Genomic DNA, 115,343 nt, shown 5'->3' on the forward strand with positions numbered 1-115,343 from the left:
GTTCTCAAAGAACACGCACACACCATCACCACGACCCTATGGCCGCCGCTCCGGGGCAACTTTTCCAGCCTATCCCATCCTGATCATCGGCGCAAACCGCTGAACATTCGGGGAAGAACTGGAGGTGAAGCACAACCATACACGATGGAAACTACTTCGAAATTTGGTCAGGCACTTCGTACAACCTCGTGTCACTCGCCGTAAAGGCGGGAGTCGGTGTCCGTGTCGCTCTGACTTGGAATAAGTTACGCGAACCTTCAATCAATTCACAAATCGCCTGGTCACTACAGCGATTGGCCGGCTAAGGCCAGGTCAGACTGTTGCGCCTATCTGCCAATCGCGAATAGACCCGAGTGTGACGCCGAGCACCGAAGCTATTCGGAGTCCACCCGCTCGATCACTCCCCCGAGTCCACGGAGATTCTCGACGAATCGCGGGTACCCACGGTCGATGTGGAAGATGTCGTGAACTTCGGTGGTTCCGTCCGCAACCAACCCCGCAAGCACGAGCCCGGCGCCGGCCCGAATGTCCGAAGACCACACCGGCGCACTCGACAACACTGGAACTCCGCGGATCACCGCATGGTGACCGTCAGTTCGGGCGTCGGCGCCGAGTCGGATCATTTCCTCGACAAATCGGAAGCGCGATTCGAACACGTTCTCGGTGATCATCGACGTGCCTTCGGCAACCGCAGCCAAACCGATTGCCATCGGCTGCAGGTCGGTCGGGAATCCGGGGTACGGCAATGTTGCGAAATTGACCGCTCTAGGCCGTTCACGCTGAATGACGCGGAAACCGTCAACCTCGGGAGTCACCTCCGCGCCGGCCGTCCGAAGCTTGTCGAGGACCAGTCCGAGATGCTTGTGGTTCACCCCGCGAACGCGGACGTCACCCCTGGTCATGGAGGCAGCGACACCCCATGTTGCGGCAACGATCCGGTCACCGATGACGCGGTGCGTAGTCGGTTCCAACTTGCGGACGCCTTGAATGGTGAGCGTCGAACTTCCGCCGCCAGATACCTTGGCGCCCATCTCGTTGAGCATGTTGCACAGATCCACGATCTCGGGCTCACGTGCAGCGTTGTCGATCACTGTCTCACCACGGGCGAGGACCGCTGCCATCAAGATGTTCTCGGTTGCACCCACAGACGGGAAGACCAGGCGGATGTTCGCTCCATGCAGGTCGTCTGCCTCGGCAACTACACATCCGTGTTCGATCTCGCTGCGCGCACCCAACAGGCGGAGCCCGGATTGGTGCATGTCGAGGGGCCTCGAACCGATGGCGTCACCGCCAGGCAAGGCAACAACAGCGCGTCGACAACGCGCGACCAGCGGACCGAGAACACACACTGACGCTCGGAACTGTTTCACCGCATCGAAGTCAGCGTGATACTTCGGCTCGGCCGGCGTCGTGATCCGCACTTCGGAATCTTCGAGTTCGACTTCGCAGCCCAGACCTCGCAGAACGTCCGCCATCAGCGGTACGTCGAGAATGTCCGGGCAGTTGGTCACGACAGTGGTGCCTTCGGCCAACAGCGCCGCGGCCATCAGCTTCAGCACACTGTTCTTGGCCCCTCCCACCAGTACTTCACCTTCGAGGCGGTTACCCCCGGTCACAAGAAAGTGCTCACTCACGGTTCACAGCCTAGAGCCACAACCTCGTCGGCACCGCGCCGGTACCGTAGCCCTATGTCTGTTCACCTGACGAAGATCTACACCCGGACCGGCGACGACGGGACCACGGGCCTCAGTGATTTTTCCCGCGTGTCCAAGAACGATCCGCGTCTGATCGCCTACGCGGATTGCGACGAAACCAATGCAGCGATCGGCGTGGCCGTTGCTCTCGGCACTCCCCCGGAGAATCTCCTCGCAATGCTGCGCCAGATCCAGAACGACCTTTTCGACGCAGGGGCCGACTTGTCCACCCCGGTGGTCGAGAACCCGAAGTACCCGCCGCTGCGAGTGACTCAGGCCTACATCGATCGACTCGAAGGATGGTGCGATGAGCTCAATGAGCAACTGGCACCGTTGAATTCGTTCATTCTGCCGGGCGGAACCACCTTGGGAGCCCTGCTTCACGTAGCAAGAACCGTCTCGCGGCGTGCGGAGCGTGCGGCTTGGTCCGCCATCGATGCGAACCCGGAGGACACGAGCGTGCTCCCCGCGAAATACCTCAACAGATTGTCGGATCTGCTCTTCATCATGGGAAGAGTGGCAAATCCTGAAGGCGATGTGCTCTGGAAGCCCGGCGCCGGGGCTTGAGCGGGACCGGTCAGGCGGTGCGTCGCCTACGGGCGCGCCCGTCCGGCCGCGATTCCACCCAGGACAGGAACGCTGTCAATGCTCCACTGTCCAAGGCGATTTCGTAGGCCGACGATCCATCGTTGACCTTGACCACGACGATGTCGTCGCTCATGATGTCGAATTCGGTACCCGAGGGAGAACGACGGCTCTCGACCTCTATACCTTGACGATCGATCCTGGAGTCCGGGCCCGGCCGCAGACTCGACAGTTTGAAAAAGACAAAGGTGCTTTCGCCGTAGCGAATGATTCCGTGACGCCACCCGCTGTCCCCCGGGGATGGTAGGACACGAAGCAGTGCAGCGGTACCGCCGCGACGCAGAACCAGCAGACGATACAGAAAAGCCGCGACGAGAACCGCGAGCAGCACAACCAGAATGATCAACACAGTCATTCCGAATGTCACTGTTCGTCGGCTCCCGTCGCGGCTTTACTCGAGTAACTTACGCGCGCTCGACGGCCCGGAGCTGACCCTTGGCGACCGCAATCGCTTCGAGGTCGCCCGAGTTCTCGGCCAAGACAGCCTTGGCTGCCTCGACGTCGATGTCCTGTGCCATGTCCGCGGACTCGGCAAGGATCGTCACCGTCGTCGCAGTGACGGAGAGGAATCCTCCGTGTACCGCAGCAACGATACGCTCGCCGTCGACCGAGGTGATCGACACGGTTCCGCCCTCGATCAGCTGGCCGAGGACCGGCTCATGCCCAGGCATGATTCCGATTTCACCCTCGGTGGTCTGAGCGCTGACCAGCGTCGCCGAACCAGACCACAAGCGCTGCTCGACGGCAACGAGTTCTACGGTCATCTCAGCCATCGTGGACTACTTCCCGGCCATCTTCTTGGCTGCAGCCTCGACGTCGTCGAGTCCACCGCAGCTGTTGAATGCCTGCTCGGGCAGGTGATCGAACTCGCCCTTGCAGACGCGGTCGAAGGCTTCGATCGTGTCGCGGAGCGGCACGACGGAGCCGGGCTCACCGGTGAACTTCTCGGCAACGATGAAGTTCTGGCCGAGGAACTTCTGGATACGACGGGCGCGGCCGACGAGGACCTTGTCCTCTTCCTGAAGCTCGTCCATACCGAGGATGGCGATGATGTCCTGCAGTTCCTTGTACTTCTGCAGAATGCGCTTGACCTCGTTGGCAACGCGGAAGTGCTCGGCACCGACGATGCCGGGCTCCAGGATGCGGGAGGTCGAGCTCAGCGGATCCACAGCGGGGTAGATACCCATCTGCGAAATCGGGCGCGAAAGCTCGGTGGTGGCATCGAGGTGCGCGAACGTCGTAGCCGGCGCGGGGTCGGTGTAGTCGTCGGCGGGCACGTAAATAGCCTGCAGCGAGGTGATCGAGCGACCACGGGTCGAGGTGATGCGCTCCTGGAGCTCACCCATCTCGTCCGCCAGCGTGGGCTGGTAGCCCACTGCCGAAGGCATACGGCCGAGGAGGGTGGAAACCTCGGAGCCTGCCTGCGTGAAGCGGAAGATGTTGTCGATGAACAGCAGAACGTCCTGGCCCTGAACGTCGCGGAAGTACTCCGCCATCGTCAGTGCGGACAGGGCCACGCGCATACGCGTTCCGGGCGGCTCGTCCATCTGGCCGAAGACAAGGGCGGTGTCCTGGAGGACGCCCATCTCTTCCATTTCCAGGTGGAGGTCGGTGCCCTCACGGGTACGCTCACCGACGCCTGCGAACACCGAGGTGCCCGAGAACTCGCGAGCGATACGCGTGATCATTTCCTGGATCAGAACGGTCTTGCCGACGCCGGCGCCACCGAACAGGCCGATCTTTCCACCCTTGACGTACGGGGTGAGGAGGTCGATGACCTTGATGCCGGTCTCGAGGATCTCGGTCTTACCTTCGAGCTGATCGAAGGCTGGTGGCTTGCGATGGATTCCCCACTGCTCGCCGTCGCGGCCGAGGCCCGGGGTGTCGAGGCAATCGCCCAGTGCGTTGAACACGTGGCCCTTGACGACGTCACCGACGGGAACCGAGATCGGCTTGCCCGAGTCGGTCACTGCAGTGCCGCGGACGAGTCCGTCGGTGGGCTGCATGGAGACGGTGCGGACCAGGTTGTCACCGAGGTGCTGTGCAACCTCGAGCGTCAGCGTCTTGGCGACCGAGGGAAGCGTGATCTCGGCGTTCAGGGCGTTGAACAGTTCAGGAACAGCGCCACGCGGGAATTCAACGTCCACGACGGGACCGATGACCCGCACGACGCGGCCGGCTACGGCCGAAGCCGAACCTGCCCCGTTGTTTTCGGTTACTGCTGCGGTCATGTGCTAGTCACTTCCTGCGCTCGAGGCGAGCGCGTTGGCGCCGCCGACGATCTCGCTGATTTCCTGGGTGATCTGGGCCTGGCGAGCCTGGTTGGCCTGACGGCTCAACGTGTTCACCAGTTCGTTTGCGTTGTCCGTCGCGGCCTTCATGGCAGTACGACGGGCTGCCGACTCCGATGCCGCAGCATCGAGAAGCGACGAGAAGATACGAGTGCTGACGTACTTCGGGAGAAGAGCGCCGAGAAGCTTCTCGGGCTCGGGCTCGAAGCTGAAGTCCGCGACGGGGCCATTGTCATGGTCGTCGTCGTGGCCGTTGGTCAGCATGTCGTCACCGAGTTCGATGCGCTCTTCCGACACGAAGACCTCGAGAGGAGCCATACGGCGAACCTCGGGAGTCTGCGTCAGCATCGACACGAAGCGGGTGTAGACGATATGGAGTTCGTCGACGCCCTCGATCGTGCCTTCACCGTTCGGAGCGGCAACCTGGTTACCCGAACCAGCCATGAACAGCTCCACCAGGTGGCGGCTGGCCTTCGCTGCATCCGAGTAACCCGGATCCTGCGAGAAGCCCGTCCACGCAGCACCGATGTCGCGGCCGCGGAACGTGTAGTAGCCGAGCCCCTTGGAACCGAGCACGTACACGACCGGCTCCTTGCCCTCGCTGCGGAGGAGAGCCATGAGCTCTTCTGCCTGCTTGAGGACGTTGGAGTTGTAGCCACCACACATGCCGCGGTCACTGGTGACAACGAGGACCGCTGCCCGCTTGGGCTCCGGACGCTCGTTGAGCAACGGGTGATCGAGCGAAGCAGACGCACTCGCCAATTCGGTGAGTACCTTCGTGATCTCCTCGGCATACGGCTTGGACGCGGCGACGCGAATCTGAGCCTTGGTGATACGCGAAGTCGCGATCAGTTCCTGTGCCTTGGTGATCTTCTTGGTCGAGTTGACCGACTTGATACGAGACCGCAATTCGAGAATGCTCGCCATCGATCAATCACTCTCCCTTCGGAATTCGCAGTGTCATGGGCGCGTACGTCACTTGCTGACGGTCTTGCGCTTGACGTTGATCTGCTCGTTCGCGACCTCGTCGGCGCCCAAAGCGTCAGCCTCGGCTTCGTTCACGACCCGGCTTCCGTCGGATGCGATGAAGCCTTCCTTGAACTTGTTCGTCGCGGCGATCAGCTCAGCAGCGTTGTCGGCATCGAGTGCCTTACCGCCGTTGATGCTGGAGTAGACGCCAGCAGCCGAGTGCTTGAGGTCTTCGAGCAGTTCCTTCTCGAAGCGACGGACGTCGCCGATCGGAACGCTGTCGAAGATGCCTTCGCCGGCCAGGTAGATCGAGACGATCTGGTCCTCGACGGGGATCGGGCTGTACTGATCCTGCTTGAGCAGCTCGACCAGACGGGCGCCGCGCTCGAGCTGAGCCTTGGAGGCAGCGTCGAGGTCGGAAGCGAAGGCGGAGAACGCTTCGAGCTCACGGAACTGAGCCAGTTCCAGACGCAGCGAACCGGAAACCTTCTTCATGCCCTTGGTCTGTGCAGCGCCGCCGACGCGGGAGACCGAGATACCGACGTTGATCGCGGGGCGAACGCCCTTGTTGAACAGGTCGGACTCGAGGAACACCTGACCGTCGGTGATGGAGATGACGTTGGTCGGGATGTAAGCCGAGACGTCGTTCGCCTTGGTCTCGATGATCGGCAGAGCCGTCAGCGAGCCACCGCCGAGTGCGTCGGACAGCTTCGCCGAACGCTCCAGCAGACGGGAGTGCAAGTAGAAGACGTCACCGGGGTAAGCCTCGCGTCCCGGCGGGCGACGCAGCAGCAGCGAGATGGCGCGGTACGCCTCTGCCTGCTTGGTCAGGTCGTCGAACACGACCAGAACGTGCTTGCCCTGGTACATCCAGTGCTGGCCGATGGCCGAGCCGGTGTACGGTGCGAGCCACTTGAAGCCTGCGGAATCAGATGCCGGAGCAGCAACGATGGTGGTGTATTCCATCGCGCCCTTCTCCTCGAGGGCAGCCTTGACGCCCGCGATGGTGGAACCCTTCTGACCGATGGCAACGTAGATGCAGCGCACCTGCTTGTTGACATCGCCGGAATCCCAGTTGGCCTTCTGGTTCAGGATGGCGTCGATGCAGACCGCGGTCTTGCCGGTCTTGCGGTCGCCGATGATGAGCTGGCGCTGGCCACGGCCAATCGGGGTCATGGCGTCGATAGCCTTGATACCGGTCTGGAGCGGCTCTTCGACCGGCTGGCGCTCGAGCACCGAAGCGGCCTGGAGCTCGAGTGCACGGTTCTCGGTGCTCTCGATCTCGCCGAGGCCGTCGATGGGCGCACCCAGCGGGTCGATGACGCGGCCGAGGAAAGCATCGCCGACGGGAACCGACAGAACGTCGCCCGTGCGCTTTACTTCCTGGCCTTCTTGAATGTTCTGGTAATCGCCAAGGATGACGGCACCGATTTCGGTGGCATCCAGGTTGAGCGCGACGCCGACGATTCCACCGGGGAACTCCAACAGCTCGTTGGACATAGCCGAAGGCAGGCCAGAGACGTGCGCAATGCCGTCACTGGTGTCGGTCACTGTGCCGACCTCCTCACGGGAGGCCTCCGGGGAGTAGCTCGCGGTGTAGTTGTCGATCGCGCTACGGATCTCGTCGGAGGAGATCGTCAGCTCCGCCATGTTTTTCCTGCTCTCGGTGTCTGGTCTTCGAAAAGATCTGGAGTATGTGTTCGGCTGAAGGACTACTTGAGGTTCTTCCGCAGTGCTGCGAGTCGACCCGCTGCGCTGCCGTCGATAACCTCGTCGCCCACCCGGACGACCAAGCCGCTGAGGAGTTCTGGATCGACCTCGACGTGCACTGCTACCGGCTTCCCGTAGGTGCGGGTAAGAGTGCTCGCCAAGCGATCCGACTGCTCCGAGCTCAACGCCGAGGCGCTGCGAACGTGAGCAACGGTGGTATCGCGCTGCGCTGCGGCAAGATTCGACAGCTGATCGAAAGTGTCTGCGGGTGCAGACTTCAACCGGCCGACAGCCTGTCCGGCGAGTGCCTCGGTGACCGCGGTGACCTTGCCGTAGAGCAAGCGGGAGAGGAACTCACGCTTGCGGGCTGCGGGAACCGACAGATCCGAGAGCGTCTGCTCCAGGCTGGGATCCCCTGCCACGATGCGACCGAGACGGAAGAGCTCGTCCTCAACGGTGTCCAACTGGCTCTGATCGGCTGCGGCGCGGAGCAGAGCTTCGCGTCCGAGCAGTTCGAGCGAGTTGACCAAGTCGCGGGCCGCAGACCAGTCCTGGCCTGCAGCTGCCTTCACGGTGGCGAGCGCCTCGGCGCCGACCTTTCCGGAGAACAACTGCTCTGCCAAAGCCTGGCGACCAGCGGCCGGTGCCGAAGCGTCAGCCAGCGCGCTGCGAAGAGCGCGCTGGCCGTCGAGTACCTCGACCACCGAGAAGAGCTCGGACCCAGCCTGAGCAGAAGCAGCAGTTGCGGCTCCTGCAGAGACGGCGCCCAGGGCACTGCTCAGCGCAGAACGAGTCTGCGCCAAGGCTTCACGGCTCGCTGCGTACATGTTGCTCACTTCCTGGCTGAATCAGCGCTGACGGTGTCGAGCTCGTTGAGGAAACGATCAACCGTTCCGGCGCGCTTCACGTCGTCGGCGAGGGATTCCCCGATGACCTTCTCGGCCAGGTCTACAGCGGTCTTGCCGAGATCCGAGCGGAGCTCAGCGACAATCTGCTGACGCTGGGCGACGAGCTGGCTGTGGCCTGCGGCCACGATGCGGTCGCTCTCGTCCTGCGCCTGAACCTTCATGTCAGCGATGATCTGCTGACCCTGGGTACGCGCTTCCTCACGGATCTGCGCTGCCTCGGTACGAGCTTCGGCGAGCTGCGCGCGGTACTGCTCGAGCGCTGCTGCTGCCTCCGCCTGTGCGTCTTCGGCTTTCTTGATGCCGCCCTCGATCTGCTCGGTGCGTTCGGCCAAGACCTTCTGGAACTTCGGAAGAACGAGCTTCCAGAAGACGAAACCAACTACTACGAGCGCGACCGCGGACCACACGATGTCGTATGTCTCGGGGATGAGGGGATTGTGTTCAGTCGTCCCCTCCGCCGCGAGAATTGCGATGGTGGCTGCCATGTCGGTCTTAGAAGATGAAGCCGGCGACGAGGCCGATCAGCGCGAGGGCCTCGGTGAATGCAATACCGAGGAACATGGTGGTACGAACCTGGCCGGCCATCTCGGGCTGGCGGACCATGCCTTCGATTGCCTTGCCCACAACGATGCCCACGCCGATGCCGGGGCCGATTGCTGCGAGGCCGTAGCCGATGGCTCCGTAGCCGCGCGACTTGGTCTCGACAACTTCCTGAGCGAGGTAAGCGATGCTCATGGTGTTCCATTCCCTTTCTGTTGACCTCCGCCGGATTCGGCAAGAGGCTCAGTTCTTGGTGTTGCTGGTGAGGAGGTAAAAGGTCAGTGCTCGTCGGCGTGGAGCGCCAGATCGATGTACACCGCGGTCAGCAGCGCGAACACGTAAGCCTGCAGGAAGATGACCAGCAGCTCGAAGAACGTGAATGCGATACCGGCAATGATCGACGGAACACCGAAGATCGCCTGGAATCCGCCGGACACGAAGAAGAAGTAGTTCGTCGCGCTGAAGAACAGCACCAGCAGGATGTGGCCGGCCAACATGTTGGCCATGAGACGAACCATCAGCGTGAACGGGCGCAGGATGAAGGTCGAGATGAACTCGATGGGCACCAACAGGAAGTGCAGGGGCAGCGGGACGCCGGGAACGACGATGCTGCTCTTGACGTACTTGAAGAAGCCGTACTTCTTGATTCCCACGTAGTTGAACACGATGTAGGCGAGCGCTGCGAGTACCAGCGGCATACCGATTCGTGCGTTCGGCGAGATGTTCAGGAAGGGAATGACGCTGGCCAGGTTGCTGGCGACCACGATGAAGAAGATCGTCGTGATGACCGGCAGGAAGCGCTTGCCCTGTTCCTTGCCCAGGATCTCCTCGGCGATGTTGATACGAACGAAGTCGAGCGCGAGCTCAGCTGCGTTCTGCAGTCCACGGGGAACCAGTCGAGGGCTGCGCATTGCGATCACGAAGAAGGCTGCGACCAGCACCGACATCAGCAGACGAATCAGCATCAGACGGTCGAGCTCGAAGGGGCCCGCGTGAATCAACACGGAGGGCGGGAAAAAATCGTCTAGTGACGGCGCATGGAATTCATCCGCGGCCAGGGTGGTGACGCTCAGCGTTCTCTCCCGTAGTCGGTCCGCAGCCATCATTGACTGCGGTTCGATCGGACATTGACGATCTACAAGTCGACAAGTTCGACTCGCGCATTCGTCAGCAGCTGGAGAACCCTAGAGGGGCCTGGCGTCTGTCGGTGTCGGCGACTCTCGTCGACTCAGTGGTCAGAATTTCGACCACCTGCGAGCACATGGCATCGTCGGCTGAGTGTTACTCGGCCCACCATTGCTCTCGCTTGAACCGAACCTTATCAAGTCATCTACGACATTGTGTAGATGGGGTACCTGGAAGTCCGATTAGTTACCTCTTGTAGTACTACTCGTCGTCGTCGACGTTGCTGCTGGGAGTGGGATCGACGTACGGAGTTTTGGTTCCCAGGACGCCGTAAGTCTCCGCACCGAGCACCACGACCAGCGACATGATGATGACCAGGACGAGAGCGGTCTTGTTGTAGAAATCCATGTCCGAGAGGACAAAGAGAACCACCATCGCGAGAATCATCTTCAGCAGCCACGTGCCGAGAAGAACGGCACCGGCCGTGAGCGCAGGCAACTTCGCTGTGAGCAGCACGCCCAGCGCCGTGAACAGGATGAACCCGCCGCCGACGGCTGCGCCGATCAAAGCGCCGTAGACGCCTTCCTTACCGGCGAAGAGCCCGCCCAGGAGCGCGCCGACCACGGCCAGCGCGATCAGCCCCATCACACCCCACTTCACGGCCGACTTCATGGCGGCGGTCGAATCAGGGATGGGTTGCGAGGCAGGTACAGGCTGCGGCGTGTTCGTCACGATGCCCAAGGGTAATGGATCGGAAAACTTGGCTAGCGACGCTGCTGCTTGCGATCGATCAGGGAAGGCACCGCAGTGAAGAACAACGCAAGAACCAAACCGGCCGCGACGAGTACAACAACCAGCTGACGATTGAGCAGCGAGGATCCGACGGCACCGAACGCCAGGACGCTGACCCACAGGTAGATGACCAGCACAACTCGTCGGTGCGTGTGTCCGATCTGCAAGAGGCGATGATGCAGGTGCATCTTGTCCGGACTGAACGGACTGACGCCCGCTTTCGTCCGGCGGATCACGGCCAGGAGCATGTCCAGCATCGGGATGAACATCACAGCCCCGACCAGCAACAACGGCGCGAGGAGGCCGACGAGGTCGCGGGTTCCGTAGGCAGTGAGCGGAATACGACCGGATGCACTGGTGGAGATCGCGGCCAGCATGAGACCGATCAACATCGACCCGGAATCGCCCATGAAGATGCGCGCTGGATTGAAGTTGTGTGGAAGAAAACCGAGACAAGCGCCTGCCAAAGCCGCCGCGATCATCGCCGGCGGGTAGACACTCGCGTCGCCGCCCTGATCGTGGAGAAGACCGATCGAGAAAATGAGGATGGCGAGCGCCGCGATCAGACCCAACCCGGCGGCCAATCCGTCGAGACCGTCGACAAAATTCATGGCGTTGATGGTCGCGACGGCAACAGCAACGGTGAACAGTCCGGATTGAATCTGATCGAGGATGATGGTGGACCCACCGTCACCGCCGAACGGGTTGTAGATGATGAACCAGCTGACGCCCATCACCACGAGAACGCCGGCAGCAGTCACCTGACCGACAAATTTGGTGAGGGCGTCGAGGCCCCACCTGTCGTCGATCACACCCACGAGGACGATGACGGCGCCAGCTACGAGCGCAGCGTGTACGTCAGGACTGCCGAAGCCGAAACCTCTTGTGAGCGCGGGTAATTGCTGCGCGAACAGCAGACCGACAGCCATGCCGACATACATTCCGACGCCACCGAGGCGCGGAATCGGCTCGACGTGAACGTCCCGATCACGAGGAATCGCGACAGCGCCGAACCTCAGCGCCAACAACCGGACTGCGCCAGTCGCCAGGTAGGTCACCACCGCCGCCGTACACAGCACGAGCAAAAGTTCACGGATGGGAACACCCGCTCCCCCGCCACCCTGTGCCAGATACGTGGTCGCCTCGTAGGAAGTGATCACTGCTCGAGATCACCCGTCTGGCGGGCATAGGCAGGCTTTGCCCGGACCAGTTCGCGAACGCCTTCGGCAACTGCTGCCAACTCGGCCTCTCCTGACGTGGTGGCGGGGTCCGCGACAACTGCGCGCGCGATCAACTCCCCCACCACTCTCATGTCGGAGCGGTTGAAACCCTGGGTCGTGACGGCCGCGGATCCGACGCGGATTCCGGACGTGACGGCGGGCGACTGCGGATCGAACGGAATCACGTTCTTGTTGAGCGTGATCGAAGCCAGTCCGCACCTACGCTCGGCGTCGACTCCGGTGACACCGCTTGCGCGCAGGTCGAGAAGCGCCAGATGTGTGTCGGTTCCACCGGACACGGTGCGCAGGCCGCGAGCTTCCAACGACTGCGCGAGTGCCGATGCGTTGGCAACCACTTCCTGTGCATACCAACGATATTCCGGCGTCGACGCTTCCTTGAAGGCAACCGCCTTCCCGGCGATCGCATGCATCATCGGGCCGCCTTGAATGAAGGGGAACACCGCGCGATCTACAGCCGAGGCGTGCTCGCTGCGGCACAGGATCATTCCGCCGCGCGGGCCTCTGAGGACTTTGTGCGTCGTCGCGGAGACGACGTCGGCGTACGGAACGCACGAAGGTATCGCCCGGCCTGCCACCAGTCCGATGAAGTGGGCGGCGTCGACCCACAGGATCGCACCGACCTCGTCTGCGATCGAGCGGAAGGCTGCGAAGTCGATGGTGCGGGAGTACGCGGTCGCGCCGGCGACGATGATTTTCGGCTTGTGCGCCAGAGCCAGGGTGCGAACCTCGTCGTAGTCGATCAATTCGGTGGCCGAATCGACGTGATAGGGAACGGTGGTGAACCACTGCCCAGAAAAGCTGACGCGAGACCCGTGAGTCAGATGCCCACCGTGCGGCAGACTCATCGCCAATACGGTGTCGCCGGGCCTGGCGAATGCGGCGTACACCGCGAGATTCGCAGTGGCCCCCGAATGTGGTTGGACGTTGACGTGCTCGGCGCCGAACAGCGCCTTTGCCCGATCGATCGCCAGATTCTCGGCTACGTCGACGTACTCGCACCCGCCGTAGTAACGCCGACCCGGATAGCCCTCGGCGTACTTGTTGCTCAGGGTCGAACCCAAGGCAGCCAGTACCGCAGGGCTGGTGAAGTTCTCGCTCGCGATGAGTTGAAGTCCGTCGCGCTGACGCTCGAGTTCGGCCAGCGTAACAGCCGCGATCTCGGGGTCTGCCGTGGCAAGCTCACCGAAATCCGGTCCCCAATACGTGGATTCCCCCGCGCGCTCGCCGCCGGCGCCGACCATCGTTACGAAACTCCCTCTACGAGACTTTCCGGACTGGTGCCCAATACCTCGGCGATAGATTCTGCCGAGACGGCACCCACTCGCAAGATACGCGGTGAATTGCCGGTCAGGTCGACGATCGTGGAAGCAACGGCGTGTTCGGCCTTGCCCCCGTCGAGATACACGCTGGCAGATCCGCCGAGCTGATCTCGGGCTTCCTCGACGGTAGTTGCCGGCGGACGCCCCGAAATGTTGGCGCTCGAGACGGCAAGCGGTCCGACATCGCGCAACAGTTCGAGAGCAACCGGGTGCAAGGGCATGCGGAGCATGACGGTTCCGCGGGTGTCACCGAGGTCCCAGGCAAGTGAAGGCGCCTGCTCGACGACCAAACTCAGTCCGCCGGGCCAGAATGCGCGGATCAGATCCCGTGCCTGCGGGCGCACGCTGTAGACGAGCCCGTCGATGGTGTTCCACGATCCGACCAGAACCGGGACGGGCATGTCTCGCCCGCGTCCCTTGGCGCGCAACAGACTCGTGACAGCTTCGCTGTCGAACGCGTCGGCGGCGAGTCCGTAAAGGGTGTCGGTAGGGAGAACTACGAGTCGGCCGGCCTTGAGCGCGTTCTTCGCGGCGGCCAAGCCTGCGGTTCGGGAATCTGTCTGACTGCAGTCGTACACGGTACTCACTCAGCCATCCTTTCACTCTGCGCTTCGGGCGTTCGATTCCGCTGTGCTTCGACGTCGGTGGCGACACGTCTGGCGACGACGAATCGCGGACGACCGGCAAGATCTGGATGCTGCGCGACCTCGCCGAATACCCGGCGCGCCGAGAACAGCGCAGCGACGCCGTCCCCGTTGGTGTCGTCGTGCTCGATGCCTGCCGCGCCGCCGATTCGAAGCCACCGCGCGATGTTGCTGATCATGGGTTTGATGACGGACAGACCGTCGACGCCACCGAACAACGCGGTGTGCGGGTCGTAATCCATGACCTCAGGCTGCAATTGCGCGCCTTCGGGGATGTACGGCGGATTGGAAACGACCAGATCGACGCCGCCCTCGAGCCCTGGCAACAGGTTCCGATCGGTGACATCGCCCTGATGCAGATGGATCGGTGTATCACCGGCTGCCTCGCGGTCGGCAGCATTACGACGCGCCCACGCCAGGGCGGCGGGCTCCTTCTCCACGGCGTGAACGACGGCGTCCGGACGGGCCTCGGCGATGGACAGCGCGAGTACACCCGATCCCGTGCACAGGTCCAGAACTACCGGCGGCTTGCTTCCGCAACCTTCGAGGAACGAGAGTGCCCAACCCATGAGCAGTTCGGTTTCCGGCCGCGGAATGAAGACACCCGGCCCGACAGCGACGTCGATGTTGCCCATCGACGCGACTCCGATGATGTGCTGCAACGGAATCCGCTTCACCCGTTGCGCAACCAACTCGTCGAACGCCGCGATGACCTCGGGATCGACCAACGGAATCAGCCCGAGACGCGTGCGTTCGACCCCGAGCAGGTGGGATGCCAACAACTCGGCGTCGGTGCGTGGGCTGGGCACACCTGCGGCGTCGAGCTGTTTTGCAGCTTCGATCAGCGCCAAACGAAGTGGAAGTCGACTCACGGGTACAGCCTGCCACGCTCGACCGACACGCGGTTCACCGAGTTCCCGGCGGGATGGAGGTCAGTCATGGTCTGCATCTACTCGGCCGCGAGACGCGCCTCTCGGTCCGCCTTGCCCAATGCATCGAGAAGTGCGTCGAGCTCACCGTCGAGCACCGCGTCGAGGTTGTGCGACTTGAATCCGATGCGGTGATCGGTGATGCGGTTCTCGGGGAAGTTGTAGGTGCGGATGCGCTCCGAACGGTCCACCGTCCGAACCTGACTCTGGCGACCTGCCGACGCTTCAGCGTCCGCGGCTTCCTCGGCGACTACCTGCAAACGGGCTGCAAGGACCTGCATGGCGCGCGCCTTGTTCTGGAGCTGCGAACGCTCGTTCTGGCAGGTGACGACGATGCCGGTCGGAAGGTGCGTGATTCGGACAGCAGAGTCGGTCGTGTTGACGCCCTGACCGCCCTTGCCGGACGAACGGTAGACGTCGATACGCAGGTCACTTTCGTCGATCTGGACCTGCTCGACCTCTTCGGGCTCCGGGTAGACCAGAACGCCGGCAGCCGAAGTGTGAACGCGTCCCTGGGATTCGGTGACGGGCACTCGCTGGACGCGGTGAACGCCGCCCTCGAACTTCAGCCGCGCCCACACTCCGTCCGGGGTGTCCGACTTGCTCTTGATCGACAGCGTGGCTTCCTTGTATCCGCCGAGATCGGAGACCGTCGCGTCGAGAATCTCGACGCGCCAGCCATGCCGTTCCGCGTAGCGGACGTACATGCGGGCCAGGTCCGAGGCGAAGAGCGCGGATTCTTCGCCGCCCTCACCGGACTTCACTTCGAGGACGATGTCGTCGCCGTCATGCGGATCACGCGGCGCCAACTGATCGGTAAGCGTCTGCTCGAGCTGCGCGACCTCGGCTTCGAGATCGGGGATCTCGGCGGCGAAGCTGGAATCGTCGGCGGCTAGTTCGCGCGCGGCTTCCAGATCGTCCTGCGCAGCGGTGAGCTTGTTGTACGTCGACATGATCGGCGAGAGCTCGGAGAACCGTTTACCGACGCGCCTGGCAGCGGCAGGGTCGTTGTGCAGCGCCGGATCGGACATCTGCGCTTCGAGACCGGCGTGCTCCGCCAAGATGTCGTCGATGGCCGAGGGCTGGGTTGCGCCTGCCATGGTTCGCTCCGCTCTGAGTTTCGATTCCTACGGTGCGCGCTTGAAGGTATTTCGACGCCGGGACCCGGGAAACGCGCAAACCGAGTGCAGGCACAAAAAAGCCGACGCCCGATCTGCGCATGGCAGATCGGGCGTCGGCGGAACAGCTAGGACTCGGTGGCCGGGACCTTGCTGTCTGCGCGCTTGCCGTAGCGAGCCTCGAAGCGAGCGACGCGTCCACCGGTGTCGAGAATCTTCTGCTTGCCCGTGTAGAACGGGTGGCACTGCGAGCAAACCTCGACGTTGATGCGTCCGGACTCCTTGGTGCTGTGGGTCTCGAACGTGTTACCGCAACCGCAGACGACGGTGGTCGCTACGTAGGTTGGGTGGATTCCTGCCTTCATGGTGTCCCTTTCAATGGTCGCCGGGTCGACGTCGCCAATCGACATCGTGAACCGGAACCGGACTCGGCCGTTCAGTATGCCAGATGCGGTACCTCACCGGATAATCCGCGTCTCGCACGACTCGGGGTGGCTGTACGAAGTTGTCAACGCACTGTCGCTCGGTTTTGTTCCGCCCACGCAAAAGGCCCACAACCAGCTGGTTGTAGGCCTTTTGACGTCGAATCGATCAGTCGTCGATCGCACCCGGTGCGGTCTTGGAGACCTGCATCAGGAACTCGAGGTTGTTCTTGCTCTTCTTCAGTCGATCGATCAGCAGATCGATGGCCTGATGCGAGTCCAGACCGGACAGGACGCGGCGGAGCTTGTGCAGCACCGCAGCTTCGTCCGGGCTCAGGAGCAACTCGTCCTTACGCGTGCTGGACGGGTTGACGTCCACGGCCGGGAACACGCGGCGTTCGGCGATCTTGCGATCGAGCTTGAGCTCGGCGTTGCCGGTGCCCTTGAACTCTTCGAAGATCACGGTGTCGCCGGTGGATCCGGTCTCGACCATTGCGGTAGCGATGATGGTGAGCGATCCACCGTTCTCGATGTTGCGGGCAGCACCGAGGAAACGCTTCGGCGGGTAGAGCGCCGTCGAGTCGACACCACCGGAGAGGATGCGTCCCGACGCCGGCGAGGAGTTGTTGTACGCACGACCCAGACGCGTGATGGAGTCGAGCAGTACGACGACGTCCTTACCCATCTCGACCAGGCGCTTCGCACGCTCGATTGCCAGCTCGGCAACTGCGGTGTGATCTCCCGGCGGGCGGTCGAAGGTGGAGGAAATGACCTCACCCTTCACGCTGCGCTGCATGTCGGTCACTTCCTCGGGACGCTCGTCCACGAGGATGACCATCAGGTAGCACTCAGGATTGTTGGTGGCGACGGCATTCGCGATCGCCTGCAACACGCTGGTCTTACCGGCCTTGGGCGGGCTCACGATGAGGGCGCGCTGGCCCTTACCGATGGGCATCACCAGGTCGATGACACGCGTGGTGAGAATGTGCTGCTCGGTCTCGAGGCGCAGACGCTGGTTCGGGTACAGCGGCGTGAGCTTGTTGAACTCGGGGCGCTTCTTCGCGGCCTCGACGTCGCCGCCGTTGACCGTGTCGATACGGACCAGCGGGTTGAACTTCTGACGCTGGCTGCCCTGCTCACCGTCACGCGAGACGCGGACGGCACCGGTGATGGCGTCGCCACGGCGAAGGCCGTTCTTGCGGATCAGGTTCATGGAGACGTAGACGTCGTTGGGACCGGCGAGGTACCCGGACGTACGCACGAAGGCGTAATTGTCGAGGACGTCGAGGATGCCGGCGACCGGCTGCAGGACGTCGTCCTCACGAATCTCGGTCTCGCGTGAATCGTTGGGTGCGCCACCCTCACCGCGATCGCGACCACGGCCACGGCGCTCGCGGAAACGGCGTCCGCGGCGTCCGCGTCCACCCTCTTCGTCGTCGTCCGGTCCGTTGTTGCGGTTGTCCGTACGCGGACCGGCGTTGTTCTGGCCGGCGTTGTTCTGATTGCCGCGATCCTGGCGATCCTGGCGATCCTGGTTGCCCCGGTTGCCCTGGTTCTCGCGCTGGCCCTGGTTGTCCCGCTGGCCCTGGTTGTCCCGGTTTCGCTCGCGGCGGGGACGCTCGTTGCCCTGCTCGGCGGGAGCCTGATCAGCGTCGGACTTGCCCTCGGTGCGCGCAGGACGCTCGGCCGGAGCCTCGGCCTTGGCGGTCTCGGCGACCTTCGAAGAATCGGCGGCCTTCGCGGTGTCCGCGTCGGACTTCGCCGAAGGAGCTTCCTGCTCGATGCTCAGTTCACCCTGGTCGGGTGAACCTGCACGACGAGCGGCGCCACGACGCTGACGTCCGCGACGGGGTGCGCTCTGATCGGAATCCTCGGCGGATTCCGTACGCGCAGGCGCGGCCTCGGCAGGAGCCGACTCAGCTGCCGGAGCTGTTTCGGCTGCGGGGGTTTCGGTGCGTGCGGCGCGAGTGCTCTTGGCACGAGTGCGCGCAACGGGTGCGTCGTCGAGAGTGAGTTCACTCTGTGCGGGTGCAGCCTTCGCGCTGCCGCCCTGGCGCTCCTTGATGGCTGCGATCAGGTCACCCTTGCGCATGCCGGAAGTGCCTTTGATGCCCAGTTCTCCCGCAAGAGTGCGGAGTTCGGTGAGCACCATGCCGGAGAGTCCGGCACCACGGCGCGTTTCGGCACGCTTCGTGGAGGTCGCCACCGCACCGTTCGATGCTGAAGATGACGCCTGAGAATTGTCGCCTGATTCCGACCCGGCGGGTGCAGAAGTGGCGATGAGGTCCGTATCGGTCACGGAGGTCCTTTCCTTCCCTCACTCGCACTGCGCAAAGTCGAGGGTTCGTCCCGCAGTTCGATTGAATACCGAACTCGGTGGTGCCGTACGTGGTTGCTGTCCAGAACTGCCGGCTTGTCCGCCGTCACATGATTGTCGGAAACTCTCGCCTCAAACTTTTCATGCGCCCGCAAACCTGCCCAACGCGCCTTCGTCGACGATTCACTCCCCCGTGTGTTGAACCCCTGAGTGATGGAACCTCTGAGTGTTCGATCCGCGGAGGATTCAAACCTTCGGAGAAGGTACAAGCGTGAGGATCATGCCTGCGAGAATCATGCCAAGGACTGTGGACCCCGATTGGGAAGGAGTTTTGCCCCCTGGTGATGCACCGGCGACTGACGCGCACGATGTACGGACATAGCCCAGGATAGCGCCCAAACCTGAGTCCGGCAAGAATTTGGACGACTGGGTGTGTCAGTTCACTACCGATCGGTAGTGGGCGATCACCTGGACCAAGGCAGGGATCAGACCGTCGTCGTGGATACTTCGACGCCGTCGGCGATGTCCAATTCGAGGACACGTAGTCCGTCTGCCCGCGCCGCTTCCGCGAGTTCGGCGGGGAAAGGTTCTGTGCTGAGCGCCAGCACGGTGGGGCCGGCTCCCGAAACAGTCGCGGCAATGCCCGCCTCGCGCAGGATCCCGATCCATCGCGTCGTGAGCGGAAGCGCGGGTGCGCGCTGTGCCTGATGCAGGCGATCCTCGGTGGCCGCCATCAACAGATCGGGCCGAGCAGTGAGCGCAACGACGGCGAGCGCGCTGCGGCTCGCGTTGAACGAGGCATCCTGGTGCGGAACCAATTCGGGCAGGAGCCCGCGAGTGTGTGCGGTGGACGACCGCTCCTCGGGAACCAGTGCCACAGCACGGATGTCGGGATGGACGTCGAGTTTGGCCGCGGAGTAGATCGGCTCGTCGCCTTCGACGACCGGTGGGCAACTCCACGAGACGACTGCGCCACCGAGAACACTGGCAGACGCGTTGTCCGGGTGACCTTCGAACTCGGACGAGAGTTGAACCAACTGCTCTTCCGTCAAGCCGATCTCGGCATCGAGGGCGCGCGCCAGACCGTTGGCTGCTGCCAATCCACCGACAGCCGCGGAAGCCGAGGATCCCAACCCGCGCGAATGTGGAATCGCGTTGCGGCACAACACGTCCAGGCCACTGGCCCACACTCCGGCCGCCTCGAGACCACGCTCGATGGCGCGGACCACGAGATGCGAAGGACCCCAGGGCACGTCGGCAGCGCCTTCACCTTCGACGCGAATCTGAAGGCCTGAATCCGTTGTGGTGACTACGATTTCGTCGTACAACCCCAACGCCAGACCGAGGGTGTCGAACCCCGGCCCCAAGTTTGCACTCGAGGCCGGGACGCGAGCAGTCACCGAAAGGCCGATAGGCAGGGTTATAGTCATGTCAGACACCGGATTCCGCGGAGTGGTCGATGAATCCACGGACACTATGCAAGCTCGAGGGCAGCCGCGACGGCAACGGGATCGACACCGATCGGCTCGACGTTCGGCATACCCTTCAAAGCCGTGTCAGGATCCTTGAGACCGTTACCGGTCACCGTGCACACGACGGTCAGGCCCGGCTCGAGCCAGCCCTCTGCACGTGCGGCGAGCAGGCCGGCGACACTGGCTGCCGACGCCGGTTCGACGAAGACGCCCTCGGTGGCGGCGATCAGACGGTAAGCCTCGAGGATCTTCTCGTCGGTGGCGGCACGGAATGCACCGTTCGACTCTTCCTTCGCGGCGACAGCGCCGTTCCAGGACGCGGGAGAACCGATTCGGATTGCGGTGGCGATGGTTTCGGGATCCTTGACGGGTGCACCGTTGACCAGCGGAGCCGCTCCGGCTGCCTGGACACCGAGCATGCGGGGCTTGACCGTGGTCAGACCGTCCGCGTAGTACTCGGAGTATCCGCGCCAGTACGCGGTGATGTTACCGGCGTTTCCGACCGGGAGAGCGTGCACGTCGGGAGCCTTGCCGAGGACGTCCATGATCTCGAATGCCGCGGTCTTCTGGCCTTCGATGCGCACCGGGTTGACCGAGTTGACGAGACCGATGGTGGGGAACTCGGCCGTGGTCTTGCGTGCCAGCTCGAGGCAGTCGTCGAAGTTGCCCTGGACCTGAATGATCTTGGCACCGTGCATGACTGCCTGCGCAAGCTTGCCCATGGCGATCTTGCCCTGCGGGATGAGCACGGCGCAGGTCATGCCGGCCTTGGCTGCATACGCAGCGGCCGAGGCGGAGGTGTTGCCGGTGGACGCGCACAGAACTGCACGCTGGCCACGGGCCAAGGCGTCGGTGACGGCCATCGTCATGCCGCGGTCCTTGAAGGAACCGGTGGGGTTGAGACCCTCGACCTTGAGGTAGACGTCGCAGCCGGTGATCTCGGAGAGGTGGCCGGCCGGCAGGAGCGGGGTGCCGCCTTCGCGCAGGGTGACGGTCTTCCAGTTGTCACCGATCGCGAGACGGTCCCGGTATGCCTCGATGAGACCCGGCCATGCCTTGTGGACGGGGTTGACGATGCCGGTCATTGTTCAGTGCCTTCCAGTCGCAGCACGCTGGTCACAGCGGTGACGAATTCGAGTTCGTTGAGGGCCGCCACGGTCTCGGAGAGAGCCGCGTCGGTTGCTACATGAGTGACGACCACCAGACGCGCGCCGGCGCCGGCGCCCTCCTGGCGGACGACGGAGATGCTCACGCCGTGCTTGGCGAACTCGGCGGCGACTGCGGACAGCACACCTTCCTTGTCCGCGACCTCCATGTTCACGTAGTAGCGCGTGAGGATGTCGCCCATCGGGGCGACCTTGAGCTTGGCGTACTTGGACTCGCGGGGGCCGCGTCCGCCGTGAACCTTGTTGCGCGCAGCCATCACCAGGTCACCCATCACCGCGGAAGCGGTGGGGGCGCCGCCTGCACCCTGGCCGTAGAACATGAGCCGGCCGGCGTTCTCTGCTTCCACGACAACGGCGTTGAACGCGCCGTTGACCGAGGCCAGCGGATGGCTGAGCGGAACCAGCGCCGGGTACACGCGAGCGGAAATCCGCTCCTTGCCCTTGGGCGTGACGATGCGCTCGCAGATCGAGAGCAACTTGATCGTGCAGTCGAGTGCCTTCGCCGACGCCAGGTCGGCGGAGGTGATCGTGGAGATTCCTTCGCGGTACACGTCCGCGGCAGTGACGCGGGTGTGGAACGCGATCGACGCGAGGATCGCTGCCTTCGCCGCGGCGTCGTAGCCTTCGACGTCCGCGGTCGGGTCGGCTTCCGCGTATCCGAGGCGTCCGGCTTCGGCCAAGGTCTCTTCGTAGTCGGCGCCGGTCTCGTCCATCGCCGAAAGGATGAAATTGGTGGTGCCGTTCACGATTCCGGCGACCTTGTTGACACGGTCTCCGGCCAACGACTGTGTGAGCGGGCGGATCACGGGGATCGCGCCGGCAACAGCGGCCTCGAAGTACAGGTCGACAGAGTTGGCCTCTGCAGCCTCCGCCAATTCACCGGTGTGGTCCGCGAGCAGCGCCTTGTTGGCGGTCACGACCGACTTGCCGGAGTTGAGGGAAGAGAGAATCAGCTTGCGAGGGAGCTCGATTCCGCCGATCACCTCGACCACGATGTCGACGTCGTCACGACCGACCAGGGACTCGGCGTCCGTCGTCTGCAGTTCCTCGGGAATTCCGCGGTCCGAGCCGATACGGCGGACGGCAACCCCCCGCAGTTCCAACGGGGCGCCGACGCGAGCTTCGAGTTCCTCGGCCTGCTCACGAATGATCCGGACGACCTCGCTCCCGACGTTGCCGAGGCCGAGAACGGCCACACCGATAGCGCGATGCGCCGATTCGCTCGTCACTGCGATACCTCCAAGCTGAGCAGATCTTCCACTGTTTCCCTCCGCAGAATCACGCGTGAGACTCCGTCACGCACCGCCACCACGGCTGGGCGGGTGAGCAGGTTGTACCTGCTCGACATCGAATAGCAGTATGCACCGGTCGCTGCTACCGCTAGTAAATCACCGGGCCCGACGTCCTCGGGCATCCAGGTGTCCCGAATGACCACGTCACCGGACTCGCAGTGCTTACCGACGATACGTGCAACGACGGGATCAGCCTCGGAAGTTCGCGAAACCAACTTGGCTTCGTACTCCGCACCGTAGAGGGACGTGCGGATGTTGTCGCTCATCCCGCCGTCGACGCTGATGTAGCGGCGTGTCAGCGAGCTACCCACCGTGACGTCCTTGATGGTGCCGACCTCGTAGAGCGTCACCGTGCCAGGTCCGGCGATGGCGCGGCCGGGTTCGACGGCAAGCGTCGGCTCCGGCAATCCGGCCAGTGCTGACTCGTTGCGCACGATGTGGCCGAGCTTTGCTGCCAGTTCGTCGACGGGCGGCGGGTCGTCGGAGGGGATGTACGAGATCCCCATGCCGCCGCCGAGGTCGATGATCGAAATCTGCTTGGTCTTCTCGACTCCGAACTCGGTGACGACGTCGCGGAGCAAACCGATCACGCGGTGCGCTGCCACCTCGAAACCGTCGACGTCGAAGATCTGCGAACCGATGTGGCTGTGCAGGCCGACCAGTCGCAGGTTTTCGGCGGCGAAAACGCGACGGACCGCGTCGATCGCCGCTCCCCCGGCCAGCGAGAAACCGAACTTCTGGTCCTCGTGTGCGGTGGAGATGAATTCGTGGGTATGCGCTTCGACGCCGACGGTCAGTCGGATCAACACGTCCTGAACGACACCGGCCTCACCGGCGACACGATCGAGTCGGTCGATCTCGATCGACGAGTCGAGCACGACGTGTCCGACGCCCGCGGCGACACCAGCGGCCAGTTCGGCGACTGACTTGTTGTTGCCGTGCATGGCAATTCGCTCGGCCGGGAAGTCCGCGTGCAACGCGATCGCCAGTTCGCCGCCGGAGCAGACGTCGAGCGAGAGGCCTTCGTCGGCGACCCAGCGTGCGATCTCGCCACAGAGGAATGCCTTGGATGCGTAGTGCACCTTGGCATCCGGGCCGAAGGCGCGGGCCATGTCACGGCAGCGCGAGCGGAAGTCGGCCTCGTCGATGACGAACAACGGAGTGCCGTACTTCTCGGCAAGTTCACCGACCTTGACACCCGCGAGGGTCACTTCACCGTCGTCGCCACGAGAAGCGTTGCGCGGCCACACCTGCGGTGAGAGTTCGCCGAAGGCTTCGGGGCTGGTCGGACGGTCGGGCAAGCCGGGGGCCTGCAACTGCTCGGCGTGCTTGGGGCCGGCGGGGTGCGCGTTCACATTTGCTCCGGTGCGGTGACGCCGAGCAGTTCGAGACCGTTGGCCAGGACCTGTCGGGTGGCGGCGCAGAGAGCCAGACGCGCGCGGTGCACGTCGGTGGCGTCTTCGTCGCCTTGCGGAAGGATGCGGCACGCGCCGTAGAAGCGGTGGTACGCACCCGCGAGTTCTTCGAGGTAGCGGGCAATACGGTGCGGCTCACGCAGATTCGCAGCGCTCGACACGACGCGTGGGTACTCGCCGATCGTGCGGATGAGGTCACCCTCCTGCTCGACGGTGAGCAGGGCGAGGTTGCTCGCGTCGGCGGACAGACCGAGGTCTGCGGCGTTGCGAGCGATCGCCGAGAGGCGTGCGTGCGCGTACTGCACGTAGTAGACGGGGTTCTCGCTGCTGGTCTTGGTCCACAGGTCGAGGTCGATGTCGATGCTCGAGTCGACCGACGAGCGGATCATGACGTAACGCGAGGCGTCGACGCCGATTGCCTCGACCAGGTCGTCGAGGGTGATGACGGTGCCTGCACGCTTGCTCATCTTGACGGCAGTGCCGTCCTTGACGAGGTTGACCATCTGGCCGATCAGCACCTCGACGGTGTCCGGATCGTCGCCGAATGCGGCAGCGGCAGCCTTGAGACGGCCGATGTAACCGTGATGGTCGGCGCCGAGCATGTAGATACAGAGGTCGAACCCACGGGCGCGCTTGTTCTGGAAGTAGGCGATGTCACCGGCGATGTAGGCGGCGTTGCCATCGCTCTTGATGACGACGCGGTCCTTGTCGTCGCCGTAGTCGGTGCTCTTGAGCCACCACGCACCGTCTTCGTGGAAGAGGTTGCCCGAACCCTTGAGGGATTCGACGGCCTTCTCGACCGCACCGGATTCGAAGAGCGAGTTCTCGTGGAAGTAGACGTCGAAGTCGACGCCGAAGTCGTGCAGGGTCTGCTTGATGTGCGTGAACATCAATTCGACGCCGATGGCGCGGAAGGTTTCCTGCTGCTCGTCGGCAGGCAGATCCATGACGTCGGGACGCTGCTTCAGAACCGAGGCGGCGATGTCGGCGATGTACGCGCCGGCGTAACCGTCTTCGGGAGCAGGTTCACCCTTCGCTGCAGCGATCAGCGAACGCGAGAAGCGGTCGATCTGGGCACCGTGATCGTTGAAGTAGTACTCACGTGTTACCAAACCACCCTGCGCGGACAGAATGCGTCCGAGCGCGTCTCCGACTGCGGCCCAACGGGTTCCACCGAGGTGAATCGGTCCGGTGGGGTTGGCGGAGACGAATTCGAGGTTGATCTTCTTGCCGGCGAGGGAGTCACCCGAGCCGTACGACGCACCGGCTTCGAGAACCGACACGACGATCGCGCCCTGGGCGTCCTTGTCCAACCGAATGTTGAGGAAGCCGGGCCCGGCGATCTCGGCGGATTCGATTCCGTCGGCAGCGGTGAGGGCTTCGGCGATCCAGCCCGCCAGCTCGCGGGGATTCGTGCCGACCTTCTTGGCTACCTGCATGGCAATGTTGGTGGCGTAATCGCCGTGCTCGGGGTTGCGTGGTCGCTCGACGGTGAGGGTTTCGGGTAGCACGGATACGTCGAGGCCACGATCGGCAAGGACGCTCGCTGCGGTTCCGCGGAGCAGTTCGGCAAGGTCAGCTGGAGTCACAGGTATTCATCCTATTGCCTGCACACCGGAAGTGGAGACTCGCCTCACGCCTCGCTCTCCGTGAACGTGCGCGGGGCCGCTGTGGCGTGTCGCACGCCACTCTCAAAGTTTGCCCTCAGACTCGGAAAGTACAGTGGTAATGCCCGAGCTACCACCGCGTACCTTCATGCGCGGGCGCGCCACACCTCAAGCCCACACACCGAAAGAGCCCAATCGATGCCAAGCGGTTCCGATAGTCGCGGTCCCAACAAGAACTCCGGGGCCAAATCAGCCAAGGCCATCAAGGCCGCCAACAAGAACAGTCGGCCGGCCAAGAAGGGCAAGGGCGGCGTCCCCGCTCCCCGCCAGATCCCCTGGCTGTCGATCGGCGCCGGTGTGGCTGTGCTCGCACTCATCGCCGTGCTCGGTATCAATCTGTGGCCCAAGGTCGAGGAGCGGCAGGCCCTCGAGCCGTACAAGTACAGCTCCGAGAACAAGGATCCGTCCGACAAGATCGACGGCGTCCTCAAGATCGAGTACCCGGCCGGCCAGCACGTCGATTCCACTCAGCGCGTGGCGTACGACCAGACCCCGCCGTTCGGTGGCCCGCACGACGCCACCTGGGCTAACTGCACCGGAACCGTGTACGCCGACCCGATTCGCACCGAGAACGCCGTCCACTCGCTCGAGCACGGCGCCATCTGGATCACGTACAATCCCGATCTCGTCGACCAGGACCAGATCGACAGTCTCGCCGGACGCGTGAACGGCAAGTCCTACATGCTGATGTCGCCGTACCCCGGTCAGAGCAGCCCCATTTCTCTGCAGTCGTGGGGCCATCGCCTTGAGATCGACAAGGCCGACGACGATCGCATCGATCAGTTCATCACTGCGCTGAACCAGAACCCGAACGTCTACCCCGAGGTCGGCGCGAGCTGCACCAACCCGCTGTTCACTCCGTCGACGTCGCCGTTCGATCCGACACCTCCGGGCGCCGACGCCATCCAGATGGACGGCACGGGCGCTACCCCGGCCACCGACGAACAGATTCCCGCCGGTGGATAGTTCGACGAACACCGATCAGTCTTCGAAGCCGAGTCAGCGCACCGCACTGCTGATCATCGGTCTGATCGGCGCGATCGCCGTCGGTTTTGCGCTCGGCGCACTGACCAACCTCCTCGGACCCGATGCGAAGTCGTCACTGACCGTTCCGGCTTCGGATTCGGTGGACGTGGGCTTCGCGCAGGACATGAGCGTGCATCACAGCCAGGCCGTCGACATGGCGTCCATCGCCCTGACGAAGTCCACGGACAACGACGTACGCACGCTGGCGTTCGACATCTTGACCACGCAGCAGAACCAGCTCGGTCAGATGCAGGCGTGGCTGACCATGTGGGATCAGCCGCTGTCCAAGGTGGGCCCGTACATGGAGTGGATGTCGTCGGATTCGGGCTCCGGCCATGGATCGCACGGGACTTCGGCCACGATGGACATGAGTCATTCCGGGCCGGTCGACACCATGCCCGGCATGGCGTCCCCCGAGGACCTTGCGGCTCTCCGCGCAGCGGAAGGTCTGCAACTCGACACCTTGTTCCTGCAGCTGATGCTTCGTCACCACGAAGGTGGGCTTCCGATGATGGAGTACGCAGCAGCCGACGCCACCGAGGGGCCGGTGCGCAGCCTGGCGCAGACGATGGTCAACACGCAGCAGAGCGAGTCCAAGCTGATGACCGACATGTTGGCAGCTCGCGGCGCAATGCCACTGCCCATGAACTGAGCAGAACTGAACTGAGCCGAGAATGTTCAGACCCAACTGGGCCTGGTCCTGAATTTCAGGACCAGGTCCAGTTTTCTACTTCCGGCATGTCTTCGAGGTGCTCGACGATGTAACGCGAGTGCTTTTCGAGCTGTGTGCGGCAGAACTCCGCCAACTCGGACGCCCCGGCCGGCCGACGCTTGGAGCGTCGTAGCGCCTCGATCACCAGGTGGTAGCGGCTCATCTTGTTGAGGACGACCATGTCGAACGGTGTTGTGGTTGTTCCCTGTTCACTGAATCCGCGAACGTGGAAGCGCTCGGGACTCGGACGCCCGTGAATCAGTTCGTGCACGGCACGCGAGTATCCGTGGAATGCGAACACGACGTCGGTCTGCGCAGAGAACAGATCGAGGAAGACCCGCTCCCCGAATCCGTGGGGATGCTCGGTTGGCGTCAGCAAGGCCATCAGATCGACGACGTTGACGACGCGGGTGATCAGTTCGGGTGTGTGATCGCGCAGCAACTGTGCAGCAGCCAGGATCTCCTGCGTCGGCACATCTCCCGCGGCGGCCAGGACCACGTCCGGTTCCTGTCCGCGAGCCTCGGTTCCGGCCCATTCCCAGACCGAAGCGCCCGCCGCACAGTGCTCGTGCGCTTGCTCGAGCGTGAGGTACTGCAGGTGCGGTTGCTTGTCCACGACTATCAGGTTGACGTGGTCGGTACTACGCAGGCAGTGATCCGAGATCGAGAGCAACGTGTTGGAATCCGGTGGCAGCCACACGCGGATCACACTGGGTGCCAAGGGAATAACGGCGTCGATCATGCCGGGGCCCTGATGACTGAATCCGTTGTGATCGTTGCGCCAGCACGTACTGGTCAACAGCACGTTGAGCGAAGCAACAGACGCCCGCCACGGCAGGTCGACGGCATGTTGGAGCCACTTGGCGTGCTGGATGAGCATCGACACGCTCACCATCGCAAATGCTTCGTAGCTCGCGAACATCCCGTGTCGGCCCGACAGCAGATAGCCCTCGAGCCATCCCTCGCAGAGGTGCTCGCTGAGGACCTCCATGACACGACCGTCCGCGGACAGCCCGTCGTCGTAGTCGGTGATCGGCAGTTGCCAGCAGCGATCGGTTGTCTCGAATACGGCGCCGAGGCGATTGCTCGACGTCTCGTCCGGACAGAAGAGTCGGAAGATCCCGCCGCTGTCCTCGGTTTCCGTGGCGGCGTAGATGTCGCGCAGAAGCTCGCCGAGAACTCGCGTCGTCTCGTGGAAGGTCGAACCCGGGGATTGGATGGGAAGCGCGTACTTTTCGAGCGGCGGCATCGGGAGATCGACGCGAAGTCGTCCACCGTTCGCGTAGGGAGTGCTCCCCATGCGCTTGTCCCCCGTCGGCGACAGCGCCGCCAGTTCCGCGACGAGTGATCCGTTGGCGTCGAACAACTCGTCCGGACGGTACGACCGCATCCACTCTTCGAGTTGCCGCAGATGTGATTCGTTGCTTCGCACGCCGGACAACGGCACCTGGTGCGCACGATGTGTGCCCTCGACCAAGATTCCGTCGACGGTGTGTGGACCGGTCCATCCTTTCGGCGTCCGCAACACGATTGCCGGCCACGAACCCGTCCACTCCTCTCCGCGGCGTGCGGCACCCTGCATCTCGCGGATCTTCTCGTGCGCCTGCGAGATCGCTTGATACAGCTGAGGAAACACCGCGTCGGGGTCGTCACCGGAGACGACGATCGGCGCCCACCCCTGTCCACCAAGATAGGCCTGGATGTCTTCGTCGCTGCTGCGTCCGTAGACCGTCGGCCCGGCGATCTTGGCACCGTTCACGTGCAGGATCGGCAGCACCGCGCCGTCGCGTCGTGGATTCAGGAACGCCGGGAGCTTCCACGAGCCGGACAACGGCCCGGTCTCCGCTTCGCCGTCGCCGATCACACAGGCCACCACGAGGTTCGGATGATCGAAGGCAGCGCCGGCCGCATGGGCAAGGGCGTAGCCGAGCTCGCCGCCTTCGTGGATGCTTCCGGGTGTCTGCACACTCACATGGCTGGGCACTCCGCCGGGAGCGGAGAATCGCCGACACATCCGGTGGATGCCCTCGGCGTCGTCCGAGACTTCCGGATAGATCTCCGAGTACGTTCCCTCGAGATACGTCGACGCGACCAGCGCCGGACCGCCGTGCCCGGGACCGGTCACGTAAAGCCAGTCTGCGCCGGTGGCGACGATGTGCCGATTGAGGAGCGTGTAGATCATCGACAAGCCGGGGCTGGTCCCCCAGTGCCCGAGCAGTCGGGGCTTGATGTGCTCGGCACGCAACGGTTCCCGCAGAAGCGTGTTGTCCTTCAGATAGATCTGCGCGACGGTCAGGTAGTTGGCCGCTGCCCACCACTTCAGGTCGAGCGCGAGCTGGTCTTCGGAATAGTGGTGATCGGTCATCAACGACTCCCGTACCTCACGAGGGTGCCCGAGCAGTCCGCCCGAGCCTGTGCTCAGAGCCGAGCCTAGGCGTAAAAAGCATCCGAGTCAGTCGGTACAGATGATTCGACGACCATGGTCCCCGGCCGCATCCTCGACTACCTCACGCGAGGACGCCATGCCGAGACGGGTGCCGGTTTGGTCTTGTCCCCCCGTGATGCGCTACGCTAACGCAGCCCAATCGGCACACCGAAAGTTCGGTGCGCCCCCGTAGCTCAGGGGATAGAGCGTTCGCCTCCGGAGCGAAAGGTCGCAGGTTCGAATCCTGCCGGGGGCACCACGAAGACGCAGGTCAGCGATTGATCGTCGACCTCTTCACGGTGCCACACCAAAATATTCAGGGCAATCTACCCGACTACTGTCGATCTCATGCCTCGCATCGATCCTGCTCCCACGTACACGATGCGTCAGCTTGCTGCGTTTGTCGCGGTAGCCGAGACCGGAACGATCAGTGCCGCGGCCGAGCGCCTGCACCTCTCTCCTTCCGCCCTGTCCGCGGCGCTCACCGAACTCGAACGCGCGCTCAAAGTTCAACTGTGCGTTCGCCGTCGCTCATTCGGCATTCAACTGACCCGCACCGGTGAATCCGTTCTGGTGCGCGCCCGGGCGCTACTTCAGCAAGCCGGGGAACTCGAATCCGATGCGCTCGGAACCGGCGGAAGCGTGTCGGGGCCCATAGCGATCGGCTGTTATCCCGCTCTGGGGCCGACGGTGTTGCCGTCGATGATCGCCGGGTTCACCCGTGAGAATCCTGACGCGCAGGTGGAGTTCCGCGAGGACACTCAGAATCGGCTCCAGACACATCTCGAGAACGGCGAGTTGGACCTCGCGATCGCTTACGACCTGGACCTGTCTCCACAATTGCGCACAGTTCCGTTGGCCATCCGCGAACCCTTGATCGTCCTGGGTGCAGAACACCCACTCGCGCGGTCCGAGCGACCGATCCATCTTCCGGACCTCGCGGAACACCCGATGGTTCTCCTCGACGCGCCGCCGAGCACCAAACACGCGCTCGACGTCTGTCGCGCAGGCGGATTCGCCCCGAAGGTTGCCTACAGAACTGCGAACTTCGAGACGGCGAGGGCATTTGTCGGCCGTGGCCTCGGCTGGACGCTGCTACTCCAGCGGCCCAAGATCGACGTCACGTACGAGGGGCTCGAGGTGGTCGTCAAGACCATCGCTTCCCCCGCAGTGCCGTCGGTGCACGTAGTTCTCGCTTGGCACCAGAACACTCGCCTCAGCCGCGTCGCACGCGCTTTCATAGAATTCGTTTCACCCTCAGAACCTGCCCAATAGTCCCGCTACCAGGCAGCGGAGCTGGTTCCACGTATTTTCCGTGCAAGAACCTCCAATTCTTTCGCTTTTCAATTGTTGTGGCGCACGTCATTGTTTCTTCAAGCCACATTCATCTCGAAAGGCACTTCATGACCTCCATCGCCTCACCGACCGCAACGCGCGCCGCCGCGACGGTCAAGGCGCGTAAGGCCGCCCTCGGCAGCTTTGTCGGCACCGCCATCGAGTGGTACGACTTCTTCATCTACGGCACCGCCGCCGCACTCGTGCTCGGCAAGCAGTTCTTCCCCGGCACGTCCGATCTGGCCGGCACCCTCGCCGCCTTCGCCACCCTCGCCGTCGGATTCGTCGCGCGTCCCATCGACGGAATCGTGATGGGCCACTTCGGCGACCGCATCGGACGCAAATCCATGTTGGTCACCTCGTTGATGCTGATGGGCTGCGCCACCGTTGCCATCGGGCTGCTACCCAACTACGCCGCTATCGGCGTCTTTGCCCCCATACTCCTGGTGACCTTGCGATTCGTTCAGGGACTCGGTGTCGGCGGCGAGTGGGGCGGCGCAGTTCTGGTCGCCACCGAAAACGCACCGGAGGGCAGGAAGGGGCTGTACGGCAGCGCACCACAAATCGGTGTTCCCGCAGGCGTACTGGTGGCCAATCTCGTCTATCTCCCCCTCGCCGCCTTCATGGACGACGATGCATTCAACTCCTGGGGATGGCGAATCCCATTCCTGCTCAGCGCAGTTCTGGTGGGCGTTGCGATGTGGATCCGTCTCGGCCTCGAGGAAAGTGACGAGTTCACCGCGTCGAAGTCCGAGGCACCGGCGGAGTCCATGCCGATTCTCGAGGTTCTCACCAGACACTGGAAGACTGTGCTCCTCGCCGGTGGAACCTTCATCGCCACCAACGGAATCGCGTACGCGTACATGGTTTACGTCCTCAAGTACGGCGAGACCGAACTCGGCTTCAGCAAGACCACGATGCTCTTTCTTCTCATCGCATCCTGCCCGTTCTGGATGGCGGGAATGGCTTTCAGCGCTCACAAGTCGGACACTCTCGGACGCCGGACCGTCTACATCCGCAGTTCGATCACCCTGGTAGTGGCGGCAGCGGTGTTCTTTCCGCTGATCGACACAGCGATCGTTCCGGTGATGCTCGTATCGATGATCGCCCTCGGCTTCACGCTCGGCTGCTGCGCCGGCCCACAAGCGGCACTGTTCGCCGAATTGTTTCCCGCACACATCCGCTACAGCGGAGCGTCACTCGGCTACCAGATCGGCGCAATCCTCGGCGGCGGTCTGGCCCCGATGATCGCCACCGCGCTCTACGCCGCCTTCGACACCTCGTTCGCCATCACCGTCTACTTCGTGATCATTGCCGTGATCAGCCTGGTTTCCATCCTGCTGCTCCCGGAACCTCAATTGATCCCGAAAAACACTGCCGCACAGAAAGCCTCGTGACCATGTCGACCTACTTTCATCCGAAGAAGTACGCACCCGAGGACTTCGCCTCCCTGGCGCCTTCGGCCGACGCACTTCCCGTCGTGATCGTCGGAGCCGGCCCCGTCGGCATGGGCGTAGCCATGGGCTTGGCGCAGCGCGACATTGCCGTCACGATTCTCGAAGCGGCCGATCAGGTCTCGTTCGGCAGTCGCGCGATCTGCGTGTCACGCCACAGCCTCGAAGTTGCCGAACGCCTCGGCTTCGGTGCCGAGCTCGAAGACATCGTTCTGCCGTGGGTGGGTGGTCGGAGTTACTACCGCGATCAGGAAGTACTGCAGTTCCGCATGGCATCCGCCGAGCACGACGCGCGTGGACCCATGGTCAACGTCTCGCAATCCGAGTTCGAGCAGATCATGACCGACAAGCTGCTCGCTCACCCACTGGTGAACTTCCACTGGTCGTCGTCGATCGCCGGCATCTCCGTCGGTGACGACGAGGTGACTCTGACCGTCGACACCGCGTTCGGAACCCGCGAACTGCGCGCGGCGTGGGTCGTTGCCGCCGATGGTGGACGCAGCAAGATGCGCGAACTCAGCGGAATCCGCTTGCAGGGCAACAGCTACGAGGGCAACTACGTCATTGCCGACATTCATTGGGAATCGGAACTCCCGGCCGAGCGTCTGGTGTGGTTCGACGCACCCAGCAACCCGGGGTCCACGATCATCATGCATCGCCAACCACGGGACATCTGGCGCATCGACTACCAGCTCGACGCCTCGGACGATCCGGAAGCGGAGACGCAAGAAGATCGCATCCGTGACCGCATCACGCGTCACCTCGAATGGCTCCAGAGCGACATCCCCTGGACCCTGGAATGGTTCGGCTTCTACCGCGCCCACGCACTCGCTCTGGAAGATTTCACTCACGGCCGTGTGCTTTTTGCCGGCGACGCCGCGCATCTCGTTCCGATCTTCGGTGTTCGCGGCCTGAACTCGGGCATGGAAGACGCCGAGACCCTGGTGTGGCAACTAGCCGCCGTCATCAACGGAGCTGCCGATTCCACCATCCTCGACGCGTATTCGAAGGAACGTCGCAGCGCATGGCGGCAGAACGTCGACAACGCAGGCAAGTCGACGCTCATCATGTCGCCGGGAAGTCACGGCTACCGGACCACCCGCGATGCCGTACTCGAACTCGCCACCAAGCGAAGCGAATTCGCGCACCTCATCAACCCGCGCCAGTCGAGTGCGACGCACGCCCGGCTCTCCCCGCTGACGTGGCCCACAGCTGCGGGCGCCGAGGGCGTACTACCCGGCGATCCGTTGGAAGACAGGGTCGTCCAGGTCTCGGCGGACGGTTCATCTACCTCCTTGAACAGTCTGCGCGGTACTGGATTCGGCCTGCTGGCTTTCGGACTGTCAGCTGAGCTGGTATCCGAACTCGACACGCAAGCCGAAATCCTTGCTCAGGCCCTTGCACCGGAAACCGTACGCGTGATCACCGTGGGAACTACCGACTCCACGGTTCCCGATGCCGAAGGCAATCTCGCATCTGCCCTCGGCGCACGTGTCGGCGAGATCTTCGTGATTCGGCCCGACGGACTGGCGCTGTGCCGCATCAGCGATCCCACGCAATTGAACGACGTGGCCAAACACCTCACCGCCGGCACTGCGCCGACGCACTTCGATACGGCACAGTCGGCGACAACTGCGGTGGTCGACGACGAGGGCCATCGCGAGCACGTCTGGTTGGCACTGTCGAACGCACTCGATCAGGCTGATCCGTCCGACCGCGAAGCCATGTTGGTGCGCCTTGCCTTGATTCTCGGTTCGCAAGCTACGTCGACGAGCTTCGACGTAGCACTGAAAGACGCTGCCCTGAAATCTGCCACCCGATAGTTCAGACACAGCAACTCGGCCGCGCAGGATTGTCTCCTACGCGGCCGAGCGCATTCGCGGATGAAGCAAGTATTCAGTTGACCTCGGCCAATTCCTTTTCTTCCTCAGCGCGCCTTTCACGCACGGATCTTCCCCGCTGCGACCTTCCACGTAACAGCGGCGAGACGGTGATCGCCAAGCCCACCAGCGCGACTCCGGTAACCAGGATCAGTCCGGGATGGAACTGCTCGAATCCGGCGGTACCGGCGCCGGACGCGGTGTGCGATCCAGCGGTCACGAGGGCAGTGGTCAGAGCGAGCACGAGCGCCGCACCGACCTGAGCGGAGGTGTTCACCAGCCCGGACGCCAAACCCTGCTCCGAGTCGTCGACACCCGAGGTGGCCTGGGCCATGATCGAGGTGTACCCCAGCGCGAATCCGAGTCCGAGCAGGATGACGCTCGGCAGAATCGCCACGACGTACGACGGTGAATCGCTGCCCGCGAAGAGGAACCAGAGGTACCCGACGCTGAGCGAGGTCAGTGCCGCGATGATGAGCTTGGCACTGCCGTACAGGTCGACCAGCCGTCCGACGAACGGCGATCCGAATGCGACGATGATGCCCGCGGGCAGCAGTGCCATCGCCATCTTCAGGGGCGACCAGCCGAGGGCCGACTGCAGGAAGATCGTCATCATGAACTGGAAGCTCAGGTAGGAACCGAAGAGCGCGATGATGGCCAGATTTGCACGAACGATGGTGCCGACGCGCAGAAGCCCAAGTCGCACAAGCGGATGCGCCACCTTCTTCTCCACGAAGAAGAACGTCGCCAGAAGCACGGCTGCGACGGCGAACGAACCCAGCGTCATCGGGTGTGCCCATCCACGGGTCGGAGCCGAAACCATCGTGTACACCGTGAGAAGCATTCCCGTCACCAGGGTGACGGCGCCGACGAGGTCGTGTCCCCCGGTATCTGCGGGACGGTCCCGCGGAATGAGGAAGTACCCACCGATCAGCGCGATGACGGCAAACGGAACCGGCATCAGGAACGTGAATCGCCAACCGGCACTGGTCAACAGCCCACCGAGGATCAGACCGGACGAGTAACCACTGGCGCCGAACACGGAGAACACCGACAGCGCACGGTTACGGGCCGGACCTTCCTTGAACGTCGTGGTGAGAATGGACATTGCGGTCGGAGCGGTGAAGGCCGCAGCCAATCCCTTCACGAATCGTGATGCGATCAGCAGTGTTCCGTTGTCGACAAGGCCACCGACCAGCGAGGCGATTGCGAACACGGTCAGTGCGATCAGGAAGACCTTCCTGCGCCCGAGAAGATCGGCGGTACGTCCACCGAGTAGCAACAGGCCGCCGAATCCGAGGACGTAGCCGTTGATGATCCACTGCAGCGAGGTAGTGGACAGGCCCAGTTCATTGCCGATGGACGGAAGCGCGACGCCCACCATCGACACATCGAGACCGTCGAGGAACAACACGAGGCAGAGCACCGCGAGGATGCCCCACAGCTTGAGGGACCAGCCCTCCCCTGTGGCCGGATCCGAGGATTCCGTAGAAACCGGGGCGTCCGGCGAATCGAATGGTTTGAGTGTCGAGTCTGTGCAAGTCACGTCAGCGAGAATAGATGCACATGCACATAATGCACAAGCATTTAATGCAATTGCACGTAATCGAGTCTTCAACTAGAATGCGGTCGTGACGTCGGAATCCGAATTGCGCAACACCTGGCGCTCGCTGTCGACCAGCTACAACGACATCGCGTGCGAACTCGATCGCCAGATGCAGTCGGCGCATGGGCTGAGCATGAGCGACTTCGAGGCTCTCGACCGACTCATGGACGCCACGTGCGAACGTCCACGCATGCAGGAGCTTGCCTCGGAGATGTACCTGAGTCCCAGCGCGCTCTCCCGTAGCGTGGCCCGTCTCGAGAAGGCCGGACTGGTTCAGCGAGCACTGTGCGAGGCCGACCGGCGCGGAGTCTTCGTCGACGTCACCGACAAAGGACGTCAGGTACACGCGGACGCCAGCAAAATTCAACTGGCCGTACTGGATTCACGCCTGCGCGAGCAGTAGCCACACGTCAGCGGAGCACAACACAGCGCCCGGCCACCGGGTGAGGGCCGTTCCGGACTAGACTGAGCACATACCGACGCGCCTTTCTGTTGCCGTCGGCGATCGACAGCAGCGCAGCCAGCACGCTTTCACGCGGTCCTGGCCGAGGCAATCTGCCAGCGTTCCTGCGGCTTCTGCTAGTCCCTCAGGCTCCTGCCTGACATCTCTACCTGCTCCTATCGAGAGATACACAATTGAACAACGCACGCACCCTTGGAGTCATCGGACAGTCGAGCAAACCGGCAGAACGCCGGTTGCCGATCCATCCTGCGCATTTCGATCGCATCGATGCCGAACTACGTTCTCGGATCTACCTCGAAGAAGGCTACGGTCACCCCTTCGGCTACTCCGACGACTACCTCTCGCGCCTCGTTGCCGGAATCCGCACGCGCAAGCAGATTTTGGCGGAAACCGATGTGGTTCTGCTACCGAAGCCGTTGGTGCGTGACCTCGCCGAGCTACGATCAGGTCAGGTTCTCTGGGGCTGGCCGCACTGTGTCCAGGACACCGAACTGACACAGATCGCGATCGACAAGAAACTGACTCTCATCGCCTTCGAGGCCATGAACTTCTGGCACAGCGACGGATCGTTCAATCTGCATGTGTTCCACAAGAACAACGAGCTCGCCGGTTATTGCTCGGTACTGCACGCCCTGCAGTTGATCGGTTCCACCGGTGACTACGGCCGGCGTCTCACCGCTGCCGTGATCGGTTTCGGAGCCACTGCACGCGGCGCGGTCACAGCACTCAAGGCGCACGGTATCCACGAAGTGGACGTCCTCACCCAGCGTGGAGTCACCGCCGTCAGCTCCCCCATCCACTCGGCGCGCATGGTCTCGTTCGACAACAACAACGGTGACGTCCGTGGCAGCCACGTCATGCTCGACAACCACAGCGTGCCGGTGCCCGGTTTCTTGGCCGAGCACGACATCGTCGTCAACTGCGTACTGCAGAACACGGACGCCCCACTGACGTTCCTGACCGAGGAAGACCTCATGGACTTCCAACCCGGCAGCCTCATCGTGGACGTATCGTGCGACGAAGGCATGGGCTTCAGTTGGGCTCGCCCCACCTCGTTTGCCGAGCCGACCTTCATCGTCGGTGACAACATCACCTACTACGGTGTCGACCACAGTCCGTCATACCTGTGGAACTCCGCGTCGTGGGAGATCAGCGAATCACTTCTTCCCTACCTGCCCACTGTGATGGCAGGAGAGACGGCCTGGAAGGCAGACGAGACCGTCGACCGCGCCATCGAAATCCGTGACGGCGTCATCGTGAATCCCGCCATTACGCGTTTCCAGCACCGTTCGGCGGACTACCCGCACGCTGTCATCGCGGAGTAGGCGCCCCGATCAGGCCTGGCCGGCTGCCGCGTTGATCGGTGCCATGTCGAAATAGTCGCGCCAGGCTTTGATCTTTCCGTCCTCGACTTCGAACACCCCCATGACCGGGAGCGCTACCTCGGCGCCGTTGATGGTGAAGACGTCGATGCGCTCGTTCATGACGGTGTTGCCGTCCGCGACCTGACGCTTGATCTGAAAGTCGATGTTGCCGAAGGCACCGACAAACTGCTCGATGAACGCCCGGACGGCCTCGCGACCGACCACGGGCTCCATCGGGATGTTGTGATAAACGACGTCATCAGTGAAGTAGTCGACAATTTTCGCGACATCGGCATTTGCCCACAGTGCGCAGAATTCGGTGACCAGCTTGTCCGGTGTCATTGTGTGCCAGCCTCTTTCGAATCGTCTTCGTGGGGTTCGATGATTGCCAGGATGCTTTCGATCTCGCCTGCCGGTATCCCGAAGTACTCGGTCACGAAAACCGTGACGGCCGGTGCCTGGCCAGGTGTTCCGAGGTCGAGCAGATACCGGGCTACGACGCTCTCGCCCCACTCACGCAGCGCGAGTTCACGTATCGCCACGATTCCGCGATATTGCTGGCCTTGTTCGAGCTCGTTGCTGATGAAGGCGCCGCTGTCACCGGTTCGCTGACCGTTCTCGACCCGCCAGGCGTCGGCGGCGAAGCGGACCTTCGTTGCGTCATGAGTGAGCAATGCGTTCACGTATTCACGCGCCATGGCGACGCGTCCGCTGACCGCAGACTCCGTGGAGTGCTTGGCAATTGCGCCCAGGATCGACTCCGACAACTCCGGTCGGCAGATCACGAGATCCGGCAGGTACGGATGAGATTCGTTGTAGAGCAGCGGCGAACCGTCGATGCGGCTGCAATGCAGTCCCGCCGCCTGTGCGACGCCGACGGGTGCAGCCGAATCCCATTCCCACTGCCCACCGGCGTGCAGGTACGCGTCGACCTCGCCGCGCACCACCGCCATCGCCTTGGCGCCGGCCGATCCCATGTGCACCACGTCGGCGCCGAGTTCGGCTGCCACCGCTTCGGTGAATGCGGGTGGTCGCGATCCGCTGACTACTACGCGGAGCGGCGAGTTGGCGGCAACCGAAGCTGCCTCGTCGCCACTGGAGTACACCGCTCCGAGCGCCGGCTGAGCAACCGCGGCTGCGGTAATTCCGCTACCGCGCTCCCAAAGCGCCACGTGCACTGCCCAATCCGCATGATTCGGCAAGCCGTATTCCTTGGAGCCGTCCAGCGGATCGATGATCCAGACCCGAGCTGCATCCAGACGACTGCGATCGTCGGCAGATTCCTCAGAGAGCACGGCATCGCCCGGCCGCTCGGCAGCCAACCGGTCGAGGATGTAGGAATCGGCGGCCTTGTCGCCCCGGCGACCCAGTTCACGACCGTCGTCGACACCCAGACCCTCGGCTCGGATCCCCAGGAGGATCGCACCGGCGGCCTGCGCCAATTCCGCCGCGAGTGCCTCGTCGGCGATTCTGCTGTGTGTGGATTCGCTCACCGGTCCAACACTTCCATAATTCGCAGCGCAAGTTCGGTAGGCGTTCCGTCTTCGGGTCTGATCACCAGCTCGGGACTTGTCGGAGCTTCGTAGGGATCGTCGACTCCGGTGAATCCCGTGATTTCCCCGGCCCTGGCCTTGGCGTACATGCCCTTGGGGTCTCGGGCTTCACATTGCTCGATCGGGGTGTCGACGTAGACCTCGACGAACTTCAGCCCGGCGGCCTCGTGCGCCGCCCGCACTCGATCACGATCTGCGCGGTACGGGCTGATCAGGCAGGCCACTGCCACTGCACCTGAATCAGCGAACAACTGCGCCACCGAGCCGACTCGGCGGACGTTCTCGGCGCGGTCATCGGCACTGAATCCCAGATCCGCGTTCAATCCGTGCCGGAGGTTGTCGCCGTCGAGGCGGTACGCCGGGATACCCGCGGCCACCAACCGCCGCTCGAGTTCCACCGCGATCGTCGACTTACCCGAGGCCGAGAGACCGGTGAGCCAGACCGTGGCGCCGGCAGTCGCACGTTCCTCGCGAGAAACCTCCGAACTGTGCCAGACGACGCGCGATTCCTTGAGTGTCGGACCGTTGATCATTCCGGCGGCGACGGTATTGCCCGTGGTCTCGTCCACGAGAATGAAGCTGCCCGTCACGCGGTTGCGGCGGTAGGGATCGAACATCAACGGCTGCTGCGTCTTGATCGAGATGCGGCCGATCTCGTTGAGGGACAGAGATTCTGCCTTCTCGTCGCGGTGCAGCGAATTGACGTCCAGCCGGTAGTCGAGCTTGACGATCTGCGCTTTCGTGGAGCGCGTGGTGTGCAGCAACGAGTAGCGATTGTTCTCCGACAGAGTTGTCTGTTCGGTCAACCAACAGACCATCGCATCGATTTCCTGCCCGACCTGCGGCCGGTTGTTGAGTCGACACAATTGGTCCCCGCGGCTGACGTCGAGATCGTCGGTCAGCTCGATGCATACGGCCGAGGGCGCAAACGCTTCGTCGATCACGTCACCGCCCGGCCCGTGGACTGCCTTCACCGTCGAGGTGAATCCTGAAGGCAAAGCCACGATTTCGTCGCCGGGCTTGAAGACGCCGCTGGCCACCGTTCCGGCGTATCCACGGAAATCGTGGAGGTCGGCGTCGGTTTGCTTCTGCGGACGGATCACGTACTGCACCGGAAACCGAGCGTCGATCAAGTTGCGATCCGACGCGATGTGCACCTGCTCGAGATGGTGCAGCAGAGAAGGCCCGTCGTACCAGGACATGTTCTCGGTCCGGGCAACGATGTTGTCCCCCAACAGCGCCGAGACCGGAATGAACGTCAGGTCGTGAACGTCCAACTTGATAGCGAACTGTCGGAATTCTTCCTTGATCTCCTCGAACCGTTCCTGAGACCAGCCCACCAGGTCCATTTTGTTCACACACAGCACGAGGTGGGGTATCCCCAGGAGAGTGGACAAGAAGGCGTGCCGCCGCGTCTGTTCGAGCACCCCTTTGCGAGCATCCACCAGGATCAGGGCAAGGTCGGCCGTCGACGCGCCGGTCACCATGTTGCGGGTGTACTGCTCGTGCCCGGGAGTGTCCGCGATGATGAACTTCCGATGAGGGGTCGCGAAATACCGGTGGGCCACGTCGATCGTGATGCCCTGTTCACGCTCGGCGCGCAATCCGTCGGTCAGTAGCGCGAGGTTGGCGTACTCGTCGCCGCGTTCTCGACTGCTCCGTTCCACGGCCTCGAGTTGGTCCTCGAAGATCGACTTGGAGTCGTAGAGCAAGCGGCCGATGAGTGTCGATTTTCCGTCGTCGACACTGCCCGCTGTAGCGACTCTCAGCAGTTGCGGCATCAGAAGTACCCCTCTTTCTTACGATCTTCCATGCCAGCTTCGGAAATCCGGTCATCAGCTCTGGTTGCGCCACGCTCCGTGATACGGCTCGCCGCAACTTCTTCCACGACAGCGCCCGGTGTTTCGGCCGACGATTCGACGCATCCGGTACACGTTGCGTCGCCGACCGTACGGAAGCGCACCAACGCCTCGTAGGACTCTTCGCCGGCGCGCAACTCAAGGAAGCGGGTGCGTGCCAACAACATTCCGTCGCGTGGAACCACCTCGCGACGATGGGCGTAGTAGATGCCGGGGAGGTCGATCTGCTCGCTCTCGATGTACTGCCAGATGTCGAGCTCTGTCCAGTTGGAGAGCGGGAAGATCCGAATATGTTCGCCCTTACGGTGTTTGCCGTTGTACAGGTTCCACAGTTCAGGTCGCTGCACCTTCGGATCCCATTGCCCGAACTCGTCCCGGAAGCTGAACACCCTCTCTTTGGCGCGCGCCTTCTCCTCGTCTCGGCGAGCACCACCGAACACGGCGTCGAACTTGTTGTCGCGAATTCCGCGCAGCAACGCGTGCGTCTGCAGGCGATTGCGACTGGAACCGACTCCGGTGTCCTCGATGACGCGACCGGCGTCGATGTCGTCCTGCACGCTGGAGACGACAAGACGCAGGTTGAAGCGATCGACCGTCTGATCGCGGAATTCGATCACCTCGTCGAAATTGTGACCGGTGTCGACGTGCATCACAGCGAACGGCAGTGGGGCAGGCCAGAATGCCTTGGCCGCTACGTGCAGCATCACGACGGAATCCTTACCTCCGGAGAACAGGAGGACCGGCTTTTCGAAAGTCGCTGCGACTTCGCGGAAAATATGGACCGCCTCCGCTTCGAGTGCTCGCAGATGCGACAACTCGTAGGCGGGCGGGGTCTGGAGTGTTGCCATGTCTTTCGCTCCTGAGCATCACGTACTCCGTGCGGAACACCATTTCCGCATCGGTACATTTATGTACCGGACTGGTTCTAAATTGAACGCAATCACAGAATAGAACTCGTTCTACCCAAAGGTCAATGACCGGCAATCAGACGTCACAGACCGCGAACCGGACTCCTGCCACCAACTTCCGCCGTCACCGCATCCGCCGCCGCAACCAGCGCCGCGGCGCGGCGCTCGATCTCGGCGCCCGTGATCGCCCCACCCACATACAGAGTGAGCACAAGGGCCTGATGCCCCTCGGCGTCGTAGGTCGGGGCGGCAATGAGACTCACGGGATGCTCGTCGTCAGAGCTGATGTCGCGTCCGAGATACACCCTCTCGCCCAGGCTCGAGACCATCTCACCGAGCAGTTCACGCACCTCCGGCGGAAGATCGTGCGTCGCAACGCCCGCCATCAGCGTGTGCAGTCGCTGCCCGACGGGATCCAGACTCTCGACCAGATACCCCGCAGCCCGACACTCGCGGACCACGTTCCACAGACGCTCGCGATCCAAGCGCACCCGTAGGCTCGGCTCTTTGCTCAGCCAACTGTCCATGTCGTGATCCGAACCCCAGAGGACGTACATCAGTCCGACCGGTGGAGCGAACGGGTACACCTGACCGACCTTGGCGGCGCGACGCGCGCCGATCGGTCCGGTCACTTCGAGAACGCTGATCTGATCACCGATCACACCGGACGCCGTGCACGTCGTCCCGAACTCCGTGCTCACTTTCTCCAGATGGGTGCGGGCAATGGGTCCGACGGCAAATCCCCGCTGAGCTGCACGTCCGGCCGCGATCAAGGCCGGACCGAGCCCATAGGTCTTCGACACCTCGTCCCGAGTCAGGTATCCACGATCAGCCAGCGCCGTGAGGATTCCCAAGCAGGTGGGCTTGCTGATCTCGAGCGCGCGGGCCAGTTCCGACAGCCCGAACCGCTGATCAGGGCGGCCGACGAGGTAGTCGAGCACCTGAACCACCCGTTCGGTGGGAGGCGATTGCCTCCCCCTCGAGCGTGCTGCTTCAGGCGCCTTCTCCGGTCCACCCATTGACCACTCCCTAGAACGCGTTCTATTGTCGAAATACCCAACATCTACCAAATAGGTACATATTTGTACCACGACGCTCTGGACCGGCGACATAGTCGGAACTGTGAGGAGCCAGCGTGCTGACGGACCCGTTTGCCGAGGCGATCGCCGAAGCCGAGAAATTGATCGAGACTGCGCCGCACATCAGATCCGAACAGGATCTACTGGAGGGATACCAATATCTGGCCGGCGGAATCATTGCGACGACGCATGCCGCCTGGGCCGGCGAAAAGACCCATCCGAGTTTCATCCAGGGCACCGGACCATTCACCAAGATGGGCCTCGACAACCCCGACACTCTGTACTTCGGCGCCCGTATCAACGACGACAAGGAATACAAGGTCACCGGAAAGCGCGGCACCACAGCCGATCTCAGCTTCCAGGTGTTGAGTGGGAACTACACCAACTCGAACGTTCCCGGCAGCGAAATCGCCTTCGACGACCGCGAGCTGGAGATAGACGACGACGGCAACTTCGTCGCTTGGTTCGGCCCCGGCCCCGCCGACGGACGAGCCAACTACTACACCCTGGCGCCCGGATCCTCGCAGCTGGTTGTTCGCGAGGTCTACAGCGACTGGAGTCAGCAGCGCGGCGTGATCCGCATCGAGCGCACCGATTCGATCGGGATCGCGCCGCCACCTCTCACCGCCGAAGAGACCGAGAAGCGTTACGCCCGGGCTGGGAAGGCACTGGTCACGCGGGTCAAGACGTGGCTCCAGTTCCCGGAGTGGTTCTACCTCAAGCTCGCGGTCAACACCATGACCGAACCACGCCTGACACCGGGCGGGCTGGCAACGCAGTACTCGTCGGTGGGACATTACGAACTCACCGACGAGCAGGCGATGATCATCACCGTTCCCGCCTCCGACGCACCGTATCTCGGCTTCCAACTGGGGAGCCTCTGGTACATCTCACTGGACTACGTCAATCATCAGACCTCCCTCAACAACGGCCAGGCACAGGTCGATCCGGACGGGATGGTTCGAATGGTGGTCAGCGAGAAGAACCCCGGTGTCACCAACTGGATCGAAACCGTCGGACATCCGCGCGGCATTCTGCAGTTCCGTTGGCAGCGCGTGTCCCGCGAGCTGACGCCGCAGGACGGTCCCACCGTCGAAATCGTCGCCGTCGCAGATATTGCGAAGCACCTGCCGCATTTCGACACCAACGCCATCACCGCCGAGGACTGGGCAGCACGCATTGCCCAGCGCCAGGCCGCCATCGACAACCGAATGCTGGGGTAATCATGACCGCCTTGCTCGAAGACCGTGTAGTAGTCATCTCCGGAGTCGGCCCGGCACTCGGCCGCGCTCTGGCCCTTCGATGTGCGTCGGCCGGCGCGGGTCTTGTTCTCGCAGCACGTACGCAATCGCGACTCGACGACGTTGCGAAAGAAATAGTCGATGCCGGTGGGCGCGCCGTCACCGTTGCCACCGACATCACCGACCAGGCTTCCGCCGAGAATCTGGTGGCCGAGTCCATTGCCGCCTACGGCAAAGTGGACACTCTGATCAACAATGCATTCTCGATTCCGTCGATGAAACCGTTGGCTCGCACCGATTACCAGCACATCCGCGACAGCATCGAACTGACCGTTCTCGGGGCGTTGCGCCTGACTCAGCTGTTCACGCCGGCACTTGGCGAGTCGGACGGCTCCGTGGTGAACATCAATTCGATGGTGTTGCGGCATTCGCAAGAGCGTTACGGCAGCTACAAGATGGCGAAGTCGGCCCTGCTCGCCATGTCGCAGTCCCTGGCCACCGAACTCGGCCCGCAGGGAATTCGTGTCAATTCGATTGCACCCGGCTATATCTGGGGTGACACCCTCAAGGGATACTTCGCGCACCAGGCGGAGAAGTTCGGCATGACTGTCGAGCAGATCTACGAGCACACTGCGTCGAACACCGACCTCAAGCGCCTGCCGACGACGGATGAAGTATCCGATGCGGCGATCTTCCTGGCGTCCCCGATGGCCAGCGCGATCACCGGCCAATGCATCGACGTCAACTGCGGCGAATTCCATCACTAGGAGCACCATGACTGAACGCACTCACGTCGGCACCGTCGAGGATCTCCATGCCTCGGCGACGCGGATGACCGGCCTGACGGACTTCGGCGTCGACGATTACACCGAGGCTCTGTCGGTCCTGCTCGAGTCTTACGACCGCGACGAGGATCTGACGCCCTTCGGCAGCAAGATCTCTCGGGTATTCCTTCGCGGCGCCCTGGTGGCCCGTCTCCTCAGCGAATCGGCGTGGAAGGAGCATCCGGAACACGCCGACGTCAAGATCGAGCGGCCGATCTTCGTCACCGGATTGCCACGCACGGGCACCACTGCCTTGCACCGCCTCCTCACGGTCGACCCGGCTCACCAGGGCCTCGAGATGTGGCTGACCGAGTTCCCTCAGCCTCGCCCGCCTCGCGATACGTGGGAATCGAACCCGGTCTTCGCCAAGATCGAGGAGACATTCGGTCAACACCACGTCGAGCATCCCGAATTCATGGGCGTGCACTACATGTCGGCCAGCGAAGTCGAAGAATGTTGGCAACTCTTGCGTCAGACGTTCAAGTCCGTGTCGTACGAGTGTCTGGCCAATCTACCCACGTACTCCGCATGGCTGAAGGACCAGGAGTGGTCGAACGCCTATGCGCGACACAAGAAGAACCTGCAGCTGATCGGTCTGCCCGATCAGGATCGACGGTGGGTCCTCAAGAACCCGAGCCACCTGTTCGCGCTCGACGAATTGATGGAGGCGTACCCCGACGCGCTCGTCATTCAGACTCACCGCTCCCCTACGACGATCATTCCGTCGGTGTGCAGCCTGGCCGCCCAGGCTACAGAGGGTTGGTCGAACACGTTCACCGACAAGGTGATCGGCGAAAGTCAGCTCGAATTGTGGGCCAGGGGGCTCGAGCAGTTCGACAGTGCACGCGCACACCACAATCCCGCACAGTTCATCGACGTCGACTATCAGGACTTCGTCACCGATCCGCTGGGGACCGTCGAGAACATCTACACGCACTTCGACATCCCGTTGACAGCTGCCGCGCAGCAGTCGATGGAGGCCATGCACGAGGAAAGCCGCTCGGGTGCTCGCAAACCGTCGCACAAGTACACGCTCGAGGAGTTCGGTCTGACGAAGGAGCAGGTGGAAGAGCGATTCGGAGCTCGCTGACCACGGTTGGTCGACGACCTTGCTGACGACCTTGCTGACGACTGAAGCCCCCGCCGAACGGCGGGGGCTTCAGTGATCAAAACGCGGTCAGCTGCTGAGATGCTCACCCAGCAGTCGGTCCAACTCGACCGGCGCCTCGTCCGGAATCCAGTGGCTCACGCCGCTGAGAACCTCGAACCGGTACGGGCCGTCGACAAACGCGGGGGTGAGCGCAGACCCTTTGGGGCCGATGGCGGCGTCGCCGTCACTCCAGACGTGCAGGGTCGGCACGGTGACCCTGGCAGTTGCGGGGTTCGGCTTGGTCATCCACATCGCGCGGTACCAGTTCAGACCGCCGCGTAGCCGACCGGGAGCCAGCATGGCGTTCAGATCGCGCCGCGCGTTCTCCGGCGTCTGCCCGCTCGAAATCAGGAACTTTTCACCTGCCGACGTGGAGGACAGAATCTTCTCGGGGACGAAGGGTAATTGGAACGCGCCCATGTACCACGACTTCAGTCCCTGTGTGCTGGTCACCATCGCCTTGACGAACGCCAGTGGGTGCGGAACCGACACCGCGGTCACGGTATCGAGCAAGTCCGGCCGTTCGGCGGCCACCTGCCATGCGACTGCGGCACCCCAGTCGTGGCCGACCAGGTGCACTTTGCCCACCGCGAGCGCGTCGATCAGTGCGACAGTGTCAGCGGCGAGTTCGGACCCACGGTACGCCCAGCGCGCTTTCGGCCTGGCGCCGGGTGAGTACCCTCGCTGATCCGGTGCGACGGTCCGGAAGCCGCGGGCGTGCAGTAACGGCGCAAGGTGATCCCATGAGCGGGAATCCTGCGGAAACCCGTGCAGGAGAACCACGACCGGACCGTCGGCGGGTCCTTCGTCGCGTACGTCGAAGGTCAGCCCGGACCGGGAGTACGAGGTGAGGCGATCCGCCGGTGTAGTCATAGCGCCACGCTAGTCTTCGCGGCCCTGGTAACCGGAGCCTTTTCACCGGCACGCAGGAACTGACCTGTCTTTTCGATTCCGAATCCGGGGGCGAATTCACCTTCGCGGTAGACGAGTCGGCCGTTGATCACCGTAGCGACCGCTGCGTCGTCGCTGCGGTTGACCATCCGGCTGATCCCGCCGTACTCGGGAACCTTTGCCTCGAACAACCCGTCCACCGACTCGTCGAGCCCGGCCGGGTCGATGACAACGAAGTCCGCGCGGTCACCCTGGCGTAGATGCCCGGCGTCGATGCCGTACCAGTCCGCCAGTTCGCCCGTCAGGCGGTGGATTGCGCGCTCGATGGTGAGGAACGGCTTGCGGTCACTCTGAGCGTCCTTGACGCGCTTGAGGAGTCGCACCGGGTAGTTGTAGAACGCCATGTTGCGCAGATGCGCGCCGGCATCGCCGAAGCCCATCTGCACACCGGAACTCGCGGCGAGTTTCTTCGCGAACTTGGGCCGGTGATTGGCAATGGTGGTGCGCCAGCGAAGATCTCGCCCGTACTTCACCACCAGGTCGAGGTACGCGTCCACCGGGTGCACTCCGCGGATGTCACCGACCTGACCGAAGTTCTTGCCGATCAACGTCTCGTCCGGGCATCCCACGATGACCGCATCGTAGAAATTGCGATGCCAGATGCGGGGTGAGAACTTGTTGTCGTAGTCCTTACGGAATGCGCGACGGTACGACTCGTCCTGGAGCAGTTCGTTGCGCTCCACCTGGTCCTTGAGGTGCAAAGCGGCGGCGCCGGCACCGAACTCCTCGAACACGACCAGGTCGATTCCATCCGCGTAGACGGTGAAGGGAACCGGAAGGTGCTGCCACTTGAAATCGGTCTTCGCGAAGCGATTGAGCAGTGGGGCCGCAGCGAGCATGAAGTACACGATCACCGGGTAGGCCTTCGAATCCGCACCGGAGAGCAGCGACGTCTTGAGCGGTTTCTTGCGTCCGATCGCCGAGCTTTCGGCGAAGAACGCCGCGACGTTCGGATGCAGGTTGATGGTCGGAGCGCTCTGCAAGATCTTTCCGCGATCACGAAGGATGCGATTGAGGAATCGGAACTCTTTCCACCGTGCATACGTCGACGGCAAAGAGCGAGAACGATATTCGTCGCCGTCGATCTTGTCGAGGGCATTGGTCATCGACGACAGGCCCAGCATCCCAGCGTCGATGGCGTCCTCGAGCATCGAGCCCATCCGGCCGAGTTCCGAGCGAGTCGGCTTGACCTTCTTGTCGGTGCCGCGCCCCAGTCCGAGTACGTGCGTGCGGATGTCGGAATGACCGATGAAGGCCGCGACATTGGGTCCGAGGGGAAGGGCTTCGAGGGCGGCGGTGTACGCCGCGGGACCGGTCCAGGTCTTGTTCGCTTCGAGGATGCGCAGCACCGCGTCGTGGGGAACTGCTTCGACCCGGCTGAACAGATCCGCGATCTCGCGCGGCGTCGAATACACCGTCGACAGCGAGCAATTGCCGAGCACGACCGTCGTGACGCCGTGGCGAACCGATTCCGGAAGCCCTGGACTGACCAAGGCTTCGGCGTCGTAGTGCGTGTGGACGTCGACAAAGCCGGGGAGAACCCATTTGCCGGCCGCGTCGATCACTTCTGTGTCCGTCCCGATCTCGAGGCGCGTCGTGGACACCTCCGCGACCACGCCGTCTCGAATTCCGAGATTACGACGCAGACCTGGAGCCCCCGTCCCGTCGAACCACAACCCGTCGTTGACCACGATGTCGAAAGCAGACACTGTCGGACTCCTCGCCTCACGTATGTGTTACCTCACGTTATAGACAGCGTTGAGTTAAAGTCAATGAACCTTCCGAACCAATACATAAGATGACGGAATGGCTGCAGTCCCCCGCTCCCCCGAAGACCGTCAGAGGCAAATCCTCGAGGTGGCAGTACAGATGCTGCGGACCGAGCCTTTCGACCAACTGTCGATGGATCGCGTCGCAGCCGAGGCCGGTGTCTCGCCGCCACTGCTGTTCCACTACTTCAAGAACAAGAAGGGTTTCCAGAACGCCATCCTCGAGGCCGCCTCGGCCGATCTCGAAGATCGAATGCGACCGGATCCCGAGCTACCCATCACGTCCCAGCTGCGCTCAGGTATCGAGACATTCGTCGACGCCGTTATCGAGCACCCCACCATTTACCTCGCCGTGATGCGTATGGCCGGCAGTGGCGACGTTCGAATGCGCACGATCTACCGAGGCATGCGCCGCACTTTCACCACGTGGATCGTCGCTGCGCTGACGAATCTAGGCATCGAATCGAACGCGACCGTGGAGGCGACAATCGCCGGGTGGCAGGCATTCATGGAGGAAATCGTCGTCAACTGGATCGACGAGCCGACGCTCGAGCGAGGCGAAATGGTCGACCTTTGCGAACGAATCTTCTACCACTGCCTACCGGCAGCGGGCATCAGCGTGGAGCAAATAGTGGCAGCCACCGTTGTCGCGACGGCCAGTGAGTCCGGCGCAACACAACTGTGATCTTCGTGCCGGGGTTTCACAGGTGGTCACGATTGGGTATCTTGCTTGCAGTGGCACTGGACCACGACCCCAACACATGAAGGATCCAACATGGAGTCTGTCGAAAACGTATTGCCCGAGGGTGTCAAGCTCGAAGACGTCTTGAGTGTCCTCAAGGTCGCAGTTGCGGGCATCGGCCTCATCAGCGCACTTTCGGCATTCAGCTGATCGCAAAGCGTCATCGACAGGCCGGACTTCGGGGAGTCCGGCCTGTTTTTTGTTTACGTTCCTGAACAATCCGTGAACTTTTCAGCAACTTCAGCGCAAAGCCGTCATTTCGACCCAAACAAGCGTCCAGTTTGCTAACTTGTGTCTGCGACACAAGGTCGTACAGAAACACCACGCAGACACAACCTTGTACATACACACCTGTACATACGACACGGAGGACCGAAACATGGGTTCCATCAACACCCTCAGCGCCGTCATCGACATCATCAAGGTCGTCCAGCCGTTGATCGCCAAGCTCAACCTCAGCTGATTCGCTTGCACCACACCCCTGCCAGGGCGTAACTCGAAATGGGGCCGACATCGTCGGCCCCATTTTCCGTAGGTGCTCTATCTCAGCCGAGTGCCTTCTTGATCTCTCCTGCCAGTACCGACGCCAGCTGCGGCGGCACCGCATTGCCGATCATCGTGCGCACCGCTCCCCACTTGCCCTCGAAGATGTAGTCGTCGGGAAAGGTCTGGAGGCGAGCAGCTTCTCGAACGGTCAACGATCGCGTGTGTTTCGGATGCACGTTGCGTGAAGCCGAGATCATCCCGAAAGTGGTTCCGACCGTGGACGCCGGCTCGTCCCACCGGAGTCGCTTGTACGTCGTGTTGTATCCGGACGACGGTCGCATCGCCGGATCTTCGTTGTCGTGAGCCGACATTCCTTCTGGTACATCACGCAGCCACCGCAAGACGTGCTCGGGATGTTCGACGGCCCAGTGCAGCGGGTCCGTCTCGCAGGCCTGCCCGGATTCCAGCGGGGCCAGATCGACGGTGGCATCGCGGAAAGTCCTCAGCGGCGCAACATCATTCACGCCGTGAGTCTTCGGCGGGAAACGCAGCGGCCCGATACCACTGTCGCGGCGGGTCGCCACGATGAACACTCGTTCCCGGAACTGCGGGACGCCGTAATCCTGCGCATTGACCGTGTTGACCGACGCGTCGTAACCGCATGCAGCCATCTCGCCGAGAATCCGGTCGACGACCATCCCACCGTCCGGGTCTTTCATGCTCAGCAGCAGCCGAACATTTTCCATCACCACGACCTTCGGCCTCACCAGATCGGCGAGCTCGAGTAGGTTTCGGAAGAGATGGTTACGCGGATCGTCGCGGTCTCGCCGGCCGGCGAGACTGAAACCCTGACACGGCGGCCCCCCGGCCAACACATCGATATTCACCTGTGCCAGAAGATCTTTCACACGGGCTTCGTCGATCGCCCGGATGTCCTCACCGAGGCACCGCGCGCCGGGGAAGTTCCGATCGAAGGTCGCGCGCGCCTCCGGCACGACTTCGATGTATCCCTCCACCGAAAACCCCGCCATCCGAAAGCCTTCGGCCATACCGCCACAACCGGAGAATGCCGTCAATACGGTGGGGCCACCGTTTCCTGCCCCCGCGACCGCACGCCTGGCCACCGAGGCGGGGTCGTTGACCGGTGTCGCTCGACGCGCACGGGTACTACCGCTCGATCGCTTCCGTGGGGCCGCGTACGTGCCCTCACGCTTGGCCGCTTCCAACGCGGAGAGGGCCGTGAGGACTGCTCGCTCAACCGGTGGCTTCGGATATGCCTTGTCGAGTTCCCACGCGGAGACGACTGCTGACGAGACTCCCGCCTGGCGGGCGAACTGGAACTGACTGATCCCCACGTGCAAGCGCCGCGATCGCAGGTCCTGTCCCGAAATCAATTCAGTGCCTCACTCATGTGGTCCGCTCGCTCCGGCAGCCCAGACTATCGCAGCCGACCCCGCGAACCGGGACCACACAAGAGAGACCGGCAGGCGATATGCCTGCCGGTCTCCGACACGAGCGGATGACGGGACTCGAACCCGTGTGAACGGCTTTGCAGGCCGGTGCCTAGCCACTCAGCCACACCCGCGTCAGTGAGTAACTCTGCCCTGAGTGACGATCTCGAACCACAGTTCCGCTCAGCATGATTCGAGTGCATTCTCACCAAGCGTTCCAGTCTCTGGGAAAAGTGCGGGCCTTTCGGGAACAAATCGGTCAGTCTCGATGCTGACTCCCTCGGTGGGCGCAGGTCATTCGATTGCGGCCCGAATTTCGCCCGAACGACCGAGCAGTTCGCCAGACCCAGACAACCCAGAAGGTTTCATGAGTGCCGAGAACACCGCCATCGCCCCGCTTGTGAAGGCAGCCCCGCCTGTGAAGGCAGCCCCGCTGGAAACGAGCAGTATCGACCGTAAGCCGAGCGTCGGGAAGATTCTTGCCCTCGGTTCCATGACTGCACTCGGACCCTTCACCATCGACATGTACCTGCCCGCGCTGCCGGATATCGGTGCCGATCTCGGAGTCTCGTCGTCAACGGTTCAGCTGACGATCACCGGAACCCTCATCGGCCTCGCACTCGGACAGCTGTTGGTCGGGCCGCTCTCGGACACTCTCGGCCGCAAGAAGCCGCTGCTCGCCGGGATCGGTGTGCACATCCTGGCTTCGCTGCTGGCGGTCTTCGCACCGAGCATCGCTGTCCTCGGCATCCTGCGGGTTTTCCAGGGCATGGGCGCGGCGGCCGCGGCAGTGGTCACCATGGCGATCGTCCGCGACCTCTACAGCGGTAACACCGTTGCCGTCGTGATGAGCCGGCTGATGCTCGTGCTCGGCGTTGCGCCGATCCTGGCGCCCAGCATCGGTGGCGCCCTCCTCGTCGCCCTCGACTGGCGCGGGATCTTCGTCGTCCTGGCACTGATCGGCGTCGGCACAGCGATGATCGGTGCGTTCGGACTGTCCGAAACATTGCCGAAGGAAAAGCGTCGCCCGAGCGGATTGACGTCGGTTCTCCGTACCTACGGTTCGCTGCTCGGCGACCGCACGTTCATGGTCCTCACGCTCGTCTCCAGCGTCGGCATGGCGTCGTTGTTCGCGTATGTCTCGGGCGCGTCGTTTGTCTATCAAGATCAGTACGGCCTCAATCAACAGGAGTTCGCGCTGCTCTTCAGTGCGGGCGCGATTGCGTTGATCGGCGCTTCGCAGGTCAACGTCCGACTGCTCGATCGGTGGACTCCCCAGCAGATCACCAAGTGGGCCCTCGTGGCTGCCGTTGTCTCCGGGGCCGTCGTCATTGCTGTCGCGGTCCTGGAACTGGGCGGGCTCGCCGGATTCGTGATCGCACTGTGGGTCATGGCCGGTGCCATCGGGTTCGTTCTGCCCAACGCCCCGGCACTGGCGCTCGCTCGTCACGGCGAAGCGGCCGGTACTGCCGCCGCAATGCTCGGTGCATTCCAGTTCGGCGTCGGTGCGGCCATCGCGCCGGCCGTCGGCCTACTGGGAAACACGAGCACAGCCCTGGCCGTCACGATGACGGCGTGTGTGTCGCTCGGTCTGATCGCTCTTCTGGCTACGACCCGAAAGAGTGAATCGGTCTAACCGGCAGCGGAGAACCATTCGCTGTAGAAGGTGGCAAGTCCCAGGACGCACGAGATCGCGACGAAGATCCAGAATCTTGCGATCACGACGGTTTCCGGCCAACCGAGTAACTCGAAGTGATGATGGATCGGGGCCATCTTGAATACGCGTCGACCGGACGATCGGAAGACCAGAACCTGGATGATCACCGACAGGATCTCAGCGACGAACAGGGCGCCGATGATGACCATCAGCAGCTCGGTGTGCGTCGTGACGGACAGGCCGACAACCAGGCCGCCGAGTGCCAAGGAGCCGGTGTCGCCCATGAAGATCTGAGCCGGGGCGGCATTCCACCAGAGGAAGCCGAGGCACGCCCCGCCTGCGGCGGCAGCGACGATCGCTAGATCGAGAGGGTCACGAACGTCGTAGCAACCGGCGGCAGGCTCGAGGACACACGAGTTCCGGTACTGCCAACCGGCGATGACGACGTAGGTCCCCAGGATCATGCCCATCGACCCGGCCGCGAGACCGTCGAGGCCGTCGGTGAAATTGACGGCGTTGGACCAGGCGAACACCAGAATGCAGAAGAAGACCACGAATCCGATGGCACCCATGGAGAACACCGAGATGTCACGAACATGGGACAGGTACTGGCTTCCGGGAGTGACTCCGTTGTTGTTGGAGAACTGCAGGAACAAAATGCCGAAGATGATGGCACTCGCCAGCTGTCCGACAGTCTTTGCCGTCTTGTTCAGCCCGAGATTGCGCTTCTTGCGGATCTTGATGAAGTCGTCGAGAAAGCCGACGATTCCCAGTGACGTCGCCAGCGCGAGAACCAGCCAACCGGATGCAGACAGCCGCGGTAGCCGCGAGCCGAAACCGATGATGTGCGCCGCCAGGTAGCCCGCCCACATGCCGGCGATGATCGCGATGCCGCCCATCGACGGGGTGCCACGCTTGCCCTGATGGCTCTGCGGACCCTCGATCCGAATCTCGTGCCCGAGCCCCTGCCGCGAAAGCACACGAATGAGAAACGGAGTCAGGAAGAGCGCGACGAACAACGAGACGCCACCCGCTACGAGGATTGAAATCACCCGTGGGACTCTACAGACGTAAGCGGCTGCGACACACAATCAGACAAGGCACCCGACCGCTTGCCAACATGGGATGATCGAACCTATGTCTCCCCCCGCGCCGCTCCCCCTCGACCCCATCGAAGAGGCGCATCGTCAGTGGACGAAGCACGGTTGGAGCGATGTCGCCGACGGTATGGCTGCGGTCACGTCGGTGATGCGTGCGCAGCAGATCATGATGGCGCGGGTCGAAGAGGTACTCAAGCCTCTCGGGCTGACCTTCGCCCGCTACGAACTGCTGACGCTTCTCACCTTCACCAGGTCGGGCGCACTCCCGATGGCCAAGGCAAGTGCCCGACTCCAGGTTCACCCCACCAGCGTCACCAATGCCGTCGACCGTTTGGAGAAAGCGGAGTTGGTCAGGCGGGTCCCGCATCCCAGCGATCGCCGTGCAACGCTCATCGAGATCTCGGACACCGGTCGCGCACTGGCCCTCGAAGCGACCGAAATGCTCAACAGCAAGGTGTTCGCTCACCCCGGACTCCAGCAGGACAAGCTCGAGCAATTGGTGACGATCCTCACTGAACTTCGCAAGACTGCGGGTGACTTCGACACCGGCGGCGCACCGACCAAGTGGTGAACCGACCACCCGTACACACAAAGAAACTGCCCTCACACTCTCGACGAGTGTGAGGGCAGTTTCAGCGCTGTTGAAATTCGGCGCTGTTGAAATTCAGCGATGCTTGAATTCTGCCGACCGCTTCTCCACGAACGCGGTCATGCCTTCCTTCTGATCCTCCGTCGCGAAGGTCGAGTGGAACACCCGACGCTCGAAGCGGACGCCCTCGGCGAGGGTGGTCTCGAAGGAGCGGTTGACTGCTTCCTTGGCCATCATCGCAATCGGCAGCGACATCTCGGCGATGGTGGTTGCGGTCTTCAAGGCATCGTCGAGCAGATCGGCGGCCGGAACGATCCGAGCAACCAGGCCTGCACGTTCGGCTTCTTCTGCGTCCATGTTGCGGCCGGTGAGGCACAGCTCCATGGCCTTGGCCTTGCCCACGGCGCGCGTAAGGCGCTGCGAGCCACCGATACCCGGAATGACACCGAGCTTGATCTCGGGCTGGCCGAACTTCGCGGTATCCGAAGCGATGATGAAATCGCAGAGCATCGCAAGCTCGCAGCCACCACCGAGCGCGTATCCGGAGACGGCGGCGATCAGCGGCTTACGAGCTGCTGCGACGCGATCCCACGGGGTGAAGAAATCCTCGGCGTATGCGTCCATGTACGTCTTGGACTGCATTTCCTTGATGTCGGCACCGGCGGCGAAGGCGCGCTCGGAACCGGTGATCAGGATGGCTCCGATGCCGTTGTCCGCCTCGAGGTCGGCAACCGCGGCGACGACCTCGTTCATCAGCTCGGAGTTCAGCGCGTTGAGAGCCTTCGGGCGGTTGAGCGTGATGACGCCGACGCGACCCTTACGCTCGAGGATGATGGTGTTGAAGTCGGTCACTACTGTCCTTCGGTCGAACGGTCACGGATGTCGTTGATGATGGCAGAGAAGTCCTGACCGCCACCGCCCGCGGCATGGAAGCGACTGTAGAGTTCGGCTGCCTTGAGTCCGATCTCTGCATCGACGCCGTTGTTGCGCAGCGCATTTGCTGCCAGACCCAGGTCCTTGTCCATCAGTGCAACAGCAAAGCCGGGCTGGTAGTCGTTGTTGGCCGGGCTGGTGGGCACAGGTCCCGGAACCGGGCAGTTGGTGGTCAGTGCCCAGCACTGTCCCGAGGCGTTGGACGCCACGTCGAAGAGCGCTTGGTTGCTCAGGCCGAGCTTTTCGCCCAACACGAACGCCTCGCTGATCGCGATCATCGAAATGCCGAGGATCATGTTGTTGCAGATCTTGGCTGCCTGGCCGACACCGGCGTCGCCGCAGTGAACGACCTTGCGGCCCATCACGTCCAGCAACGGTGACGCGGCTTGGAAGTCAGCCTCGGAACCGCCGACCATGAATGCCAGCGTGCCTGCGGTAGCCCCGACGACTCCACCGGAGACCGGAGCGTCGACGCTGCGGTGACCGGCCGCTTCGGCCTTGTCGTGTGCCTCGCGGGCGTCGGCGACGTCGATGGTGGAACAGTCGATGAACAGGGTGCCCGGTGTTGCCACCGGCAGCAGCTCTTCGTACAGACCCAGAACGTGCTTACCGCTCGGCAGCATCGTGATCACGACGTCGGCACCGCGAACGGCGTCGACCGCCGAATCCGCCACCGATGCACCGTCTTTGACTGCCTGCTCCAGCGCCGCAGGTGCCAGGTCGAAACCGACGACCTTGTGTCCGGCCTTGACGAGATTGGCCGCCATCGGGCCACCCATGTGACCGAGTCCGATAAATCCAATGGTGCTCATTAGTGATGCTCCTTCGGCGGTGATCAGTTGCCTTGCGGTTGAGGGGTGAGTCCGAGCTCGTTGTCGCCCAGCGGGGCGAAGCAGGCATCGACGGATTCAGCCGTGACATCTTCGAGGGTTGCCGGCAACCACTTCGGGTTTCGGTCCTTCTCGACTACCTGGGCGCGAATGCCCTCGACCAGATCGTGTGAGGCGAGCGCTGCCGTCGAGACCCGGAACTCCTCGTTGAGGACTTCTTCCAAGCTTGCTGCCTCCTTGGCATGACGCAGGGATCGCAGGGTCACCGACAGTGCAATCGGAGACTTGCCGAGAATCTGCTCCGCTGCCTTCTCCGCCTCGGGGATTCCACTCGCTCGAAGACGCTCGACGATGGTGGAGACGTCGTCGGCAGAGTACGCGGCGTCGATCCAGCTCTGCTGGGCCAACAGTTCCGACACCGGAGCCGGCTCCGCGTACTGCGCCACGGCGTCGGCAACCGAAGACGACGCGAGTGCGGCGATGAACGTCTCGATGTTCTCCGACGGGATGAAGTGATCCGCGAAGCCTGCTGCGATGGCATCGCCGGCGCTCAGTCGCGCCGTGGTGAGCGCGATGTGCGTTCCGAGTTCACCGGGAGCACGCGAGAGCAGGTAAGTTCCGCCCACGTCAGGGATGAAACCGATTCCGGTCTCGGGCATTCCGATCATCGAGCGCTCGGTCACGATGCGAATGTCGCCGTGTGCGGACACTCCGACGCCGCCGCCCATGACGATCCCGTCCATGATTGCGACGTACGGCTTCGGGTAGTTCGCGATCTCGGAATTGAGGATGTACTCCTCACGCCAGAAATCGAGCGAACCGGTCTTGCCGTCCTTGGCGTCGTGGTAGATCGAGACGATGTCGCCGCCGGCGCACAGACCACGCTCGCCGGCGCCCGTGAGTACGACCGCCTTGACGTCGTCGTCGTACTTCCATTCCGCGAGTGCCTTGGCCATCGCCTTGACCATCGAGTGGTTGAGGGCGTTGATCGCCTTGGGCCGGTTGAGGGTGATGAGCCCCAGTCCGTCACGCTTTTCGATCAATACCTCGAGCTCGTCGCTCATGCTGCTCCTTGCTTTCCCTGACCTGATGCGACCACGCTGCGCGCGATGACCACCCTCATGATCTCGTTGCTGCCTTCGAGGATCTGATGAACCCGAAGATCGCGGACGATCTTCTCGATCCCGTACTCAGCAAGATAGCCGTACCCGCCGTGAAGCTGGAGGGCCTTGTTGGCTACGTCGAATCCGGTGTCGGTGGCAAAGCGCTTGGCCATCGCGCACAACTCCACGACGTCGGACGCTCCGTCTTCGAGTGCGGCAGCGGCGCGCCACAGCAACGTCCTGGCCGCTTCGAGTTCGGTACGCATGTCGGCGAGCTGGAACTGCAGGGCCTGCGACTCGATCAGTGCCGAACCGAAAGCTTTGCGGTCCACCAGATATGCGACTGCCTTCTCCAGCGCCGCCTGGGCCCCACCGACCGAGCAGGCGGCGATGTTCAGCCGGCCGCCGTTGAGACCCTTCATAGCGATGCGGAAGCCGCTGCCCTCTTCACCGAGCATGTTGGCGGCAGGAACTCGCACGTCTTCGAAGATCACCTGACGGGTGGGCTGCGCGTTCCAGCCCATCTTGACCTCGTTGGCACCGAACGACAGTCCGGGCGAATCCTTGGGCACGATGAACGCCGAGATCCCCTTGGCACCGGCAGATCCGGTGCGCGCCATCACGACGTACACGTCGGAAGTGCCTGCGCCGGAAATGAACTGCTTGACGCCATTGAGGATGTAGTCGTCGCCGTCACGAACGGCCTTGGTGCTCAGGCCCGCAGCATCGGAGCCAGCGCCGGGTTCGGTGAGGCAGTAGCTGCCCAGTTGATCCATCGAGCAGAGTCCGGGAACCCACTTGTGGCGCTGTTCGTCGTTGCCGAACTGGTCGATCATCCACGTGACCATGTTGTGGATGGAGATGTACGCGGCGATCGACGGATCGCCCTTGGCCAGCTCTTCGAAGATCCGGGCAGCGTCGACGCGACTCAGCTCACTGCCACCCACGTCTTCACGAATGTAGATACCGCCCATTCCCAGGGACGCCGCCTTACGGAGGACGTCCACCGGGAAATGCTTGGTCTGATCCCACTCCACTGCGTTGGGCGCCAGATGCTCGGCCGCGAAGTCGCGGGCAGTGTCACGAATCGCCCGCTCGTCATCGGTCAGAGTAAACATGGAAAGTGTTCCGATCAGTTCATCGTGGGGATGACGAAGTGGTTGGTCTCTTCCTTCTTGCCGGAAGGCCAGCGCTGCGTCACGGTCTTGGTCTTGGTGTAGAAGCGGAAGGAGTCGGGACCGTGCTGGTTCAGGTCACCGAATCCGGAGCGCTTCCAGCCACCGAAGGTGTGGTACGCGATCGGGACCGGGATCGGCACGTTCACGCCGACCATGCCGACGTTGACGCGAGCGGTGAAGTCACGCGCGGTGTCGCCGTCGCGGGTGAAGATGGAGACGCCGTTGCCGTACTCGTGTTCGGTCGGAAGACGCAGTGCCTCTTCGTAATCGGCAGCGCGGACCACCTGAAGGACGGGTCCGAAGATCTCTTCCTTGTAGATGCGCATGTCCGAGGTGACGTTGTCGAACAGGGTTGCGCCGGCGAAGAATCCACCTTCGTGGCCTTCGAGGGTGAAGCCGCGGCCGTCGACGACTGCCGTTGCGCCCTCGTCGATGCCGATCTGCACGTAGTTGTTGACGCGGTCGAGGGCATCCTGGCAAACGAGCGGTCCGAAATCGACGCCTTCGTCGTCACTGCGACCGATCTTGAGCTTCGCGACGCGCTCCTTCAGCTTCGCAACAAGAGCGTCCGCGGTCTCCTCGCCGACGGGAACGGCAACCGAGATGGCCATGCAACGCTCGCCGGCGCTGCCGTAGCCTGCACCGATCAGGGCGTCGGCAACCTCGTCGAGGTCCGCGTCCGGCATGACGATCGCGTGGTTCTTGGCGCCACCGAAGCACTGTGCGCGCTTGCCGTGAGCTGCGGCCGTCTCGTAGATGTACTGAGCGATCGGCGTGGAGCCGACGAAGCCGACGGCTTTGATGCGGTCGTCGGTGAGCAGGACGTCGACAACTTCCTTGTCACCGTTGACGACGTTGAACACACCTGCGGGCAGTCCTGCTTCGAGGAACAGCTCGGCCAGGCGCAGCGGGACGGAGGGGTCACGCTCGGAGGGCTTGAGGATGAAGGCGTTACCGGCGGCGAGGGCGGGGCCGGCCTTCCACAGCGGGATCATCGCGGGGAAGTTGAAGGGCGTGATGCCGGCAACGACGCCGAGCGGCTGACGCATGGAGTACACGTCGATGCCGGTGCCGGCACTCTCGGTGAATTCGCCCTTGAGCAGGTGCGGAGCGCCGACGGCGAACTCGATGACCTCGAGGCCACGCTGGATGTCACCCTTGGCGTCGGCAACGGTCTTGCCGTGCTCGGACGAGAGGAGGCGGGCCAGAGAATCCATCTCGGCCTGAGCGAGCTGGAGGAACTTCATCAGCACACGGGCGCGCTTCTGCGGGTTGAACGCTGCCCACACCTGCTGCGCCTCTTCGGCATTGGCGATGATGGCTTCGGTCTCGGCCTTGCTCGCGAGGGGGACGCGGGCCTGCACCTTGCCGGTGTTGGGATCGAACACGTCCGCAAATCGATCAGATGTCCCGGGAACACGCTTGCCACCGACGAAGTGCGTCAACTCGTGAACCGTCGCATTTTCAACCATTGTGCTAACCCGTTCCTTGCTCGTATGGACCGCCCAAGAGGCAGCAGTGAATATGTCTACCATCCTATAGTTGGATGTCCATGTATGTCTAGAGCCCAAGGGCTGTGCGCCTTTATTAACCGCGGGGGGTTAATAAAGGCGCACAGCGCGGAGCGCGGCTGCCGCTTCCTGCGCGACTACTGCATCGGTGACGTCGTATCCGTCCGATCCCCCACCAGGTCCGCCGGAAACTGCGACAACCTTGCGCGCCGAGAGATGCACCGCATCGACGCCGACGGCAGCGATTGCCGGGATGTCGTCGACGGTTATTCCGCCACCGGCCATGATCTGGATCCGGCCCGCGGCATGTTCGACCATTCGACCGATCTCGTCGAGTCCCTCATTGCAAGTGTCCGCACCCCCGGACGTCAGCACGCAGGTCACGCCCAGGTCGATCAGTTCGTCCAGCGCGGTCAGACGGTCGGTCACCACGTCCATCGCACGATGTACTGTCACCTCGACCCGCGCACGGTCCACGCATCCGATGATGCGGCGCAGCACGACGGTGTCGATCGAATTGTCTTCTGTCAACGCGCCGATCACGATGCCGGAAGCTCCACCGGCCACAGCAGCATGTACGTCGTGCTCCATCACCCACACTTCGTCGGGTGAGAACACAAAACCTCCAGCGCGCGGACGGATCAGCGGGTGAACCGCGATCCCCACCTCCGTCGCAGCCTCGATCACTCCGATGCTGGGCGTCAATCCCCCCGTCGGGCCGAGTGCCGCACACAACTCGACTCGAGTCGCTCCCACCGAACGCGCGATCCTCGCCCCCCGCACGTCCTGCACAGCCAGCTCCAGAACCGTCATGTCAGAAGGACTGCCACGACGGCTTGTGTTCGAGCGCATACCGGTAGTAGTCGGCAAGTTTGAGTGAACTGGCCGCAGCTTCGTCGATGACGACGGTGACATGGCGATGCAATTGCATCACCGAAGCCGGGCAGAAAGCAGACAACGGACCTTCGACGGCAGCGGCGATCGCGTCAGCCTTGCCTTCTCCGGTCGCGATCATCACCAGATGCCTTGCATCGCTGATGGTTCCGAGCCCCTGGGTGAGCACGTGATGTGGGACGTCGTCCACACCGTCGAAGAAGCGTGCGTTGTCGATCCGGGTCTGCTCGGTCAGCGTCTTCACGCGGGTTCTCGAGGTCAACGACGATCCGGGCTCGTTGAAGCCGATGTGGCCGTCGGTACCGATGCCGAGCAACTGCACGTCCACTCCCCCGGCCGCCGCGATGCTCTGGTCGTACCGGGCGATCTCCTGCTCCGGGCACGGCGCTTCACCGTTGGGACTGGACACCATCGCGGGATCCAGGTTGACGTGATCGACGAACTCCGACCGAATCACCGAGTAGTACGACTGCGGATGGCGTTTCGGCAATCCCAGGTACTCGTCGAGCAGGAATGCCCGAGCCAGCGAGAAGTCGAGTTCGGCGTCGCGATGCCTCGCTGCCAGTTCACGATAGGTTCCGATCGGCGACGACCCCGTTGCGAGACCGAGCGTCGTCGCCCCGGCTCTGACGTAGCCTTCGACGATGTCCGCGACGGTCGAGTCGACCTCCGCGGGTGTCGGCTGAATTACGATTTCCATGATTTTTCCTTTCCGGCGACTCTTCCGCCGAGTAGTACACGCCCCAGGCGCAATTGACGATCGGTGACCACGATGTCGGCTCGGCAGCCCACGGCCAGCGATCCGATCAGGTCGCCGAGTCCCAGCAGACGCGCTGGGCTCCGAGTTGCCGCTGCGACAGCGTCTTCCAGCGCAACGCCGCCGTCGAAGACGGTGCTGCGCAGCACGTCGAGCAACCTCGCGGTCCCTCCGGCGATCGCGCCGACCGAGCCGTCGGTCGTCGCGAGCCGTGCGACGCCCGCCTGTACGGTGACGTCGAGCGCACCGAGTTGGTAGTCGCCGTCGTCCATTCCCGCAGCGGCCATCGAATCGCTGACCAAGGCGATCTGGTCCGGTCCGACAGCGTCGAAGACCATCGACACGGTCTCGGGCGCAAGATGCACACCGTCTGCGATCAGTTCCACCACCATCTCGCCTCTCGCGGCAGCCGCCAGGCACGCCGCGACGGGACCCGGAGATCGATGGTGCAGGGGCGGCATCCCGTTGAAGAGGTGGGTCGCGCTGATCTGTCCGGCCCAATCCCCGTGCACCGCAGCATCGATGCGCGCCGACGTCGTTGCCGCGTCGGCATCGGTGTGACCGAAACTCGGCACGATGTTGCGATGACGCATGATCGCGAGCAACTCTTCGAAATTCTCGGTCTCGGGCGCCAAGGTCATGGACCGCACGGTCCCCCGCGCAGCGTCACACACGGCTTCGAGCAGATCCGGATCACCGGGAATGATCGCTGCCGGATCCTGGGCACCGCAGCGGACGCCGTTGATGAACGGCCCCTCGAGGTGGATACCCAGAAGTTCTCCGCGTTCGACCAGATCGGCGAGCATCGTTGCTTGTCGCACCAGATCTGCGCGCGGTGCGGAGACCAGGCTGGCCAGCATTCCGGTCGTGCCGTGCTCGCAATGGTGCGCCGCCGCGCGGCTCGCTCCATCGGCGTCGGTGTTCGGGAAACCAGCACCCGCGGCGCCGTGGCTGTGGACATCGATCAAGCCGGGCATGATCACCGCGTCGGTGCGTTCCGGAATGACGACGACGGGTGTGGACGCCACATAGTCCGCAGCCGAGCCGACCCAACTGATCTTTTCGCCGTCCACGACGACGACTCCGTCGTGAATCTTCCCGGCCGGAGATCCGATCACAGTTCCCCGCAATACGATCGGATCGCCGACAGCAGCCGAGCCTGATGTACTCATGCCGACTCGCGAATCCGCGCGACGGCCGCTCTACCCTCGATCGGGTTTCGCGCGCCCCGCGCCGCCGCGGCCATGTCCTTGCACACCGCCAGATCGAGAGAGGCCAGTTGCGCGCGAACTGCGCCCAATGCCGGGACCGACATCGACAGACTCGTCACGCCCAAACCGACCAGAACCGGAGCCAACAGCGGGTCAGACGCGGATTCTCCGCACACACCAACAGGTTTTCCGGCATCGGCGCCCGCCTGACCGACCATCGCGATCAGATCGAGGACCGCCGGCTGCCACGGATCGAGCAGCTGCGCCAGACCTCCGGCCATACGATCCACGGCGCAGGTGTACTGGCTCAGATCATTGGTCCCGATACTGACAAAATCGAGGTGCTCGAGGATATCCTTCGCCCGCAACGCTGCAGCTGGAACCTCGATCATTGCTCCGACCTTGCCGATCCCCCGCGAACGCGCAAGTTCTGCAAAGTCTTTCGCCTCGTCGGCCGTAGCTACCATCGGCGCCATGACCCACAGATCGGCGCCCGTCGCATTGCCTGCCGCCGCGAGGGCGTCGAGCTGGCAGATGAGTGTGTCGGGATAAACCGTGCCGACACGGAGCCCGCGGATACCAAGGGCCGGATTCTCCTCGACCCCGAGATCGAGAAACGGCAACGGCTTGTCCGAACCCGAATCGAGAGTGCGGACCACCACCTTCTGTCCGGCGAAGTGCCCGAGCACCGACGCGTACGTCTGTGCTTGCTCCTCCACCGACGGCGCGTCGTGACGCCCGAGATACGAGAATTCGGTACGGAACAGTCCGACGCCCTCGCAATCCGCCGCTCCGGCCCGCGCGGCGTCCTCGAGGGTTCCGATGTTGGCCGACAACCTCACCGCGAACCCGTCACGCGTGCGTCCTGGACCCTGTGCCGAAGCCGACTGCTCTGCCACGAACGATGCTTCGAGGACAGCGCGCTCGCGCATTTCTGCCGAGGGATCGATGGTGACCGTCCCGGTGGTGCCGTCGAGGATGAGAAGTTTTCCCTCCGCCAGCAGATCGGTTCCCGAGCAGTTGACCACGGCCGGGATTCCGAGCGACTTCGCCAAGATTGCGGTGTGGCTGGTCGGACCTCCTTCGGCAGTCAACAATCCGACCACGTCACTGGTACCCAACGTCGCTGTATCCGCCGGAGCGAGGTCGCGCGCCACCAGGATGTACGGATGACCGGGAGCGGGGATTCCGGGCATCGGTTCCCCGCGAAGAACGGCCACGGCTCGCTGCCCGAGATCGCGCAAATCCGTTGCCCGCTCGGCCATGTACCCACCGAGCGCCGTGAGCTTTTCACAGAATGCGTCGAAGGCAACTGCGACGGCGTGTGCGGTCGGCAGCCCCGATTCCAGGTTCGCCTTGGCCGCCTTCACGATGCCCGCGTCGCGCGCCATCGCAGCCGACGTCGTCAGGATCTGCGCGGAGACGCCCTCGACTGTCTTTGCACGCGAGAGCAGTTCCTCCGCGACGGCGTCCAGTGCCTCACGGATCCTGATCAGCTCCGCCTCGGGACTGCCCGTGATCGGGTCCGCCGCCGAGGTCGGCTCAGGCGTGGAGAATCGCAACCACGGCGCGCAGACCGAACCCGCGCTCACTCCGATACCCGCGATGCGGTTGTCCACACTCGCCGTCATCAGGCTTCGTCCAGTTCGGATGCGAGAAGCTCTGCGAGCGAACCGACCGCAGCGTCGGCGCCGTCACCGTCAGCACGCAAGGTCACCGAATCCCCGAATGCTGCACCGAGAGTCATGACAGACAACATGCTGGAGGCATCGACGGGTTCGCCGTCGCCGAGCGCGATGGTGACGTCTACCGGTAGATCGGCTGCGGCGCGCGCGAAGAGCGCTGCGGGTCGTGCGTGGAGTCCGACGCGGGATCCGATTGTCGTGGTTGCGATCGCCATGTTCAGCGTCCTTCCAGTTCCTTGTCGAGCTTGTTTTCCAGTTCGGCGACGAGCGGGGCGTCGGTGCGGCTGTCACCTTCGGCAGCCAGTGCCAGTTCGGCCTCGAGCAGCGCTGGGTCGGGCTCACCTGCGGCCACCTCGACCTCTTCTTCTCGTCCTGGCGTGCGCAGATTCCACTTCTTGATGACGAAGCTGAAAAGGAAGTAGTAGATCACGGCGTAGCCGAGTCCGATCGGGATCAACATCCATGCGTTGGTTGCCTTGCCGAAGTTCAACACGTAGTCGAAGAAGCCTGCGGAGAACGTGAATCCGTCGTGAATCCCCAGCGCATTGACCAAGGCCATCGACGTTCCGGTCAGGAGCGAGTGGATGACGTACAGGGGCCACGCGACGAACATGAAGGAGAATTCGAGCGGCTCGGTGATACCGGTGAGGAATGCGGTCAGGCCGGTGGAGAGCATGATGCCGCCGACGAGCTTCTTCTGAGAAGGCTTGGCGTTACGCCAGATTGCGAAGGCTGCAGCGGGGAGGGCGAACATCATGATCGGGAAGAAGCCGGTCATGAACGTACCGGCGGAGGGGTCGCCGGCGAAGAACCGGTTGAGGTCACCGCGAACGATTTGACCGCTCGCGTCCTGGTAGTCGCCGATCAGGAACCACACGGCGGAGTTCAAGATGTGGTGCAGGCCCGTGGGGATCAGGAGGCGGTTCGCTGCGCCGTAAATGCCGCCGCCCACAACGGTATTGGAAGCAACTGCTTCACCGACCCAGTTGAGGCCGGAGTTGAACAAGGGGTACACGAATGCCATCAGGACACCGACCACAAGACCGGTGATCGCTGTCAGGATGGGAACGAGCCTGCGCCCGTTGAAGAACCCGAGATAATCGGGAAGCTTCGTTCGATAGAACCGCTGCCACAAGATCGCCGACAGCAAGCCCATCACGATACCGGCGAGCACACCGTAGTTGATCAGGGATTGATCCCCGTTCGGGTCCGTCTTCCCTTCGAGGACGATCGGCGACATCGCCTTGAACACGCCGTCGATCACCATGTAGCCGACGACGGCTGCCAAGGCAGTCGATCCGTCGGCCTTCTTGGCCCAGCCGATCGCGATACCGACGGCGAAGATCAGCGGCAGCCACGTGAAGACTGCTTGTCCTGCCGCAGAGATCACTGCAGCAGCACTGTGCATCGAACTGAATCGCCCGAGCAGGTCGTCCTGGCCGAGGCGGAGCAAGATTCCCGCAGCCGGCAGAACGGCGATCGGAAGCATCAAGCTTCGGCCGAGGCGTTGAACCCCGGCGAACACTTTCGATTCCTTCTTCGGGGTGTCTTCGAGAGTCATCAAGGACCTTCTTCGTTCGCCGGGCCGCGTCGCGATCGGCCGCTGGTTCTGGAAATTCGGGTGTCGTACACGTGCAGGTTTCGTGAAAATGCAGGTCACGGTTCTTGCTCGGAAGTGAGGCCGAAACCGTTTTGTCGAAACTGTTGTGGAGCCGGACTTCCAACGGGTACTGTCCGGTCATAACCAGTTGTAGTTTTACCTGGTGGAGGCGAGTTGTCAACACCCAAATGTGACATACGTAACCGGGATAGCCTTGACCAGCAACTAGTCAGCCCACCTGTACGACCGTTCAACGATCACGACCAACCCGACAATCAGGAGCAGCAAATGTCGAAAGCGGAAGCAATCATCAAGGGCCTCGGCGGCGCAGAGAACATCGTCGAGATCGAGGCTTGCATCACCCGCCTGCGTACCGAGGTCAAGGACGGAGCGAAGGTGAACGAGTCCGCTCTCAAGGCTGCCGGCGCACACGGCGTACTCAAGGCCGGAACGGTTGTCCAGGTCATCGTCGGGCCCGAGGCCGACACCCTTGCCGAGGACATCGAGGACATCCTGTGACGGTCGTCCTCGCCCCGCTCCCCGGTCGGGTCGTCGCACTCGCTGACGTACCGGACCCGGTGTTCGCTCAGCAGATGGTCGGCTCGGGCGTCGCGATCGAACCCGCTCGCGGTCAGGGCCCACTCACGGTCGTGGCGCCGATCAGCGGAAAGATCCTGAAACTTCACCCCCACGCGTTCGTGATCTTCGGCGAGAAAGCCACCGGCGTGCTGGTCCATATCGGCATCGACACGGTCAAGCTCGAAGGCGACGGATTCACCCTCATCGCCGCCGAGGGTGACACCGTCGATGCGGGTGATCCCATTGTCAGCTTCGATCCAGCGCACATCGACACGACCGGTTACTCGGCGATCTGCCCGGTAGTCGTGATGGATTCCAAACCGGACACCGTCGAATCCCCTTCCGTCGGTGGGGACGTCGCCACTGGCGACACTCTGTTCGACTGGTCGGCGTAACGCAAAGGGCGAGCACACCGGAAGGTGTGCTCGCCCTTTCGCTTCGAACGATGACTATTGGTCGCCGCGCGTTTTGGGCCGCGCTTGGCCCTGGACTTCCATCTGCAACTGGTAGCGGTCGGATCGGTACCAACTGCGAGTGTGCTCGACCGGTGCGATCTCGCTGAACGACACTCGATCGAAGTACAGAACCGGAGCGCCCTTACGAGTGCCCAGGAGAGTCGCGATCTCCGTACTGGCACCATCGGCACTGACTGTCTGCTCTGCCCGATCGATCGGCTTGTCGTACTTGTCGGCGGTTGCCCGATAGATCGAACCCGTCAAGTCCATGTCGAGTAAACCCGGCAACAGTTCGGGATTGAACCAGCCGTCGTCCACGCTCACCGGCTCGCCGTCGGCAAGGCGCAAGCGCTTGACGTGGTAACCGTCGGAACCCGGTCGCATATTCAGTGCGGCAGCAGTATTTTCGGGGACCGGCCCCTGTTCGCTGACCAGGACCACTGTCGTGGGGTGATGCCCCTGGGCGCGCATTTCCTCGGTGAAGGATGCAAGGTGCAGCTTGGATTGGACAGCACGGTGCGCAACGAAGGTTCCCTTGCCACGCACGCGAACGAGGTGTCCGTCATTGACCAATTGTCCGATGGCCTCGCGAACGGTGATCCGGCTGACGCCGTAGTCCTGCATCAGGTTTCGCTCGCTGGTCATCAAGTCGCCAGGCTGGAGTTCTTGGGTGCACTTGCGCAGGAGAATGGTGCGCAACTGTTCGTGTTTGGGTATTGCGCTGTCGCGCAAATGAACGGGCATCACAGCGACTGTCCCTCCGAGAAATGAATAGTCGTCTATTCGCCGACGACAACGACCTGAAATCGCAGGCAGGTCCCGACCGGACCGGTCCAATTAACGATACTGGAATTTACGACAGGAAACTAGCACCAGTCCGGAGTTGTCCGATTTCAACCGTCCAACCGTCGGTAGATGGACCGTATTTCGTCCAAGGCGACGTTCTGCTGAGCCATGTCCAATCCCAATGCCGCAACCGCCTCGCGCAACCGCCTGATATCCAGATCGTCGATCGCCGCGCGAAAAGGCACCTTCGGTAGCGCAGGGAGGGCAGCCGCGATTCCGAACCAATTCTCGACGTCCACCGAAACAGTCAACTCGTCTTCTACTCCCCCGATCAACTGCTCCAGGTCGACCCCGCGAAGTCTCAGCAACCTGAGCGGATCGGTGTCGATTCGCTCCGCGGTCAAGAACGCCACGGCCGCAGCGTGTTTGCACGGCCAGCCGACATCGGGGCAGGTGCAGTCGAATCGGAAAGCCGACGGGCCGTCCGGTATCAGTTGGGCAGCAAGCATGTCCGGGACAGTGCCGGACACCAGCGCGGCAAGGCTTCCCGGCACTCGGCGGATCTTGGTGATGATGTCGTCGATATCCGATTGATCAAGAGTGTCGATCGACAGCGTGGAAACGAAAGGTTGAAGTTGGCTGCCCTGAACCTCGGCCGTCACCACTCCCGGTTCGATGTCGAGCGCCAAAACCTGACCCGAACGCGCATACGTTCGCCCACGCGTGACACGAGGTTTGTCGCCGATCTCTTCGACGACGCGGACAAAAGCCTTGCCCCAGAATGTTCTCCCGAACGCTGGACGAGGTTTGACCGGCGCGGGTGCTCGCCGTCGGGACCCGGTGTACTCGCTGAAATCGGGGCCCTTGCCGCGCGGACTCATTCGCCCACCGCGTCGTCGCCGAGTCGCAACAACTCGTCCAATTGCTCGACGCTCATCTCCGTCACCCAGTTCTCACCGGTCCCGACTGCAAGTTCGGCGAGTTCACTTTTACTCGCGATCATCGTGTCGATTCGCTCTTCCAAGGTTCCGACGCACACCATCTTGCGTACCTGAACGTTCTTTCTCTGACCGATGCGGAAGACACGGTCCGTCGCCTGGTTCTCTACCGCCGGGTTCCACCATCTGTCGAGGTGAACCACATGGTTGGCCGCCGTGAGATTCAGACCCGTGCCGCCGGCCTTGAGCGAGAGCACCATGATGGGCGGGCCGCCGCCTTCACCTTGGAATGCCTCGACCATGGCGTCGCGCCCGGCTTTCGACACTCCGCCGTGGAGAAACGGAACTTCGGTGGTGAAGCGGTCGGCCAGGTACGGCACCACCAATTCGCCGAACTCACGAAACTGTGTGAACAACAGAACCTTCTCGTCGTCGCCGATGACCGACTCGACGATGTCCTCGACCAGTCCGAGCTTTCCCGAACGGTGTTGCCCGCGGCGCATCACCGGCGAACCGTCGCGCAGGAAGTGCGCGGGATGATTGCACACCTGTTTGAGTTTGGTCAGCGCAGACAGGACGGCGCCCTTGCGCTTCATCCCTTCCGTCCCCTTGATCTGCGCCATCATCTCGTCCACCACGGCGCGGTACAACGCGGCCTGCTCTTCGCTGAGATTCGCTCGAACCGTCATCTCCAACTTCTCCGGGAGATCCGCGATCACGGCGGGATCGGTCTTCACGCGCCGCAGCACAAAGGGGGACGTGACGGCTCGCAGTCGCGAGACGGCAAGCTGATCTTTTTCCCGCTCGATCGGTACGACAAACCTTTTGCGGAACATCTGCTCCGAGCCGAGTACACCGCGATTGGCAAAATCGAGGATTGACCGCAGCTCGTCCAGTCGGTTCTCCACCGGCGTTCCGGTCAGAGCAACGCGATGATCCGCGGGGATGCTGCGAGCAGCGCGGGCCTGAGATGTCTTGGCGTTCTTGATGTGTTGAGCCTCGTCGAGCACTACGCGCCGCCAGTCGAGATCCTTGAGGGCCGCGACGTCGCGGGTCATGAGCGCGTAGGTGGTGATCACGAGGTCACTCTCACGAACTGCCTGTTCCAACTCCGCCCCGGTAGCGCGATCCGAACCGTGATGAACGTAGACGCGCAAGCTCGGCACGAATCGCGCCGATTCACCCTGCCAGTTACCCACAACCGACATCGGGCACACCAAAAGGGTTGCTGTCTTGGACTTCTCGTGCGCAAGTAACGCCAACAGTTGCAGCGTCTTACCCAGACCCATGTCGTCGGCCAGAACAGCGCCGAGCCCGAGAGCACTCATGTACGCCAACCAGTCGAGACCGCGTCGTTGATACGGACGCAAAGTCGCGTTGACCGTCGACGGTACCGCGACCTGCCGCGGAGCCACCGACTGGTCGAGCAGTGCAGAGGCCCATCCGGTTGCCTTCACTTCCTCGACCGGCAGGTCTTTGAGGTCGTCGGCGATCAAGTCCTTGATCAGATCGACGATCGCTCGGTCCCCGCTCGAATGCCGCTGACTGACAAAACGAGCCGCGCGGGCCAGGACGTCTTTGTCCGCCTGAACCCACTCGCCGCGCAACTGGACCAGATCGGACTTCGCATCGACCAGTCGGGTCATTTCCTCGGCGGTGAGTACCTTGTCTCCGAGCGCCAATTCCCAATCGTATTCCAGCAATTGGTCCATACCGACCGTACGATTCTCCGCAACGATCGGAGATGCCGCCGAGGTCACCCGCACACGCAGGGATGGAGACACCACGTTCCAGGCACGCGGAAGCAGCAGCGTGATCCCTCGCTCTCGCAGGACTATCGCGCCGTGTCCGACCAGGTCCATCACTACAGGAGTGGGCAGCAACAGGTCGAGACTGTCCTCGTCGCGCGGCACGTCGCGAAAACGTGGGTAAGCCTTGATTGCCTCTTCGAGTTTGCGGCTGCCGAGCTGGATACGTTTGGGATCGGCCCGGTGCAGTCGAACACGTTCGGGCGCTTCACCTTCAGGACGCAAACACACTTGCAGACGCCACAGCGCATCGTCGTCGGGATCGGAATTGTCGTCGAGTTCAGGCTCGATCAGCCGCAGAACCAGGTCCGGCTCTCCGGCGGTGAACGTCGACCCCCATTCGGCGAGTCCCTCGGCCGCTCGTACCGACACGTCGTCGAAAGCATCCCCGGACAACACGGCCTGCCACAGCGGGGTCTGCACCACCGGATGCGAGTCCCCGAGAGCACGACGGACGATCGGGTCCGTGAGTTCGTTCGTGATGTCTTCGATCGTCGCCCTCGGCGAACCGACCGCCCGCTGCACCGGCGGCATCGCCACTACCAGTTCGCCGATCCAGGCGCGCTGGCGTTCCCCCACCGACAACTGCCAGCGTGGCCACCAACTTCCTTCAGCCCGCGTCAGTGCGGGGACCACCCGCCCGGCGCGCACCCACCGGTCTATTCCTCGCGCCACATGTACGAGAAAGTGCAGGTCTCCCGCAATTCGCTGATCGTCGGCCTTGAACCGCAGCAGGAGATCGACTGCGTCCGGCGGCGCTAACGCAACAGCTGCGTACTCACTCTGCAAAGGCCCGCCAGGTACGGGCGGCATAGCGACATTCACACGATGACGGAACTTGCGATGCAGGACAGCACTGACCGGATCACGGGGATCGTCGGTCCCGGCACCGTCGTGCCCGTCGACCCACAGTTTGAGCCCCGATCCCGGTGACCAGAGTCCATGCAGCATCCGACCATCCAATCAGGTGCCACCGACACCACTTCCCGCCTACCGGGCAATAGGCTGGCAGGCATGACGACGGCATACGGCTTCACCGAGTACGGCGGACCCGACACACAGTCCTACTTCGACGTCACCTTGCCCCCACCGGGTGCCGGCCAACTGCTGGTGTCGGTCCGAGCGGCGGGCGTCAACCCCGCTGACTGGAAAGTTCGCGCGGGTACTCGAAAAGATACTGTCCCGGTGACGCTGCCTGCGGTTCTGGGCCGCGAAGTGTCCGGTGTTGTCATCGGAGTAGGTCCGCGGGTCACCGAGTTCGAGGTCGGCGACGAAGTGTTCGGCGCTACCGCGACCGGCTTCGGCGGCTACGCCGCGTCGACATTGCTCAACGTCTCCTCGACAGCACACAAGCCGCCTACCGTGTCCTGGGCCGATGCCGCAGTGCTGACGGTTGCGGCAGGAACGGCCTACGACGCACTCCACGATCTCGGTCTGAAACCCGGGGCGACACTCCTGCTGCTCGGCGCCGGCGGCGGCGTTGGTCGCAGCACGATCGCGCTTGCACTGGCGCGGAGTATCAACGTGATCGGTGTCGCGAGCGAGTCCAAGAGAACCGCGATCGAGGAAGCGGGAGCACGTTGGGTTGCGTCGGGGGACGGCTTCGCAGACGACGTGTCCGCGTTGTCCCCAGTCGGAGTGGACGCGGTTTTCGACCTGGTCGGCGGGGACACTCTCACTCGCGGCGCTGAGCTCGCCCGACCGGACGCACCGATCCTGAGCATCGCCGATCCTCTGGCTGCGAGCCGACTCGGCGGCGGTGGTGTCGAACGCCGAAGAACTACAGCAGTATTCACGGAGGTCGCGGCGCTCGTGGCCGACGGGATCCTCGACCCGTCCGTGTCCGGGCGGTACCCATTCTCCCGCGCTGGGGAAGCGCTCGCTGCAGTCGAAGACGGCCATGCCGCCGGCAAAGTAGTGATCGAGTTCGGCTGATTCCTGTCGGCCCCCGATGGTTCAATCACCGTCTACGACGGACGGCGTTGAATCACCGTCTACGACGGGCGGGGGCACAGGTGGTTGCACGGTTATCTGCGATCCTGTCGACGCTCGTGCTCGTATGTCTCGTCGCGTCCTGCGGATGGTTCGGGGACGAGCGTCTCGAGTCGGCCCCGGGCAGCCCGACACGATCGGAGCTCGAATCGCTGCTGTCCCGGACCGCGATTGTCGACAACCGCCCACATCCGGGTGGATACGAGCGCGGCTGCGGTAACGGCGAGGCCCCGTTGACTGAACTAAATGCCGAACGGTGCAGGTCTGAAGGGGTGGGGTCGATGTGGGTCGGTAGCTTGCGGACATGAGCGAAGGCGAAAGTCCGAGAGATCTGTCGGGGCTTGTGGTGGCCCGAGTGGGTCGGTTGACAGCGACCGGCCACACGTCGGAGCCTTATATCCTGCAGGGCAGCGACGATGAACGAGTGGAGTCCGTCGAGGTGTTCTTCCGGGAGCTGATCGCTTCCGGGAGGTCGGTGGCGACGGTGCGTTCGTACGGTATGGATCTGCTGAGGTGGTGGCGGTTCCTTCACGCTGTGGATGTGGCGTGGGATCGTGCCTCTCGGGTCGATGCGCGCGATTTCAGTTGTTGGATCCAGTTGACGGCGAAGGCACGACAAGGATCAGTGGTGCCGGCCAGCGCCGAGTCGGCTGCTACTGCTGCGGCGGCAGCGAATCCTGTCACCGGCAAACCGGCCCTGGGGGCCGGGTACTCGCCGGCGACAGTGGCGCACAGTGAGACGGTGCTGCGAAGTTTCTACGATTTTCATCGGGACGCGGGGACTGGCCCGCTTCTGAATCCGTTCCCTCTCGATCTCTCTCGCCGGTCGAGACGGGCTCATGCGCACCACAATCCGATGGATCATTGGGCACCTGAGCGTGTGGGGCGCTACCGGCCTCGGGTCTCGCAGCGGATTCCCCGAGCGATTCCCGAGGATCTGTTCGATAAGTTGTTCGCGGCGTTGTCGTCGGATCGGGACCGGGCGTTGGTGGCGTTCTGGATTTCATCGGGGGTGCGAGCGTCGGAGCTGTTGGGAGTCCGCGAGTGCGATGTCGACCCGGGGCAGCAGTTGATTACTGTGGTGCGCAAGGGAACACGTGCGGTGGAGCAGGTCCCTGCGTCGGCAGACGCGTTCGTCTGGTTGCGGTTGTATCAGGAGCAGCTGCGGGGCGAGGTGCCACCCGGACGGATGCAACCGTTGTGGTGGACACTGCGGAAACCTCGTCGCCCGTTGAATTACCATGCGGCGCATCGGATGTTCGAGCGTGCGAACGCTACCCTCGGTTCGGATTGGACTCTGCACGACTTACGTCACAGTGCAGCGAGGCGGATGGCCAACGACCCGCACTTGTCCTTGGTGGAGGTCAAAGAGGTGTTGGGGCACGCCCATTTGTCGACGACCGAAATTTATCTGACACCCGATAAGGACGAGGTGATCGCCAGCGTCCTGGCCCACCACGCTCGTACTGCTGATCAGCGGGAACATCCGCGGGCTCCGTCGCCGCCTCCTGCTCCTGGATACGATCCGGCAGCGTTGAGCGTGCTGTTCGGGAGGCCGTTGTGAGCACTGCCGTCAAGCACATGACCCGCCCGGAACGCTTCGAGGTCACACCGGTGCCGCATTCGAGGATTCGCCAACTGCACAAACAGTTTCCACCACGCGAATTTGAACTCTGGTGGCCGCACACCGCTGCCTCTGCCGAGGAGGTCGAGGCCCGACTGAACTGCTCGGTGCTTGCCGAGGCTGCGGTCACCACCCGAGCCGGACGGCACCGAGGCGTGATCAAGATACTGACCTGGTTGGCTTCGGTGCCCGGCGATACCTGGCAAGCCCGGTGGCTCGCCAGCGGCGCCGAGAACATTCGCGGGTCTCGTTACGGCGCGACAGCCTCCTGGGCCGATCTCCCGGTGGAATGGATTGCCCGACAGGGGCGCCCTGTCAGACACGATCGCAACGACCTGGCTGCAGGACTGCTGATGTTGCTTTGCCTGGACGTGATCCGGCCGCAGTTGCCGTGGATGCTCTCCCGGGCGCACCCGTTTCTCGCGCCGATGATGGCGAAGCTGCGAGATCCGGACGGATTCGCGCGGTTGGACGAGCTTGCTGCCACTCAGCCGGATACCTCGCGAGCCGATGCACGAATCGCAGCGACCAGAATCGCGACCCTGCTGGTATCCAAAGGTGGGACGGTCGCCGAGATCACTGTCGGCGATTGCGTGGAGCTGATCGAAACGATGGCGCAGGTGCACTCCCGCCGCGGTCAGAAGAAAATCGATTTCTACCTGCGGCTACGTGCGATGGGCATCTTTCCCGAGGACGCACCACACAGCATCCGCGCGTTCGGCGCTCCCGTCGGACAGCTGACGATCGAACAACTCGTCGACCGCTACCCGATCGAGAACCAACCGATCCGAGCTCTGCTCATTGACTATCTGCGCGAGCGCCAACCCGCGCTGGACTACACCAGCCTCAACTCTCGTGCCCGAGGACTCGCCGGGCTGTTCTGGAGCCGCGTCGAGACACTCGCCCCCGGTATCGACACCCTGGCGCTGCCGCCTGACGTTGCCCGAGCATGGAAGGACGACCTGAGATCGATCACACGCACCGCCGTCGACGCGGCGGGACGAAAGCACGAAACAACTTCGCCCCGAAAGAATTACAAAGACAATCTGTTGCAAGTGCGCGCGTTCTATCTCGACCTCGCACATTGGGCCGTCGAAGATCCGGCACGCTGGGCGCAGTGGGTGGCGCCCTGCCCGATCAGCGATGCCGAGGTCAAAAGAGGCAAGGAACTCAAACACCGCAAAGCGCGGATGGATCAGCGCACCCGTGAGCGGTTGCCTGTCCTGTCTCAGTTGGTTCGGTCCGCCGCTGACCGCCGCGCGGCCGCAGCGGCTCTACTTGTTGCGGCTCAGAACACCGAACCAGGTGAGGTGATCGCGGGAACCGAAGGAGAACTGCGACGATCCTTGATCCTTCGGGGAACCGGCCGCGTCGTATGGGCCGACAATACTGTCAGCGGTGTTCGTCGCGATCTCACCTACGAGGACGAGGAAGCATTCTGGGCATTCGCCACCATCGAAGTGCTGCGGCTCAGCGGTATCCGTCATGAAGAGCTCCTCGAGCTGAGTCACCACAGCATCACCGAATACCGACTACCCAGTACCGGTGAACTGGTTCCGCTGCTGCAGATAGCTCCATCGAAGACCGATACCGAGCGGCTGATCTTGGTCAGTCCCGAGCTTGCGGAAGTCCTCAGTGCGGTAGTTCAACGTTCACGGCAACCAAACGGATCGATACCACTCGTGGCTGCCTACGATACACAGGAGAAGCTCTGGAATCCGCCGATGCCGCTGCTGTTTCAGCGGGCAATCGGAAACGAACGCCGCGCGATCCCACCGAGTTTCGTCCGCAAGCTCCTCATCAATGCGCTCACGGCGGCAGCTCTCACCGATGCCAGTGGCGATCCGTTGATGTTTCAGCCCCACGACTTCCGGCGAATATTCGTCACCGACGCGATCATGAACGGACTGCCACCCCATATCGCACAGGTTATCTGCGGGCACAAGACAATTGACACGACGATGGGCTACAAGGCCGTCTACCCCTCGGAAACTATAGAAGCGCACCGAGCGTTCATCGCGCGTCGTCGTTCGATGAGGCCTAGTGAGGAATACCGGACACCGACCGACGATGAATGGGATGCGTTCTTGTCTCATTTCGAGAAGCGGAAAGTATCGGTCGGGACCTGCGCGCGGTCATTCGGCACACCCTGCATCCATGAGCATGCTTGCGTCAGATGCTCACTCCTGCGGCCGGATCCAACACAGCGAGGCAGGCTCGAAGAAATCCGAGACAACCTCGAAGCCCGCATCATCGAAGCCAAACAGGAAGGCTGGCTGGGAGAAGTCGAAGGACTGCAGGTCAGCTACACCGGAGTCAAGGACAAGCTCGCACAGGTCGACGCCACGACGAAACGAGGATCGACAACGACCGATCTCGGAATGCCTGGATTCGGATTGATCTCGGGAAGGACTTCCACATGATCACCAAGCTAGAGTTCTTGTTCAGAGAAGCTTGCGTCTTCGGCCCCGCTTGGTCCGACGACCAGGACGCTCCAGGTGGCCACGACGGGTGCGATACCCGCAACAACGTTCTGGCCCAAGATCTCTCGGACGTGGTGTTCAAACCGGGAACACGTGACTGCGTCGTACTGTCGGGCGCGATGACCGACCCGTACTCCGGTGATCGCATCGAATTCGAACGCAGCCAGGCCAAGTCCGTCCAGATCGACCACGTCTTCCCACTCGCCGCCGCCTGGGACTTCGGCGCGAACTCCTGGACGCCCGCGCTTCGGATGAGGTTCGCGAACGACATGTCTCTGAACCTGTTGGCCGTCAACGGCCCCGACAACCAGTCGAAAGGCGACAGCACGCCCAGTGAGTGGTTGCCGCCCGATCCTGCGTACCGATGCTTTTACGCCGGCAAGTACTTGACCGTCGCGATTTCCTATGGCTTACCAGTCAGCCGAGCTGATCATTCGGCCCTGACGGACCTTGCCACTCGCTGTTGAGCTACCGGCCGTCCTTCACCACTCGCCCACTCTGGATGACGAGTGCGATCCGCTCACGATCGGCAAAGATCGAGGGATCCGTCAACGGATTGCCGCGGAAGGCAACGAGGTCGGCGAACTTGCCGACTTCGATGGTGCCGACCTCGTCGGCGATACCGAGAATGTCGGCGTTGATCCGGGTAGCGGAAACCAATGCGTCCATCGGGGTTTCGACCTTGGCGCGCAGGACTAGCTCCATTCCCCGGCCCGTTTGATCGGTACCGATGAGGTCCGATCCCAATCCCACTCTGACGCCGGCATTTCGAGCAGCAAGAAGCCCGTCGATCTGACCCTGCATCATCTGGCCGATCCGAGCCGAAATCGATTCGGGTAGACCTGCTGACGCCGCGCTGTCCGAGAGTGCCTGCACCACAGCCAACGTCGGCACCAACGCGACGTCGTGCTCGGCCATCAACTTGGCAGTCTCGTCGTCGATACCTGAGCCGTGCTCGACGCATTTCGCGCCGGCAGTGACAGCGTTTCGGATTCCCTCGTTGTTGTGGGCATGCACCGTGACATAGGTACCGCGCGCATTGGCTTCCTCGACGGCAACTTCGATCTCGTCGACCGTGAACTGGGTATCGGTGAGCTTGTCATGAGTCGATACCACTCCCCCTGTGACACACAGTTTGAGGAAGTCCGCACCCCTGCGGAACGTCTCGCGAACGTTCTTTCGCATTTCGTGCGGACCGTCGGAAAGCAGAGACATACACCGTAATCCGGGGATGTCATGATCGGACCAGTCCGAAGTCGGCTCCCATTCGGCCGCCAGGTGTCCGTGTCCACCGGTCTGGCACTGGATCGGGCCGCACTGAATGATCCGCGGACCCGGAATCTTGCCCGAGGCGACAACTCCGGCGAGTCCACCGTCGATTCCGCCGCAGTCACGAACAGTGGTGAATCCCCCGTCGAGGGTCGATGCGCAGGTCGCGAACATGTCTGCAGCGAGCTCGGCTACCGAGATCTGACGCCGCAGGCTCGGTGCGAGATCGCTCGATCCACCGAGATGAACGTGTGCGTCGATGAGGCCGGGCGTGATTGTCAGCCCAGCGCAGTCCAGCACCTCCGCCCCCGTGGGTGGCGTGCCACCGAGTGCACTGATGCGCCCGTTTTCCACAGCAACAGCGCAGTTCTCGATCGGGTCGGCGCCCGTCCCGTCGATGATCGTTGCACCGGTCAGCCATACGACAGACATATTGAATGTTCCTCCGACGTGTACCGATCGCCGGAAGATTCCGCCGACATACCGAATAGGGTTCGGTTAGTATGATGCATATCGGCTCCCGAAATCAAGGAGTTGTCATCACTCGATGAAGTCCGAGATTGCTGACGAATCCCTCACCAGGAGAATCGATGCCGCGTCCCACCCAGCCGATACTGTCCACGCGAAACATCACCGACGCGGCTCTGGATGCTGTCGACGCGACCGGCGACTTCACCATGCCCGGGATCGCCAAGCAATTGAACGTGACTCCGTCTTCGCTCTACACACATATTTCGGGTCGATCCGAGATCGTCGAACTCATGCGCATCCGCGTGATGTCGTCGATCTCTGTCCCCCACCCACCGGCAGGGTGGAGCGAACGGATCAGCGCGTGGGGGTGGGCCTATCGCCGAGCTGCGGTCGAGCACTGGCGCCTCATCCCGCTACTCATGACCCGCAGCGTCCGCACCGAGGTAACTTTTGATATCGATACTGCACTGGTTCAGGCATTTTCGGACGGGGGTTTCGATTCGGCCGACACTCGTCACGCAATCTCCACGCTGGACAGTCTGGTTCTCGGATCAGTCGTGAAACTCTCGACGCCGGATGTCGCATGGACCCAATCCTCCAACCCGAGCGAGATCACGCGCGAGGCTACGACCCCACTGCGAACCGACGACACGTTCGACTTCGGCCTGCGAACCCTGATCGCCGGATGGATGGCTCAGCGCGTTGTTCGTCTGTATACCGAACCTCATTCGGATTCCGACGTCACTTCACGGTGAACGACCTGGTGTGCCATCCCGTGGCGCCACCGGGAATCGGCGGAGTGCGCTCTTCCACCTGAACGTTCCCGTCCAGATCCGTCGCTCTGACCTGCACCGTGTGCAAACCCGAGCCTGCATCCCACATCCACGACCATTGACGCCAGGTGTCGATCGAGTACTCCTGCGCCAGTGTCGCCGGTTGCCATTCACCGTTGTCGACGCGAACCTCGACCTTCTCGATCCCGCGATGCTGCGCCCAGGCCGTTCCCGCCACCAGCACCTGGCCCGGCTCGATGGGAGCCAGAGCTGCCGGCACCTCGATACGCGAGGACGTCTTGATCGGTGCCTGCGCACCCCAACCGCGCTGGGTCCAATAGGCCTCGACCTTGTCGAAACGCGTGAGTTCCCACTCCGTCACCCACTTGGTGGCGGAGACGAAACCGTACAGACCGGGAACGACCTGCCGAACGGGATAGCCGTGCTCGAACGGCAACGGCTCACCGTTCATCGCCACGGCGAGAATCGCGTCACGGCCGTCGGTGACTATCTCGACCGGGGTGCCGACTGTGAAGCCGTCGACGCTGGTCGAGAGGAGCATGTCGGCGTCGGGATGGACACCGACTTCGTCGAGCAGGTCCTTCATGGGATAACCGATCCACTTCGCGTTCCCGGCCAGAACGCCGCCCACCTCGTTCGAGACACACGTCAGCGTGATGACTCGCTCGATGGGCGTTCGCGCCACCAGATCGTCGAACGACAACGTCATCTCGCGGTCCACCATTCCGTGAATCCGCAGTTCCCACGAATCCGTCGTCAATTGCGGAACGAGGAGTGCAGTGTCGATTCGGTAGAAGTCGTCGTTGGGCGTGATGTACGTCGACGCACCCGCAATCGCGATGTCCGCACCCGCCGGAATCGGCGGCGCCGGGTCAGCGGCGGTGGGCACGACAAAATCTTCACGATTCGCTACTGCTCCGGCGATTCTCTGCCCCACGAACTTCCCGGCCGCACCCGCTGCCGCAGCCACTGCCAACGCCGCACCCGCAAGCAGGAGGAACTGACGACGAGGCAACCACGAGTCGGCGACGCCCGGCGAGAGCGGCACTTCGAGTTGTGTGATCAGCAACCGCAAGGTTGCGACGCCCGCCACCACACCGACCAGCGTCGGGAACACGTACATCGCATCGGCAGTCGGGCGCTGCATCGCCGCATACACACCAACCGCGCCCAGAAGAACGAGAATGACGCTGCCGATCGGGCGGCGTCGCCGTTCCAGGAGCCCGGCCACCGCACCGAGCAGAACGATCAAGATCGACATTCCGATGAACAGCGCCGGCTTGTCATTGGTACCGAAAGTGTCGATCGCGAACTCGCGAGCCCACGCCGGCGTTCGGTCGACGGTAGTCGCACCTACCGCGTAGAAGGGCGACGCGTCCGGGTTGATCGGCAACGCAACCAGCTCACCGACGCCCAGGACGACAGCCGCGGCCAAGACCCCGGAGATCGCGTGAGCAGCCCATCTACGACGCGGTGGACGAGATTCGGTGCTCGGGTGCTCGTCGATGTTCTGTGTGACCATGTCGTCTCGGCTCTGTCGGTGCGAGTGGTGCTTCGATCGGATACCCGACATTCGGCGCTGCGGGCCATCCGGATGGGTGCACTCCTCCATCAAGAACTACTCCGAACTCGCGATTAGAGTGGGAACGATGACCGTCGACCTCAACAAGGACACGCTCCTGTGCATGTCGCTCTCCGGGCGACCGAGCAACATCGGCACCAGATTTCACAATTACCTCTACGAGGAATTGGGCCTGAACTTCGTCTACAAAGCCTTCACCACCGAAGACGTGCCAGCCGCGATCGGCGGCATCCGAGCACTCGGGATTCGAGGCTGCGGGGTGTCGATGCCGTTCAAGGAACAGGTCATCGAGCACATCGACGTCATGCATGATTCGGCCAGCGCCATCGACTCCGTCAACACGATCGTCAACGAGTCCGGAGTGCTGCACGCCTACAACACCGACTATCAGGCGGTGGCCGATCTACTGCGTGACAACAACGTCGACACGAGCCTGTCCGTCGCTGTCGCCGGCAGCGGTGGCATGGCAAAAGCAGTCGTCGCCGCGGTGCGCGACACCGGATTCACCGACGTCACCATGATCGCCCGCAACCAGCAAGTGGGGTCATCGCTTGCGAAGCAGTACGGCTTCGACTGGCAGGCCGAACTCGGTGAGCTTCGTCCAGGTGTGCTGATCAACGCCACCCCGATCGGTATGTCCGGCGGCGCAGAAGCAGATGCACTGTCGTTCCCCGAGCACGCAGTGCGCGCAGCCGATGTCGTCTTCGACGTCGTCGCGATGCCTTCGAAGACGCCACTGATCGCGTTGGCGACCGAACTCGGCAAAACGGCGATCACAGGAGCGTCGGTCATTGCCCTTCAGGCCGCCGAGCAGTTCGTTCTCTACACCGGTGTGCGCCCGAGCGCGGAGCAGATCCAGCGAGCGTCGGAATACTCACGGGCGTAGGAACCACGTCGCCGTGAACGAGACCGGGGAGACTCCACCTCAACAACTCGCGCGGAACTTCAACGAGTTGTTGCAAGAACTGCGCGTCGCGCTCTCTGGTGTGCAGATCCTGTTTGCCTTCCTGCTGGCCGTGGCATTCACCGAACGCTACGAGGAAGCGTCGGCGTACATCCGCGGCATCCACTTGGTGACAGTGATCCTTGTTGCCATCTCGTTCGGGTTCCTGATGGCACCCGCGGTCTGGCATCGCATGCTTTTCCGCCGTGGGCACCGCGAGAACATATTGCCCGTGGCCAACCGATTCGCCCTGTGCGGCATAGCCTTTCTGGCCGCCTCCATGACCGGCACGGTCCTGTTGATCGCCGAGGTCGCCGTCGGCGGAGTTGCCGCAAAGGTTTTGGCAGCGTGCGCCGCGATCATGTTCACGGCGCTGTGGTTTCTCGTGCCGTCATTCATCGATCGCATCAAGAGCTGACTCAGGCTCCGGTGTCGACGGCGCGAGTGCTGTCGTTGGACCACTGTGACCACGAGCCCGGGAACAGCGTCGCGTCGTAACCGGCGATCGCGAGTGCCGCAATCTCATGCGCTGCAGTTACTCCGGATCCGCAGTACACCGCGACACTGTCTCCGGCGCCCAGTCCGGCGAACCGCTCACGCAGGCGGGTCGCATCCAGGAACCGCCCGTCGCCGGTGATGTTCTCCGCGGTCGGCGCGCTCACCGCACCGGGGATGTGCCCTGCGACGGGATCCATCGGCTCGACCTCGCCGCGGTACCGCTCCCCGGCTCGGGCGTCGAGAAGCACACCGCCCGCACGCGTCCAGTCGCCGACGCCGTCGATGTCGACCGTCGGCATGTTGCCGCCGGTGAAAGTCACGCTGCCCGGAGTGACCGACTCACCGATACCGGCCGCCAACGGCAGTCCCGCGGACTCCCAGGCCTGTAGCCCGCCGTCGAGCAGTCGGACATCCGAGAGCCCGGCCCACCGCAGCAGCCACCAACCACGGGCAGCGGCCGTGTTGCCGGTGGCGTCGTAGAGCACCACCGAATCACCGTCGTCGATTCCCCAACGACGCGCAGCGGCCTGCAGGTCTTCGAGACTCGGCAGCGGATGCCTCCCCTCGTCCGGCGACGGCGGCGAGGCAAGTTCCTCGTCGAGGTTCACGAATACCGCACCGGGAATATGGCCATCGCGAAAATGCTGCTCGCCGTTCGAATCACCCAGCGCCCATCGGACATCGAGCAATCGCGGCGCAGCGCCGGCCTCGATGAGAGCGGACAGTTCTTCGACGTCGATCAGCACGGGAAGTGTCATGAGCCCATCCTGACACGACCACTCATGCAACCCCGAAGAAGGCACCGAGACCCACCAACAACACTCCCGTCACCACGTCGATTCGCTTGCCGACGCCAGGGCGACGCAGCTTCTTGCCGGCTCCGGCTGCCAACACCACCACGATCGCCCACCACAGCGCCGCGGCGACCACCGTCGCGCCCGCCAACATCAACGTGCGCAGCCCTGCGCCTTCACCCGGCTCGATGAATTGCGGGAGTAGCCCGAGAAAGAACAACAGCGCCTTCGGGTTCAGCAGGTTCGAGAGGAAGCCGTAGCGAAATGCCGTGGTGACCGCGATCGGTTCTTTCGCTGCCGGAATTCCCTCGTCCGAGGCTCGGGCCTTGAAAGCACTTCGAATCGCGGAGATGCCGAGCCAGGTCAGATATGCCGCCCCGGCGTAGGTGAGCGCGGAGAGCAACTGCGGCCGTGTCGCCACAAGTGCGGAGAGACCAAGTGACGCGGCAGCGGTGTGAACGAAGAGCCCGGAAATCACACCGGCGGCCACCACCGCGCCGGTCCGACGATCTGCCAGAGAATGACGCAGGATCAGGACAAAATCCGGTCCCGGCGTGAACAGGACGATGGATAGCAGGGAGCCGAAAGCGAGCCATTGACCGACACTCATCCGAAATACCTCACACCCGAGCTGATTCGAGACACATGTTCATGCCAGGAGTGTGCAACTGGATCCGGGAAGTTCAAAACGACTCCGGATATAGTTCGGCAGATGACGAAGAATGAGCCTCTGGATCCGGTGGACTGGAAGATTTTGGCCGAATTGCAGAACGACGCGTCGATCACCAACAAGGTGTTGGCCGATCGAGTCGGCTTGGCGACGTCCTCGTGCCACGAGCGCGTACGACGCCTACGCGCCAACGGCACGATCAGCGGCATCCATGCGGTTGTCGATCCGGCAGCCGTTGGCCGGTCGATGCAGGCGATCATCGCCGTTCAATTGCGACCACACCGCCGCGACCTCGTCGACCGGTTCACCGCCGACGCGCTAGCGCTGCCGGAAACGCTTGCGCTCTTCAACGTCTCGGGGCCCGAGGACTTCTTCCTCCACGTCGCGGTCCGTGACAGCGCTCATCTACAACGGGTATTGATCGACCACCTCGCCGCACATCCCGAGGTCTGGCACGCCCAAACGCACCTCATCTACGGCAAAGCGGTCACCTCACCCATCCGACCGGACAGGTAAATCGGGCCTCGAGCGGGTCGGGCAGAATCACTGACCATGTCGGACTCCACAGATACCACCGAACCGGAAGCCGTTCGCAGCAACTCGCAACCGATGAGCGCAGGCATCGTCACGGCCCTCGTCGGCTTCACCAGTTCGTTCGCGGTGGTCCTCACCGGCCTCGCCGCTGTCGGCGCGGACGCGACCGAGGCGGCGTCCGGACTGCTGGTTCTGTGTGTGACCCAAGCGTTGGGAATGCTCTGGCTCTCACGCCGGTATCGGATGCCGATCACCCTGGCCTGGTCGACGCCCGGTGCCGCTCTGCTCGCCGGCGCGGGAGCCGTCGAGGGTGGGTGGCCGGCGGCGGTCGGAGCATTCATCGTCGTCGGAATCGCGATTGTTCTGACCGGACTGTGGCCGACGCTCGGAAGGATCATCTCGGCAATCCCGACGCCCCTCGCGCAGGCGATGCTCGCCGGGGTTCTGATGCCGTTGTGCCTGGCGCCGATCATCGCCGTCCGGGACGCCCCCGCAGCGGTCGCGCCCGTCATCCTGGTTTGGCTTGCCGCGCAGCGCTTCTCCAAGCGATGGGCGGTTCCGCTCGCGTTTCTCACAGCAGCGGTCGTGATCGGGATCAGCCTCGTCACGTCGGATCGAGTGCTCGACGCCGGCGCCATGATTCCCCGCATTGATCTCACCGCGCCGTCGTGGACCTGGCAGGCAATGATCGGCATTGCGATTCCCCTCTACATCGTCACGATGGCTTCGCAGAACATTCCCGGTGTGGCCGTGATGAATTCGTTCGGATACACCGTTCCCTGGCGACCGTCGATGATCGTGACGGGTATCGGCACCATCGTCGGCGCACCGGCCGGTGGCCATGCGATCAACCTCGCGGCGATCAGCGCAGCCCTGGCCGCCGCCCCCACCGCACATCCGGATCCCAAACGTCGATGGATCGCTGCCTTCACCGCAGGCTGGGCGTATCTCGTTCTCGCTGCCGGCGCGGCCGCGGTGGCCGCTCTGGTAGCCGCCGCACCGGCCGGAGTCGTGGAAACTGTTGCCGGACTGGCGCTCCTGGCAACGCTTGCCGGCGCCCTCACGTCGGCGCTGAGCGAGGCGAGTGAACGTGAAGGCGCCGTGGTCACGTTTCTGATCGCCGCATCCGGGGTCAGTATCCTGGGAATCGGATCGGCATTCTGGGCACTGTTGGTGGGGCTGATCGTGCGTGCAGTCCTACAGGGCACCACCCTGCCCCCACTCTCGCGAAAGTCCTCACTACAGTCGAAGCCGTGAGCACAGCGCAGACGCCCCCGTCGATCAGCGAGTTTCCCGTTCTCTGGCCCGTCCCGACGCGGTGGGACGACAACGATCACTACGGCCACGTCAACAACGTGACCTACTACTCGTACTTCGACACCGCGGTCAACGCCTGGCTGATGTCTTCCACTGGAACCGACATCCGCACCCTGCCTGCCATCGGCGTCGTCGCCCAGACGTCGTGCCGGTACCTGAGCGAACTGTCGTTCCCCGAGCAGTTGCAGGTGGGTATCTCCGTCGAGAAGCTGGGCACCAAGAGCATCGTCTACGCCCTGGCGATATTCCACGAGGTCGACGGTGGCAATTGGGAACCCGCTGCCACCGGCCGCTTTGTCCACGTCTACGTCGACGCCGACACCCGTAAGCCGGTGGAGATCCCGGCGGCCATCAGATCTGCAGCCGGGACCTTGACCGAAAACTAGCTCAGACCGAGCTGATCTGCCGTCAAGACGGCGCGTGCAACGATTCCGTCGATCAGCGCGACCGTCGGGCCGCCGTGCTCGGCCTTGTTGCGCGGATCGTCGAGGATACGTCGCAGCACGCCCTCCGCGATGATCGAGAGCTTCCACAGAGCGAGTACGTGCCAGTATCCGACCGCTGACACGTCGCGGCCAGTCGCCTCGACGTAGGCAGCGACCAGCTCGTCACGGTTCGGGAAGCCTTCCAGCGTGGACGCCATGAACGGACCGGCAACCTTGTCACCGGCTTCCGGCCAGTACGCGAGTAGCGCACCGAGGTCCGCGAGCGGCTCCCCCAACGTGCACAGCTCCCAGTCGACGACGGCAACGATGCGCCCCTCGGCCGGATCGGTGATGACGTTGTTGAGGTGGAAGTCGCCGTGAACCAACGTCACTTCGTTCTGTTCCGGAATGTTTCGGTGCAGAATCTCGGCCAATCGGTCGACATCCGGAACATCGCGGGTCTTCGACTTCTCCCACTGCGCCGACCACCGCTTGAGCTGACGCTCGGCAAAGGGCTTGCGGCTGGCCAGGTCGTCCAGCCCGGTCTCTTCCAGGTCAACTCCGTGGATGCTGGCGAGGGTTTTGGGCATCGCCAAGCCGACCGCGCGACGCTCGTCCTCGGTCAACTTCTGAGCAACCGGAACGCCGTCGATCACAACGCCGTCGATGTAGCTCATGAGGACCAGCGGAGCGTCCGTGATCTCCGGATCTTCCGTGATGCCGAGGATCTTCGGAACCGGCACTTTGGTTCCCTGGAGCGAGGACAGGATGCGGTGCTCGCGAACGACGTCGTGCGCGGACGCCAACAACGTGCCGAGTGGAGGTCTGCGCAGTACCCACCGTCCTCCGCCCGCATCCGTCACGGAGTAGGTCAGGTTCGATTGCCCGTTACCGATCCTCTCGAAAGTCAGTGGTGTCGTGGCGCCGACCCCCAGTCCGGCGATCCACGCGGAAACAGCTTCTTCGTTCAAACCGACTGCAGTCACCGCACCGATGCTAGCGGTTGAAGTCCGATCGGTTGGCCGTACCGACACGTTTGTTACTCGCCAGTTCGCAGTTCAGGTCTTGATACGGCAGTGAAAATACTTGCGGATTTCCCAATCAGGGGGATCCTGATGGTAGAGCGACAACTGCATACGACACATCGGGATTGTGCGGCGTACTCACGAGGCGCGCCGGGAATGAGCAGAAACCGAGGTGAGCGAAGATGATCGACAACCTCGATTATCCGGTCCAACTCATCCAACCGAACGGCGCACGGGTGTGCCGTCCCGAATTCGACCGCCTGATAACAGACATCGGGCCTGACGAACTGCTGTCGTTGTATCGCGATCTCGTCGTGAGTCGCCGCATCGACACCGAAGCTGTTGCCCTGCAGCGTCAAGGCGAAATCGGTTTGTGGGCTCCGATGCTAGGCCAAGAAGCCGCCCAGGTCGGTTCCGCGAGAGCGCTCGCCCCAGACGACTTCGCGTTCACCAGCTACCGCGAACATGCCGTCGCGTACTGCCGGGGTGTTCCCCCCGAATTGCTGACCACCATGTGGCGAGGAATCTCCCATTCCGGTTGGGATCCAGAACAATTCAACGTCACCAATCCGGCGATCGTCGTCGGCTCCCAAGGGCTGCACGCCACCGGATACGCACTCGGCGCACACCTGGACGGCGCCGAGATCGCAACGATCGCGTACTTCGGCGACGGCGCCACAAGTCAGGGTGACATCGCCGAGGCGATGGGATTTGCCGCCAGTTTCCGTGTCGGCGTTGTCTTCTTCTGCCAGAACAACCAGTGGGCAATCAGTGAACCGGTATCCCTGCAGTCCCGTACACCCATCTCGCATCGGGCGATCGGTTACGGTATTCCGGCGATCCGCGTCGACGGTAACGACGTCCTTGCCGTGCTCGCCGTGACGCGCTCGGCGCTCTATCGCGCACGCGAAGGCAGCGGCCCGACGTTCATCGAGGCGATCACCTGCCGGATGGGCCCGCACACGACCTCCGACGATCCGAGCAGGTACCGCACCGATACGGATATGTCGGAGTGGAAAAGCCGCGATCCGCTCGAGCGAATGCGTCTGCTCCTCGGCCGTCGCGATCTTCTCGGAGAAAACGAACTCAGCACCATCGCGGCAGCCGCCGACGACGTCGCCGCTGGACTGCGACGCGCAACCATCGCGCTCGCCGATCCGCCCCCGTCAGCGCTCTTCGATCACGTCTACGCCGAGGCACACCCACTGGTCGACGCTGAACGCGAAGAGCATCGCGCGTATCTGGGCAGCCTGGAAGGGGCTTCGTCATGACCGTCATGAATCTGGTGACCGCGCTCAACACCGGCCTTCGACGCGCACTCGAAGACGATCGTCGCGTTGTCATCATGGGCGAGGACGTCGGCCGTCTCGGCGGCGTATTCCGGGTTACCGACGCCCTGCAGAAGGACTTCGGCGACACTCGGGTGATCGACATGCCCCTCGCCGAATCAGGGATCGTGGGAACAGCTTTCGGGCTTGCCTTGCGCGGATATCGGCCTGTCTGCGAAATTCAATTCGACGGGTTTGTCTACCCGGCTTTCGATCAGATCGTCTCGCAGGTGGCCAAGATCCAGTACCGCACCCGAGGCGCTGCCTCTGCGCCACTGACGATTCGGATTCCCAGTGGCGGCGGAATCGGTGCGGTGGAACATCATTCGGAGTCGCCCGAAGCGTACTTCGCTCACACCGCGGGACTGCGGGTGGTGTACCCGAGCAATCCGATCGACGGTTTTCACATGATCCGCCAATCCATTGCGGCCGACGACCCGGTGATATTCCTCGAACCCAAACGGCGCTACTGGGATACCGCCGACGTGAATACCGATGCCGCGCCCGAGCTTCCGCTCCACCGTGCTCGCGTCGCCCGCTCGGGGAACGACGCGACAGTGGTTGCGTACGGATCCATGGTCGCCACCGCGCTCGACGCCGCGAGGATTGCCGAAGAAGAAGGCCACGATCTGGAGGTCGTGGATCTGCGTTCACTCTCGCCCATCGACTTCGACACGATCGAGGCTTCGGTGAACAAGACAGGCCGGCTTGTCGTCGTCCATGAGGCGCAGAAGTTTCTCGGCGTCGGCGCCGAAATCGCAGCACACGTCGCGGAACACTGCTTCTATCAGCTGGAGTCACCGATCCTGCGGGTCACCGGATTCGACATCCCCTACCCGCCCGCCAAGCTCGAGCGATTTCACCTTCCGGACGCCGACCGGATCCTCGCAGCACTCGACCGGACGCTGGCAGCATGAGCACGGCGCACGAATTCCGGTTACCGGATCTCGGCGAGGGCCTGACGTCCGCCGATCTGGTCGAGTGGGCGGTCGGCGTCGGCGACACTGTGGCACTCAATCAAGTTCTCGCCCAGGTAGAGACAGCCAAAGCTCTTGTCGAACTGCCGTCGCCCTACGTCGGCGTTGTCAGGTCACTCCTCGTCGAAGCTGGCTCTACCGTCCCGGTCGGCACTCCGATCATCCGCATCGAGGAGTCTTCAGATTCACCGTCTCCAAGTGATTCGCAGTCTCCGAGTGTGCTGGTCGGGTACGGACCCGCGGCCGAGAGACCGAGCCGACGACGGACCAGGATCACGCCATACTCGCAATCCGCGGCGAGTACCGAGCGACGGCCCGCAACCCCCGCGGCGCGGCGCGCGGCCCGCGAAGCCGGCATCGATCTGAGCGAAATCACCGGCAGCGGATTCGACGGTGCCGTCACCGCGGCTGACGTCGCAGACGCGCTTACCGTGCAGGCGCCTTCGGATAACGCGACACGCCTGGCCCCGTCCGGCATACGAAAACAGATGGCGTCGGCGATGGTTGCCAGCACCCGCGCTCCGCAGGCCAGCGTCTTCCTCACCGCTGATGTCACGCCTTCGATGGAACTGCTCGGCAGGCTCCGTTCCTCGGAGGCGTTCACCGGACTGTCCCTCACTCCGCTGACTCTCGCTGCCAAGGCAATGGTGGCCGCCATCGCCTCGCACCCGATGGTGAACGCGCATTGGGACGAGGCCCGCGGCGACGCCGTCATCGACGATCACGTGAATCTCGGCATCGCCGTCGCCTCCGAACGTGGACTGTCCGTGCCCAACATCAAGAGCGCCCAGACCCTGAGCCTGGTCCAACTCGCACGCGCGGTGACCGAACTGACCGTCGCTGCCCGTGAGGGAAAGACGGACGTCCTTCACCTGACCGGTGGCACCGTCACGATCACCAATGTCGGAGTCTTCGGCGTCGACGGCGGCATTCCGCTTCTCAATCCAGGAGAAGCCGTCATCCTCTGCCTGGGCTCGGTAAGCGAGCGTCCGTGGGTGATCGAGCGCAAGATCGAAGTGCGGAGCGTCGCGACACTGACGTTGGCGTTCGACCACCGGGTACTCGATGGTGAGCAGGCCGCGAGATTCCTCTCATTTGTCGCACAGATGCTCGCGGACCCGGACCTGTTGCTGTCTCACCTGTAAAAAGGAACGAGTGAGCGTCAACCCCACCGACCGAGCAGTCCCCACCTCCGCCCTGGTACGCGCCCGGGCCGGCATCTTCGGCATCTTCGGCATCAACGGATTTCTGCTCGCGATGTGGGTCGTCCACATTCCGTCCATCGAACACCGTGTGGGAATCAGTCACTCGACGCTCGGCTCACTTCTTCTCCTTCTTGCAGTCGGAGCCATTGCCGGCATGCAGTTGAGCGGTCCGCTCGCAGATCGATACGGCAGCAGACGCATGGTCGTCCTGGCGGGTAGCGGGCTGGCATTCGCCACTCTCGGCCCGGGGTTTGCCACGAACACCTGGCAACTGGGCGCTGCACTTGTCGTGTTCGGCTTTGCGAACGGCGCGTTGGACGTGTCGATGAACTCGCAGGCCGTCGAGGCCGAACAGTTGTACCGGCGCCCGATCATGGCGGCCTTTCACGGCATGTTCTCGGTCGGTGGCGTATTGGGCTCTGTCATCGGATTCGGCACTCTCGCACTGGATCTTCCGCCGTATGTCACGCTCAGCATCGCGTCGGCAATCGGCTTGCTGGCAGTCTGGTTGTGCTCGCGACCCCTTCTCCCTCACGTCGACGTGCATGCCGAAACCGCGTCGACTACCGGAAAGACACACGGCAGATTCTCGGCTCGCGTACTTGCCCTCGGAACCCTCGCCTTTGTTCTGATGCTGGCCGAGGGAGTGGCAAACGACTGGAGCGCGCTGCAGGTCAAGGAAGATCTCGGTGTTTCGAATGCCGTTGCCGCACTGTCGTTCGGCGCATTCTCCGCCATGATGACCGTCGGCCGGTTCACCGCGGATCGGATCAGCGCGGCGGTAGGCCCGGTGGCAGTGGTTCGCTACGGTGCGTTGCTTTCGTCCATCGGAATGCTGACCGTCGTGGTATCCGGCTGGCTACCACTGACGTTGCTCGGTTGGGCCCTGTTCGGCGCCGGCCTGTCGGGATGCATTCCGCAGATCTTCACCACGGCCGGAAATCTGGGCTCAGGTTCGGCCGGCACCAACATGTCTCGCGTCGTCGGCATGGGATACATCGGATTCCTCGCCGGTCCGGCAACCATCGGCTGGGTCACCAAGCTTGTGCCTCTCACCACAGCAATGTTGATCCCGTTTGCATGCGTCCTGGTCGCAGCGGGTTGTGCGGGTGTCGTTCGGCGCGATTCTCCGACCGCCTACAGACCTCACAGCTGATCCTCACGATCGGCACAGACTCAACAGGGATGCTGGTACTCGTGACCGTCTCGACCTCCACCCAGCACCCCGCTCCCTCCACAACCACTCGCTTCCTCGTCCTTGCCGCGATCGCCGTCGTAGCGCTGGGCGTCTTGTATTTCGTGCGACCCACCTCGCCCGGTTTGAGCGTCCCGGAACAGGTGCGCGCACTTGCCGAGTGGACGGTAGGCCGATTCGACGTCACCGCCGTACTCGCAGCCACTACCGCTCTGGCGGTCGTCTCGATGGTCCGCGGACTGCCATACGGCATCGGCGCGATCCTGCTCCTCGGAATGGGCGCCAATCTCACCAACGCGGCATTCGGTTCCTGGCTCCCCGATGTGCCCCAGGACCTACTGCCCAGCGGTCACGTCGCAGCGGCGACCGCGCTGTACTGCTCGGCGATCTTGATCTCCGCCCCGCAGTGGCGTCCGGTGGTCGCCGGACTCGGATTCGTCGGAGTTGCTGCGATCGGTGCCAGCGCGCTCGCCGCCGAGCTGAGCGGCCTTTTCGGAGTGATAGCTGGCATTCTGATCACCCTGGTATGGGCCTGTGCCGCAGCCATTTTGATGGCACGATCGCCCATCGCCGCGAAACGTGAAGAGCTGCGCCCAGATACGGCAGCCATCGCGTTCTCCCGGCACCGGAGCATCCGACTTTAGTCCTAAATCTTTGGGATTCAGAGATTTTCGCCGATAGCTCTCCCGCCACGGTTGGACATGACGTATGTTCTGAAATGTCCGAATCAAGTAGTTCCACAGCGAAGGAGTCTTTACCGTGAGCCTCGAAGATCTGAACCCGCTCGAACTGATCCAGAAGTTGATCGAACTACTTTCCGGCTTCTCTTCCGACCCCGAAACCCCCGAGGTTCCGTAAAACGTCGCCAGAGGCGCCTGTTCCGAGTTTCGTCTCGGACCAGGCGCCTTTGTCGTTTCAGCACAAGAAGTCGTTTCAGCACAAGAAGTCGTTGCAACACACGACATCTTTGCAACACACGGCCACGAAAAAAGGCGTCCACTCGCAGCTGCGAGTGGACGCCCCTTCCGAGTACCAGCGCTAGAGCGCCTTGAGCTCCTCGGTTACTTCGGAGACCGACTTCTTGGCGTCACCGAAGAGCATCGAAGTGCCCTCCGCGAAGAAGAGCGGGTTCTCGATACCGGCGAAACCGGAGTTCATCGAACGCTTGAGCACGATGACCGACTTCGACTGGTCGACGTTGAGGATCGGCATTCCGTGAATCGGTGAGCTCGGATCGTTGCGCGCCGCCGGGTTGGTGACGTCGTTCGCACCGATCACCAAGGTGACATCGGTACGAGAGAACTCGTCGTTGATGTCGTCCATTTCCTTCATCGCGTCGTACGAGACATCCGCCTCTGCGAGAAGAACGTTCATGTGACCAGGCATACGGCCGGCGACCGGGTGAATGGCGTACTTGACCTCGACACCCTTCGACTCGAGCAATTTCGCCATGTCCTTGACGGCATGCTGAGCCTGCGCGACGGCAAGTCCGTATCCGGGTACGACGATGACCTGGTTGGCGTAGGCCATCTGGATAGCCGCGTCGGCGGCCGAGGTCGCCTTTGCCGTGCGCACGACACCGTCGGAGGATGCGGCTTCACCGCCACCACCACCGAAGCCGCCGGCAACGATGGCCGGGATGGACCGGTTCATGGCCTTGGCCATGAGGTTGGTCAAGATGGTGCCCGAAGCACCCACGATCATGCCGGCGACGATCATCGCCTGGTTGTTGAGCGCCAAACCTGCAGCAGCAGCTGACAAACCGGTCAGAGCGTTGAGCAGCGAGATGACGACGGGCATGTCCGCGCCGCCGATGGGCAGCACGACCATCAGTCCGAGGATGCCCGAGAGCACGAGCACGCCGACGATCCACAGTGAGCTGGTCGGGCCTTCCGGTGAGATCGCCTTGATACCGATGATCACCGAGAACGCGACGGCGGCAATGAGCAGCAGAGCATTGAGCGGCTGCTGGAGCTTACCGATTCCGATCGGACGACCAGGCAGAGTTTCCTGCAGCTTCAGGAACGCGATCACGCTGCCCCAGAAGGAGATCGATCCGATCACCGCGGCAAAGAGCGACGCGATGACGATGTGTACCGTCGGCGACTCGCCGTGCTGGAATGCGGTGAAACCGTCCGAGTCCAGGAACTCCGCGTACGCGATCAACGCGACCGTGCCGCCGCCGACACCGTTGAACAGTGCCACCAACTGCGGCATGGCCGTCATCTTCGTCCGGAGCGCCGGCGGAATGCCGAGCACGACACCGATGACAAGGCCGGCAGCGATGAGGATCCAGTTCCCCATCTCCGCATCACGAATGGAGATCAGAGTTGCAACGACGGCGATGAGCATGCCGACCGCGGCGATCTGGTTACCGCGGACTGCGGTCTTCGGGCCGGTAAGACCCATGAGGCCGTAGATGAACATCGAGAACGCGACAATGTAGAGCGCATTGACCAGGTATTCCATTACTGGTCACCATCCTTCGACACAGACTTGGCGGCCGGCTTGGCCTTGAACATCGCCAACATGCGGTCCGTGACGACAAAACCACCGACAACGTTCACGGTTCCGAAGACGAGCGCTACGAACAAGATGATCTGCAGCCCGATCGAGGGATCGTGCACCTTGCCCAGGACGACCAACGCGCCCAGGACGACGATGCCGTGGATGGCGTTCGTACCGGACATCAACGGGGTGTGCAGAGTGTTCGGAACTTTGGAGATCACAGCGAAACCGACAAACCCGGACAACACCAGGATCGCGATGTTCGCCAGCAGTGATGTGTACATCAGGCGCCCTTCTCTTCACGGGTGACGCACGCACCGGCCAGAACCTCGTCGGAGAAATCAGGCGCCAAGGCACCTTCCACCAACATGAGTTCGATCAGCGCGGAAATGTTCTTCGAGTACAACTCGGACGCATGCTCCGGCATGGACGCCGGCAAATTCAACGGAGAGCAAATGGTCACGCCGTGCTTGACGACGGTTTGACCCGGCTCGGTCAGCTCGCAGTTACCACCGGTTTCACCCGCGAGGTCGACCACCACACTGCCCGGCTTCATGCCTTCGACCGCGGCAGCGGTCACCAGGCGCGGCGCGGGACGACCCGGAACCAGAGCAGTGGTGATCACAACGTCGAAGCCCTTGATCGCATCTTCGAGTGCCTGCTGCTGCTTCGCTCGCTCGTCGTCGGTCAACTCGCGGGCGTATCCACCCTCGCCCGCCGCATCGATTCCCAGGTCGAGCCACTGTGCACCCACCGAACGCACCTGGTCGGCGACCTCAGGACGCACGTCGTACCCGGTAGCGCGGCCACCGAGACGCTTGGCTGTCGCCAGCGCCTGCAGACCTGCCACACCCACTCCGAGGACCAGAACCGTCGCAGGCTTCACCGTGCCCGCAGCGGTGGTGAGCATCGGGAAGAACCGCGTCGACTCCGATGCTGCCAACAGAACAGCCTTGTACCCGGACACGTTCGCCTGCGAGGACAACGCGTCCATCACCTGCGCGCGGGAGATACGAGGAATCGCCTCCACGGCGTATCCCTCGATGCCGGCGGCCTTCAACTCGGCGATGCGGTTGTCCGCATTACGCGGATTCAGGAAACCGATGAGCTTCGCGCCGGTACTGATCCGGGCGATCTCTTCTGTCGACGGAGGCGCAACCTTGACCACCACGTCAGCAGTCCACGGATCGCCGATCTTCGCGCCGGCAGCGGTGTACAACTCGTCGGGAATCAACGCCCCGAGACCGGCCCCGGACTCGACGACCACGTCGACACCCTTGCCGATCAAAGCGGACACAATTTTCGGCACCAATGCGACCCGACGCTCACCATCACTCGATTCTCGAGGGACGCCGACCGACGGACGCACTTGTGCGCTCTTCGATGTTTCCATTTTCCATTACCTTCTGCGGTTGGTGGTTCGCCTGCTGCGACGAGCGGCAACCAGCATGTGATGAGCGGAAGATGACCCGCTTTTGGGTGAATGGTGACTGATAGTAGCCAGAGTTAACGCGGCGTAGGGAAACCGACGACGCACTTTCTCCATCTGAATCGAGTCCGAACAGTATGTTTGGACATACCTGAAGAAGCCTACTGTGAGGCCGATCACACCGGAATGGCGGACTATTCCACTATTTGAAACGGCCGAAAGACGTAAAGGCATCAGAATGACGCGCCGAATAATCACCGTCGAGCGAGTTTACGAACCGGCTTCCGAATGTAACGCCGTCCGACTCCGCGTAGACCGACTCCGGCCACGCGGCCTCAAACGCGAAAACCTGCAGTACGCCTCGCACCATCCTCGGATGCTCGACCCGTTGTTCTACTGACAGCAAGCAAGGACCTGCCGTACGGTCACGCGCAGGTCCTTGCCGACTATCTCGCAGAATTACTCTGATGTCCTAGCATTTCACTAGAGCATCAATTGCTCACATATTGAGACCGCAACTTGTGCTTGACGAGCTTTCCTGTAGCGGTCCGAGGCAATTCGTCGGCAAAGTCAATGCTTCTCGGAGCTTTGAAATGTGCGACCTGACTGCGAACGTATTCCAGCAATTCCTCGGCGACATGGGCACCGGGCTCGATTCCCTCCGCTAGTTGGACAACCGCCTTGACCTGCTCACCCATTTCCTCGTCGGGAACACCGATGACCGCCACGTCGAACACCTTCGGGTGCAAAGTAAGGATGTTCTCGGACTCCTGTGGGTAGATATTCACACCACCGGAGATAATCGTGAACGCGGCGCGGTCGGTCAGATAAAGGAAACGCTCGGAGTCGATATAGCCGATATCTCCACTCGTCGTCCACGTCGGATGATCCGGATGCTGCGCGGCAGCCGTTTTCTCGGGATCATTGTGGTACCGGAACGGCAAAGTCTCCCGCTCCCAGAACACGGTACCGATCTCGCCGACCGGAAGATCGCGCCCGGCGTCGTCACAGATGTGCACGATCCCCATCACTCCGTCACGCCCGACGGAACCCGGATGCGACAAGGCCTGCTCACTGTTGATGAAGGTAGCGCCCGAACCCTCGGTCGAGGCGTAGTATTCGTAGATCACCGGCCCCCACCAGTCGATCATTGCCGTCTTCACTTCGGGCGGGCAGGGAGCAGCAGCGTGAATGGCGACCTTCACCGTCGAGACGTCGTAACGATCACGGGTCTCCTTCGGAAGTTTCAACATTCGAACGAACATCGTCGGTACCCACTGACTGTGCGTCACAGCGTATTTACCGATCAACTCCAGCGCGGTTTCGGCTTCGAATGCATCCATCAAGATCACGGTTCCGCCGACCGAATTGATCACGCCGCAAAAACGCAGGGGCGCCGCGTGATAGACCGGAGCCGGGCACAAATAGACTGTGTCGGAATCGAACCCGTACATCGGTGCGAACACCGCGGTGTACGGATCCATGGTGGTGTTCACCTCACCCTCCGGGAGATCTCCTTTGATCCCCTTCGGCCTGCCGGTGGTTCCCGACGAATACAGCATGTCAGCCCCACGCGGCTGCGAGTCGAGTGGAGCAGTGGACTGCGCATCGACCGCTTCTTCGTAGTCGTCGAAGCCCTCGAGGGCGCCGCCGTACACCAATCGGTGCCGCACGCGTGGAATCAGCTTCTCGTCCAACGGAACTGCTGCGGACGCCTGCCCCGACGCCACCAGAATTGTCGCCTCGCAGTCGTCGACGATGTAGGCAGCCTCCGAAGCCGTGAGATGCCAGTTCACCGCGGTGATGTAGAGGCCGGATCTCAACGCTGCCCAGTACACCTCGAACGCCCGGAGATCGTTGTTCGAGATGAGAGCGACGTGGTCCCCAGGCTTGGCACCGACACTTCGGAAGTATCGCGCCAACTGCGTCGACCGTTCGTCGAGTTCCCGATAGGTGATGGACTCACCCGTCGCAGGGCGAATGACGGCGGGCTTGTCCGGCGTGGACTGGACAAAATTTCCTGGAAACACGAAGACTCCTCTGTCGGTGACGACAACGCCGCGTGAGCCTGCTTCGGCGTCGACAATCCTGGTCTACCACAGGAACTCTGCCACCCTCGGAGGTTTGGTGACACCGACTCGAAGCATGGGAATGCCCGCTCACTTATCCGCCGGGACATACAGTGAGGAGAACCGCACCGTCCGAAACAGGAGATGTCCACATGAGTGGTTGGCCCCAGGACTCAGTAGTCGACGCATTGACCGAGGAATGGCGAGTCATCGACGCACTGCTGGCCGAACTCGACGGCGATCAGTGGTTGGCACCGTCGAACCTTCCGGGGTGGACGGTTCACGACATCGTGTCCCATCTGATCGGTACGGAATCACTGCTCTCGGGCATCAATCCGCCGTCGATCAATCTGGACGTGCACGCATTGCCCCACGTCCACAACGAGATTGCGGCGTTCAACGAGCGCTGGGTCGAAGGCCTGCGGCGGACACCGCACTCGGACCTGCTGACCCGATATCGCGAGATCACCGCCGAACGAACCGAAGCGCTGCGCTCGATGACCAGCGCGGACTGGGACGCCGAGACACAAACACCGGTCGGTCTTGCGCCCTATGGCCGGTTCATGCGTATTCGGACCTTCGACTGTTGGATGCACGAACTCGACATCAGAGATGCAGTTGGCATTCCGGGTGAGGAAGGCGGATTGCGCGCGGAGACTGCATTCGGCGAAATCACCAGCGCGCTCGGATTCGTCGTCGGAAAACGAGGAAAGGCGCCAGAGGGAGCACGGATCACTTTCGAACTCGAAGGGCCACTTGCCCGTTCACTTCACGTCTCGGTCGACGCGCGAGCAACACTCGTCCCGGAGTTGGACGGTCCGGCGACCACGACCATCTCGATGAGCTCACCGCTCTTCACCCGAATTGCCGGTGGCCGCGTCCACGCGTCGGATCACCGAACCGACATCTCGCTTCGCGGTGACACCACGGTGGGCACACGCGTCGTCGACAATCTGGCGTTCACGATTTGAGGGCTGGGTGGGTAGGTCGCGAAGGTACTGAGAAGTGAAACTGTTTCTCTCGTCCTACCGATTCGGCGATCACCGCGAGGCTTTTGTCGATCTCGTAGGCCGCGGCGCTCGCATCGCGGTCATCGCCGCGGCTGCAGATTCGTGGCCCGCCAATGCCCGCAGTTCAGCAGTCACCAGCGAATTGACTCCGCTACGGGCAGCGGGCTTCACCGCAGAGGAAGTGGATGTCCGAGACTTCCTGGGTGCATCGGAAGCACTGGAACTCCGGCTCCGCGAATTCGACTGCCTGTGGGTTCGCGGCGGAAACACGTTCGTCCTGCGAGCTCAGCTAGCTCGAAGTGGCGCTGACAGGGTCATCGAGATGCTGGTTCGTTCAGGCGTCGTGGCCTATGCGGGATACAGCGCCGGAGCGTGCCTGGCGACTCCGACTCTGATCGGGCTGGACGCGTCGGACGACCCCGCTGAAGTCATGCCAACGTGCGGTATCGACCCGATCTGGTCCGGGCTCGCGCTGATCGACTTCGCGATAGTGCCGCACGGCGGCGATTCGCTACTCGAAGATCCACAGGTGACTGCGCGGACGGTTGCGGCCCTGACCACGGCGGGCGCGCAATTCACCGTGCTTACAGATCACGAGGTGATACTCGTCGACCGTTGATGTAACGCAGACGGTTGATCTTGACGCAGACTGAGCAGTCGACTCGGCCCGACCGGATCAGCCGTGCTCTGCCACCGCGGTTCCGGCTGCCGGCGACTGACGCTCGAGCCTCGTCCACGCGATCTCCCAGCGCTTGACAGAGACCTCGTCAGCGTCCTCGAGAAGGGCGTCGAGGAGCAGGCGTGGATTTTCGCGCCATGCCAGTTCAGCGGCATGGACTTCCGCAGCCGAGAACAACCCGGAAGCCTCGAGATCACGAATCCATTCGCAGATCTCGCCTCGGTGAATCCGTGCGATGGTCTCGTATCCCAGACCTTCGTCAAGGAAGTCGTACGAAAAAATTGCGGCAAAGTAACTGTTCGACTCACGCTGCCCGAAAATCATGTGCGTTCCTTCCTCGAAGTTGTCCGACGAAGACTCGAAATCGAACCGTTGAGCAGCGACGCCAAAGTTTTTTTGGCGAAGTTGTAACGCTTCTTCTATCCCCGACGATTCAAACGCTAACCCCCCGAGCGGGTCTTTGGGATCACGTCCGAGAAACGATCTGATGACCAACGCAATACCCCTGGGGTTTCCGGCCACTCGCACCCATCATCGACACGCAACCAGCGCGCCGCTGACCTGCAATTTGCCCGTTTCAGGCCCTCCACTTAATCCATCCGAACAGACGACAAAAAACTTTGTGACCGGTCCCACATATTGGGATAGTTACGATCGTGATGCATATGTATCACCCGTTGTGGGCACAAAAGTACGGGCAAATCGGCACGTACAGACCAGTTTTGTTCGTTCTCCATGGCGACGAAGGTCCCTTGAACGGTCGTCCAGTTGTAGTTGCGCTAAGTAACGGATCCCACGTCGGCAACCGATATTGCGGACGGCCTGCCAGGTAGCGTGCTCCAGAGAACGTAGACGCGGCGCGGCGCAACCGGCCGCCCTTTCGAAACGGAGCCCGAAGATGACCGAGACAGTGGCGCACAATCCCGCGGAAACGCGTTTCGAGATCCGAGTCGACGGCGAACTCGCCGGTTTCGCCGAGTACTCGGACCATTCCGGCGTCCGTGATTTCCACCACACGGTGACCTATCCGCAGTTTCGTGGGCGCGGGCTTGCCGACATCGTGGTGCGTGAAGCGCTCGATCAGACCCGGAACGAGGGATTGAAGATCCTTCCGACGTGCTCGTACGTCGAGAAGTTTGTTGCGGAGAACCCCGTCTACCAGGCATAACCGAACGAGAACGGCCGGCGAAAAACCAGTCGCGAACCTGCAGACCCCGCTGCTAGCGTCGATGGTGCCGTCGTCGAAATCCTGGGCGGCACCATCTCGGGGAAGGAAAGAACGTGGTCGCCTCAGCAGATCGGCGTCCACCTGCGTCCACGGACGTAGCTATCCCCAGCTATCTCCCTCTCGTACTGGTCAATCTCGCGACGCTGTTCTCGTCGATCGGCAACGGTATCGCCATCGTCGTGCTCCCCTGGCTGGTTCTCGAACGAACCGGTAAGGCTACCGACGCGGCGATAGTTGCCGGCGCAGCAGCCATTCCGCTACTCGTGTCGAGCCTGTTTTCGGGGACATTCGTCGACAAGTTCGGACGCCGTCGAACGTCGATGATTTCCGACGCTCTCTCTGCGATGTCCGTTGCAGCGATTCCGATCATCGCGGCCACCGCGGGCTTGACGATCCCGGTGATCGCGGCGTTGGCCGCACTCGGCGCCGTGTTCGACCCCGCCGGAATGGCGGCGAGGGAGTCCATGCTGCCTGCAGCGACTCGGACCGCCAAGTGGAAGCTCGATCGAACCAACAGTGTGTACGAGGCCAACTTCAACGTCGCGTATCTGATCGGCCCTGGCATCGGCGGTGTCCTCATCGCAACGATCGGAGCGGTGAACACGCTCTGGGTCACGGCGGCAGGTTTTGTGTTCTCGATAGTCGTGGTCGCCTTCATCCGGCTTCCCGGCGCCGGAGTGCCCGAACACGAACACCGTCCGAAATCGATCTGGCACGGCACACTCGACGGTCTTCGGTTCGTCTGGACAAACAAACTGCTGCGCACCCTGGCGCTGATCGACATGGCAGTCGTCGCGCTCTACATGCCTGTGGAGAGTGTCGTGTTCCCGGTGTACTTCACAGAGTTGGATCAACCGGCCCAACTCGGATCGGTGTTGATGGCCTTGGCGATCGGCGGCATCATCGGCTCTCTCGCCTACGCCCCACTGGCGCCGATCATGTCCCGGCGGCTGATCATGATTTTTGCCGTCGCCGTTCTCGGCATAGCGATGCTGGCCATGGCGCTCCTACCTCCGCTGTGGGTGATCCTCGTACTTGCCGGACTGCAGGGCCTCGTCTACGGACCAGTCGGCCCGATCGCCAACTACGCCATGCAGACGCACAGCCCGGAGCACATGCGTGGACGCGTCGTCGGTGTCATGACGTCGACGGCCTACGCCGCAGGCCCGCTCGGCTACCTCGCGGTCGGCCCGCTGCTCGATCAACTCGGACTCGCGTCGACCTTTGTGGCCCTGTCGATTCCGATCATCCTGATCGCCGCAGTATGTGCCTCCCTACCGGTGCTTCGCGAACTCGATCGTCCGCGGCACTCGACCGACGTCAGTTGAACCCCATCACGTCGTTGCCCCAGGCGACGCGCAGTCCGTGATCGGGGTCGCTGACGAGGGTGTCGGCGGAGTCGATCAACAGCGTCGACCGCTTCTCTTCCTCGTACGGCGCCCAGTGCTTCGAGCCGTCGAGGGCCGCCGGCACTGCATGCCTGGCGAAGGCCAACCATCGCCGTTGGATACGGCCGGCCACCTCCATCGCGGCCTTCCGACCGCCGAGCCAGAACGTGGGGTCGACGTTCAGGGTTCCGAAATTGCCGAATACATAAGGTAATTCGGTCGCGTGGCCCGCGCCGATCCGCGCCGCCTTGAGCATCGGCGTCGCGTGATCGAAGCGGTAGACCCATGTAGGGGAATGCCTGCAGTGCGCGTCTGCGATCCAGAGGGTCGGCATGCGAAACGCAGCGTCCCGTGACAGTGCCAGCGCGCCACTCGGTTTCGCATGGTCAGGGTAAGCCGACATGATCTCGGCAAGTTTGGTCGCCGAGATGTCGGGGTGATCGTCGGCCAGTAATTGGAGCATTGCCTCGACGGACTGCGCACTCACCGGCATCAGCGGAGACTTCATGAACTTGAAGATCGACGCCTCGTCCTTGTTGGAACCGATGATCAGTGGGATTCGGTGCGCGTAACCCTTCTGGAAAGCCGCAACCGGGTAGTGCGGCACCAGATCGCGATCGACAACGGGTGCCATCGCCAAAGTTCCCGGAATCCGGGTCGGAATTTCGTTGACCAAATCATCGCTTGCCTTGACGAGCAGTTCCAGATCTGTGGTCAACAGATCGCCTGCGTCTTCGGGGTCGATCGAGAGCAGTTCGAGAAACCGCTCTGCAACGGTCTTGGCGCGCTCGGCCCCGTAGACGGAGGTCGCGGGCGGACTCTGGGCAATCGCACGATGGAACAGACCTTCGGCGCTCGGACAGGTCATGAGCGTCGTGATGGATCCTGCGCCGGAGGACTCCCCGAACACGGTCACCGCACTCGGGTCACCACCGAAGGCGTCGATGTTGTCTCGAACCCATTCGAGTGCCGCAATCTGGTCTCGCAGACCACAGTTCGACTCGAAAACAGTATCCGCGGTGGAGAATGCAGACAGGTCCAGGAATCCGAGTGCGCCGACGCGATAGTTGAAGGAGACGAGAACGACGTCACCGGTTTCAGCCAGATGACGGCCGTCGTAGATCGTTTGGGCGGCGGACCCGAGGCAGTAGGCGCCGCCGTGAATCCACACCATCACCGGTCGCGGCGTGCCGTCGGGTCGCGGGGCCCAGACGTTGATCGACAGGCAGTCCTCGTCGATTTTGAAGGCCCGATCGATCGGAACCGCCGGACTCTGGCCTTGCGGCGCGATCGGCCCGAACTCACGACAGTCGCGCACCCCGTCCCACGGCTGTGCGGGTTGCGGCGCTCGGAACCTCCGCTCACCCACCGGCGCCGCTGCGTAGGGCATGCCCTTCCACGCGAATACACCGCCATCCGGATACCCGCGGGCTTCTCCGCCTCGCGCCCGGATCACCAGAGTTCCGTCCTCGCCGAGATTTGGTCGAACGTCGGTCTCCATGTCTGAATCCCCTCCCGACCCGCGCGTGTGGCAATCAAGACCAAACCTACCAATCTCGGACGGGTGTGCGCCGAGTACGCAACCCCTTGGTGTTAAGGTCGCCTAGTTCTGACACGGGGTGCTCCGCATGGGCGGGGCTGAGAACACACCCGGGAACCTGATCAGGTAATGCTGACGAAGGGATGTCATGGCTACTACGCAGCCTGCATACAATTCTGCCGAAAACTCGGTGGCCACAGCGCCGTCGACGGATCGGTTCACAGATCGACTCTGGGCCGAGACGAAGGCCCTCCGCGAGTCGATCGACTCACTGGAGTTCCTCCGCCGCCTCGGCGACGGAACATTGCCTCTCGACGCGTTCCGCACGTACATCGAGCAGGACAAGCTTTATCTCGAGGGGTATTCGAAAGCGTTGTCCCTGGTCGCGGCCCATGCCCCGGATCCGCAGTCCGCGGGCTTCTGGTCGAATTCCGCGTCCACGGCAGCGACAGTGGAATCTGCGCTTCACGACGGACTTCTCACCGGTGGAATTCTTCCAGCGGGATCGGGAAGGCTCGAGCATTCGCAGGCCTGCCTGGGATACGTCTCGTATCTGACGGCGACTGCAGCCACTGCGCCTTACCCGGTCTCCGCAGCGGCAGTACTCCCCTGCTTCTGGATCTACGCCGAGGTCGGCCGCGATCTTGCCGCTTCAGCGCGCGAGGTACTCGACGCCGATCCGTCGCATCCGTACGCACAGTGGGTCACGACCTACGACGCACCCGAATTCCACGAGTCGGTGGCGCAGGCCCGCGTACTGGTCGATGCTGCGGCCGAAGCTGCCACCGAGACAGAGCGTGAGGCGATGAGTGAAGCATTCCGCATCGCCAGCCGCTATGAGCTGATGTTCTGGGATTCCGCACTCCACCAGCAGCCTTGGCCGGCGTCGTGATGTCGTTTGCGGCGCTGCGCCGCACGCTTGCCACGTCTGCCGCGATCGCAGCCGCGTTCACAGTTCTGACCGGATGCGCCTCTGACACCGGCTCTTCCGACGGGACCATTCGGTTCGCACTCGACTGGACACCGAACACGAACCACACCGGTTTGTACGTAGCACTCCAAGAGGGCTACTTCGAGGACGCCGGCCTGGACGTCTCGATCCTGCCCTACAACAACACCTCGCCCGACACCCTGGTCGATGCCGGCAATGCCGAGTTCGGCATCAGCACACAGAGTCAGGCCACGTTCGCCCGTGCAGCCGGCGCCGCCACGACGTCCGTCATCGCGCCACTTCAGCACCGCGCCACCGGCATCGGCGTGAAGTCGGATCGTGCGGACATCACGCGCCCACGTGATCTCGACGGGAAGACGTACGCCGGGTTCGGTGATCCCGGCGAAGTCGAAACGCTGCAGCAGATCATCCGCAACGACGGCGGGACCGGGAACTTCACGACGGTCACGCTCGGAACTTCCGCGTACGAAGCCGTGTACTCGGGCCAGGCAGACTTCACCGTCTCCTACTTTGCTTGGGAAGGCCTCGAAGCGGAGCGAAACGGAACTCCGATGCGGTACTTCCAGTACACCGATTACGGCTTCCCCGATGCATATTCGATCGTGATCAACGGCAACCAGCAGTGGTTGAAGGACCATCCCGACGAGGCACGCAAGTTCGTCAAAGCCGTTCAACGCGGATATCAGACTGCTGCCGACAACCCGGACCAGGCCGCGCAAGATCTCATCGACGCGAACCCCGGAGCATTCACCGACGAAGACCTCGTGCGTGAGAGTCAGCGGATGCTCGCCGCCGACTACATGAAAGACGCCAACGGCGTTGTGGGCGCCCAGAATCTCGAAACCTGGTCGGGCTACTCGGGATTCCTCTTCGAGAACGGATTGCTCGCCGGACCCGACGGGAAGCCGTTGACCCAGAAGCCGGACTGGTCGGAGTACTTCACCAATGAGTATCTCGACGCGTCCTGACGTGAGCGGACGGTTGGTCTCGACCATGCGGCGGGCGCTTCCCGCGCTCGCCGTGGTGGTGCTCCTCGTGGCGGCGTGGCAGATCTACGTCGAGATCAGTGGGATTCGGCCGCAAGTACTTCCGTCTCCGGGGCGCGTTCTGTCCCAGGGGTGGGACAACCGCGAGATCATCTCCGGCCACGCCTGGTCGACATTGCAGGTCACGTTGGTCGGCTTCACTGTTTCATTGGTGTTGGCCTGGATTCTTGCTGTGGTCGTGGACTTTTCGCCGTGGTTGTCACGCGCGCTGGTACCACTTTTTGTCGTCTCGCAGACGCTGCCGATCATCGCCATCGCGCCGCTGATGATCATCTGGTTCGGCTTCGGGCTGTTGCCGAAGGTGTTGGTGATCGCCCTTGCGACGTTCTTCCCCATGACCATCGGACTCATCGAGGGATTTGCCGCGGCCGATCGGGAAGCGGGCGCTCTCCTGCGCAGTATGGGCAGCACTCGCTGGCAGGAGTTCCGATACGTTCGCCTTCCTTCGGCAATTCCGCGATTCTTCACTGCCCTGCGCATCGGCATCACGTATGCGGTCGTGGGTGCGGTGTTCTCCGAATACGTCGGCGCTACTTCCGGTTTGGGTATCTACATGAGCACCCAGAAGAACTCCTTCCGCACCGACCTGGTGTTGGCGGCCGTACTGGTGACCGCGTTGATCAGTGTCACGCTGTACTTGCTGACGTTCGCCATCGAGCGCATCGTTGCACCATGGGCGATGAACGAAAGGTCGCGGACATGACTGACCCGATGGTCGAGGATGCAATGGTCGAAATCCAGGACCTGACCAAGAGGTTCGACACGGCCGGAGAATCGCGTCTCGTGCTCGATTCGGTGTCCTTTGGCGCCGACGCGGGCGAATTCGTGTCGGTGATCGGGCCGAGCGGCTGCGGCAAGAGCACGATCTTCAACGTCCTGGCCGGGCTCGAATCCCCGACCGCGGGTTCGGTCCGTGTGGGCACGCGCGCAACGGAATCCGAACCAGCCACCGAGGTGCATACCGCGTACATGCCGCAGAAAGATCTTCTGTTCCCTTGGCGTTCGGTATTGGACAACACGGCCCTCGGTTTGGAAGTGCAGGGAGTCGGCAAGAAGGAAGCACGCGAGCGCGCTCGCGAGTTGTTCCCGGCGTTCGGACTGTCCGGATTCGAGGACGCCCGGCCGTCACAACTGTCCGGCGGCATGCGCCAGCGAGCGGCGATGCTGCGCACCGTTGTTCAGGGCAAACCTGTCCTGCTGCTCGACGAGCCGTTCGGCGCACTGGACTCGTTGACTCGGACCGAGATGCAGGCCTGGCTACAAGACGTGTGGCAGCAGTACCGGTGGACCGTGCTGATGATCACGCACGATATTCGTGAAGCGATCTATCTGTCCGATCGCGTGGTCGTTCTGTCGGCGAGGCCGGCAACGGTCAGGTGCGTCGTCGACGTTCCCTTGCCGAGGCCACGCGAACTGGACATGATCACCTCGCCCGAGTTCGCCGACGTCGAGCGTGAACTGCTTGCCGTTCTCCACGACGAGACGCGCAAGTCGCTACACCCCTAGCGGTTACTGACAATGCGCTGAGAGCGCGCCGATTTCACCTGCCGTTCAAGAGAAAGTGCATCGCAACGGTGCAACTTCGCGTAGGATGTCGCGGCGCGTTCGCCCAAAACGCCTTAATATCAGCAAGATCCGAACGCTCGACACGCAATCCGTCAACGCTGCACAATTCTCTGTACTCTTCGGTAACGTACACTCGGTCGCCTACGAGACCAACGGCCAGAAGGTAACTGGACGGTAAAGCGGAATCGTGGAGGCACAGTCATCGCAACAGATTTGGAAAGGGACAGCGTGAGCACACTGCAGTCAGGTCAGAGCCTCGGAGTCGGCCAGGAACTCAAGTCCGACAACGGCGCATACACCCTCACCTTGCAGGACGACGGCAACCTGGTTCTGTCCGAGGGCGGACAGGCTGTTTGGGCCGCAGGCACCAACGGATCCGGCGCCAACCGCGCCGAGGTGCAGGCTGACGGAAACTTCGTCATCTACAAGGACTCCGACGCCGTGTGGGCATCGCAGACCGCAGGCAACGACGGTGCCTCCCTCTCGGTTCAGGACGATCGCAACGTCGTTCTGTCCGTCGGCGGAAATGCTCTGTGGTCTTCGGACACTGCAATCGCAGCGCCGGCCGCCGAGGCTGCCCCGGAGCCCGCTCCGGCACCCGAGCCCGAGCCTGCCCCCGCCGCTCCGGCAGCGCAGAGCTACACCGTCGAAAGCGGCGACACCCTGTGGGCGATCGCAGAGCGTTTCTACGGTGACGGCAACCAGTACCAGCGCATCGCGGATGCAAACGGCATCCCGAACCCGGATCTCATCAACGCCGGTCAGGTACTGACGATCCCCGCCTGATTCACTGCTTGACCTGGCCCTGGGTGCCGACGTCCGCGTCGGCACCCAGGGCCTTTTGTGTTCTACGCCACACAGATTCGCGTCCCGCCCAGCAGACCCTGATACTCCATTGCGGCATCTTTTCGCCTACAGTACTTCCGTACTGCTCCCGAAGGACAGGTGTGCATGAAAGACAGAACAGTCATGATCGGCGCTGTCGCAGTGGCCGCTCTTTCTCTGACATCAGGCCTCGTTTTCGGCGGAGCAGCCGGCGCATTCGGTGCCGGCGGCCCTGTGGTGAAGCCTCCCACTCTGGTCTCGTCGGTTTCCGTGGAGTCCGTCGCCGGGATCGAACCGGCCGCGTTCTACAGCTCGGTTGCAGTCCCCACGGTTGTCATCCCGCCGACGCCGACCTGGCGAATCGCCGACGAGACGACTGCTCCTCGTAATCAGCCGCTTGTGGTGACCGCGACAAGCACGAACTCCGCCACCTCGACTACGACGGCCACCAGTACGACAACACCCGTCTCATCCACCACAACTGCGTCGGCTACCGCGACCTCGTCACCGACCGCGACGGCCACAACCACCAAGACCAGCACCACCCCCGTTGTCACGACCGGATCCACGCCGCCCGTCGTCGAGGTCTCGCCCGTTCTCGCCGGATAACCCTCGCTCTTTCGCCCGCACACCGCCTGGCGTGACGGCGGTTACAGGCACACTTCAGTCGCCGCTCTCGAATAACCGATCTACCTGCGACTACCTTCCTCGTCGTCACGGTTCGTGGTCCGCTGCAATCCGGTCGACCGGAAAAGGACAGCAGCATTGTCGGAGCCTCGCGATACCGTATAGGTCTGAGCTTTTGCGGAAGGAGGTGGCTGATGAGCGCAATGGGCTTCGATCTCGATGTCAGTGTCGACCGGGCGTGGGCAGAATTTCAACGTCGCCTCGGCGATCACATTTCCATCATGGTCGACGGCGACGTTCTTGCCGTGGAATCGTCCACCGGCGACTTCGATCCAGCTGACGGCGCAGCGCCATGCGTTCAGTTCCTCGTGTGGGACGAGAACACAGTCCGCTGCGAGGTTCCTTCCAACGACTTCCTTCATCCGCGCTATCGACTCGAAGATGCCGACGAACAAAAGTTGATCGCACTCGGCTGGAATCCGCCTTCCGAGAATCTGGAGGATCCGAACAACTCCCCCGCCTTCTGCGTCGACAAGGCGCAGAACTGGGCCGATCAGCTCGCAGCGATGACTGTCGCTGCATTCCGTGATGTGTTCGGTGTGCACCACCCGGCTTTTCTATCCAGCGATCTCACCGGCAACGAGCAGACTCCGGATTTCGATCCGTCGGTCGTCGAGTCGACAGAACTTCCGACACTCGACCCCACCGCGGCCTACATGCCCAACGACATCGACCACCTCAAGGAGTTGGTCACTCTCGCTTTGCTTCCCATGCTCGGCACTCTTCCCGAGCGAGACAGTGACGGCGACATACCCATTCGTGTCGGTTCGACTGTCATGTTCGTCGGTCCACTTTCCGAGTCCATGGACGTGCAGTTGTTCTCGCCGCTCGTTCAGGACATCAGCAACCGCACCCGTGCAGCCGAGGTCATCGCCGATCTCAACCGCAAGTGGTCGCGCATCAAGTTCGTCTTGATCGACGACCGTCTGTCGGTGTTCCTCGAGGTGGCGGGTTCGCCATTCGTTCCCAAGCAACTCACCGATACGTGCGCCGCCCTGACGTCGTTCCTGCGTACCGTGGACGACGAGTTCGCCGCACGCGTCGGCGGAGACCTCTTCTTCGCGAGCAAGAGCGGTGACTCCTCCTCGCTGCAGCCCGATCTGACGGCCGAGGACCTGCCTCCCGAACTCGAGACCCTGCTGCACCTCGATCTGGACGTGGCCGAGGATCTCGACGCGGTAGCCGATGTCTGTGGTCGTGATCGCGATCTGATTCTTCAGCTCCTCCACATCAGCAACGAATGGCAGATTCAGCTGCGTAGTCAGGCTGTGGACGCCCACAGTCGCGGAGACGCCGAAGAGGCTGCGGGATACGAGGATCAGGTCGGCGGGTGGGAACTCATGGTCGACCGTCTGCGAGGGGCCTTGCGACTGGTGGTCCTACCCAATTCTCGAACCGAGACGCCGGCAAAGCCGCAACCTGAGCAAATGGGCTTGTTTGCCGATCCCTTGCAACAGAGCCTCTTCGACGATCCGTCCTGACAACACGGATCGCTTTTCCCGCTATTCGAAGTGGGATTTGAAGATCTGTCCGTGGACGCCCACGGTTCGATCGACAACCTGCGAGACCGTGAAATCGGCTGCGGCAGAAAGATAGGCGTAGGCCGTCGCTCGATCCATTCCGCGATCATGCTCGAGGAAGTCGAGCGCGTTGACCACCGCGCGCCGCATGGCGCCGTTGAGGTCACTGTTCTGCCCATCGACCGAACCGTTGGGGTCGGACAGGCCGATCGGAATCCAGGCCTCCTCGGTCTCGGCGAACGGGTATCCGAAAGCCACCGATGGAGCGTCACCGGAATCCTTCTTGCACATGCTGAGTCGGAACGTGCCGCGCAGCGATCCTTCCATCGCCGTCAGCGCCGCCTCACCGTCACCCATGGCCATGTGGGGGTCACCGACGTAGAAGAGGGCGCCTTCAGCGAATACCGGCAAATAGAAGGTTGATCCGACACCGAGATGCCTGATGTCGATGTTTCCGCCGCCCAGGGTCGGAGGAATGGAGTTCGACGACGGGGATGTCGGGTCTGCATCCGCAGAATAGGCAACTCCCATCATTCCCATGAAGGGCCGCAGGGGAAACCGCACCTTCGACTGTCCGAAAGGCATCACGCCCTTGCCGTCTTCGATCGCCGTGAAAGTGGAAACACCGCCGTACTTCAACGGGTCCTTTGTTGCGCGCCCGTCTGTGGCGACCGGCGGCATGACTTCGTCCAGAGTGATTCCCGCTGGAGCGGTTCCGTCTGCTGTGACGGCGAGAGCGCCCTTGCCGTGTCTGCTCGACACAACGCCGTACGGCACGCGGGGAATGGCTTCGAGAGTCTCGATCTTGAGTACGTCTCCAGGCTGGGCGCCTTCGACGAAGACCGGGCCGGTGACGACGTGCGGTCCGTCCTTGTCGAAGTTTCGTTCGGTTCGGTTGTATTCGGCCGCAACGGCAATCGCATCCTCGAGCACGTCCTTCTCGGAAACACCCTTGCTACCGAAGTATTCGAGAGGATTGCGCCCTTGATCCTCGAGAATTCCCTCGTGCGAGAGGGCGTCGATCGTGACGGTCTGGCCCGACTTCATCCGCATCACCTCGCGGGTGTGGATGTTGGGCACATAACCCCACATGACGTCCGACGGATCCGAACTCAGATAGTGATCGCCACTGACGTTTCCGCTGCCCGGTTGCAGAATCGGAATGCCATCGGCGAACGGCAGTGCAGAGGAGGACGATCCAGCCGGTGACGCGTTCGAGTGCGCGCATCCCGAAGCCACACCGGCAACTCCTACGCCCGCACCGAGGGCAGCGACTGCCCTCATGAATCCGCGTCGGCCAAGACCTTTCGTCAGGTCTTCGGCTGCGTTGCGGGCAAGCGTGTTTTCCATCGAGTTTCCTCCGGAGTGCGTGACGATGTGCGACTGCGAAGAAAGCTAGACCCGATTTGTTACTCGTTCATTACCATTTCATGGCAGGAAAATACCGTTGACTGAGAATGAATTCAGCGACGGCGAAGCCGCCACAGCGACGTCGTTTCACGTGCCCGGGCGGCGTGAAGCGCATCGGTTCGGTCACTGACCTTTGCGTGCGTCGGTTTGACGTCCATGCGGTCGACAACAGTGAGCCCACCGGCCGCAATCAGATCGTGTAGTTCGGATCGCGTTCGGAGACCGAGGTGTTCGGCAATGTCCGAGAGGATCAGCCACGCTTCTCCCCCGTCGTCCAGATGCGCTGCGACACCAGTCAGGAAGCCCTTCAGCATCGCTCCAGCGGGGTCGTAGACGGCGTATTCGATGGGCGAGGTGGCCTTGGCCGGAATCCAGGGAGGATTGCACACCACCAACGGAGCGGTGCCTTCGGGAAAGAGATCGGCTTCCACCACGGTCACCTGATCGCCGCAGCCAAGCCGCGAGAGGTTGCTACGAGCGCATTGCAGTGCCCGGGGGTCCTGGTCGGTGGCCGTCACCGTCTGAACTCCACGCCGCGCCAGTACGGCAGCAAGAACGCCGGTGCCGGTGCCGATGTCGAAAGCCGATTCCGTCGACGGCAGTGGCGCAGACGCGACAAGATCGACATATTCCCCGCGGACGGGTGAGAACACTCCGAAGGCGGGATGCACTCGTGCGTCGAGAGCCTCGATGAAAACACCTTTGCGGTGCCACTCGTGAGCGCCGATCGCGCCGAGGATGTCACGCAACGAGCGAACCGAAGGCTCACCGGTAATCCCGAAAGCTTCGGTCAACGCGACTTGCGCGTCCGGGGCTCGCCGGAGTGGAATCGACAGATCTGCATCCAAGGGAATGAGCAGCATGCTGAGGATCTGCGCGCGGCGTCCTTGGGTCTGCCGGTGGAGATGGAAGGCTTTGGCTGGGTCGTCGGACGCTCGGCGCGGCTTGCGGTCGATGCGCGACGCGACGGCCTTCGACAGTTGGCGAGCGTTCTGAAAATCTCCGCGCCACAACAACGCCGTGCCTTCGCATGCCAAGCGATAGGCGTCGTCGGCCTTCATCGTGTCGTCGGCGACAACGATGCGCTTGGGCACCGGGGCGTTGCTCGTCGAACCCCAACGGGCCGATTGCTCGACGTCGTTCTCGGTCCACACAGCGAATTGTTCAGTCATGTAAGCCCTTCCGGCGTCCGACGCATAGCGGCCGGTCTACCGGCTGATGTGGTCCAGATCTGCAAAATCTGCTCGTCTGGTGTCCACACTAGTCGGGACCGGCCGCGCTACATGACTGCGAGAGGGATGTCAGCCCTTGGCTACGCGAGCTGCCTCGGCGATCCGAGCCTCGGCGACCGCGTCAGCAGCCTCGCCGGCGAGGATTCCGTCCTTCTTCGACTTCGCGAAGATCTCGGTGACCGTGTCGAAGATCTTCTCGACCTTGAGCTTGACCTCTTCGGCCGAGTTGCCCTTCAGCTCGCCGGCGACCTGGATGAGGCCGCCGCCGTTCGCCACGTAGTCAGGGGTCCAGGTGATGCCGCGGTCGCGGAGGATGTTCTCGACCTCGGGGACGGTGAGCTGGTTGTTGGCAGCGCCGCAGACAACCTCGGCCTTGATCGAGCGTGCGGTCGTGTCTGTGAGGGTTGCGCCCATCGCGCAGGGTGCGTAAACGTCGAGATCGGCGTCGATGATGCTGTCGACGATGCTCACCTGCGGGAAGTCAGCCTTGACACGGTCGAGCGCTGCGGCGTTGACGTCGGTCGCGAGAACGGTTGCGCCGTCTGCGAGGAGGAGCTTGATCAGCTCGTAGCCGACCTTGCCTGTGCCCTCGACACCAACAGTCTTGCCTGCGAGCGACGGAGTGCCCCAATGCGACTGTGCCGCGGCGCGCATCGACTGGAATACGCCGAGGGCCGTCATCGGAGCGCTGTCGCCGGAACCGCCGACCGTGGCGTTGCGGCCGACGACGAAGTCGGTGTTGCGACCGATGATGTCGAGATCGTTGGAGTTGGTTCCGACATCACCAGCGGTGATGTAGCGGCCGCCGAGGGTCTGGACGAATTTTGCGTAGGCGCCGAGCAATTCGTCGGTCTTGGCCGTTGCGGGGTCGCCGATGATGACAGCCTTGCCGCCGCCGAGGTCGACGCCGGCAACCGCAGCCTTGTAGGTCATGCCGCGCGAGAGGCGCAAAACGTCTGTGACTGCGGCGGATTCGTCGGAGTACGGGTAGAAGCGCGTTCCGCCGAGCGCGGGACCGAGCGTCGTGGAGTGGATGGCGACGATGGCCTTGAGGCCGCTCGCGGGATCCTGGAAGAAGCTCACCTGCTCGTGGGGGTAAACGCGCAGGTAGTCGGCGCGATCGAACACGCCCGCAGTGTCGTCATGGGAAACAACGGAGTTCACGGGCTCGGCGGTGAGAGTCATTGTGGGATAGACCTTTCCGAAGGATAAACGGGGCGCAGTCGAAATATTGGGACGAATTGGGCGTTGGGTACTATTAGGGACAAATAACCCAAAGAGAATCCCGCTGAGCAATTCGTGGAACCAATGCTCTGCCTGAGTTACGATTTGGTCAATGCAAATCTCTTGAACTAGTCAATTCGATCATCCAGTGACTCATATCACTGAGGAGAGGTTCACAAAGTGCTCAGCATCGACAAGCTCGACGTCCAGTTGCTCGGACTGCTCAGCAAGGACTCGAGGATGAGTGTGGCCGAGTTGGCCAACTCGTTGGGCGTCGCCCGCAACACCGTCCAGTCGCGAATGAAGCGCATGGAATCCAACGGACTTCTCACCGGG

General features: G+C 62.7%; 105 protein-coding genes, 2 tRNA genes, 1 pseudogene and 1 riboswitch (1 of these 109 running past the window's edge). Of the genes and pseudogenes, 45 read left to right on the forward strand and 63 right to left on the reverse strand.

Annotated features, from left to right (window positions below):
- Positions 1 to 374: 374 nt before the first annotated feature.
- Positions 375 to 1,634, reverse strand: coding sequence for a UDP-N-acetylglucosamine 1-carboxyvinyltransferase (gene murA, locus V3587_RS25985; protein WP_283377533.1), 1,260 nt, complete (start codon positions 1,632 to 1,634; stop codon positions 375 to 377).
- A 54-nt stretch (positions 1,635 to 1,688) separates the two neighbouring features.
- On the opposite strand from murA, the gene V3587_RS25990 reads away from it, so the two are divergent.
- Complete coding sequence (locus V3587_RS25990) at positions 1,689 to 2,261, forward strand: cob(I)yrinic acid a,c-diamide adenosyltransferase (protein ID WP_283377534.1); 573 nt, start codon at positions 1,689 to 1,691, stop codon at positions 2,259 to 2,261.
- Between the two features lie 10 nt (positions 2,262 to 2,271).
- Here V3587_RS25990 and V3587_RS25995 read toward each other — a convergent pair whose 3' ends face one another.
- The 22 genes from V3587_RS25995 to argS form a co-directional block, all read right to left on the reverse strand.
- Complete coding sequence (locus tag V3587_RS25995; protein ID WP_029255703.1) at positions 2,272 to 2,694, reverse strand: DUF2550 domain-containing protein; 423 nt, start codon at positions 2,692 to 2,694, stop codon at positions 2,272 to 2,274.
- A 49-nt stretch (positions 2,695 to 2,743) separates the two neighbouring features.
- On the reverse strand, positions 2,744 to 3,112 hold the full coding sequence (locus V3587_RS26000; RefSeq protein ID WP_003941287.1) for a F0F1 ATP synthase subunit epsilon: 369 nt from the start codon (positions 3,110 to 3,112) through the stop codon (positions 2,744 to 2,746).
- Between the two features lie 6 nt (positions 3,113 to 3,118).
- A complete protein-coding gene (atpD, locus tag V3587_RS26005; protein WP_003941349.1) occupies positions 3,119 to 4,570 on the reverse strand; it encodes a F0F1 ATP synthase subunit beta in 1,452 nt (483 codons plus the stop codon).
- 3 nt (positions 4,571 to 4,573) lie between these two features.
- Positions 4,574 to 5,557 carry a F0F1 ATP synthase subunit gamma gene (locus V3587_RS26010; protein ID WP_003941320.1) on the reverse strand — a complete coding sequence of 328 codons (984 nt, stop codon included), beginning with the start codon at positions 5,555 to 5,557 and terminating at the stop codon, positions 4,574 to 4,576.
- Positions 5,558 to 5,605: 48 nt separating this feature from the next.
- On the reverse strand, positions 5,606 to 7,249 hold the full coding sequence (gene atpA, locus V3587_RS26015) for a F0F1 ATP synthase subunit alpha (RefSeq protein ID WP_007726218.1): 1,644 nt from the start codon (positions 7,247 to 7,249) through the stop codon (positions 5,606 to 5,608).
- A gap of 62 nt (positions 7,250 to 7,311) precedes the next feature.
- Positions 7,312 to 8,136, reverse strand: coding sequence for a F0F1 ATP synthase subunit delta (locus V3587_RS26020; protein ID WP_003941304.1), 825 nt, complete (start codon positions 8,134 to 8,136; stop codon positions 7,312 to 7,314).
- A 5-nt stretch (positions 8,137 to 8,141) separates the two neighbouring features.
- The gene (locus tag V3587_RS26025; RefSeq protein WP_003941337.1) at positions 8,142 to 8,702 is read right to left on the reverse strand and encodes a F0F1 ATP synthase subunit B; all 561 of its coding nucleotides are present in this window, start codon (positions 8,700 to 8,702) and stop codon (positions 8,142 to 8,144) included.
- 7 nt (positions 8,703 to 8,709) lie between these two features.
- Positions 8,710 to 8,952 carry an ATP synthase F0 subunit C gene (locus V3587_RS26030; protein WP_003941327.1) on the reverse strand — a complete coding sequence of 81 codons (243 nt, stop codon included), beginning with the start codon at positions 8,950 to 8,952 and terminating at the stop codon, positions 8,710 to 8,712.
- An 83-nt stretch (positions 8,953 to 9,035) separates the two neighbouring features.
- Complete coding sequence (gene atpB, locus V3587_RS26035) at positions 9,036 to 9,863, reverse strand: F0F1 ATP synthase subunit A (protein WP_003941403.1); 828 nt, start codon at positions 9,861 to 9,863, stop codon at positions 9,036 to 9,038.
- A 280-nt stretch (positions 9,864 to 10,143) separates the two neighbouring features.
- The gene (locus V3587_RS26040) at positions 10,144 to 10,614 is read right to left on the reverse strand and encodes a glycine zipper family protein (RefSeq protein WP_019749175.1); all 471 of its coding nucleotides are present in this window, start codon (positions 10,612 to 10,614) and stop codon (positions 10,144 to 10,146) included.
- A gap of 32 nt (positions 10,615 to 10,646) precedes the next feature.
- Positions 10,647 to 11,834, reverse strand: a complete 1,188-nt coding sequence (locus tag V3587_RS26045; protein WP_003941359.1) for a glycosyltransferase family 4 protein — start codon at positions 11,832 to 11,834, stop codon at positions 10,647 to 10,649.
- Complete coding sequence (gene glyA / locus V3587_RS26050; protein ID WP_283377535.1) at positions 11,831 to 13,156, reverse strand: serine hydroxymethyltransferase; 1,326 nt, start codon at positions 13,154 to 13,156, stop codon at positions 11,831 to 11,833. Before glyA ends, V3587_RS26045 begins: the two co-directional genes overlap by 4 nt.
- A 2-nt stretch (positions 13,157 to 13,158) precedes the next feature.
- On the reverse strand, positions 13,159 to 13,821 hold the full coding sequence (locus V3587_RS26055) for an L-threonylcarbamoyladenylate synthase (protein WP_003941345.1): 663 nt from the start codon (positions 13,819 to 13,821) through the stop codon (positions 13,159 to 13,161).
- A complete protein-coding gene (prmC, locus tag V3587_RS26060) occupies positions 13,818 to 14,750 on the reverse strand; it encodes a peptide chain release factor N(5)-glutamine methyltransferase (RefSeq protein ID WP_054186744.1) in 933 nt (310 codons plus the stop codon). The genes V3587_RS26055 and prmC overlap by 4 nt, the downstream gene beginning before the upstream one ends.
- A 77-nt stretch (positions 14,751 to 14,827) precedes the next feature.
- A complete protein-coding gene (gene prfA / locus V3587_RS26065) occupies positions 14,828 to 15,907 on the reverse strand; it encodes a peptide chain release factor 1 (RefSeq protein WP_003941341.1) in 1,080 nt (359 codons plus the stop codon).
- A gap of 146 nt (positions 15,908 to 16,053) precedes the next feature.
- Positions 16,054 to 16,290 (reverse strand): 50S ribosomal protein L31, encoded by a 237-nt coding sequence (rpmE, locus tag V3587_RS26070; protein WP_003941310.1) that lies wholly within the window; start codon positions 16,288 to 16,290, stop codon positions 16,054 to 16,056.
- Between the two features lie 226 nt (positions 16,291 to 16,516).
- Positions 16,517 to 18,646, reverse strand: a complete 2,130-nt coding sequence (rho, locus tag V3587_RS26075; protein WP_058227676.1) for a transcription termination factor Rho — start codon at positions 18,644 to 18,646, stop codon at positions 16,517 to 16,519.
- A gap of 503 nt (positions 18,647 to 19,149) precedes the next feature.
- On the reverse strand, positions 19,150 to 20,094 hold the full coding sequence (thrB, locus tag V3587_RS26080; RefSeq protein ID WP_116056459.1) for a homoserine kinase: 945 nt from the start codon (positions 20,092 to 20,094) through the stop codon (positions 19,150 to 19,152).
- A gap of 44 nt (positions 20,095 to 20,138) precedes the next feature.
- Positions 20,139 to 21,221 carry a threonine synthase gene (gene thrC / locus V3587_RS26085; protein WP_003941280.1) on the reverse strand — a complete coding sequence of 361 codons (1,083 nt, stop codon included), beginning with the start codon at positions 21,219 to 21,221 and terminating at the stop codon, positions 20,139 to 20,141.
- Positions 21,218 to 22,531, reverse strand: a complete 1,314-nt coding sequence (locus V3587_RS26090) for a homoserine dehydrogenase (RefSeq protein ID WP_007726192.1) — start codon at positions 22,529 to 22,531, stop codon at positions 21,218 to 21,220. The genes thrC and V3587_RS26090 overlap by 4 nt, the downstream gene beginning before the upstream one ends.
- The gene (gene lysA / locus V3587_RS26095) at positions 22,528 to 23,949 is read right to left on the reverse strand and encodes a diaminopimelate decarboxylase (RefSeq protein WP_283377536.1); all 1,422 of its coding nucleotides are present in this window, start codon (positions 23,947 to 23,949) and stop codon (positions 22,528 to 22,530) included. The genes V3587_RS26090 and lysA overlap by 4 nt, the downstream gene beginning before the upstream one ends.
- On the reverse strand, positions 23,946 to 25,598 hold the full coding sequence (argS, locus tag V3587_RS26100) for an arginine--tRNA ligase (RefSeq protein ID WP_003941360.1): 1,653 nt from the start codon (positions 25,596 to 25,598) through the stop codon (positions 23,946 to 23,948). Before argS ends, lysA begins: the two co-directional genes overlap by 4 nt.
- A 216-nt stretch (positions 25,599 to 25,814) precedes the next feature.
- Between argS and V3587_RS26105 the strand changes: the two genes are divergently transcribed.
- Positions 25,815 to 26,642: a DUF3105 domain-containing protein gene (locus V3587_RS26105; RefSeq protein WP_003941378.1), complete on the forward strand. Its 828-nt coding sequence runs from the start codon at positions 25,815 to 25,817 to the stop codon at positions 26,640 to 26,642.
- A complete protein-coding gene (locus tag V3587_RS26110) occupies positions 26,635 to 27,354 on the forward strand; it encodes a DUF305 domain-containing protein (RefSeq protein WP_047270160.1) in 720 nt (239 codons plus the stop codon). Before V3587_RS26105 ends, V3587_RS26110 begins: the two co-directional genes overlap by 8 nt.
- 55 nt (positions 27,355 to 27,409) lie before the next feature.
- On the opposite strand, the gene V3587_RS26115 is transcribed toward V3587_RS26110, so the two are convergent.
- Positions 27,410 to 29,779 (reverse strand): phosphoketolase family protein, encoded by a 2,370-nt coding sequence (locus tag V3587_RS26115; protein ID WP_003941371.1) that lies wholly within the window; start codon positions 29,777 to 29,779, stop codon positions 27,410 to 27,412.
- Between the two features lie 243 nt (positions 29,780 to 30,022).
- On the opposite strand from V3587_RS26115, the gene V3587_RS26120 reads away from it, so the two are divergent.
- The 4 genes from V3587_RS26120 to V3587_RS26135 all read left to right on the forward strand — a co-directional run bounded on the left by V3587_RS26120 (position 30,023) and on the right by V3587_RS26135 (position 34,451).
- A tRNA-Arg gene (locus tag V3587_RS26120) sits at positions 30,023 to 30,098 on the forward strand.
- Between the two features lie 89 nt (positions 30,099 to 30,187).
- Positions 30,188 to 31,114 carry a LysR substrate-binding domain-containing protein gene (locus tag V3587_RS26125; protein WP_030537328.1) on the forward strand — a complete coding sequence of 309 codons (927 nt, stop codon included), beginning with the start codon at positions 30,188 to 30,190 and terminating at the stop codon, positions 31,112 to 31,114.
- A gap of 128 nt (positions 31,115 to 31,242) precedes the next feature.
- Complete coding sequence (locus V3587_RS26130) at positions 31,243 to 32,571, forward strand: MFS transporter (protein WP_283377537.1); 1,329 nt, start codon at positions 31,243 to 31,245, stop codon at positions 32,569 to 32,571.
- A 2-nt stretch (positions 32,572 to 32,573) separates the two neighbouring features.
- Positions 32,574 to 34,451, forward strand: a complete 1,878-nt coding sequence (locus V3587_RS26135; protein ID WP_283377545.1) for an FAD-dependent monooxygenase — start codon at positions 32,574 to 32,576, stop codon at positions 34,449 to 34,451.
- Positions 34,452 to 34,524: 73 nt separating this feature from the next.
- Here the strand turns inward: V3587_RS26135 and V3587_RS26140 are convergent, their stop codons facing one another.
- The gene (locus V3587_RS26140; protein ID WP_054781940.1) at positions 34,525 to 36,054 is read right to left on the reverse strand and encodes an MFS transporter; all 1,530 of its coding nucleotides are present in this window, start codon (positions 36,052 to 36,054) and stop codon (positions 34,525 to 34,527) included.
- Positions 36,055 to 36,139: 85 nt separating this feature from the next.
- Between V3587_RS26140 and V3587_RS26145 the strand changes: the two genes are divergently transcribed.
- Positions 36,140 to 36,517 carry a MarR family winged helix-turn-helix transcriptional regulator gene (locus tag V3587_RS26145; RefSeq protein WP_003941367.1) on the forward strand — a complete coding sequence of 126 codons (378 nt, stop codon included), beginning with the start codon at positions 36,140 to 36,142 and terminating at the stop codon, positions 36,515 to 36,517.
- A gap of 233 nt (positions 36,518 to 36,750) precedes the next feature.
- Positions 36,751 to 37,902: a N(5)-(carboxyethyl)ornithine synthase gene (locus V3587_RS26150; protein ID WP_003941354.1), complete on the forward strand. Its 1,152-nt coding sequence runs from the start codon at positions 36,751 to 36,753 to the stop codon at positions 37,900 to 37,902.
- Between the two features lie 9 nt (positions 37,903 to 37,911).
- Here the strand turns inward: V3587_RS26150 and V3587_RS26155 are convergent, their stop codons facing one another.
- The 5 genes from V3587_RS26155 to V3587_RS26175 all read right to left on the reverse strand — a co-directional run bounded on the left by V3587_RS26155 (position 37,912) and on the right by V3587_RS26175 (position 43,280).
- Positions 37,912 to 38,283, reverse strand: coding sequence for a nuclear transport factor 2 family protein (locus V3587_RS26155; protein WP_054781941.1), 372 nt, complete (start codon positions 38,281 to 38,283; stop codon positions 37,912 to 37,914).
- Entirely contained in the window at positions 38,280 to 39,434 is a 1,155-nt protein-coding gene (locus tag V3587_RS26160; RefSeq protein ID WP_047270166.1) for a 3'(2'),5'-bisphosphate nucleotidase CysQ, read from the reverse strand. The genes V3587_RS26155 and V3587_RS26160 overlap by 4 nt, the downstream gene beginning before the upstream one ends.
- Positions 39,431 to 41,275 carry an adenylyl-sulfate kinase gene (gene cysC, locus V3587_RS26165; RefSeq protein ID WP_042923180.1) on the reverse strand — a complete coding sequence of 615 codons (1,845 nt, stop codon included), beginning with the start codon at positions 41,273 to 41,275 and terminating at the stop codon, positions 39,431 to 39,433. The genes V3587_RS26160 and cysC overlap by 4 nt, the downstream gene beginning before the upstream one ends.
- Positions 41,275 to 42,201 (reverse strand): sulfate adenylyltransferase subunit CysD, encoded by a 927-nt coding sequence (gene cysD / locus V3587_RS26170; protein WP_003941285.1) that lies wholly within the window; start codon positions 42,199 to 42,201, stop codon positions 41,275 to 41,277. The genes cysC and cysD overlap by 1 nt, the downstream gene beginning before the upstream one ends.
- Positions 42,202 to 42,344: 143 nt before the next feature.
- Positions 42,345 to 43,280, reverse strand: coding sequence for a helix-turn-helix domain-containing protein (locus tag V3587_RS26175; protein WP_283377538.1), 936 nt, complete (start codon positions 43,278 to 43,280; stop codon positions 42,345 to 42,347).
- A 116-nt stretch (positions 43,281 to 43,396) separates the two neighbouring features.
- On the opposite strand from V3587_RS26175, the gene V3587_RS26180 reads away from it, so the two are divergent.
- From V3587_RS26180 to V3587_RS26190, 3 genes are read left to right on the forward strand one after another with little or no spacing between them, the layout of a single operon-like run.
- Entirely contained in the window at positions 43,397 to 44,563 is a 1,167-nt protein-coding gene (locus tag V3587_RS26180; RefSeq protein ID WP_030537322.1) for a hypothetical protein, read from the forward strand.
- Positions 44,564 to 44,565: 2 nt separating this feature from the next.
- Entirely contained in the window at positions 44,566 to 45,348 is a 783-nt protein-coding gene (locus V3587_RS26185) for an SDR family oxidoreductase (protein ID WP_283377539.1), read from the forward strand.
- A gap of 7 nt (positions 45,349 to 45,355) precedes the next feature.
- Positions 45,356 to 46,495: a sulfotransferase family protein gene (locus V3587_RS26190; protein ID WP_075833736.1), complete on the forward strand. Its 1,140-nt coding sequence runs from the start codon at positions 45,356 to 45,358 to the stop codon at positions 46,493 to 46,495.
- Between the two features lie 87 nt (positions 46,496 to 46,582).
- On the opposite strand, the gene V3587_RS26195 is transcribed toward V3587_RS26190, so the two are convergent.
- Entirely contained in the window at positions 46,583 to 47,428 is an 846-nt protein-coding gene (locus V3587_RS26195) for an alpha/beta fold hydrolase (protein WP_054186753.1), read from the reverse strand.
- A complete protein-coding gene (locus V3587_RS26200; protein ID WP_214924760.1) occupies positions 47,425 to 49,215 on the reverse strand; it encodes an N-acyl-D-amino-acid deacylase family protein in 1,791 nt (596 codons plus the stop codon). The genes V3587_RS26195 and V3587_RS26200 overlap by 4 nt, the downstream gene beginning before the upstream one ends.
- Before the next feature lie 97 nt (positions 49,216 to 49,312).
- Here V3587_RS26200 and V3587_RS26205 point away from each other — a divergent pair, with 97 nt between their 5' ends.
- Both V3587_RS26205 and V3587_RS26210 read left to right on the forward strand, forming a co-directional pair.
- Complete coding sequence (locus V3587_RS26205) at positions 49,313 to 49,960, forward strand: TetR/AcrR family transcriptional regulator (RefSeq protein WP_003941289.1); 648 nt, start codon at positions 49,313 to 49,315, stop codon at positions 49,958 to 49,960.
- Positions 49,961 to 50,354: 394 nt separating this feature from the next.
- Entirely contained in the window at positions 50,355 to 50,480 is a 126-nt protein-coding gene (locus tag V3587_RS26210; protein WP_003941303.1) for a hypothetical protein, read from the forward strand.
- A gap of 82 nt (positions 50,481 to 50,562) precedes the next feature.
- Here V3587_RS26210 and dcm read toward each other — a convergent pair whose 3' ends face one another.
- Together dcm and V3587_RS26220 are read right to left on the reverse strand one after the other, a co-directional pair.
- Entirely contained in the window at positions 50,563 to 51,858 is a 1,296-nt protein-coding gene (dcm, locus tag V3587_RS26215) for a DNA (cytosine-5-)-methyltransferase (RefSeq protein WP_283377540.1), read from the reverse strand.
- A 159-nt stretch (positions 51,859 to 52,017) separates the two neighbouring features.
- A tRNA-Cys gene (locus V3587_RS26220) sits at positions 52,018 to 52,088 on the reverse strand.
- 233 nt (positions 52,089 to 52,321) lie between these two features.
- Here V3587_RS26220 and V3587_RS26225 point away from each other — a divergent pair.
- Positions 52,322 to 53,590, forward strand: coding sequence for a multidrug effflux MFS transporter (locus V3587_RS26225; RefSeq protein ID WP_042445586.1), 1,269 nt, complete (start codon positions 52,322 to 52,324; stop codon positions 53,588 to 53,590).
- On the opposite strand, the gene mraY is transcribed toward V3587_RS26225, so the two are convergent.
- Complete coding sequence (mraY, locus tag V3587_RS26230) at positions 53,587 to 54,663, reverse strand: phospho-N-acetylmuramoyl-pentapeptide-transferase (protein ID WP_003941316.1); 1,077 nt, start codon at positions 54,661 to 54,663, stop codon at positions 53,587 to 53,589. The genes V3587_RS26225 and mraY overlap by 4 nt on opposite strands.
- A gap of 85 nt (positions 54,664 to 54,748) precedes the next feature.
- On the opposite strand from mraY, the gene V3587_RS26235 reads away from it, so the two are divergent.
- Positions 54,749 to 55,282 carry a MarR family winged helix-turn-helix transcriptional regulator gene (locus tag V3587_RS26235; RefSeq protein WP_007726151.1) on the forward strand — a complete coding sequence of 178 codons (534 nt, stop codon included), beginning with the start codon at positions 54,749 to 54,751 and terminating at the stop codon, positions 55,280 to 55,282.
- A gap of 93 nt (positions 55,283 to 55,375) precedes the next feature.
- Here the strand turns inward: V3587_RS26235 and V3587_RS26240 are convergent, their stop codons facing one another.
- The 11 genes from V3587_RS26240 to V3587_RS26290 form a co-directional block, all read right to left on the reverse strand.
- Entirely contained in the window at positions 55,376 to 56,152 is a 777-nt protein-coding gene (locus V3587_RS26240) for an enoyl-CoA hydratase (RefSeq protein WP_007726149.1), read from the reverse strand.
- Positions 56,152 to 57,045, reverse strand: coding sequence for a 3-hydroxyisobutyrate dehydrogenase (mmsB, locus tag V3587_RS26245; protein ID WP_003941308.1), 894 nt, complete (start codon positions 57,043 to 57,045; stop codon positions 56,152 to 56,154). The genes V3587_RS26240 and mmsB overlap by 1 nt, the downstream gene beginning before the upstream one ends.
- A 23-nt stretch (positions 57,046 to 57,068) precedes the next feature.
- Complete coding sequence (locus V3587_RS26250; RefSeq protein WP_283377541.1) at positions 57,069 to 58,127, reverse strand: enoyl-CoA hydratase/isomerase family protein; 1,059 nt, start codon at positions 58,125 to 58,127, stop codon at positions 57,069 to 57,071.
- Positions 58,124 to 59,284, reverse strand: a complete 1,161-nt coding sequence (locus V3587_RS26255; RefSeq protein ID WP_007726145.1) for an isobutyryl-CoA dehydrogenase — start codon at positions 59,282 to 59,284, stop codon at positions 58,124 to 58,126. The genes V3587_RS26250 and V3587_RS26255 overlap by 4 nt, the downstream gene beginning before the upstream one ends.
- 14 nt (positions 59,285 to 59,298) lie before the next feature.
- On the reverse strand, positions 59,299 to 60,816 hold the full coding sequence (locus V3587_RS26260) for a CoA-acylating methylmalonate-semialdehyde dehydrogenase (protein WP_003941275.1): 1,518 nt from the start codon (positions 60,814 to 60,816) through the stop codon (positions 59,299 to 59,301).
- A 129-nt stretch (positions 60,817 to 60,945) separates the two neighbouring features.
- Complete coding sequence (locus tag V3587_RS26265; RefSeq protein ID WP_283377542.1) at positions 60,946 to 61,668, reverse strand: copper homeostasis protein CutC; 723 nt, start codon at positions 61,666 to 61,668, stop codon at positions 60,946 to 60,948.
- 1 nt (position 61,669) lies between these two features.
- A complete protein-coding gene (gene nagB, locus V3587_RS26270) occupies positions 61,670 to 62,449 on the reverse strand; it encodes a glucosamine-6-phosphate deaminase (RefSeq protein ID WP_007726140.1) in 780 nt (259 codons plus the stop codon).
- The gene (locus tag V3587_RS26275; RefSeq protein WP_193595172.1) at positions 62,437 to 63,678 is read right to left on the reverse strand and encodes an N-acetylglucosamine-6-phosphate deacetylase; all 1,242 of its coding nucleotides are present in this window, start codon (positions 63,676 to 63,678) and stop codon (positions 62,437 to 62,439) included. The genes nagB and V3587_RS26275 overlap by 13 nt, the downstream gene beginning before the upstream one ends.
- Positions 63,675 to 65,348 (reverse strand): phosphoenolpyruvate--protein phosphotransferase, encoded by a 1,674-nt coding sequence (ptsP, locus tag V3587_RS26280; RefSeq protein ID WP_283377543.1) that lies wholly within the window; start codon positions 65,346 to 65,348, stop codon positions 63,675 to 63,677. Before ptsP ends, V3587_RS26275 begins: the two co-directional genes overlap by 4 nt.
- On the reverse strand, positions 65,348 to 65,617 hold the full coding sequence (locus tag V3587_RS26285; protein WP_003941322.1) for an HPr family phosphocarrier protein: 270 nt from the start codon (positions 65,615 to 65,617) through the stop codon (positions 65,348 to 65,350). The genes ptsP and V3587_RS26285 overlap by 1 nt, the downstream gene beginning before the upstream one ends.
- A 2-nt stretch (positions 65,618 to 65,619) precedes the next feature.
- Positions 65,620 to 66,963: a PTS transporter subunit EIIC gene (locus V3587_RS26290; RefSeq protein ID WP_003941307.1), complete on the reverse strand. Its 1,344-nt coding sequence runs from the start codon at positions 66,961 to 66,963 to the stop codon at positions 65,620 to 65,622.
- Positions 66,964 to 67,290: 327 nt separating this feature from the next.
- On the opposite strand from V3587_RS26290, the gene V3587_RS26295 reads away from it, so the two are divergent.
- Positions 67,291 to 67,521 (forward strand): glucose PTS transporter subunit EIIB, encoded by a 231-nt coding sequence (locus V3587_RS26295; protein ID WP_003941324.1) that lies wholly within the window; start codon positions 67,291 to 67,293, stop codon positions 67,519 to 67,521.
- Positions 67,518 to 67,976: a PTS sugar transporter subunit IIA gene (locus V3587_RS26300; RefSeq protein ID WP_019749215.1), complete on the forward strand. Its 459-nt coding sequence runs from the start codon at positions 67,518 to 67,520 to the stop codon at positions 67,974 to 67,976. Before V3587_RS26295 ends, V3587_RS26300 begins: the two co-directional genes overlap by 4 nt.
- 54 nt (positions 67,977 to 68,030) lie before the next feature.
- Here the strand turns inward: V3587_RS26300 and V3587_RS26305 are convergent, their stop codons facing one another.
- The 3 genes from V3587_RS26305 to V3587_RS26315 all read right to left on the reverse strand — a co-directional run bounded on the left by V3587_RS26305 (position 68,031) and on the right by V3587_RS26315 (position 72,519).
- The gene (locus V3587_RS26305) at positions 68,031 to 68,780 is read right to left on the reverse strand and encodes a GntR family transcriptional regulator (protein ID WP_007726130.1); all 750 of its coding nucleotides are present in this window, start codon (positions 68,778 to 68,780) and stop codon (positions 68,031 to 68,033) included.
- Between the two features lie 149 nt (positions 68,781 to 68,929).
- The gene (locus tag V3587_RS26310; RefSeq protein WP_042445325.1) at positions 68,930 to 69,703 is read right to left on the reverse strand and encodes an SWIM zinc finger family protein; all 774 of its coding nucleotides are present in this window, start codon (positions 69,701 to 69,703) and stop codon (positions 68,930 to 68,932) included.
- A complete protein-coding gene (locus V3587_RS26315; RefSeq protein ID WP_283377544.1) occupies positions 69,700 to 72,519 on the reverse strand; it encodes a DEAD/DEAH box helicase in 2,820 nt (939 codons plus the stop codon). The genes V3587_RS26310 and V3587_RS26315 overlap by 4 nt, the downstream gene beginning before the upstream one ends.
- 63 nt (positions 72,520 to 72,582) lie before the next feature.
- Here V3587_RS26315 and V3587_RS26320 point away from each other — a divergent pair, with 63 nt between their 5' ends.
- The 4 genes and pseudogenes from V3587_RS26320 to V3587_RS26340 form a co-directional block, all read left to right on the forward strand.
- Positions 72,583 to 73,503, forward strand: a complete 921-nt coding sequence (locus V3587_RS26320) for an NADP-dependent oxidoreductase (protein ID WP_054827462.1) — start codon at positions 72,583 to 72,585, stop codon at positions 73,501 to 73,503.
- A gap of 361 nt (positions 73,504 to 73,864) precedes the next feature.
- The gene (locus V3587_RS26330; RefSeq protein WP_331703053.1) at positions 73,865 to 75,124 is read left to right on the forward strand and encodes a tyrosine-type recombinase/integrase; all 1,260 of its coding nucleotides are present in this window, start codon (positions 73,865 to 73,867) and stop codon (positions 75,122 to 75,124) included.
- Positions 75,121 to 77,607: a site-specific integrase gene (locus V3587_RS26335; protein ID WP_331703055.1), complete on the forward strand. Its 2,487-nt coding sequence runs from the start codon at positions 75,121 to 75,123 to the stop codon at positions 77,605 to 77,607. The genes V3587_RS26330 and V3587_RS26335 overlap by 4 nt, the downstream gene beginning before the upstream one ends.
- Before the next feature lie 26 nt (positions 77,608 to 77,633).
- Positions 77,634 to 78,134, forward strand: a pseudogene (locus V3587_RS26340) (HNH endonuclease family protein); the annotation flags it as partial.
- A gap of 1 nt (position 78,135) precedes the next feature.
- On the opposite strand, the gene V3587_RS26345 reads toward V3587_RS26340, so the two are convergent.
- Complete coding sequence (locus tag V3587_RS26345; protein WP_007726122.1) at positions 78,136 to 79,368, reverse strand: metal-dependent hydrolase family protein; 1,233 nt, start codon at positions 79,366 to 79,368, stop codon at positions 78,136 to 78,138.
- Positions 79,369 to 79,526: 158 nt separating this feature from the next.
- Between V3587_RS26345 and V3587_RS26350 the strand changes: the two genes are divergently transcribed.
- Positions 79,527 to 80,162 carry a TetR/AcrR family transcriptional regulator C-terminal domain-containing protein gene (locus V3587_RS26350; RefSeq protein WP_007726121.1) on the forward strand — a complete coding sequence of 212 codons (636 nt, stop codon included), beginning with the start codon at positions 79,527 to 79,529 and terminating at the stop codon, positions 80,160 to 80,162.
- On the opposite strand, the gene V3587_RS26355 is transcribed toward V3587_RS26350, so the two are convergent.
- Entirely contained in the window at positions 80,149 to 81,723 is a 1,575-nt protein-coding gene (locus tag V3587_RS26355) for a molybdopterin-dependent oxidoreductase (RefSeq protein ID WP_020908339.1), read from the reverse strand. The genes V3587_RS26350 and V3587_RS26355 overlap by 14 nt on opposite strands.
- 127 nt (positions 81,724 to 81,850) lie before the next feature.
- Between V3587_RS26355 and V3587_RS26360 the strand changes: the two genes are divergently transcribed.
- Together V3587_RS26360 and V3587_RS26365 are read left to right on the forward strand one after the other, a co-directional pair.
- Positions 81,851 to 82,669, forward strand: a complete 819-nt coding sequence (locus V3587_RS26360) for a shikimate 5-dehydrogenase (protein ID WP_064444258.1) — start codon at positions 81,851 to 81,853, stop codon at positions 82,667 to 82,669.
- 13 nt (positions 82,670 to 82,682) lie between these two features.
- Positions 82,683 to 83,144, forward strand: coding sequence for a DUF6328 family protein (locus tag V3587_RS26365; RefSeq protein WP_042447880.1), 462 nt, complete (start codon positions 82,683 to 82,685; stop codon positions 83,142 to 83,144).
- A 1-nt stretch (position 83,145) separates the two neighbouring features.
- Here V3587_RS26365 and V3587_RS26370 read toward each other — a convergent pair whose 3' ends face one another.
- Both V3587_RS26370 and V3587_RS26375 read right to left on the reverse strand, forming a co-directional pair.
- Positions 83,146 to 83,982, reverse strand: a complete 837-nt coding sequence (locus tag V3587_RS26370; RefSeq protein ID WP_042447884.1) for a sulfurtransferase — start codon at positions 83,980 to 83,982, stop codon at positions 83,146 to 83,148.
- Positions 83,983 to 84,004: 22 nt separating this feature from the next.
- A complete protein-coding gene (locus V3587_RS26375) occupies positions 84,005 to 84,628 on the reverse strand; it encodes a LysE family translocator (protein WP_003941342.1) in 624 nt (207 codons plus the stop codon).
- A 102-nt stretch (positions 84,629 to 84,730) separates the two neighbouring features.
- Between V3587_RS26375 and V3587_RS26380 the strand changes: the two genes are divergently transcribed.
- From V3587_RS26380 to V3587_RS26390, 3 genes are read left to right on the forward strand one after another with little or no spacing between them, the layout of a single operon-like run.
- Entirely contained in the window at positions 84,731 to 85,204 is a 474-nt protein-coding gene (locus V3587_RS26380) for an Lrp/AsnC family transcriptional regulator (protein WP_003941284.1), read from the forward strand.
- A gap of 36 nt (positions 85,205 to 85,240) precedes the next feature.
- On the forward strand, positions 85,241 to 86,479 hold the full coding sequence (locus V3587_RS26385; RefSeq protein WP_064112973.1) for a benzoate/H(+) symporter BenE family transporter: 1,239 nt from the start codon (positions 85,241 to 85,243) through the stop codon (positions 86,477 to 86,479).
- Positions 86,476 to 86,925 (forward strand): acyl-CoA thioesterase, encoded by a 450-nt coding sequence (locus V3587_RS26390; protein ID WP_283377513.1) that lies wholly within the window; start codon positions 86,476 to 86,478, stop codon positions 86,923 to 86,925. The genes V3587_RS26385 and V3587_RS26390 overlap by 4 nt, the downstream gene beginning before the upstream one ends.
- Here V3587_RS26390 and V3587_RS26395 read toward each other — a convergent pair.
- On the reverse strand, positions 86,922 to 87,950 hold the full coding sequence (locus V3587_RS26395; RefSeq protein WP_047270248.1) for a phosphotransferase family protein: 1,029 nt from the start codon (positions 87,948 to 87,950) through the stop codon (positions 86,922 to 86,924). The two genes, V3587_RS26390 and V3587_RS26395, sit on opposite strands and share 4 nt — an antisense overlap.
- Before the next feature lie 221 nt (positions 87,951 to 88,171).
- Here V3587_RS26395 and pdhA point away from each other — a divergent pair, with 221 nt between their 5' ends.
- From pdhA to V3587_RS26420, 5 genes are read left to right on the forward strand one after another with little or no spacing between them, the layout of a single operon-like run.
- A complete protein-coding gene (gene pdhA, locus V3587_RS26400; protein WP_047270247.1) occupies positions 88,172 to 89,260 on the forward strand; it encodes a pyruvate dehydrogenase (acetyl-transferring) E1 component subunit alpha in 1,089 nt (362 codons plus the stop codon).
- On the forward strand, positions 89,257 to 90,234 hold the full coding sequence (locus V3587_RS26405) for an alpha-ketoacid dehydrogenase subunit beta (RefSeq protein WP_007726108.1): 978 nt from the start codon (positions 89,257 to 89,259) through the stop codon (positions 90,232 to 90,234). The genes pdhA and V3587_RS26405 overlap by 4 nt, the downstream gene beginning before the upstream one ends.
- The gene (locus V3587_RS26410) at positions 90,231 to 91,439 is read left to right on the forward strand and encodes a dihydrolipoamide acetyltransferase family protein (RefSeq protein ID WP_283377514.1); all 1,209 of its coding nucleotides are present in this window, start codon (positions 90,231 to 90,233) and stop codon (positions 91,437 to 91,439) included. Before V3587_RS26405 ends, V3587_RS26410 begins: the two co-directional genes overlap by 4 nt.
- Positions 91,440 to 91,449: 10 nt before the next feature.
- Positions 91,450 to 92,655: an MFS transporter gene (locus V3587_RS26415; protein WP_042447902.1), complete on the forward strand. Its 1,206-nt coding sequence runs from the start codon at positions 91,450 to 91,452 to the stop codon at positions 92,653 to 92,655.
- A 29-nt stretch (positions 92,656 to 92,684) separates the two neighbouring features.
- The gene (locus V3587_RS26420; RefSeq protein WP_007726101.1) at positions 92,685 to 93,338 is read left to right on the forward strand and encodes a hypothetical protein; all 654 of its coding nucleotides are present in this window, start codon (positions 92,685 to 92,687) and stop codon (positions 93,336 to 93,338) included.
- A gap of 394 nt (positions 93,339 to 93,732) precedes the next feature.
- Here the strand turns inward: V3587_RS26420 and V3587_RS26425 are convergent, their stop codons facing one another.
- From V3587_RS26425 to V3587_RS26440, 4 genes are all read right to left on the reverse strand, one after another.
- Complete coding sequence (locus V3587_RS26425) at positions 93,733 to 95,163, reverse strand: NAD(P)(+) transhydrogenase (Re/Si-specific) subunit beta (protein ID WP_064444065.1); 1,431 nt, start codon at positions 95,161 to 95,163, stop codon at positions 93,733 to 93,735.
- The gene (locus tag V3587_RS26430) at positions 95,163 to 95,486 is read right to left on the reverse strand and encodes an NAD(P) transhydrogenase subunit alpha (RefSeq protein ID WP_003941319.1); all 324 of its coding nucleotides are present in this window, start codon (positions 95,484 to 95,486) and stop codon (positions 95,163 to 95,165) included. The genes V3587_RS26425 and V3587_RS26430 overlap by 1 nt, the downstream gene beginning before the upstream one ends.
- Positions 95,486 to 96,595, reverse strand: a complete 1,110-nt coding sequence (locus tag V3587_RS26435; RefSeq protein ID WP_003941381.1) for a Re/Si-specific NAD(P)(+) transhydrogenase subunit alpha — start codon at positions 96,593 to 96,595, stop codon at positions 95,486 to 95,488. The genes V3587_RS26430 and V3587_RS26435 overlap by 1 nt, the downstream gene beginning before the upstream one ends.
- A gap of 527 nt (positions 96,596 to 97,122) precedes the next feature.
- On the reverse strand, positions 97,123 to 98,661 hold the full coding sequence (locus V3587_RS26440; RefSeq protein WP_003941397.1) for an AMP-binding protein: 1,539 nt from the start codon (positions 98,659 to 98,661) through the stop codon (positions 97,123 to 97,125).
- 191 nt (positions 98,662 to 98,852) lie between these two features.
- On the opposite strand from V3587_RS26440, the gene V3587_RS26445 reads away from it, so the two are divergent.
- Positions 98,853 to 99,671 carry a maleylpyruvate isomerase family mycothiol-dependent enzyme gene (locus tag V3587_RS26445; protein ID WP_003941328.1) on the forward strand — a complete coding sequence of 273 codons (819 nt, stop codon included), beginning with the start codon at positions 98,853 to 98,855 and terminating at the stop codon, positions 99,669 to 99,671.
- A gap of 34 nt (positions 99,672 to 99,705) precedes the next feature.
- Positions 99,706 to 100,329 carry a Type 1 glutamine amidotransferase-like domain-containing protein gene (locus V3587_RS26450; protein WP_042447910.1) on the forward strand — a complete coding sequence of 208 codons (624 nt, stop codon included), beginning with the start codon at positions 99,706 to 99,708 and terminating at the stop codon, positions 100,327 to 100,329.
- 57 nt (positions 100,330 to 100,386) lie between these two features.
- On the opposite strand, the gene V3587_RS26455 is transcribed toward V3587_RS26450, so the two are convergent.
- On the reverse strand, positions 100,387 to 100,713 hold the full coding sequence (locus V3587_RS26455; protein ID WP_003941297.1) for a hypothetical protein: 327 nt from the start codon (positions 100,711 to 100,713) through the stop codon (positions 100,387 to 100,389).
- Between the two features lie 574 nt (positions 100,714 to 101,287).
- Between V3587_RS26455 and V3587_RS26460 the strand changes: the two genes are divergently transcribed.
- Both V3587_RS26460 and V3587_RS26465 read left to right on the forward strand, forming a co-directional pair.
- Positions 101,288 to 101,557 carry a GNAT family N-acetyltransferase gene (locus V3587_RS26460; RefSeq protein WP_283377515.1) on the forward strand — a complete coding sequence of 90 codons (270 nt, stop codon included), beginning with the start codon at positions 101,288 to 101,290 and terminating at the stop codon, positions 101,555 to 101,557.
- Positions 101,558 to 101,718: 161 nt separating this feature from the next.
- A complete protein-coding gene (locus V3587_RS26465) occupies positions 101,719 to 102,945 on the forward strand; it encodes an MFS transporter (RefSeq protein ID WP_283377530.1) in 1,227 nt (408 codons plus the stop codon).
- Here the strand turns inward: V3587_RS26465 and V3587_RS26470 are convergent.
- Complete coding sequence (locus V3587_RS26470) at positions 102,938 to 104,506, reverse strand: carboxylesterase/lipase family protein (RefSeq protein WP_007726092.1); 1,569 nt, start codon at positions 104,504 to 104,506, stop codon at positions 102,938 to 102,940. The two genes, V3587_RS26465 and V3587_RS26470, sit on opposite strands and share 8 nt — an antisense overlap.
- Positions 104,507 to 104,610: 104 nt before the next feature.
- A riboswitch (TPP riboswitch) is annotated at positions 104,611 to 104,706 on the forward strand.
- Here V3587_RS26470 and V3587_RS26475 point away from each other — a divergent pair.
- The 7 genes from V3587_RS26475 to V3587_RS26505 all read left to right on the forward strand — a co-directional run bounded on the left by V3587_RS26475 (position 104,694) and on the right by V3587_RS26505 (position 111,102).
- On the forward strand, positions 104,694 to 105,437 hold the full coding sequence (locus V3587_RS26475) for a TenA family protein (protein WP_007726090.1): 744 nt from the start codon (positions 104,694 to 104,696) through the stop codon (positions 105,435 to 105,437). (Overlaps the previous riboswitch by 13 nt.)
- The gene (locus tag V3587_RS26480) at positions 105,437 to 106,465 is read left to right on the forward strand and encodes an ABC transporter substrate-binding protein (RefSeq protein WP_283377516.1); all 1,029 of its coding nucleotides are present in this window, start codon (positions 105,437 to 105,439) and stop codon (positions 106,463 to 106,465) included. Before V3587_RS26475 ends, V3587_RS26480 begins: the two co-directional genes overlap by 1 nt.
- Positions 106,443 to 107,246: an ABC transporter permease gene (locus tag V3587_RS26485; RefSeq protein WP_003941393.1), complete on the forward strand. Its 804-nt coding sequence runs from the start codon at positions 106,443 to 106,445 to the stop codon at positions 107,244 to 107,246. The genes V3587_RS26480 and V3587_RS26485 overlap by 23 nt, the downstream gene beginning before the upstream one ends.
- An 8-nt stretch (positions 107,247 to 107,254) precedes the next feature.
- A complete protein-coding gene (locus tag V3587_RS26490; RefSeq protein WP_030536826.1) occupies positions 107,255 to 108,049 on the forward strand; it encodes an ABC transporter ATP-binding protein in 795 nt (264 codons plus the stop codon).
- Between the two features lie 288 nt (positions 108,050 to 108,337).
- On the forward strand, positions 108,338 to 108,895 hold the full coding sequence (locus V3587_RS26495; protein ID WP_030536825.1) for a LysM peptidoglycan-binding domain-containing protein: 558 nt from the start codon (positions 108,338 to 108,340) through the stop codon (positions 108,893 to 108,895).
- 165 nt (positions 108,896 to 109,060) lie between these two features.
- Positions 109,061 to 109,543: a hypothetical protein gene (locus tag V3587_RS26500; RefSeq protein ID WP_283377517.1), complete on the forward strand. Its 483-nt coding sequence runs from the start codon at positions 109,061 to 109,063 to the stop codon at positions 109,541 to 109,543.
- 212 nt (positions 109,544 to 109,755) lie between these two features.
- A complete protein-coding gene (locus tag V3587_RS26505; protein WP_007726081.1) occupies positions 109,756 to 111,102 on the forward strand; it encodes a T3SS (YopN, CesT) and YbjN peptide-binding chaperone 1 in 1,347 nt (448 codons plus the stop codon).
- A 21-nt stretch (positions 111,103 to 111,123) separates the two neighbouring features.
- Here the strand turns inward: V3587_RS26505 and V3587_RS26510 are convergent, their stop codons facing one another.
- The 3 genes from V3587_RS26510 to V3587_RS26520 all read right to left on the reverse strand — a co-directional run bounded on the left by V3587_RS26510 (position 111,124) and on the right by V3587_RS26520 (position 114,968).
- Positions 111,124 to 112,491 carry an acetamidase/formamidase family protein gene (locus tag V3587_RS26510; RefSeq protein ID WP_283377518.1) on the reverse strand — a complete coding sequence of 456 codons (1,368 nt, stop codon included), beginning with the start codon at positions 112,489 to 112,491 and terminating at the stop codon, positions 111,124 to 111,126.
- A gap of 113 nt (positions 112,492 to 112,604) precedes the next feature.
- Positions 112,605 to 113,723, reverse strand: a complete 1,119-nt coding sequence (locus V3587_RS26515) for a class I SAM-dependent methyltransferase (protein WP_283377519.1) — start codon at positions 113,721 to 113,723, stop codon at positions 112,605 to 112,607.
- A 129-nt stretch (positions 113,724 to 113,852) separates the two neighbouring features.
- Positions 113,853 to 114,968: a Glu/Leu/Phe/Val family dehydrogenase gene (locus V3587_RS26520; RefSeq protein ID WP_283377520.1), complete on the reverse strand. Its 1,116-nt coding sequence runs from the start codon at positions 114,966 to 114,968 to the stop codon at positions 113,853 to 113,855.
- Between the two features lie 219 nt (positions 114,969 to 115,187).
- Here V3587_RS26520 and V3587_RS26525 point away from each other — a divergent pair, with 219 nt between their 5' ends.
- On the forward strand, positions 115,188 to 115,343 hold the start of the coding sequence (locus tag V3587_RS26525) for an Lrp/AsnC family transcriptional regulator (protein ID WP_003941343.1). 357 nt of this gene lie beyond the right edge of the window; 156 of the gene's 513 nt are visible here — the first part of the coding sequence; the start codon lies at positions 115,188 to 115,190; its stop codon lies off the right edge, out of view.

It is taken from the genome of Rhodococcus sp. IEGM 1306, from assembly GCF_036541985.1.
In the GTDB taxonomy this organism is placed as follows: Bacteria; Actinomycetota; Actinomycetes; order Mycobacteriales; family Mycobacteriaceae; genus Rhodococcus_F; species Rhodococcus_F qingshengii.

What these genes read in the sequence shown, in the direction of transcription:
- V3587_RS26295 (WP_003941324.1), top strand. Translation starts at nt 67,291, where the DNA reads ATGTCGAAAGCGGAAGCAATCATCAAGGGCCTCGGCGGCGCAGAGAAC.
- V3587_RS26520 (WP_283377520.1), bottom strand. Translation starts at nt 114,968, where the DNA reads ATGACTCTCACCGCCGAGCCCGTGAACTCCGTTGTTTCCCATGACGAC.
- V3587_RS26030 (WP_003941327.1), bottom strand. Translation starts at nt 8,952, where the DNA reads ATGAGCATCGCTTACCTCGCTCAGGAAGTTGTCGAGACCAAGTCGCGC.
- V3587_RS26310 (WP_042445325.1), bottom strand. Translation starts at nt 69,703, where the DNA reads ATGAGTCCGCGCGGCAAGGGCCCCGATTTCAGCGAGTACACCGGGTCC.
- V3587_RS26250 (WP_283377541.1), bottom strand. Translation starts at nt 58,127, where the DNA reads ATGAGCGACGAGCTCGAGGTATTGATCGAAAAGCGTGACGGACTGGGG.
- V3587_RS26460 (WP_283377515.1), top strand. Translation starts at nt 101,288, where the DNA reads ATGACCGAGACAGTGGCGCACAATCCCGCGGAAACGCGTTTCGAGATC.
- V3587_RS26275 (WP_193595172.1), bottom strand. Translation starts at nt 63,678, where the DNA reads ATGAGTACATCAGGCTCGGCTGCTGTCGGCGATCCGATCGTATTGCGG.
- V3587_RS26380 (WP_003941284.1), top strand. Translation starts at nt 84,731, where the DNA reads ATGACGAAGAATGAGCCTCTGGATCCGGTGGACTGGAAGATTTTGGCC.
- V3587_RS26025 (WP_003941337.1), bottom strand. Translation starts at nt 8,702, where the DNA reads ATGGCAGCCACCATCGCAATTCTCGCGGCGGAGGGGACGACTGAACAC.
- glyA (WP_283377535.1), bottom strand. Translation starts at nt 13,156, where the DNA reads ATGGTCGGCGCCGGCGGCGAGCGCGCGGGGGAATCCACGTATTGGGGA.
- V3587_RS26135 (WP_283377545.1), top strand. Translation starts at nt 32,574, where the DNA reads ATGTCGACCTACTTTCATCCGAAGAAGTACGCACCCGAGGACTTCGCC.
- V3587_RS26155 (WP_054781941.1), bottom strand. Translation starts at nt 38,283, where the DNA reads ATGACACCGGACAAGCTGGTCACCGAATTCTGCGCACTGTGGGCAAAT.
- V3587_RS26410 (WP_283377514.1), top strand. Translation starts at nt 90,231, where the DNA reads ATGAGCACGGCGCACGAATTCCGGTTACCGGATCTCGGCGAGGGCCTG.
- V3587_RS26125 (WP_030537328.1), top strand. Translation starts at nt 30,188, where the DNA reads ATGCCTCGCATCGATCCTGCTCCCACGTACACGATGCGTCAGCTTGCT.
- V3587_RS26430 (WP_003941319.1), bottom strand. Translation starts at nt 95,486, where the DNA reads ATGTACACATCACTGCTGGCGAACATCGCGATCCTGGTGTTGTCCGGG.
- V3587_RS26105 (WP_003941378.1), top strand. Translation starts at nt 25,815, where the DNA reads ATGCCAAGCGGTTCCGATAGTCGCGGTCCCAACAAGAACTCCGGGGCC.
- V3587_RS26255 (WP_007726145.1), bottom strand. Translation starts at nt 59,284, where the DNA reads ATGTTTACTCTGACCGATGACGAGCGGGCGATTCGTGACACTGCCCGC.
- V3587_RS26260 (WP_003941275.1), bottom strand. Translation starts at nt 60,816, where the DNA reads ATGGTTGAAAATGCGACGGTTCACGAGTTGACGCACTTCGTCGGTGGC.
- V3587_RS26405 (WP_007726108.1), top strand. Translation starts at nt 89,257, where the DNA reads ATGACCGTCATGAATCTGGTGACCGCGCTCAACACCGGCCTTCGACGC.
- V3587_RS26350 (WP_007726121.1), top strand. Translation starts at nt 79,527, where the DNA reads ATGCCGCGTCCCACCCAGCCGATACTGTCCACGCGAAACATCACCGAC.
- V3587_RS26175 (WP_283377538.1), bottom strand. Translation starts at nt 43,280, where the DNA reads ATGGGTGGACCGGAGAAGGCGCCTGAAGCAGCACGCTCGAGGGGGAGG.
- V3587_RS26305 (WP_007726130.1), bottom strand. Translation starts at nt 68,780, where the DNA reads ATGCCCGTTCATTTGCGCGACAGCGCAATACCCAAACACGAACAGTTG.
- V3587_RS26320 (WP_054827462.1), top strand. Translation starts at nt 72,583, where the DNA reads ATGACGACGGCATACGGCTTCACCGAGTACGGCGGACCCGACACACAG.
- cysD (WP_003941285.1), bottom strand. Translation starts at nt 42,201, where the DNA reads ATGGCAACACTCCAGACCCCGCCCGCCTACGAGTTGTCGCATCTGCGA.
- V3587_RS26315 (WP_283377544.1), bottom strand. Translation starts at nt 72,519, where the DNA reads ATGCTGCATGGACTCTGGTCACCGGGATCGGGGCTCAAACTGTGGGTC.
- thrB (WP_116056459.1), bottom strand. Translation starts at nt 20,094, where the DNA reads ATGACTATAACCCTGCCTATCGGCCTTTCGGTGACTGCTCGCGTCCCG.
- mmsB (WP_003941308.1), bottom strand. Translation starts at nt 57,045, where the DNA reads ATGAGCACCATTGGATTTATCGGACTCGGTCACATGGGTGGCCCGATG.
- V3587_RS26515 (WP_283377519.1), bottom strand. Translation starts at nt 113,723, where the DNA reads ATGACTGAACAATTCGCTGTGTGGACCGAGAACGACGTCGAGCAATCG.
- V3587_RS26225 (WP_042445586.1), top strand. Translation starts at nt 52,322, where the DNA reads ATGAGTGCCGAGAACACCGCCATCGCCCCGCTTGTGAAGGCAGCCCCG.
- nagB (WP_007726140.1), bottom strand. Translation starts at nt 62,449, where the DNA reads ATGGAAATCGTAATTCAGCCGACACCCGCGGAGGTCGACTCGACCGTC.
- V3587_RS26375 (WP_003941342.1), bottom strand. Translation starts at nt 84,628, where the DNA reads ATGAGTGTCGGTCAATGGCTCGCTTTCGGCTCCCTGCTATCCATCGTC.
- V3587_RS26185 (WP_283377539.1), top strand. Translation starts at nt 44,566, where the DNA reads ATGACCGCCTTGCTCGAAGACCGTGTAGTAGTCATCTCCGGAGTCGGC.
- V3587_RS26455 (WP_003941297.1), bottom strand. Translation starts at nt 100,713, where the DNA reads ATGATTTTCGGGCAGCGTGAGTCGAACAGTTACTTTGCCGCAATTTTT.
- V3587_RS26385 (WP_064112973.1), top strand. Translation starts at nt 85,241, where the DNA reads ATGTCGGACTCCACAGATACCACCGAACCGGAAGCCGTTCGCAGCAAC.
- cysC (WP_042923180.1), bottom strand. Translation starts at nt 41,275, where the DNA reads ATGCCGCAACTGCTGAGAGTCGCTACAGCGGGCAGTGTCGACGACGGA.
- V3587_RS26490 (WP_030536826.1), top strand. Translation starts at nt 107,255, where the DNA reads ATGGTCGAGGATGCAATGGTCGAAATCCAGGACCTGACCAAGAGGTTC.
- V3587_RS26370 (WP_042447884.1), bottom strand. Translation starts at nt 83,982, where the DNA reads ATGACACTTCCCGTGCTGATCGACGTCGAAGAACTGTCCGCTCTCATC.
- V3587_RS26285 (WP_003941322.1), bottom strand. Translation starts at nt 65,617, where the DNA reads ATGGCGATCGCAACCACGACAATCGGATCCCGCGTCGGACTCCACGCA.
- V3587_RS26470 (WP_007726092.1), bottom strand. Translation starts at nt 104,506, where the DNA reads ATGGAGACCGACGTTCGACCAAATCTCGGCGAGGACGGAACTCTGGTG.
- V3587_RS26330 (WP_331703053.1), top strand. Translation starts at nt 73,865, where the DNA reads ATGAGCGAAGGCGAAAGTCCGAGAGATCTGTCGGGGCTTGTGGTGGCC.
- V3587_RS26115 (WP_003941371.1), bottom strand. Translation starts at nt 29,779, where the DNA reads ATGACCGATCACCACTATTCCGAAGACCAGCTCGCGCTCGACCTGAAG.
- ptsP (WP_283377543.1), bottom strand. Translation starts at nt 65,348, where the DNA reads ATGACGGCGAGTGTGGACAACCGCATCGCGGGTATCGGAGTGAGCGCG.
- V3587_RS26485 (WP_003941393.1), top strand. Translation starts at nt 106,443, where the DNA reads ATGAGTATCTCGACGCGTCCTGACGTGAGCGGACGGTTGGTCTCGACC.
- V3587_RS26130 (WP_283377537.1), top strand. Translation starts at nt 31,243, where the DNA reads ATGACCTCCATCGCCTCACCGACCGCAACGCGCGCCGCCGCGACGGTC.
- V3587_RS26445 (WP_003941328.1), top strand. Translation starts at nt 98,853, where the DNA reads ATGAGTGGTTGGCCCCAGGACTCAGTAGTCGACGCATTGACCGAGGAA.
- V3587_RS26425 (WP_064444065.1), bottom strand. Translation starts at nt 95,163, where the DNA reads ATGGAATACCTGGTCAATGCGCTCTACATTGTCGCGTTCTCGATGTTC.
- V3587_RS26355 (WP_020908339.1), bottom strand. Translation starts at nt 81,723, where the DNA reads ATGGTCACACAGAACATCGACGAGCACCCGAGCACCGAATCTCGTCCA.
- V3587_RS26290 (WP_003941307.1), bottom strand. Translation starts at nt 66,963, where the DNA reads ATGACTCTCGAAGACACCCCGAAGAAGGAATCGAAAGTGTTCGCCGGG.
- V3587_RS26000 (WP_003941287.1), bottom strand. Translation starts at nt 3,112, where the DNA reads ATGGCTGAGATGACCGTAGAACTCGTTGCCGTCGAGCAGCGCTTGTGG.
- V3587_RS26190 (WP_075833736.1), top strand. Translation starts at nt 45,356, where the DNA reads ATGACTGAACGCACTCACGTCGGCACCGTCGAGGATCTCCATGCCTCG.
- V3587_RS26010 (WP_003941320.1), bottom strand. Translation starts at nt 5,557, where the DNA reads ATGGCGAGCATTCTCGAATTGCGGTCTCGTATCAAGTCGGTCAACTCG.
- prfA (WP_003941341.1), bottom strand. Translation starts at nt 15,907, where the DNA reads ATGGCAGGCGCAACCCAGCCCTCGGCCATCGACGACATCTTGGCGGAG.
- V3587_RS26360 (WP_064444258.1), top strand. Translation starts at nt 81,851, where the DNA reads ATGACCGTCGACCTCAACAAGGACACGCTCCTGTGCATGTCGCTCTCC.
- V3587_RS25990 (WP_283377534.1), top strand. Translation starts at nt 1,689, where the DNA reads ATGTCTGTTCACCTGACGAAGATCTACACCCGGACCGGCGACGACGGG.
- atpB (WP_003941403.1), bottom strand. Translation starts at nt 9,863, where the DNA reads ATGATGGCTGCGGACCGACTACGGGAGAGAACGCTGAGCGTCACCACC.
- V3587_RS26435 (WP_003941381.1), bottom strand. Translation starts at nt 96,595, where the DNA reads ATGGAAACATCGAAGAGCGCACAAGTGCGTCCGTCGGTCGGCGTCCCT.
- V3587_RS26265 (WP_283377542.1), bottom strand. Translation starts at nt 61,668, where the DNA reads ATGACGGTTCTGGAGCTGGCTGTGCAGGACGTGCGGGGGGCGAGGATC.
- V3587_RS26510 (WP_283377518.1), bottom strand. Translation starts at nt 112,491, where the DNA reads ATGGAAAACACGCTTGCCCGCAACGCAGCCGAAGACCTGACGAAAGGT.
- atpD (WP_003941349.1), bottom strand. Translation starts at nt 4,570, where the DNA reads ATGACCGCAGCAGTAACCGAAAACAACGGGGCAGGTTCGGCTTCGGCC.
- V3587_RS26345 (WP_007726122.1), bottom strand. Translation starts at nt 79,368, where the DNA reads ATGTCTGTCGTATGGCTGACCGGTGCAACGATCATCGACGGGACGGGC.
- V3587_RS25995 (WP_029255703.1), bottom strand. Translation starts at nt 2,694, where the DNA reads ATGACTGTGTTGATCATTCTGGTTGTGCTGCTCGCGGTTCTCGTCGCG.
- atpA (WP_007726218.1), bottom strand. Translation starts at nt 7,249, where the DNA reads ATGGCGGAGCTGACGATCTCCTCCGACGAGATCCGTAGCGCGATCGAC.
- V3587_RS26505 (WP_007726081.1), top strand. Translation starts at nt 109,756, where the DNA reads ATGAGCGCAATGGGCTTCGATCTCGATGTCAGTGTCGACCGGGCGTGG.
- V3587_RS26475 (WP_007726090.1), top strand. Translation starts at nt 104,694, where the DNA reads ATGGCTACTACGCAGCCTGCATACAATTCTGCCGAAAACTCGGTGGCC.
- rpmE (WP_003941310.1), bottom strand. Translation starts at nt 16,290, where the DNA reads ATGAAGGCAGGAATCCACCCAACCTACGTAGCGACCACCGTCGTCTGC.
- thrC (WP_003941280.1), bottom strand. Translation starts at nt 21,221, where the DNA reads ATGACCGGCATCGTCAACCCCGTCCACAAGGCATGGCCGGGTCTCATC.
- pdhA (WP_047270247.1), top strand. Translation starts at nt 88,172, where the DNA reads ATGATCGACAACCTCGATTATCCGGTCCAACTCATCCAACCGAACGGC.
- V3587_RS26205 (WP_003941289.1), top strand. Translation starts at nt 49,313, where the DNA reads ATGGCTGCAGTCCCCCGCTCCCCCGAAGACCGTCAGAGGCAAATCCTC.
- V3587_RS26235 (WP_007726151.1), top strand. Translation starts at nt 54,749, where the DNA reads ATGTCTCCCCCCGCGCCGCTCCCCCTCGACCCCATCGAAGAGGCGCAT.
- V3587_RS26500 (WP_283377517.1), top strand. Translation starts at nt 109,061, where the DNA reads ATGAAAGACAGAACAGTCATGATCGGCGCTGTCGCAGTGGCCGCTCTT.
- V3587_RS26420 (WP_007726101.1), top strand. Translation starts at nt 92,685, where the DNA reads ATGCTGGTACTCGTGACCGTCTCGACCTCCACCCAGCACCCCGCTCCC.
- V3587_RS26195 (WP_054186753.1), bottom strand. Translation starts at nt 47,428, where the DNA reads ATGACTACACCGGCGGATCGCCTCACCTCGTACTCCCGGTCCGGGCTG.
- V3587_RS26020 (WP_003941304.1), bottom strand. Translation starts at nt 8,136, where the DNA reads ATGTACGCAGCGAGCCGTGAAGCCTTGGCGCAGACTCGTTCTGCGCTG.
- V3587_RS26480 (WP_283377516.1), top strand. Translation starts at nt 105,437, where the DNA reads ATGTCGTTTGCGGCGCTGCGCCGCACGCTTGCCACGTCTGCCGCGATC.